This is a genomic window from Tepidibacter aestuarii, assembly GCF_934924865.1.
Taxonomy (GTDB): domain Bacteria; phylum Bacillota; class Clostridia; order Peptostreptococcales; family Peptostreptococcaceae; genus Tepidibacter_A; species Tepidibacter_A aestuarii.
In genome coordinates this window covers 2,537,543-2,652,885 of the sequence record NZ_OW235315.1, presented here as the reverse complement: position 1 = coordinate 2,652,885, position 115,343 = coordinate 2,537,543, and the positions used below count along the sequence as shown (strand labels likewise).

Sequence of the window (115,343 nt, the reverse complement as noted above, 5' to 3'; positions counted from 1 at the left end):
AGAGGTTTATAGATTAAAATCAAATCAAAAGACCGAAGTATTTGATATGGTATTTCACGAATTTGAAAGAGGTGTTGCTGATATGGATATCAAGTCAGGGCATCTTAAGGGAGAGGATATATTTGGACTTAAGATAGTTTCTTGGTTTAAGGACAATGAAGACAAGAAACTACCTATGTTAATTGGAACTACTATGGTATTTGATAGTAAAAGCGGAATGCCTATAGGGATGTTAAATGCTGAGTATATAACTGGAATGAGAACTGGAGCTGCTGGAGCTATAGGGTCTAAGTATTTAGCAAGAGAAAATTCTAATGATTTATTAATGGTTGGAGCGGGACATCAGGCTACTTTCCAAATAGCTGCAACATTGATAAGTATGCCAAATATAAAGAATGTTAGAATATATGATCCTATTGATTCAAACAATGCGAATAAGGTTGCCGGCTCTATAAAAGATATATTAAATAATAAGTTTTTATCTAAGTATGAAAATACAGATATATACGATGAGATTTCTAAGAAGTTTCATGTGAATTTTGAAGGTGTAGATAATTTAGAAACAGCTGTTAGGATGAGTGATGTAATAATAACTGCAACACCATCTAGAAAACCGCTTATTATGAAGGAATGGGTTAAAAAAGGAACTCATTTCAGTTGTGTAGGATCTGATATGAATGGAAAGCAGGAAATTGATGAAAATATATTGGCTTGTGCCAGAGTTTATGTAGATGACATGAATCAAGCTCTTGATGTAGGAGAGATTGAGATTGGAATTAAAAACAATACTATAAGTAAAGAAGATATAATTTGTGAAATTGGTGATGTAATAATAGGCAAAAAAAAGGGAAGATTGAGTGAAGATGATATAACTGTGTATGATACTACAGGTATAGCACTCCAAGATCTTATGACGTCTAAAATTGTTTTAGATGCTGCAAAAGAGAAAAACTTAGGAGTAGAGGTAGATTTATAAGGGGGGGATTATAGTGAAAATTAAAGATTTTGGTGTTGAGATTTGGATGGGACTTTATGAGAATGATTGCGATTATAACTTAGCCGAGACTTGTGTTGAGTCATTAACCGTAAATCAGTTGTTAGATTATAGTGGAAATAAAGAGGCTTTATTAGATGAAATATATAATATGAAATTAACTTATGGAGAAATTGAGGGATCAGTTAGACTTAGAAATGAGATATCAACTCTTTATGAAAATGTTGATATACATAATATAACTGTAACTCATGGAGCAATAGGTGCGAATTCATTGAGTATTGAAACTCTGGTTGAACCTGGAGATACTGTTATATCTGTGTTACCTACTTACCAACAGCATTATTCTATTCCAGAATCAATTGGTGCTAATGTTAAGATATTAAAGTTAAGACCAGAGAATGAGTTTGTACCTGATTTGGAAGAGTTAAAATCTTACATAGATGATAAGACTAAGCTTATATGTATAAATAATCCTAATAATCCAACTGGCGCTTTAATGGATGAGAATTTTTTAAATAAAATAGTTGAGATAGCTAAAGAGTGTGGAGCTTATGTTCTGTGTGATGAGGTGTATAGAGGATTGAATCACAATGGAGAGAATTTTACAAAGTCTATAGTTGATTTATATGAAAAGGGAATATCGACTGGCAGTATGTCTAAAACTTTTTCTTTAGCAGGACTTAGAATTGGATGGGTAGTGGGGCCTAAAGATTTTATAAAGAATGTTAATAAGAGAAGAGACTATAATACTATAAGTTGTGGAATGATTGATGATAGGCTTTCGATTGTAGCACTTGAGAACAAGGAAAAGATAGTTAAGAGAAATTTAGATATAGTTAGAGGAAATGTAGAACTTGTAGATGAATGGGTAAAAAATGAACCACTTATAGAATATGTAAAGCCAAAGGCTGGAACTACTGCGTTTTTAAAATATAGCTTTGATATGACATCAGAAGAACTTTGTCTTAAGTTATTAAAAGAAAAAAGTGTAATGTTAGTTCCGGGAAGTTCACTTGATATGGAAGGCTATGTAAGACTTGGATTTGCTAACAATCCTAAAATTATAAAGGTTGGGCTTAAAAAAATATCTGAGTTCTTAAAAGATTTAAAGGTGGTGAAATCTAATGTTTAGTTATGAAGATATAGTAAATAGTAGAGATAGAATTAAAGATAAGGTATATATGACTCCTCTAGAAAAATCTATATACCTAAGCGATAAAGATACCAACTGCTATTTTAAATTAGAATCACTACAAACTGTAAGAAGTTTTAAAATAAGAGGAGTTATGAGTAAGCTTACATCTTTGACTGATGAGGAAAAAGAAAAGGGTGTAGTTGCTGTATCGTCTGGAAATCATGCTATAGCACTTAGTTATGCATGCAGTGTTATGGGAATTAAAAACCCCTTAGTATTTGTTCCTAAGAATACTCCAAAGACTAAAATAGATAAGATAAATTATTTTGGAGCAAGTGTTGAAATTGTCGGAAATACTTTTGACGATGCTTATGAGTATGCCATGGCTCACATAAATGATAATGACATGGTCTATGTAGATGCATTTTCAAAAGATGAAGTTGTGTACTCTGGACAGGGAACAATAGGCATTGAGATATTTGAGCAAAATCCAAACATAGATACAGTACTAGTTCCAATAGGCGGTGGTAGTCTTATAACTGGTATAAGTGTTGCAGCAAAGCATATTAATCCAAACGTTAAGATTGTTGGACTTCAAACAAAATCATGCCCAGCAATGGTCAAAGCTTTAGAAGATGATGTTTTTTATGAAACTTATCCTAGCGAAGAGTCTGTATGTGAAGCATTGGTTGGAGGAGTTGGAGAAATTGCATATAAAATGGGAAAAGAATGTATAGATGAAATAATAGAGGTAGATGAAGAATTTATAAAAAAAGGCATAGCTCATATGATCAAAAAAGAAAAGATAGTAGCAGAACCATCGAGTGCTATATGCGTTGGTGCAATACTTCAAAACCCAGATATAATAAAAGGAAAAAATTCAGTTTTAGTTATATCTGGTGGAAATATAGACGAAGAACTTATGATTAATATATTGAACGAATATTAAGAGGTGATTTAATGAAGTATATATCTAAAAGATACTTAAATAAAGCGATTACTCCAATGGCTGAGAGTATGAATCATACTTATGAGTACGAAGATTTAATAGACTTGAGTCTTGGGGATCATGATATTATTACTGATATTAGGATAATAGATAAAGCCTTTGAAGACACTAGAAATGGTCATACACATTATACTGATTCTTTGGGATATTTAGAACTTAGAGAAAAAATATGTGATTACTATAAATATGAATATTCATATGAGTTAGGCACAAAAGAATGTATGATAACAACTAGCGGATGCCATGCAATGTATTTGGTACTTGAAGCTATCCTAGATGATGGGGATGAAGTTATAATACATGAACCCTATTTTACTCCATATAAAGAACAAGTTGAGATAACAAGAGGGAAACCTGTATTTTTAAAAACGTATGAGGAAGATAAATTTAAAATAAATATAAATAATTTAAAAAAAGCTATTACTGATAAAACCAAAGCTATAATACTAAATACTCCGAATAATCCAACTGGAGCTTGCTTTGACAAAGATATATTACAGGAAATAGCTAATATCTGTATAGAAAAAGATATCGTAGTTATTGCAGATGATATATATACACTATTTATGTATGAAGATGAGTTTATACCTATAACTACTCTAGATAAAATGAGGGAAAGAACAATAACTATAGGAAGCTTTTCAAAGGATTATGCTATGACTGGTTGGAGAATAGGTTATGTGTTAGCGCCTGATTATATCATACAAACTATAAGAAGTATAAATGAAAATAGTGTATTCACAGCTCCATCAATATCTCAAAGGGCAGCAATTCACGCTCTTGATATTAGGAATAAAGTTCAGCCACCTATAAAAGATGAGTATAAAAATAGAATTTATTATGCATATGAAAGAATAAAAAGTATTTCAAATATGTCTGTTATAAAGCCAAGAGGAAGTATATATTTATTTGTAAACATAAAAAAGACAGGTCTTACATCAAAGGAAGTAGTAGATAAAATTTTAAATGAGGCACATGTTTTAACTATTTCTGGTGAAGCTTTTGGAGAAAGTGGTAGTGGGTATATAAGAATAGCTGTTACTCAAAGTGTTGATAGGCTGAAAGAGGCATTTGATAGGATAAGTGAAATGAATATATTTAAAAATAAAAATTATATAGGTGTTTAATCCCCAAAAGAAGCTTATTAAAATATTTAAACCATTCGCTAACATTTTAATAAGCTTCTTTTCTTATATTATTTCCGTATTTCTTATGTATTAAAGTTTAAAGCCCAACATGTTAAATATAACAAAGATACAATTAAGTGTAAAATTTATATAGCTAAATGATAATAATATTTTGAATGTAAAAATATTACATGAAAAATATAGTTGACATCATAATGATAATGGGTTATTATCATTATGACAACGAAAGTGATAATTGATATCGCTTAAAAATAATTATCTTTATAAATTACATAAACTGAGGAGGAATTAAGGTATGAAAAAGAAAGTATTGTTAACTTTTTTAACACTGGCATTGTCAATAGCATTACTTGTAGGTTGTACGACTAAACAAGAAAGTGCAACTGGTAATGAAGGTAATGAAAGTAATAAAGAAGGAGTAGTTAATGTATATACATCTAGACATTATGATGCTGATAAAGAGCTTTATAAATTATTTACAGAAGAGACAGGTATAACAGTAAATGTAGTTGAAGGAAAAGATGACGAATTAATTGAAAGACTTGATAGAGAAGGTGAAGATACAGAAGCTGATGTACTTATAGTAGCGGATGCTGGAAGATTACATAGAGCTAAATCACAAGATTTATTACAGTCTATAGAAAGTGAAGTTTTAAATAACAATATTCCAGAAAATTTAAGAGATAAAGATAATGAGTGGTATGGATTAACTAAAAGAGGAAGAGTTATAGTTTACTCTAAAGACAGAGTTAACCCATCAGAATTATCTACTTATGAAGATTTAATTAACCCTAAATGGAATGGAAAAATATTAGTAAGATCATCATCAAACACTTATAATCAATCTTTACTTGCATCTTTTATTGAAATAAATGGAGAAGAGAAAGCTAAAGAATGGGCAAAAGGATTAGTTGATAATATGGCTAGAGAGCCAAAGGGAAATGATAGGGACCAAGCTAAAGCAGTTGTAGCTGGCGAAGGTGATATAGCTATAATGAATACGTATTATTTAGGTAAATTACTAAATTCATCAGATCCAGAAGAAGTAAAAGTAGGAGAGCAAGTTAGTGTATTCTTCCCGAATCAAGACACTACTGGAACACATATAAATGTAAGTGGTGGTGGAGTTACTAAAAATGCCAATAATAAAGAAAATGCGATTAAATTTATAGAATTTTTATCAAATGAAAAAGCTCAAAGTATATTTGCTAATGCAAACTATGAGTATCCTGCAAATCCTAATGTAGAGCCTTCAGAATTATTAAAATCATGGGGTGAATTTAAAACTCAAGATATAAGCTTAAATAAATTAGGAGAGAACAATAAAAGAGCAGTAGAAATATTTAATGAAATTGGCTGGAAGTAATTAAGGTAAAGCCTCATATTGTAAATAACAATATGGGGCTTTTAATAATTAATAGGTGAAAAGGAAGTGTACTAGTTTGATTAAATACAGAAAGCAAAATTTTAATATATGGTCGTTACTAAGCTTTGTATTCATAGCTTTGGTTATAATGCCTAATATAAATATATTTATGAGTATTTTTCAAAAACCGAATGAAAACTGGTTTCATATAAAAGAATACATGCTAAAGGGATATATATTAAATTCCATGACCTTAGTTATTTTTACAGGGTTATTTACAGTTATTATAGGTGTAAGCTTGGCATGGATTATATCAGTATATGAATTTCCAATGAGATCGTTTTTTAAATGGGGTCTTATTTTACCTCTTTCAATACCATCTTATATAGGAGCATATACTTATAATGGAATACTTAATTATACAGGTGTTGTTCAAACAGTTTTGAGAAATAGTTTTAATATACAAATAGAGCAGAAATACTTTGATATTATGTCTATTAAAGGAGCTATATTTATATTTACAATATCGTTATTTCCTTATGTATACATAATTACGAGATCTTTTCTAGAAAAACAATCAGCAGCTTTAATAGAAAATGCTAGAGTATTGGGAAGAAATCTAATAGATATTTTTATATTTGTAGTAATGCCTATTTCTAGAGGAGCTATAATAGGTGGAGCAAGTCTTGTTGTATTAGAAGTCTTGAATGATTATGGTGTTGTTCAATACTTTGGTATACCTACGTTCAGCACAGCTATATTCAAAACTTGGTTTGGTATGGGAGATACAGATTCTGCTATTAGGTTATCTGGTGTATTGATGTTAATAGTGATAATGATACTTATATCAGAAAAGTTTTTGAGAGGCAATAAGAAATATAGCTCTACAAATACAAAGATAAGGCCTCTATCGAGAATAAAACTTAAAGGATTTAAATCAAATTTGGCATTTGGATATTGCTTTTTTATATTCAGTACTGGTTTTTTAATACCTACGATTCAGTTAATCTATTGGAGTGTATTAACGTATAATAAAATATTAAATATTGAATTTGTAACTCTTATATTCAATTCATTTGCAGTAGCTGCAATTTCTGCAAGTCTTGTTGTTATAATGGCTGTAGTAATAGCTAATTATTGTAGAATAAATGAAAATTTTATTTCTAAGCTATACTCAAAAGCAACACTGATAGGATATTCTATACCAGCTGCTGTAATAGCTATAAGTGTAATAATGTTTTTCATAAAGATAGATAATGAGTTTTACTGGATATATAAAATGATAGATAATGATTCAAAAAAAATGTTGCTAAGTACCAGTATTGTTATGCTTATATTTGCTTATATGATAAGGTTTTTAGCTGTTGGATATAATTCTATAGAGTCTGGGTTTGAAAAAATAGGTAAGAAATTTTTTGAAGCATCTAGGATGTTGGGAATGAGTATAACACAAACTTTTTTTAAGATTGACTTAAAAATGATAAAGCCAGCTGTACTGAGTGCTTTTTTATTAGTTTTTGTAGATGTTTTAAAAGAGTTATCTCTTACTTTGATTTTGAGACCGTTTAATTTCAACACATTACCTACAAAGGTTTTTGAATATGCAAATGATGAAATGATTCCAGAATCATCTATACCGTCTCTTGTAATAATTATAATCAGCTTCGCTTCGATTTATTTATTTTATAAAATAGGGGATAAGGAGAGTGCTTAATGTATATTGATATTAAAAACTTAGATTTTAATTATAAAAACTCAAAAGAAAAAACTATAGATAATTTTAATATAGATATAAACAAAGGAGAAATAATTGCTATTTTGGGGGAAAGTGGAAGTGGCAAAAGTACGATTCTCAGACTGATTTCTGGTCTTGAAGTTCCTAGTTCTGGACATATAAAAGTAGATAATAGGGTTTTGGTTGATAAAAATTATTTTTTACAACCAGAAAAAAGAGGTGTTGGAATGGTATTTCAAGACTATGCCTTATTTCCTCATATGACAGTTGGGCAAAATATAAAGTTTGGTCTTAAAAATATGCAATTAAAGGAAAAAGAAATAAGAGTAAAGGAAGTTTTAAATTTAGTTGATTTAGAAGGTTACGAAAAAAGATATCCTCATGAATTAAGTGGAGGTCAACAACAAAGAATAGCATTAGCTAGAGCCTTAGCACCTCAACCATCTCTTCTTTTAATGGATGAACCATTTAGCAATTTAGATGCAAATTTAAAGAGTAAAATAAGAGAAGAGCTAAAGAAAATAATAGATAAATCAGGAATAACATCTATTTTTGTTACACATGATAAAGAAGATGCAATAAATATAGCTGATAGAGTAATAATTTTGAAAGAAGGAGGGATTGTTAGAGTAGGAAAGGCAAAAAATATACTATAGTTAATATAAAAAAATTATTGGCATCTTAGATGCCAATAATTTTTTTATATTAACTATTTTACAAAAGTCATATATTCTTGCGTAAAGGGGTGCTTTTATGCAATGATATAATAAAAGTACTTATTGAACCTAATAGGAATATGTTTTTTGGAGGAAATTTTGGATGAAAAGAAAAATCATAGTAGCTTCATTGGCAATGATATTAATCATAATCTTTTTTATTGAAAGCTATATGAAAATAGAATATGATATAAGTCTTTATGAATATTTTACGTATTCAGGTCAGATAACGAAAGAAGAAAAAGAATGGCTTAAGGAGCATGGAGCAATAATTTATGGTGCAGATAATAATTCTCCACCGCTTAGATATGTTGATGAAGAAAGTAAGCAGTATCAAGGTCTTGTAATTGACTATTTAAGAGCTCTTTCAATTGAACTTGAAACTGAGATAAAATTTAAACCTCTTGTTTGGAATAAGGCTCTTGAAAGTCTCCAAAAAGGCGAAACTGATATTTGTGATATGTATCCATCTGAAGAAAGATCAAAAAAATACCTTCTTTCTGATCCTATATACTATCAAAGGGCTGTCATATTAGTTCCTAAAAACGAAAATAATATAAATAGTTATATAGATTTAGCAGGGAAAAAAATTGCTGCACAAGATGGAGATTATGTAATAGAATTTCTTTCTTCGAAGGTAGGGAAAATAGATTACAATTTAACTAGAGATTATTTTGAAGGAATAAATCTACTGAAAAATGGACAAGTAGATGCAATGGTTGGAGATGAGCCTGTTATAAGCTATGTTATGGAAGTTTTAAATTTAAAGGATGACTATAAGATACTTGATAAGCCGCTTTATGAAAAAGAGTCTGTATTTGCAGTTCCAAAGTCTGAAGAAGTTCTTTTGAGTATACTAAACAAAGGTATTTACAATTTAAAAAAGAAAAATACAATGATTAAAATACAGCAAAAATGGTTTGGAATTTCAACACCAATAATAAAGGAAACTACGAAAGAAAGATATGGGCTTATTGTTTTATTTTTTATATCAATAATATCTATAGCCTCATATTTGTTTTTTTCTTGGAATAAGGAACTGAAAAAAGAAGTAGACAAAAGAACTAGAGAGCTTTATATAAGTAGGAATGACCTTGAGACTACATTTGATGGATTATCTCATTTTATGATAGTTCTTAATAATAAGTGCAAAATAGTTAATGTTAACAAGTCTTTTAGTAATTTTATTAAATCTAATAAAGAAAATATAATAGGAACATACTGTAAAGATTATCCTGGAATATTGAATATGGAATGTGGAAACTGCATAATAAGAAAGACTTTTGAAGAAGGAAAAAATTATAATATTGAGTTTAATTATAAAAAAAATATTTATGAAATTAATACATTTCATCTTGTAGATGATACAAATTCAATACACAGGGTTCTTGTAATGATAAGAGATGTTACAAAAATTAGGATAAGTGAGCAGCAGCTACTTCATTCGAATAAGATGGCTGCAGTAGGTCAGCTTGCAGCTGGAGTTGCTCATGAGATTAGAAATCCTCTGGGACTAATAAGAAGTCATTGTTATGTTTTGAAAAATAATATAAATGAGGATATAGGAAAGATGAATAAATCAATAAAAGTTATGGAAAAATCAGTTGAAAAAGCTAGTAACATAATAGATAATCTCTTAAATTTTTCTAGAATATCTAATAATAATATTGAAAAAATTGATTTGAGAAATTTTATAGATAATATGCTTGAATTAAATTTAAAAAAAATGGAAAAGAAAAATATTACTCAAAAAGTAGAATGTGAATATGGACTAAAAATTTACTTCAATGAAGAATCTCTTAAACATATATTTATAAATCTTATATCAAATGCAATAGATGCAATGCCTAATGGTGGAGTGCTTAGTATATCATGTTTAGAAACTAATGATTCTATTACAATTTTATGTTCAGATACTGGTCATGGCATAAAAAAAGGAGATATTGAAAATATATTCAATCCCTTTTTTACAACAAAATCTGCAGGTGAAGGTACTGGTTTAGGATTATTTATAACTTACAATGAGATTAAAAAATTTGGTGGAGAAATAAAGGCATCTAGCCAAATAGGGAAAGGGACAACCTTTAAAATAATTTTGCCATTGAAGGGAGTTGAAAAAAATGGACAAAAACAATAGTGATTTTAAGATACTTGTTGTAGATGATGAAGAAGAATACAGAGAAGTTATTAAGATAATACTTGAAAGTAAGGGGTATTACGTAGAAGATGCCCCAAGTGCTGAAGAAGCTTTAAAGATATTAGAAAGAAAAAGCTATAATCTTGTCTTGACAGATCTTATAATGAAAGGAATGGATGGGATAAAGCTTATTGAAGAAATAAAAAAAGAATTTTCTGATATAGAAGTTATAATAATAACAGGATATGGTAGTGTGAAAAATGCAGTAGAGGCTATGAAAAAAGGTGCATTTTCATACTTTGTAAAAAGTCATGATCCTGAGGAACTTTTAATGGAAATCGAAAAACTAAAGAAAATAGGGACTCTTGAAAAAGATAATGAGGTTTTAAAAAATGAACAAAAATACTCAAAATTTATGCTAAAAACAAATAATAAAAAATTTAGAAAAATATTGGATATAGGGAAAAAGGCAGCAAATAGTAATGTAAATATTTTAATATTAGGAGAATCAGGAGTTGGGAAGGAAGTATTTTCAAGATATATCCATAATTGCAGTGATAGAAAAGATAAACATTTTATTCCTGTTAATTGTCATGCTCTTTCTCCGAGTCTTTTAGAATCTGAATTATTTGGTCATGAAAAAGGTGCATTTACAGGTGCTTTAGAAAGAAGAAAAGGAAAGTTTGAAGCGGCACATAATGGTACTTTATTTCTTGATGAGCTAGGTGATACTTCTTTAAGCACACAGGTTAAGCTTTTAAGAGCAATTGAGGAAAGAAAAATTGAGAGGCTAGGAAGTAATAAGTCAATAGATGCTGACTTTAGGTTGATTTGTGCTACAAATAAGAACTTGGAAAAAGCCATAGAAGATGGGGAATTTAGAGAGGATTTATTCTATAGAATAAGCACGATAACTATAGAAATTCCTCCTTTAAGAGATAGAAAGGAAGATTTGCCAATTCTTATTGATTTCTTTTTAGAAAAATCAAAAGTTGAATTGAAAAAGAATGTAAATAAAATTGAAAAGGGAGTAATGGATTTTCTACTTTCATATGATTATCCGGGGAATATTAGAGAACTTAAAAATATAGTTGAAAGATTAGTTGTTTTATCTGAAAATGGAATTATAAGAGAAATAGATATACCGAAATATAAGATTAAGAAAAAGGAAGTTCAAACAAAAGAAGATATAAAGACTTTAAAAGATATAAGAAAAGAGGCCGAAAAAAAATATATTGAACAAGTTTTAGAAAAATGTGAATATAATAATACACAGGCTGCAAAAATTATGGATATAAGTAGAAGGCAGCTTTTTAATAAACTAACAGAGTATAATTTAAAATAATATGGAAATAAATTTCTCACTAACATAGAAATTTATTTCCCATATTAAATATTTATAAGAGAGATAAGTCAAAAGAAAAGACTTGTCTTTTTTTTTGTAAATTTCCAAAACTCAAGCAGGACAACGCTTTCATTATTTATTTTGTATAATTTCAAAATATTTTGTAAAATTGGCACGGAAATTGCTGATTATATAGTACAGAAGCTGTTAAGTTCTTATCTCCAGCCTTAAGAAGATGGAGTTTTAGAACTTTTAGCTTTCGGATAAAAATTATCTTATTAAGGGAGGACTAAAAATTTATGGAGAAAAAAATTAAATTACCATCTATGTTTCAGGTAAGCGTTGTCCTGAGCATTTTCCTTGCACTTGCTTTTTCATTTACAACTGTATTTGAACTACCAATACAGTTAGCATTATTTATTTCGTGGTTTGTGATAATTGGTCTTGGAATTAAGTTGGGCCACAGCTACAAGGATCTTGAAGCTTCTATAGCAAAGGGTATATATAATGGTATGGATGCAATATTGATTCTTATAGCAGTTGGAGCATTAGTTGGAACTTGGATTGCAGGAGGTATTGTACCAAGTCTTATCTATTATGGTTTAAAAGTAATAAGTCCTAAAATTTTCTTATTGGCTACTTTGTTTGTATGTGCGTTAACATCTATTGCAACTGGAACTTCATGGGGAACTGCAGGAACTGCAGGTATTGCCATGATGGGTATTGGTCAAGGTCTTGGAATTCCTCTTCCACTTGTTGCGGGAGCTGTATTATCAGGTTCGTATTTTGGAGATAAGATATCACCATTATCAGATAGTACTGTTCTTACTGCTTCAATGTCAGGGATTGATGTAATGGATCATATAAAAGGTATGGCTCCAGCTAGTATTCCTGGATTTTTAATTACATGTGTTCTTTTTACTATTACTGGTTTAAAATATGCAGGACAGAATGTAGATCTTGGTAGAATCGAAATGTTTATGAATGCGTTAAATAGCAATTTTAATATAAGTGTATGGTGTTTTTTACCTATGATTATGATAATTGGACTTCTTGCAAAGAGAAAGCCTTCTCTTCCAGTTATTGCATTTGGAGCATTTTTAGGAGCTATTTGGGCAGTAATATTCCAAGGAATGGACTCAGTTTCAGCTTTATCAACACTATATAATCCATTTGATATAAGTACTGGAGTTGAATTTGTTGATAATATACTAGGTCGCGGAGGAATTTCTTCTATGCTTGGATCTATAGTAATTATCATATTTGGACTTGGAGTTGGAGGACTTCTAGATAAAATTGGACTAATTGAAGTTATAGCTAGAAAGTTTGAGAACTGGATTACAAACACAGGAAGACTTGCTACAGCTACAGTAGGAACTGCAATACTTGGTAATGTATTTGGAAGTGCAATGTATGTTCCATTAATACTTACTCCAAAGATTATGGCAAAAAATTATGATGAATTAAAAGTTCATAGAAGAGTTCTTTCAAGAAATACAGAATTTGGAGGAACATTAACAGCTGGTATGGTTCCATGGAGTGATAATGGTATCTTTATGGCTGGTATACTAGGTGTTCCTACTCTTCAATATTTACCTTATATGTGGCTTGCATTTACATGTTTAGCAATTACAATAATTTATGGTTATATGGGTAAATTTCAATGGATTGGAGAAAAAGTTGAGTTTACAAATTACGATAAGGGTGAAGAATCGGCATAATAAGAAAAATTTTAATTTAGTTGTATAGGAGTGTTCATATGAAAAATATACTAATAATTGCAACGGGAGGAACAATAGCATCATCAGATAAAGGGGATGGTCTTGCTCCGAGTTATGATGTAAATGAACTTTTAGAATATATACCGAATGTATCTAAACTGTGTAATATATCAGGTGAACTTATAATGAATATAGATAGCACTAATATGAACCCTTCGAGGTGGGCTCACATAGCTGAATCTGTATATGAAAATTATGATAAATATGACGGATTTGTAATTACACATGGAACAGATACAATGGCATATACATCTGCAGCTTTAACGTATATGCTTCAAGGTGTTAATAAACCTGTAGTGGTAACAGGGTCTCAATATTCTATAGAAGAATTTGGAACTGATGCTTGTCAAAACTTAAGTGATGCAATAATGTTTGCAATGGAAGATATATCTGGAGTATTTGTAGTATTTGATGGGAAATTAATAAACGGAACAAGAGCAGTTAAAATAAAGACACGTAGTTTTGATGCTTTTGAAAGTGTTAATTTTCCATACATAGCAACTATAAAGCATGGTAAGATTAATTACAATTATTCACTTATGAATTATTATGTAAAACAACAGAAACAAAATTATTATGTAAAACAACAGAAACAAATAAAATTTAATAACAGCCTTTGCGAAAAAATATTAGTTTTAAAGCTATTTCCAGGAATAGATTCAAAGATATTTGATTATATAAAAGAGAATTACAAAGGAGTTATTATAGAAAGTTATGGAATTGGTGGAATTCCTTTTGAGAATTTTGATATTACATTAAAAGTAAAGGAATTGACAGACTCAAATATTGCAGTAGTTGTAACAACGCAGTGTATGGAGGAAGGTGTTGACTTTGACATTTATGAGGTTGGAAAAAAACTGGCTCAAAATAAGATTATATATGCAAAGGATATGAATACAGAAGCGTTGGTACCAAAACTCATGTGGGCACTTGGAAAATCAGATAATATGAATGAAGTAAAGAATTTGGTTGAAAAATCTTTTATGGGTGATATAGGTATTGATAACAACGATCTAGAGAATCAAAAAATGGCTTAGAGAGTAAGAAACTAAAGATATTATGAATAAGAGATTAGTTTTTATGCATTTAGAAAGAGAGGAATGCTGTATATGCGTATACATATACTAAAAAAAACAAATCGAAGAGACAAAAAATAAATTGAACAGGCTTATACAGAATGAAGATACTATAAAAAATAATTATGAAATATTAAAGCTGAGTGAAGAAATAGATGTTTTAATAAATAAATATATATTAAAAAAAGATAGTGAATTATAGAAAAGAATTACTTGCTTTTAATAAGTCATTTTGTTTTTTCTCTTTTCACAATTCTTTAGTTTCTACATCCTATAATTAACATATTGATCATTGGTATTATTTCTATATATTACCCATTGAATGGAACTTAAAAAGAAAAAGCAAAACTTAATAATGATTAATAAAATAAATAAATTTGGTCGAAAATACTTTTTAAATCTATGTACATTTAAAGTGCATTTTAATAAAATGAACTTGCGATTAAGTTTCTGAAACATTTGACATTAAGAGAATATTTTTCATTTTCAATATAAAGGGGAGAGGTAAGTATGAATAAAAAATTATCAGAAAAGAATATGGCAATTTCACCATCAGTAACACTAGATATTACAGCAAAAGCAAAAAAGATGAAAGCAGATGGTGAAGATGTAATAAGCTTTGGAGCTGGAGAACCGGATTTCCAAACTCCAAATTATATAAGAAATGTAGCAATTGATGTTATTGCAAATGGAAATATAGGATATACTGCAGCTTCTGGACTTCCAGAGCTTAGAAAAACTATCTGTGAAAAATTTAAAAAGGATAATAATCTAGAATATACTCCAGAAAATATAGTTGTATCTAATGGAGCAAAGCATTCATTATTTAATTCACTACAAGCTATATGTAATCCAGGAGATGAAGTAATAGTTCCTCTTCCATACTGGGTTAGTTATCCAGAACTTGTAAAACTAGCAGATGCAAAACCTGTATTTGTTGAAGCTTTAGAAGAAGATGGTTTTAAATATACTAAAGAAAATCTTTTGAAAGCAATAAATGAAAAGACTAAAGCAATAATTTTAAATAGTCCAAATAATCCAACTGGAGCAGTTTATACTGAGGATGAATTAAGAGAAATAGCTAAAATAGCAGTTGATAATAATATTTATGTAATATCTGATGAAATTTATGAAAAACTTATTTATGAAGGAAAACATGTTAGTATAGCATCATTTGGAGAAGAAATAAAAGATTTAACAATAATTATAAATGGAGTTTCAAAAGGATATGCCATGACAGGATGGAGAATAGGATATACTGCAGCTAATAAGGAAATAACTAAGATAATGACAAATCTTCAAAGTCATGCTACATCAAACCCTAATACAATTGCTCAATATGCAACTGTTGCAGCTTTAACAGGAGATCAAGATATGGTAAATGTCATGGTGAAAGCTTTTAATGAAAGAAGGAAATATATGATAGAAAAGATAAATAGTATTTCTGATTTATCATGTAAAGAACCTAAAGGTGCATTTTATGTAATGGTAAATATATCTGAAATAATAGGTAAAGAATTTAATGGAGTAAAAATAAATAACTCGATGGATTTTGCTGATTATCTTCTTGATAAAACTAAGGTAGCGGTTGTTCCTGGCATTGGGTTTGGAGTTGAAAATTATATAAGACTTTCTTATGCAACTTCTATTGATAATATAAAAGAAGGACTTAAACGAATTGAAAATGCGATTAAATAAAGAGGTGAATATCGTGAATAGACTTAAAATAACAGAAACTGCATTAAGGGATGGACACCAATCACTTATAGCAACAAGGCTTACAACTGATGAAATACTTCCAATACTTGAGGTTATGGATAAAGCTAATTATCATGCTATGGAGGTTTGGGGAGGAGCAACTTTTGATGCATGCCTTAGATTTTTAAATGAAGATCCATGGCAAAGATTAAGAGAAATAAGAAAAAGAGTAAAAAATACAAAACTTCAAATGCTGTTAAGAGGTCAAAATCTTCTAGGATATAAGCATTATCCAGATGATATAGTTGAAAAATTCATACAAAAATCTATAGAAAATGGAATAGATATAATTCGTGTATTTGATGCCTTAAATGATACAAGAAATTTAGAAACTTCAGTGAAAACTATAAAAAAAGAAAAGGCTCATTGTCAGTGTGCTATATCTTACACAACCAGTAAAGTCCATACACTAGATTATTATACAAATTTAGTAAAGCAAATGGAAAGTATAGGAGCGGATTCTATATGCATAAAGGATATGGCAGGAATACTTACTCCTTACAGCACTTATGAACTTATAAATGAAATAAAGAAAAATACAAAACTTCCTATAGAGCTTCATACTCATGCTACTAGTGGAATAGCATCAATGACATATATGAAAGCTGTAGAGGCTGGAGTTGATATTATAGATACTGCTATATCGCCTTTTTCAGGAGGAACTTCTCAACCAGCTACTGAATCTTTAGCTATATCACTTTCAGAGAGTAAAAGAGATCCTAAACTTAATATAAAAGTTTTAAATGATATAGCGTCATATTTTAAACCGATAAAAGAAAAATACTTACAAAATGGAGTTTTAAACCCTAAAGTATTAAGTACTGAACCTAAGACTTTAAGCTATCAAGTTCCAGGAGGAATGCTTTCGAATCTTTTATCCCAGCTTAAAATGCAAAATGCATCAGATAAATATGAAGAAGTTTTAGCTGAGGTTCCAAGAGTTAGAGAAGACCTAGGATTTCCGCCACTTGTAACGCCACTTAGTCAAATGGTAGGAACTCAAGCAGTATTTAATGTTTTAACAGGACAAAGATATAAAATGGTACCTAAAGAGATAAAAGATTATGTAAGAGGTCTTTATGGAAAATCACCAGCTCCTATAAAAAAAGAAATAAAGAAAAAAATTATAGGAAATGAAGAAGTTATAACTATAAGACCAGCAGATCTTTTAGAACCTGGATTTGAAGATGTGAAAAAAGAAGTACAAGGTTTATATAAAAGTGAAGAAGATGTTTTATCATATGCACTTTTTCCTCAGGTTGCTAAAGACTTCTTAGAAAAGAGAAAAGATGATATTGATAATGATATTTGTAACATAGAAATTATTATGTAAGGAGGGAATATCATGGAAAGTATAACTATTTTAGAAGCTATTAAAATCACTTTTTTAAGTATGAGCGTAGTATTCATAAGTCTTTTTGTAATTTCTCAGATTTTAGAGCTATTTAAAATTGTTTTTTATAAAAAAGATTTAGAAAAACAAAAAAACTTAGAAATGGAAGTTACGGCATCTGAAAACGATGAATACGAAGAAATTAATGAATTAGATGAAGAAATAGATGTTATAGCAGCAATTATGGCTGCAGTTTTAGCCAGTAACAATAAAAATAATACAAAGCTTAGAATTAATAGCATAAAAAAAGTAGCGTAAAGGAGACTCTTGTATGAAAAAATATAGAATAAATTTAAATGGAAAAGCATATGAGGTTGAAGTAGAAGAAATTACTGGATCAGAATCTCAGACAGAAACTAAATCTGCTCCAAAAAAAGTAGAAAAAATAAAATCTATTCCTTCAAAGAAAACTTCTACTCAAGGTGAAGATGTAAAAGCACCTATGCCAGGAACAATTGTTTCTGTTAAAGTAAATGAAGGAGATAATGTTAAAGCAGGAGATGTACTACTTGTTTTAGAAGCTATGAAAATGGAAAATGAAATAGTTGCTCCAATCGATGGAAAAATAATTTCAATAAATACATCAAAGGGAGCAAGCGTAGCAGGTGGAGATGTTTTAATTACTATCGGATAAATACAGCTAGAAAGGACGTGATTAATATGCTAAACATGCTGCAAGATTTCTGGTCTTCAACTGGATTTTCAGCCATTACTTATAAAGAATTTATTATGATTATAATATCATTTATATTTCTTTATTTAGCTATAAAAAAAGGTTATGAACCGTATTTATTAATTCCAATATCATTTGGAATGCTTTTGGTAAATTTACCAAAAGCTGATTTAATGAGCGATAATGGACTACTACATTATTTATATATGGGAACAAAGCTTGGGATTTATCCACCATTAATATTTTTATGTGTTGGAGCAAGTACGGATTTTGGACCACTTATAGCAAATCCCAAATGTATTCTCTTAGGAGCTGCAGCACAATTTGGGATATTCTTTGCATTTATAGGGGCAATACTGCTTGGGTTTACTGGACCTGAAGCTGCATCAATTGGTATAATAGGAGGAGCTGATGGACCTACCGCTATATATCTGACTAGTCAGTTAGCCAAGGATCTTTTAGGACCTATAGCACTTGCTGCTTATTCATATATGGCATTAGTTCCTATTATTCAACCTCCTATTATAAGACTCTTAACTACAAAAGAAGAGAGAATGGTTAAAATGGAGCAGTTAAGACCTGTATCTAAGACGGAAAAAGTAGTATTCCCAATTATAGTAGCTGTTTTTACAATTTTACTATTACCATCGGCTGCACCTTTAATAGGTATGCTTATGTTCGGAAATCTTATTAAAGAATCTGGTATGGTTCCAAAACTTGTTGAAACCGCTCAAAATTCTATGATGTATATGATTACTATTATTTTAGGGCTTACAGTTGGAGCAAAAGCAGATGCTGATACTTTTCTTACTGTTCAAACACTTGGAATAGTAGCACTTGGTCTTACAGCTTTTTCCATTGGAACTGCATGTGGAGTTATATTTGGAAAAATTATGTATAAATTGACTAAAGGGAAAATAAATCCTATGATAGGGGCAGCGGGAGTTTCTGCTGTGCCAATGTCAGCAAGAGTTGTTCAAAAGATGGGTGCTGAGGAAAATCCTTCGAACTTCCTTCTAATGCACGCTATGGGGCCTAATGTAGCTGGAGTTATTGGATCGGCTGTTGCGGCGGGGATACTTCTTAATATGTTCTAATAAATACTAAATATAAAAAAGATTGTTGGTAATACTTATCAACGATCTTTTTTTTTGTTATATAGAAAAATTTTATCAAAATGATATACGTATAGAAAAGTACTATTGTACTTATATATCAAAATGATAGTATAATTATTATTACGAAGCTTGGCGATTAATGACGAAAAATGAAGTTACTTCAAATAGGGAGGTTGAATATGAAAAGAATTATTACACTAGCATTAGCAGTAATAATGATATTATCATTATCTGCATGCTCATCAACAAAAGAAGCTAAAAAAGAAGATAATGAAACAAATATTATACCTGAAAAACTAGTTATTGGTGTTATTCCAACACAAAACCAAGGTGATATGCAAAATGCAATGAATAAATTAGGTGATCATATTTCAAAGGAAATAGGAACTAAAGTAGATGTGAAAGTTTTTCCAGACTATAATGGAGTAGTAGAAGCAATGAACTATGGAAAAGTAGATTTAGCATATTTTGGCCCACTTACTTATGTAATAGCTAACGATAAAAGTGGAGCTGATGCAATTATTACAATGTTAGTAAATGGAGAACCATATTATCATTCTTATATAATTGCTCCGAATGACTCAAAATTAAATAATGTAGATGATTTAATTAATAATGCGAAAGATTTACACTTTGCATTTGGAGATGTAAATTCCACATCAGGATCATTAATTCCAGGAATCTTATTAAAGGAAAAAGGTGTATTTAAAAACGAACAAGAACATGATTTTAAACAAGTAACTTATACTGGAGGGCATGATGCAACAGCATTAGCAGTACAAAATAAAAAAGTAGATGCTGGAGCAATTGATAGTGCTATATTTGAATCAATGAAGAAAAACAAAGTTGTTGATGAAGATAAATTTAAAGTAATATGGAAATCAGATAAGTTATTTCAGTATCCATGGGCTGTAAAAAAAGATACTCCTAAGGAGTTAAAAGAAAAATTGCAGGAAGCTTTTCTTAGTATAACAGATAAAGAAATATTAGATATATTTGGAGCTGATGGTTTTACAAAAGCTAAAGATTCTGATTATGAACCAATAAGAGAAGCAGCTAAATCAGAGGGAAGAATATAGTTAGGTGTTGATATAATGAATAAATCAATAAAAGATGAAAAACAAAACAAGTGGTTTTGGGTAATATTTATTATTGTGTTTATTTGGAGTGCAGTGGGGAGTAACTTTAACCCACTGCTTTTTAAAGATATAGGGAATACCATAGAATTTATAAATAATAGTTTCTTACACCCTGATTGGAGTGTTTTATCTCAAGTTGTAAAACAGTCTATAGTTACAATCCAAATTGCAATAGTAGGGACTGTATTACCTATATTTATATCCATTCCACTAAGTTTTCTAGCAGCAAGAAATACTTCATTGCATCCTATTATATGTTTTATTACTAGAGGATTTTTGAGTTTTATAAGATCTGTTCCTGAAATTGTTTTTGCTCTTTTATTTGTACCGACTGTCAGTTTAGGGCCTTTTGCAGGGGTTTTAGCTATAACTATTCATAATACTGGTGTTTTAGGTAAAATGGTTGCAGAGTTAATCGAAGCAGCAGATAATGGGCCACAAGAAGCAGTTGCATCAACTGGAGCATCTAAATCGATTGTAGTATTTTATGGAATTGTTCCTCAAATTGTACCTACTATACTTTCTAATATTTTTTACAGATTAGAAGTCAGTATTAGATCATCTTTAGTGTTAGGGCTTGTAGGTGCTGGTGGTATAGGACAGCTTTTAAGCATTCATTTTAAAATATTTCAATATGAAAAAGTATCGGTAGATATATTGGGTATCATGACACTTGTAGTTTTAGTAGATGTTATTGGTGGATATATAAGAAGGAGGGTGATATAAGTGCATATAAATATAAGTAATTTATATAAAAAATATGAAAAAAGCACAATTTACACCCTCGAAGATATAAATATAGATATATCAAAAGGAGAACGTATTGTTGTACTAGGATCTAGTGGTTCTGGAAAATCAACCTTGATTAGATGTATTAATAGACTTATTGATTCTACGGATGGAACTATTTATTATAAAGGAAAAAATGTTACAAATATTAAAGGAAAAGATATAAGATTTTATAGAAAAAAATTCGGAATGATTTTTCAAAATTATAATTTAATAGATAGATTAGATGTTCTTACGAATGTGCTTGTTGGAAGATTTGGAGATAAATCATTTTTACAAGTATTAAAAAAAGAATTTACTCAAGAAGAAATAGAATTAGCTAAAAGTGCTTTATCTACAGTGGGACTAGATGATTTATACAATAGACGTATTAGTAAATTAAGTGGTGGACAACAACAAAGGGTAGGTATTGCAAGAACATTGGTTCAACAGCCAGAAGTTATTTTAGGAGATGAACCAGTATCGAGTTTAGATCCTATTAGCACCACAAACATAATGAGTTTATTAAAACAAATCAATATAGAAAAAAATATTACAATGATTATAAATTTGCATAATGTAGATATAGCAAAAGAATTTGCTACTAGAATTGTAGGAATAAATCAAGGTAAAATTGTTTTTGATGATAGACCAGAATTTCTAGATAAAAAGGAAGTAGTTCGCATTTATCATGGAATAGAAAATGAGCTATCAGTCATATAAAATAAATATTTAGTTTTGAATAAAGCAGCTGTGAGTATTTTGATCGTGGCTGTTTTATTTATTTATTGTAACTTATGATACGGAATAATTAAAAATAATGCATTAATATATACATATAAGATAAACATAACAAGACCAAGAATAATTGACAGGTATAGAAAATAAAGATTTAAAATAAAATATAAGAGGAGACGATAATATGAGTAGATTTTTAGGACCAATACACCAGTGGTTATTCAATAAGATTAGATCAAGTGAGGAGCTAGAACTTAAGATTATAGAAAATATTCAAACTAAATTAGATGTAAATATTGATGATATAGTATCTACTTCAAGAACTAAAATAGCAGAGCCTATAGAAAATAAAGAACTTGAAGAATTAGTAGATACTGATAACATCCATGGCTGGCTTCAAGAAAAAATAACTCTAGTTGAAACAAGACAAGCATATATAATAAAAAATATAGTAGACAGATTTGAAGATAAGGGGCTTAATGTAATAAAGGAAACTTACAAAGAGCAAGCTATAAAGAGTGCAGAGGATGCAAAGTTAAATTCTGATGTATCAAACCCAGCAGCTATATATAAATCTTTAAACAACTATATTCTAGATGGAATGCCGTGTGATAATGTAAACAATATAACTGTGAATGCAGAAGATAGACTTGAGTGGAAGGTTGCAAGATGTCTTCATAAAGGTTATTGGGAGAAGGTAGGAGCAAGTACAGAGTTATTATATGAACTTCGTAAAATATGGATTGAAAACTTCGTAAAAAATGCAAATGAAAATTATAGATATGAATTTAAAATAGAAGATGGAATAATGGTTCATGAAATAAAGAGATAAATTTAAAGTCTGTTAACTTATGGTTAGCAGACTTTTTTACTTTAGTCAGTACGTAGCAACTAGACGAATTTTTATAAAAAAAATCTATAACCAAAAATAGTATTATAGAAAGGTTCTATAATAAGTTGTAAAAGTATAAAATTAAATAGAAACGTGGTAAAATATGTAGTGAATTGACGTAAAGGGGAGGATTGTATTATGAAGGATTTACCTCAAATATTTGACGAATTTAGCGAAGCTAGGAGAGATGGATTTTTAAAAATTAAAAAGTTGAAAGAAGATGGAAATAAAATAGTAGGAGTATACTGTGCATACACTCCAAAAGAGGTGATTATGGCATCTGGTGCTATACCTGTATCTTTATGTGGAACTAGCGAAGAACCTATTAAAGAGGCTGAAAAGCATCTTCCTAGAAATTTATGTCCTTTAATTAAGTCAAGCTACGGATTTAGTATAACAGATAAATGTCCATACTTTTATTTTTCTGACCTACTAGTTGGAGAGACTACATGTGATGGAAAGAAAAAAATGTATGAACTTTTAGCCGAAATAAAACCTATGCACATTATGTATCTTCCTCAAAACTATAAAACAGAGGATTCTATAAATTCATGGCATAAAGAGTTAAATATTTTAAAGGATAGACTAGAGTCTGAATTTGAAGTTGAAATTACAGAAGATAAATTAAAAGAAGCTATAAAGCTGTGTAACGAAGAAAGAAAACTTTTAAAAGAATTCTATCAGTTAAGCTCATTATGCCCTCCAGCTATGAAGGGATTTGATCTTATAAAAGTATTGGAAGGTACTAGTTTTAAACTAGATAAAAAAGAGTATGTAAAAGAATTAAGAGATCTGATAGATAAAGTTAAATGTGATTATGAAGATGAAAATAATAGAGTATCTAAGGATTTAAAGAGAATACTGATAACAGGATGTCCAATTGGTGGTGTTGCTGAAAAAATAATTAAAACCATAGAAGAAAATAACGGAGTAGTTGTATGCTTTGAAAACTGTGGAGGAGCTAAATCAATTGAAAATTTAGTAGATGAAACTATTGGTCCTATGGAGGCGTTAACGAAGCACTATCTAAGTATTCCGTGTTCTTGTATGACTCCTAATAATGATAGATTAGATTTATTATCAAGACTTGTAGATGAGTATAAAGTTGATGGTGTAATTGAAGTAGTTCTTCAAGCTTGCCACACATACAATGTAGAGACATATAATATTAAGAAATTTATAAATAACGATAAAAAAATACCTTATATGGCTTTGGAAACGGATTACTCTCAAACAGATATAGGTCAGATAAGTACTCGTATAGGTGCATTTATAGAGATGCTTTAAAAATAAAGTCCTCATTTAAAATCTTTCTAAAAATATTAAAAAAGAGTATAATATCTAATACATATCTATTTGAAGGGTGTTGATTAGATTGTTTGAAAACATGGATATTTTCTCAAATATAGATAAAGAAATTATAAAAGAGATGAAATCTAGAGGACTTATAAAGATTTATGAAAAAGATGAAATAATATTTAGTGAGGCTGAAGAACATCGAAATGTATATTTAGTATGCTCAGGGAAGATAATACTTTATAAATCATCAGAAGAAGGTGATGAAAAAATTATATATATACTTGGAAGAGGGGATTTCTTAAATGAACTTTGTATAGATGATAAAAGTACCTCCGCTAATGCCAAAGTTATGGAAGATAGTAAAATAATATGCTTTTCAAAGAGTGATACTATATATTGGATGAGACGAGATTTTAACTTCAACATGATTATTATGAATTCACTAAGTAATAAGCTTAGAAGGTCTTTTAGACAGATAAAGAATTTAGGTCTTAAAAAAACTAATTATAGAATAGCTGCAAGACTATGGAAGCTTGCTAGGGACTATGGATGTCCAAGCAATGAAAATATACATATAGATATCAATATGACTCATTCTCAACTTGCGTCTATGGTGGGCACTTCTAGAGAATCTGTAAGTAGATTTTTAAAAAATATTGAAAGAAAGAACATAATAAAGCAAAAAAATCAAAAGATAATAATATGCAGTTTAAGTAAACTAGAAGACTACACTAAATCCCTTTCATAAGGGATTTTTTTTTATCTGTGATATTTATCACAGATTTAAAATTTATATATTGTTAAAATATTAATGACTAAAAAATATCAATCTAAGGAGATGAATTAAGTGATAAAAGAGAATTTAGAAAAACTAGCCGCTGCTGCAAAAGTGAAAATAAAGATTTTAAATGATAATATTGTTAAATATTTTATACTTTCAATGATGGCTGGAATTTATGTAGGATTTGGAATTATGCTTATTTTTTCTATAGGAGCACCACTTAAAGCTGCAGGTTCTCCTGGACTTAAGGCTTTAATGGGAGCAAGCTTTGCAATTGCATTAACATTAGTTATATTTGCAGGATCAGAACTTTTTACAGGAAACAATATGGTAATGACAGTAGGAGCCTTATCAAAGAAAGTAACTTGGATAGATGCTATAAAAATATGGGTTGTAAGTTATTTTGGTAATTTAATTGGTTCTTTATTAATGGCATGGACATTAGTTCAAACAGGACTTATATCTAAAGCTCCACTAAGTGATTTTGTATTAGGAGCTAGTGCTGGTAAGATGGGAGCACCATCTGTAGAATTATTCTTTAGAGGTATATTATGTAACATGTTAGTGTGTTTATCAATATGGATGGCTACGAAGACTAAAGAAGACATAGCAAAAATCGCATTTATATTCTTATGTTTATTTGGATTCATAGGATCTGGATTTGAGCATAGTATAGCTAATATGACACTTCTTGGAATGGGATTATTTATTCCACATGATCCTAGTTTAGTATCTTGGGCAGGATTTGCACATAATTTAATACCTGTAACACTCGGAAATATGGTAGGAGGAGCAGTTATAATAGGAGCTATGTACTTTTATGTTGGAACTGAAAAAGGAGGTAAATAGATATGGGATTTGAAATTAATAATAAAGATTTTAATAAAATATTGGAATCGTTAAAAGATGAATATAAAATATATGCACCAAAGAGGTTTTCTAAAAGAGGACGTTTTTCAGATACTGATTTAATAAGATATGATGAAATAAATACTATAGAGGAAATTGAGTATAAGGAAAAATCTCAATATTCACCTAAAGAGGTTGTATATCCTATAACTCAGACTTTATTTTATTTTAATGAAGATGAATTTAGGGAGTCTACTGTAAGTGAAAAGAAATTATTAATCTTCTTGAGAGCTTGTGATATAAACGGAATGAGAAGACTTGATACAATATTTTTAGAAAATGGACCATACAAAGATGTTTATTATCAAAGACTTAGAGAAAAGATTAAATTCGTTCTTATAGAGTGTAGCGAAAGTTTTGATAATTGCTTCTGTGTATCTATGAATTCAAATAAAACGGATAACTACGATATAGGGATAAGATTTGAAGATAACAAAGTTACTTGTGAAGTTAAAGATGATGAATTAAAAAAAGTATTCGAAACTGTTGGAGATAAAGTTGAATTTGAAATGGAATATGTAAAAGAAAATAAATTTAAAGTAGAAGTTCCAAATAAAGATGATTTGAGCGTAGAATTTTTCAATAATAAGATATGGGAAGAATATTCAAAAAGATGTATAGCTTGTGGTAGATGTAATACAGTATGTATGACTTGTAGCTGTTTTACTACTCAAGATATAGCTTATGAAGAAAACCCAAATAGTGGAGAAAGAAGAAGAGTATGGGCTGGATGTCATATAGATAAATTCACTAATATGGCAGGTGGACATGAGTTTAGAAAAGATTATGGATCTAGAATGCGCTTTAAAACAATGCATAAGATATATGACTATAACAAACGTTTTGGTGAAAATATGTGCGTTGGATGTGGTAGATGTGATGATCAATGTCCACAATATATATCTTTTGCACAGTGCATTAACAAGGTAAGTGAGACTTTAAAGAAGGGAGAGGCTACTAATGAATAATCCTTTTATTCCTCAAAAAAAGAAGGTACTAGATGTAATAGCTCAAACGGATATAGATATAACATATAAGGTTGAGTTTGATGAAAAACTAAAAGGTGGTCAGTTTGTTCAGGTATCTATTCCAAGAATTGGAGAGGCTCCTATATCCGTTAGTGATTTTGGTGATGGATATATTGAAATGACAATAAGAAAAGTAGGAAAATTAACCGACGAAATATACAACTTAAAACCAGGGGATTATATGTATTTAAGAGGTCCTTATGGAAATGGATTCCCTATAGAAAAATATGAAAATAAGCATTTAATAATAGCGGCTGGAGGAACTGGTCTTGCTCCTGTTAAGAATATAGTCAATCATTTTAATACAAATATAGATGAGGTTAAAAAGTTTGATTTATTATTAGGATTTAAATCTCCTAAGGATATACTGTTTAAGGATGAGATTGAGAACTGGAAAAAGAATATAAATTTAACTTTAACTGTTGATAATGCGGATGAAGATTGGGCTGGAAACTCAGGCCTTATAACAGAATTTGTACCTAATATAGAAATAGAGAATATGGACGATGTTCAGGTTGTAATAGTTGGACCTCCTGTAATGATGAAATTTACAGCACTAGAATTCTTAAAACTTGGAGTTCCTAAAGAACAAATATGGGTTTCTTTTGAAAGAAAGATGTCTTGTGCAATAGGGAAATGTGGACATTGTAAAATAGATGAGACTTATGTATGTCTTGAAGGACCAGTATTCAATTATACAAAAGGTGAAGAATTAATAGACTAGATTGGGAGGGGAGTATATTGTCATTAGACTTAAATGTAAAAAAAATGAAGAAGAATGCATATAGAATAACTAAACATAGGAACACTACATCTCTTCGTGTTCGTGTACCTGGAGGGGAAATAAGTGCAGATCTTTTAAGTATAGTAAATGATATAGCAAATAAATATGGAAACGGAAAAATTCATATAACTACAAGACAAGGTTTTGAAATAATGGGTATACCTTTTGATAAAGTAGATGAAGTAAACCTTATGGCGAAATCTTTAATAGAAGGTCTTGAAATAAATGCGGTAGATCCTAAAAGTGGTTATCCAGCAGCAGGAACTAGAAATGTGTCTGCATGTATAGGAAATAAAGTCTGTCCATTTGCAAACTATAATACTACTGAATTTGCAAAAAAAATAGAAAAGGCAATATTTCCAAATGATCACCATGTGAAAATTGCTTTAACAGGATGTCCAAACGACTGCATAAAGGCTCATATGCAGGATTTTGGAATAATAGGGATGGCAGATGTAGAGTATGATATGAATAGGTGTATAGGTTGTGAAGCATGTGTTAAGAACTGTAGTAAAAGAGCAACAGGCGCACTTACTACGAAGGATGGAAAGGTAAAAAGAGACAGTAGAAGATGTATAGGATGTGGAGAATGTGCTCTTAAATGTCCTACTAGTGCTTGGTCTAGAAATCCAGAAAAAAAATATAAATTAGTTATAATGGGTAGAACAGGAAAGAAAAATCCAAGAATAGCAATGCCTTTTATGGAATGGGTAGATGAAGAGACTATAATTAAGGTTATACTTAATACTTATGACTATATAGATGAGTATATAGATAGATCTTTACCAAAAGAGCATATAGGTTATATTGTTGATAGAACAGGTTATCCTGTATTTAAAGAGTATGCTCTAAGAGGAACTAATCTTGGACCTGAAGTTAAGGTTGCTGAGTTTATAGATTTTGGTGGATATAAGTACGAAAAAGATGCATTTATGAATTATGCAGAATAGATTAAAATACAAAAGGACGATATCAAAAAAAGATATTGTCTTTTTTTGTATTTTGATAAAAGAATTAACATATCTTTAACTTAATATATATATTCATTTAGATTAAAATGTTATATCATATACCTGAAGTATATGAATTTTTCACATAACTTGAGGTGAATTTATGAAGGTAGTTAATGAATTTGAAAATATAATTAAAAATGGAAGTATAACTACATTATTTCAACCAATTGTAAATTTAATAGATGGAGAAACAATAGGATATGAGGCTTTAAGTAGAGGTCCTAGGAACTCGATTTTTTCTTCACCTATCGAATTGCTTAAAATTGCAGAACAGCAGAATAAGACGTGGGAACTTGAACTTTTATTTCGTATAAAGGCAATAGAAAAAGCGCAAAGTATTGATAGGAGTAAATTATTATTTTTAAATGTAGATCCAAATATTATACGAGATGATAAGTTTAAAAAAGGATTTACTAAAGAATTTTTAAGAAAATACAATATATCTCCAGAGTGTGTTATATTCGAAATTACTGAAAGAACTGCTATTGAAGATTATAAAAGTTTTACTAAGGTACTAAAGCATTATGTAGACCAAGGATATAAAATTGCAGTTGATGATGTAGGTGCAGGTTATTCCGGGCTTAAAACAATCACTCAAACAAAACCTCATTATATAAAAATAGATATGGAGCTTATTAGAGATATAGATAGAGATTTATTTAAACAAGCTTTAATTAAATCTTTGGTTGATTTAGCAAATACAACTAATACAAAGTTAATAGCTGAGGGTATTGAAACGGAAGAGGAGCTTCAATGCTTGATAAAATTAGGCGTATATGCTGGACAAGGGTATTTTTTACAAAAACCAGCTGATACATTTTTAGATATATGTGAGAATATAAAAGATATTATAAATAAATACAATGATAGATCAAATGGATTTTTTGATTGTAGAAACAGCCATAATTATATAGGAGATGTAATGGAAGAAACTATAACCTTTGATATTTCAACGTCTTGTGAAAAAATTAAAGAGTATTTTGACAATCATTCTGTAGAGGGTGTATGTATAGTTAAGAATAATTATCCTGTAGGTTTAATGATGAAAAACAACTTAAATTCAATGCTTGCAAAACAATATGGGTTTGCTGTGTATTCTAAAAGACCTATTGAACTTACTATGGACAAAAGCCCACTTATTGTTGAATATTATACGCCTATAAATAAAGTTTTAGAAGTTGCCATGGCAAGAGATGATGATAAAGTCTATGACAATATTATTGTGACAAAAGGTTATAATTATGGAGGAATTGTTTCAATAAGAGAACTGGTTAAATATTCTAATACCTTAGAAAAAAATTATGCAAGAGAACTAAATCCTCTAACAGGTCTTCCTGGGAATGCAATTATCAATAGAGTATTGAGTGATACTGTTAAATATAATAATAATAATAATTCTTATATTTTTTATTTTGATTTAGATAATTTTAAAATATATAATGATATATATGGATTTGAAAATGGAGATAATATTATAAAATTGACTGCAGATATAATAAAAAATAATATTAAAACTCTATTCCCTTTCAATAGCTTTGTAGGGCATATTGGAGGAGATGACTTTGTAGCTGTTGTAGAAGATTCTAGAGATGACTGTGAAACTCTTTGTAAAAATATTATTTTAGAATTTGACCAAAAGGTATTAGATTTCTTTTGTGAAAAAGATATAAATAATGTGTACATAGAATCTGAAGGTAGGAATGGGAAAAAAACTGTTTTTAATTTAACATCTATCTCTATAGCTGGGTTATATAAGAATTTATATAATTTTAAAGATGCTGATTCGCTTGCTCAACATATGAGTATTATAAAAAAGAAAGTAAAAAAAATTCCTCATAGCAGTTATATTATTGAAAAATAGGAACGATTTTATGTCGTTCCTATTTTAATTTATATTTAAGAGTAGGAAATTAATATATAAATGCGATTGAAATTGATTGTTTTTGAATTTTAATGAATATATTTGGATTGTTTTGAAATAAAATGATTGTTTTTTGAAAGATTCTGAATTATAATGATTATATAAAGAGGTGATTACATTGTTAACAGAAGAAAGACATGAATTGATATTAGGTGCTTTGAAAGAAAAAGGATCTGTCAAAATTAACGAATTAGTAGAAATCACAAATACATCAGAATCTACCATAAGAAGAGATCTTACTTTTTTAGAGGGAATAAATGCTTTAAAAAGAGTTCATGGAGGAGCTACTTTGCTTAAAGGTAGATTTAATGAGCCAAGTTATAAAGAAAAAGAAGTGCAAAATATAAGTGAAAAAATTGAAATAGCAAAATATGCAGCAAGTCTTATAGAGGAAGGAGATTGCATATACCTTGATGCAGGAACTACTACATTTGAGATGATTAAATATATAGATAAAAGAGATGTTGTTATTGTTACTAATGGACTTAAGCATATTAATGAGCTTATGGAAAATGATATCAATGCTTATATTCTTGGTGGAAAGGTAAAGTCCAGAACTAGGGCAGTTATAGGAACAGATGCATTAAAGAATTTAGAAAAGTTCACATTTGATAAAGCTTTTATAGGTATTAATGCAATTCATATTGATTATGGATTTACAACTCCAGATTCTGAAGAAGCAATACTTAAAGAAAGAGCTATAAACTACTCAAGAGAAGCATTTATACTGGCTGATAACTCTAAGTTTGGAGAAATTGCATTTGTAAAGGTCGCTAGTTTTGATAAAGCGAGTATAATAACAGACTCTAAATTTGAAGATTACGATAGATACTTAGAAAAAACTAGAATAAAGGTTGTGAAGAAGTAATGATATATACAGTAACATTCAATCCAGCAATAGACTACATCGTGAATGTGGAGGATTTTAAAACAGGAGAAGTTAATAGAGTTAGAAGTGATATTAAATATCCTGGAGGAAAAGGAATTAATGTATCTAGAGTTCTTAATAATTTTGATGTAGATACAAAGGCACTAGGATTCATAGGTGGGTTTACAGGAGAGTTTATCAAGAACTATCTAGAAAACGAAGGAGTAAAGACCGATTTTATAGCTGTTAAAGAAGATACAAGAATAAATGTTAAGTTAAAGTCTAATAAAGAGACAGAGATAAACGGATATGGTCCAACCATAACAGAAGAAAATTTAAATTCTTTATTTAATAAGATAGAAAAATTAAGTAGTGATGACATATTAGTTCTTGCTGGTAATGCTCAAAAAAGTGTTCCAAGAGATATATATGCTCAAATTCAGAATATATGCGTTCAAAATAATGTAAGAGTTGTAGTAGATACTACTGGTGAAGCATTATTAAATACTTTAAAGAACAAACCTTTTTTAATAAAGCCAAACAATCATGAACTCAGTGAAATGCTAAATGTAGATATAGGTAATATAGGTGACACTATATACTATGCAAAAAAGCTTGTAGATATGGGCGCACAAAATGTAATAATATCAATGGCTGGCGATGGAGCATTACTTATATGTGATGAGGGTGTATATAAGGCGTCAACTCCAAAAGGAGAGGTTAAAAACTCTGTTGGGGCAGGAGATTCTCTTATAGCTGGTTTTTTAGCTAGCTACTATAAAGAAGGAGATATTTTAAGAGCTTTTAAACTTGGAATAGCAACTGGTAGTGCAACAGCCTTTTCTGTTGATTTATGTAAAAAAGAACATGCTATGAGTTTGCTAAATCAAGTTGACATAAAAAAAATAAGCTAAAGGAGATGGAGAAGGTATGAAAATAACGGATCTTTTGAAAAAAGATACAATTATTCTAAATCTAAAGTCTAAGACTAAATCAGAAGTTATAGATGAACTTGTAGATAAATTGAATAATTCAGGTAGACTTTCTGATAAGGAAGAATTTAAAAAGGCTATATTAAATAGAGAAAAACAATTCTCAACTGGTGTAGGTGAAGGAATAGCAATACCTCATGCTAAAACTAGCGCTGTTAAAACTTCAGCATTAGCATTTGGATATTCAAAAGAAGGCATAGACTATGATTCTATGGACAATAAGCCTGCTCATATATTTTTCATGATAGCTGGAAAAGATGGAGCTAACAATGATCATTTAGATACTTTATCTAGATTATCAGCTATGCTGATGGTTGATGGATTTAAAGATAAACTTATGAATGCTAAAAGTGAAAATGAGTTATTAAGAATAATAGATAGACAAGAAGAAGAGTATTTAAAAGAAAATAAAGAGACTGAAACTAATAGCGATGATTTAATTTTAGCAGTAACTGCTTGTCCAACAGGTATAGCTCATACTTATATGGCGGCAGATGCTCTTAAGAATAAAGCAAAGGATATGAACGTAAATATAAAGGTTGAAACTAATGGATCAACTGGAGTTAAAAATGGACTTACTAAGGATGATATTAAAAGGGCTAAGGCAATAATAGTTGCAGCTGATAAGAAGGTTGAAATGGCAAGATTTGATGGAAAAAAGGTAATTCAAGTACCAGTTGCAAAAGGAATAAAAGATGCTGAAAATCTTATAAATAAAGCTTTAAGAGAAGATGCTCCTGTATACAAGCATACAGGGTCAATAAAATCCAGTGATAAGACTGAAAGAAATGGTTTTTATAAGCATCTTATGAATGGGGTTTCAAATATGCTACCATTCGTTGTAGGTGGGGGTATATTAATTGCTATATCTTTCATGTTTGGTATAAAGGCATTTGACCCAAGTAATCCTCAATATAATTCTTTTGCTAAATTACTTATGGATATAGGCGGAGGATCTGGTGCGTTTGGACTTATGATCCCTGTGCTTGCAGGATTTATTGGTATGAGTATAGCTGATAGACCTGGATTTGCGCCTGCCATGGTAGGTGGACTTATAGCTAATAGTAATGGTGCAGGATTCTTAGGTGGACTTATAGCAGGATTTTTAGGTGGATATGTAATACTATTCCTAAAGAAAGCGTTCTCAAATCTTCCATTATCTCTTGAAGGTATAAAACCGGTATTGCTATATCCTTTATTTGGAATATTTCTAAGTGGGGCTATAATGTTATTAGTAGTTGTTGGACCTGTTCAAGCTTTAAATTTAGCTATGCAAAATTGGTTAAACTCTATGGGAACAGCTAACAAGGTAATACTTGGATTAGTACTTGGTGGTATGATGGCAGTAGATATGGGTGGACCTATAAATAAAGCGGCATTTACATTTGGAATAGCAATGATTGATGCAGGAAACTTTGCACCTCATGCTGCGGTTATGGCTGGTGGAATGGTTCCTCCTCTTGGAATAGCAATAGCTACAACAATATTTAAAAATAGATTTACTAAGAGTGAAAGAGAAGCGGGTAAGACTTGTTATATAATGGGTGCATCATTTATTACAGAGGGAGCTATACCGTTTGCAGCTGCAGACCCTGCAAGAGTACTTCCATCTGCTATAATAGGATCAGCACTTGCAGGAGCATTAACTATGATGTTCAATGTTATGCTACCAGCACCTCATGGAGGAATGTTTGTAATACCGATAACTACAAATCCTCTTTTATATGTTGCTGCTATATTAGCTGGATCATTTGTTACAGCATTTATGTTAGGCGCATTGAAAAAGCCTGTATAGGAATATTAGATTTTAAGACTTATATACTTTTGTATATAGGTCTTTTTTCATTTAAACTTCATAGAAAGTACACAGAGAGTACACATCTAAAAATTATAATTTATATATCATCAAAAATATTTATAAAAATTGGATTTAGAATTTAAATGAAAGAGGGGAAGATAAATGAAATTTAATAAAAAAATACTAGCTTTAATATTGTTTTTAAGTATAATAAGTGGAATTGCTTTATCAAGACGAATATATGATGAACCAAAGCATGCGGTAAAATCAGATACTGTAATAAAGGATGAACTAGATTCTGAAGAATATGAATACTTTTCAAGTTTTGAAGAATTATTAGGAGAAGAGTTAGAAAAATTTAATGAAGATCAAATTAAAGAATTAAGGGATTTGTATTCAGAAATTCTAGTATACGAAAAAGATAATAATTATAGAAAAGCAGATTTGCTTTGGGAAGAGTTTGATAGTATTCTTGAAAAAGCGGGAGTTAATCCAGAGGATTGTTATTCTTATGAAAGCGATGTGGATGAAATTATTTCTTATAAAGTAAGTAATGGAAATGTAAACTTTAAGTTTAATGAAGAAGTATCAAAAGAAGACATGAACAAATATAAATTAATGTGGAATAGATCAAAAAAAATAATACCAAAATCTTATATTAATAGAATTACAGAATTTGAAATAATGACAGATGGAAAAGATGAAACATTAGCTTATGTTTATTCACCTGATAATAAAAATAAAAAGTGGACATTGGCTATAGATATAAAGGATGCTTTTCATAAAAAAGGAAAATTAATAGGAAAAGAATTAGATGAAACTATCGTTCATGAATTTGCTCATATTCTAACTTTAAATGACAATCAGGTTATACCTAAAGAAGAAAAAAGTTTAAATTATATAACGGATGAAGGGACTACTAAAAGTAATTCTTACTTAAATTTATTTTATAAAAAGTTCTGGGCTGATATTTTTGAAGAATTTAAAGCATACAATGAAGATGAAGAGAATGAAGAGGCAATTGTTGAGTTTTATGATAAATATAAAAATAGATTTGTTTCAGAATATTCCGCTACTAATCCAGAAGAAGATATAGCAGAGACATTTAAAGCGTTTGTTGTATCAGACAAACCAAAAGGAAAGAGTATAGCTGAAAAGAAAATGTTGTTTTTCTATGACTTTACTGAACTTGTAAAGATAAGAGAAGAAATTAGAAAAAGCTTATAGAATAAAAAAACTCTGTACTTATTTACTGTATAATAAAAAAGTACAGAGTTTTTTTATTCTATGAGAGAGGTGAAAATAAAGGTGCAAAAAAATGTTTTATTGGTTGAAGATGAGGATAGGATAAGGGAAATAGTAAGTGATTATTTTAAATTCGAGGGGTTTAATATATATGAAGTAGAGAATGGGAAAGATGCCATGGCAGCATTTGAAGAAAATAAAATAGATTTAATAATATTAGATATTATGATACCAGAATTAGATGGATGGTCAGTTTGTAAAAGAATAAGAAATATTTCAGATGTACCTATTATAATGTTAACAGCCAGAAGTGAAGAAGAGGATAAGTTAATGGGATTTGATCTTGGAGCGGATGATTATGTAACAAAGCCATTTAGTCCAAAGGTTTTAGTTGCTAGAGCAAAGATGTTACTAAAAAGAGCACAAGGAACAGTATCAACAAATAATATATTAAATATTGGCTGCATAGAAATTAATAAACTATCTCGCAGTTTTAAAATAGATGATGAAATTATAGATTTAGCTCCAAAAGAATATGACTTACTTGTTTATATGATTGAAAATAAAGGGATAGTTTTATCAAGGGAAAATATTCTTAATAAAGTTTGGGGATATGACTATTTTGGAGATCTTAGAACTGTAGATACTCATATAAAAAAACTTAGGAAAAAATTAAAAGATAAAGCTAAATATATTCGGACAATGATAAGAGCTGGCTATATGTTTGAGGTGGATTAATGAAATATAAAGGAATAACTTTTAAACTATTTATTGTCACTACAGCATTTTTTATGTTTTTTTTAACTGTTAATATGATATTACAAACTGTGTTTTTTGAAGATTTTTATGTAGATAGAAAGATTAAAACATTAGAAAAAAATATTGAAAAATTTACAGATGAATATTTAACTATTAACAATAAAAAAAATATGCATAAAAAATTAAGCTTATTTTCAGATGAAAATAATGCATTAATTGCAATACTAGATAAAAATGGATTAATAAAATATAATGATAAATTCGATATAACTATAACAGATTCAACTGGTAAAAATATAACAGTTCTTTTAAATAATTTTATGGATATATATCAATTTGAAAGTTTAAATGTTGAAATTGGAGAAAGTGTAAGTTTTGAAGGAACATATTTAAATAAAGAAAAAAGTATATTAGTTCCTTTAAATATGGAGATTGATGGAATGTTCTTTTGGGGATATGAGTCAGATATAAATAAAAATATACAAATTATAAATGGAGAAATAAAAAAAATGAATATCCCATCAAGTACAGATAATCTACAGCCTTATGATGATTATATGTTTGTTGATTTAGTTAATGAATTTTTTTGGGAAAATAAAGAGTCTAATTTTGAATTAGATGGACGAATAATCAATTACAGCTATATAGATGATTTTAGTCAGATAGAAAATATTGTGTTTGTAAAACCTATTATTAAAGATGGAGATATTACTGAAATGGTTTTTGTGAGCTCATCTTTACAGCAAATAGGTGAAGCAATGACAATTATGAAGGAGTATTATGTTTATGTTTTTATAGCAGCATTATTATTTATATTGATTTTAGCATTTGTATATTCAAAAATGATAGCTGCTCCTTTGGTTAAGATTAATAAATCTGCTATTAAAATGGCAGATTTGGATTTTTCATCTTATTGTGATATAAAATCTAAGGATGAAATTGGAAGTCTGGCAAGTAGTTTAAATTCACTATCTAAAAATTTAAATAGTACGTTAGAAGAGCTAAAAAAAGCTAATGCAAAGTTAGAAAAAGATATTGAAAAAGAGAAAAAGTTAGAAAAAATGAGAAAAGAATTTATATCAAGTGCATCTCATGAGTTTAAAACTCCTCTTGGAATAATTAAAGGATTTGCTGAAGGAATCAAAGATGGTATTTATGAAAATAAAAAAGAATATTATTTGGGTGTTATAATAGATGAAACAGAAAAAATGAATGATCTAGTATTAGATATGTTAGAACTGTCTAAATTAGAATCTAAATCATATAAGTTAAACAAAGAAGAATTAATAATAGATAAGTTATTTTATAAAGTTATAAATAAATTTAAATATCATATAGAAGAAAAGAAAATAAGCATTAATTTTGATGTAGGTAGACAAAATATATTCGTTTATGGTGACAAGAGAGGTATTGAACAAGTTATTGTAAATCTTTTTAGTAATGCAATAAGGCATACAGGATTTTTAGGAAATATAAATATAGATATAAAAATGCAGAATATGAAAGTATATATTTATATTGAAAATAGCGGAAAAAATATACCTAAAGAAAAAATTGATAAAATATGGGATAGATTTTATAGAGTCGAAGAGTCCAGACATAGACAGTCAGGAGGAACTGGATTAGGGTTATCAATTGTAAAAAATATATTAGAAATACATGATAGTGAATATGGAGTCAAAAACACTGATGATGGAGTACTATTTTATTTCACATTGGAGAAAATGCATTTCAAATAGATATTTTTTATTATGATAAATTTGAATTATATATAGAATATTTGCAATATTGCAGTTGGGATATATTTACAAATGAGGGCGGGTTATATTTTTTTGAATTACAAAAATCGATAAAATATGATAAAATAGTGTGGTTGACTATTAGAAGGAGAGATGAGAATGAATAAAGAGAACCAACCATATATTTTAGTATTTGGAGCCTCTGTTGTTGATATATTTGGGTTTTGTAGTTCGTGCTATAAACCGTATAACTCTACACCTGGAAATATAAAAATATCATTTGGAGGAGTATGCAGAAATATTGCTGAGAATATGGCTAGGGTAGGTGTAAATACAAAATTTATATCTATACTAGGTGATGATTCAAAAGGTCGTAGTATGATGGAGCACTCAAAAGTTATAGGATATGATATGAGTGAATCTCTAGTACTTGAGAATGAAGGAACGCCTACTTATATGGCTATTTTAAATGAAAATGGGGAAATGGTATCTGGAATTGCAGATATGAAGGTTATAGATAAAATGGATTTTGCCTTCATTGATTCTAAAGAAGAAATTATAAATAATTCTGAGTATATTTGCTTAGATGCAGATGATCCTGAAAAACTTGAATATATACTTAATAAATTTAAAGGGAGAACTAAGTTTATACTAGATCCTATATCTGCTGCTAAAGCTGAAAATATAAAACATTTAATAAATCATTTTCATACAATAAAGCCTAATAGACATGAAGCGGAAATTTTGGCTGGATTTAAAATAAAAAGTGATGAAGACTTAAAGAAAGCAGGAGATTATTTCTTATCGCTTGGAATACAAAATGTATTTATAAGTCTTGATGCAGAAGGAATTTATTATTGCAATAAATCTGAATCTGGAAGAATTAAGGCTCATGATGTTGAAGTAAACAATGTAACTGGAGCAGGAGATTCCTTTGTAGCAGGTCTTGGATATGGATATATGAATAATATGTCTATGGAACATATGGTTAAATTTGCTATATCTATGTCTATAATAACTATATCTCATGAAGAAACAATTCATCCTGAAATGAGTAAAGAACTGGTAGAAAAAGTAATTATAAATACTAATTGGGAAATGATACAATAAGAACACAAAAGATTCACAAAAATATGAAAAAATACAAAAAAATGTAGAAAAATATAAAAAACTATGTAGAAAATACATGAAAACGGTTGCAATGCATATTTTTTTATGTTACTATGTATTCATAAAATAAATAAAAATTAATATTCTTAATAACTTTGTGTGTTACTAACTAGATTAGGCATGAGCAAAAGTTATAAATATTATTGTTTTGAGCAATAATATCTATGACTTTGCTTATGCCTTTTTATTTTGTAATATACAACTTAATCATTTTTTATTATTAATTAAAATAAGAGAGGAGAAAGAAATTATGAAAAAAATATTCGGAATTTTACAACAAATCGGTAAAGCTTTAATGCTTCCTGTTGCTATATTACCGGCGGCTGGTTTATTACTTGCTTTTGGTAATGCATTTCAAAATCCAGAATTAATTTCAAAATTAGCTTTTTTAGCAGCACCTTCAATTCAACATGTTGCTAAGATAATGGAACAAGCAGGAGGAATTATATTTGGAAATCTTCCTTTACTATTCGCAGTAGGAGTAGCGGTAGGTCTTGCTGATGGAGAAGGAGTTGCAGGTATTGCAGCTATTGTAGGATTTTTAATAATGAATGTTACTATGGGAACTGCTGCTAATATAACAACTGATATGGTAGGTAGTAGTCCGGCTTATGCAAGTGTTTTAGGAATACCAACTCTTCAAACAGGAGTATTTGGAGGAATTATAGTTGGAGTTTTAGCAGCAACTATGTACAAAAAATACTTTAATATGGAACTTCCTCCATACTTGGGATTCTTTGCAGGAAAGAGATTCGTTCCAATTATAACTTCTGTATGTGCTTTAATATTAGGATTTGCTATGTTAGCTATATGGCCTCCTGTACAAGATGGACTTAACTGGTTCTCTCACAGTTTAATAGACGCTAATAGAACTTTAGCAGCATTTATATTTGGGGTAATAGAAAGATCATTAATACCATTTGGACTTCATCATATATTCTACTCACCATTCTGGTTTGAGTTTGGAGAGTATGCAAATAAGGCTGGAGAAATAGTAAGAGGAGATCAAGCTATATTCATGGCACAATTAAAAGATGGTGTACAACTTACAGCTGGTACATTTATGACTGGTAAATTCCCATTCATGATGTTTGGACTTCCAGCAGCTGCACTTGCTATGTATCATGAAGCAAAACCTGAGAAGAAAGCTTTAGTTGGAGGTATAATGGCATCAGCAGCTCTTACATCTTTCTTAACAGGTATTACAGAACCGATAGAATTTACATTCTTATTTGTAGCACCAGTATTATACGGAATCCACTGTATATTTGCAGGTTTATCATTTATGTTAATGCAAATGTTAAATGTTAAGATAGGTATGACATTCTCAGGAGGAGTTATAGACTTCTTAATATTTGGAGTTATGCCTGGAAGAACTTCTTGGTGGTTAGTAATATTAATAGGACTTGGATTTGCTATTTTATACTACTTTGGATTTAGATTCGCTATTAGAAAGTTTAACTTAAAAACCCCTGGTAGAGAAGATGATGAAGATGTAGTAGAAACTAAGAATACTAAAGGAGCAGAGCTTGCTCAAGGGATATTAAAAGCTTTAGGTGGAAAAGAAAACATAACTAAATTAGATGCTTGTATAACAAGACTTAGAATAAGTGTTAATGATATTAAAAATGTAGATAAAGATGAATTGAAAGCTTTAGGAGCATCTGGAGTTATGGAAGTAGGTAACAACTTACAAGCTATATTTGGACCAAGATCAGAGACTTTAAAAGGTCAAATAAAAGATATAATGAACGGTAAGACTCCTGTTGTAAAAGAAGTAGAAAAAAAGACTATAGCTAAAGATTCTAGTAAAGAATTAAAGTTTGTATCACCTTTAAATGGTAAGGTGTTAGATATAGCAGATGTACCTGATAAGGTATTCTCTCAAAAAATAATGGGAGATGGATTTGCTATAGAACCTACAAATGGAGAAGTTGTATCTCCGGTAGATGGAGTTATAACTACATTCTTTAAAACAAAGCATGCAATAGGATTTACTGCAGATAATGGACAAGAAGTATTAGTTCACTTTGGAATAGATACTGTAAACTTAAATGGAGAAGGATTTGAGGCTTTAGCTAAAGAAGGAGACAAAGTTAAAGCAGGTCAACCGATTCTTAAAGTTGATTTACAAAAAGTTAAAAAAGAAGTTCCATCGCTTATAACTCCTATAGTATTTACTAATCTTGATGAAGGACAACAAGTAAGTGCTAAAATAGGTAAAACTGTTAAAGTTGGAGATAAAGAAATAGTAACTGTAAAATAAAAAATAAAGGCTACTGCTTAGGCAGTAGCCTTTATTCTTTTACAGAAAACCAATGAGTTATATTTTTCTCACTAGATGGATTTTTATAAGTATGAGGTGTGAATTTGCTAATGTATATACTATCTCCCTCGTTTAACAAATAAGTCTCATTTTCTACTTGTATCTCTAAACAACCTTTTATAACTACACCTAACTCGTCATAGTTATGTCCCCATGAAACGTCACTAGATTCGCTATTTCCATCTATTGTTATAGCTATTGAATTTAAGTGCTTATTTCCGTTAGTCAGCATTTCGAATTTTATATTATTGTCTTCGGTTGTAAATATTTCCTTTCTTTCATCTTGTCTAACGATAAAGTCCTTTTCGCTAGAAGATTGCAAGATGTCCATTAAGTTTATTCCTAGTACTTCGCATATATGCTGAAGATTACTCACGGAAGGGCTGTTTAGATTTCTTTCTAGATTACTTATAAATCCTATTGATAAATTAGTAAGGTTAGATAATTCCTTTATTGTTAATCCTTTTCTCTTTCTGAAGTGTTTTATTTTTGCTCCTAATTCCATATCTCTCTCCTCGTATAATAATCATTTAATAAATTATAACATAAAAAGTATAGTTTATATAAGTAAAATACATTATATGTTCCATATAAAAATTGAAAAATCAAAAAAATGAAAAAATACACACTAAAATGAAAAAAATATATTATATATCAAAAAAAACAAGATTTAAATTGTATATCATTATATAGAATATTGAAAAAATAGCATATTAAATACTATTTTATGGTGTTTAATGTAGAAAAAACCAAGAAAACATTTCAGAATCGTGAAAAAAATAATAAGAAAATGAAAAAAACTATAGACATTATTCTGAAATTTGGTATACTAAGAAATGTGTTTAAAATGCAAATGAGAAAAATATTTATAAAATAAATTATAAATACTAAGTTTACAAAATTTTAGGAGGTAAATTAATGGAATTGATTAAAGGTACAATGTTGTTATTATTTTGTTTATCACTTTTTACTTTGTTTAGTTTGAAAATGCCAAAGGGAATGAAAGCGATGGGAGCATTAGCAGATGCTGCAGTAGCTAGTTTTTTAGTAGAGGCTTTTCAAAGTTATGTTGGTGGAGATATGTTACATATTCAATTGTTAAAAGACACTGGTTTGGCTGCTGGTGGAATGGGCGGAGCTGCAGCTGGTATTTTAGTACCGTTAGCTTTAGGTGTTAGCCCTGTTTACGCAGTATTAATAGGATGTTCTGTTGCAGGTATGGGTATATTACCTGGATTTGTAGCGGGTTATATACTTTCATTTATAGTTCCAAAGATAGAGAAAAAGGTACCAGCTGGATTAGATTTAATAGTTTGTGTTGCTTTTGTAGCACCTATTGCTAGGCTGATAGCTACTGCTGCTGATCCTATAGTAACTTCTACATTGCTTAATATAGGTGGTATAATAACTACAGCTGCTAATGGAAACCCTATGACTATGGGATTCATATTAGGAGGAGTTATAACTATAGTTGCAACAGCGCCACTTAGTTCAATGGCTTTAACTGCCATGCTTGGACTTACAGGCCTTCCAATGGCTATAGGAGCCTTATCTGTTATGGGATCATCTTTTATGAACTTTGTATTCTTCGATAGGATGAAGTTTGGAGATAGAAGTACAACTATATCAGTTGCTATAGAACCATTAACTCAAGCTGATATAATATCTGCAAATCCTATACCAGTTTATGTAACAAATTTCATAGGTGGAGGACTTGCTGGTATGATAGTTTCTGCATTTGGATTAATAAATAATGCACCAGGAACCGCAACTCCGATAGCTGGTCTTATGGTAATGTATGGATTTAATGATCCTAAGACTGTTACTATAGCTGCTGCGTTTTGTGCACTTGCTGGAGCGTTAGCTGGTTTTGTTGGTTCTATAATATTTAAGAACTACAAGATAAGAACTGTTGCAGAAATAAGAGGAGAAATTAATACAGAAAAAAAAGCTGCATAAAATAAAGTGGAAATTAAAAGACGATGCTAACTAGCATTGTCTTTTTTTGTTTTTTTAAAGTATAATAGTGTATGACTAAATCTAATATTGAAAAACTTCATTTTGATTGAGGGAATTTCATTATAAATAGGAGGGATTTATGAATAAAACTAAAAAAATGGTGTTTATGTCTATACTAGTATCTCAAAGCTTAGTTATGTATATAATAGAGTCCTACATAGCAAATCCTCTTGTATTTATAGCTCCTGGTGCAAAACTTGGGCTTTCTAATATAATTACTTTAATATCTTTGATTTTCTTAGGATTTAAAGATACTTTTGTAATATTGACTGCGAGAATAATAATATCGTCTATATTTGGGGGAGGTTTTTCTGCCTTTTTATACAGTATAGCAGGTGGGATTTTAAGCTTGATATCTATGGGGATATTTGTTAGGCTTAGCAAAAAAGAATCTAGTTTAGTAGGAATAAGTGTGATAGGGGCAATGTTTCATAATATAGGCCAATTAATAATGGCCTCTATAATAATACATAATATAGGTATATTTATATATTTACCTATACTTCTATTGACATCTATTCCTACTGGTTTATTTATTGGCGTTGTATGTAGGTATCTTGTTAAAAATAAAAATATATATAAAGCTATGAATATTAATAATAGAGATTATACAATAACAAAGCTTCAAAGAAGAGACTATATAATAGTATTGTCAACTTTGCTTTTAAGCGTAGGGGTGTTGTATTTTAGTAATATTAATAATGATGATACGGGATATAAGAGAGTTCAAGTGGTTGTTGACAATAAAGTATATGAAGATATTATTATAGATGATAAGAATTATGAAAAAACTATAAAAATTGAGACTGAGGAAGGTTTTAATTATGTTCGTATTCATGATGGAGGGGTTGAAATTATAGAAGCTAATTGTTATGATGAGGTTTGTGTTAAAACTGGCTTTATAAATAAAAAAGGACAGATAATAGCTTGTCTTCCTCATAAGATGTATGTTAAAATTTTGGGTGAAGATCCACAAATAGACAATATATCTTATTAATTATATATAATTACTAAATAATACATTATATTTTAAAATATTCTAAAAAATGAATAATTATTATGTTCTATATTGACATATATTCTACTTCTTTGATAAAATCATAGCATAAGGGGTTTAAATATTCTGGAATAAGTGGTGAGATTAAAATGGAAAAAAAATTAGAGGAATTAAAGAGAGATATAGAAGAATTAAGGGAAGAGATAAATAGGTATATCGAATATCCAGATATTTTTAAAGAAGAGATACAAAGTACAAGTCATAAGATAGATACATGTATAAATGAATATTTAAAATTAAAGAAGTTTTAAATAAAAAAGAAGCGACGAATGTCGCTTCTTTTTATGTTTAATGGGAAATTATAAAGTTTCAAATTTGTGAATAACATAGATTAAATATCTATGCTTTCAACTAGTTTTGATCAACGGAGGCCATAAGAGATTGTTGATGACATGAGTTAGTGAGTAGAAAATATACGAATTTTAAAAGAGTTTACATTTAAAATCTTCAAAGGAAGACTTTTTTATTTTTAGGAAAAGTATATAGATCATTATATATGGGGATAATCTAAATATTAATCAATAGATATAAGATTAAGGAGAATAGTATGGCTAGGTTTATAAATTCTATATTGATAATAGTATTTAGTTTTTTATTTGTGAGAACTATAAAGTACATAACTAAAAAAGTATTTGATATAACTAAATTTGATATTCAAAGAGAAAATACATTTAAAAGTATAATAGTATCTATATCTTACTATGTGTCCTTTTTTACGGCGTGTGTATTAATATTAAAAGAGTTTGGTATAATTGATTTGAATCAATCTACTATACTGACTGGAGCGGGTATATTTGGTGTTATAGCTGGATTTGCATCTCAAAGTCTTATAAAGGATGTACTAAATGGTTTTTTTATATTATTCGAAAAACAGATGAAGGTAGGAGATTATGTTTATATAAATGAACACTTTAGAGGAACTGTAGAAGAAATAGGTCTTAGAAGTACTAGCATAAGAGATTGGAACTTAAGAAGAATAAGTCTTCCAAATGGTGAGATAAAATCTATTATGAATTATAGTAGAAAAAAAATGAGAGTAATAGTTCATGTTAGAGTTTCATATGAATGTGATCCTGATTTTGTAATGCAAACTTTAGATGAAGTGTGTGAAATGTTAAATGAAAAATACAAAGAGTTTTTAATTAAGAATATGATGAAAGAACCATCCAGACCGTTTTCTGTATATGGGGTAACTGATATAGAATCTAGTAGTGTAGGTGCTAAGTACACTATTACAGGTGTTGTAGCTCCTTTTAAGTACTTTTCTATAGCCAAAAATGCAAGGTTAATGATTTTGGTTAAATTCAGAGAGAAGGGGATTAAAATAGCTTATCCTAAGAGGGTTAATATTGATGCAGATGAATATGAGAGCTATATATAAATAATTTAATTCAGATGGAGATTGCTCCATCTGAATTTTTTTACTCTGAATGAAGGTTATTATCTTGTGCATAAAAAGTTCCTGAAGTTTCTTTAGTTATTATTTTTTGAAGATTTTTTATTTCTAAGAAAGTTTGAGGATATGCATTTTTTGATATAGATATCTCCCCTTCGCCCTTTGATTGTAAATAGTCAGAAAGATGTTTTCGTTTTTGTTCTAGTTCTGAGAGTTCTTTCGTAAGTCTTTCGTGGATGTTAGTGTAGTATTCATATTCGTGATATTTTAACAATTTAGCAGGGTCTTCAATTGATTTTTCTAAAACTTCTAGCTCTTTTTTGTTTTGTTCTAGTTCTAATAAGCAATCTTTATATTTTATTAAGATCTCATCTAATTCTTTTTTTACTTTTTTTCTATCAAAGCCTTTGACATTTATTATTGTCTTTCTTTCGGAATTGTTTCCAATTGCGCTTGTTACGACTTTTGCATATGCGTTAATTTTTCCTCCTATTATCCTACCTTTTTCGGGATTCAGAAGAATGCTTTTAGATTCAAGAATACTATCGAGGGAATAAAATCCTATATTTATAGTATCCTCGGCTATTATGGTACATGCATTAGCGTATTTAACGAAAACACTTTTTTTAGAATGAATCAAAGTTTTTCCTCTTCCGCAAACGCCACCCTTTATATATATATCTCCATTTGTTGATACTATCTTTTCTGCAGATCCTATTCCCATTATGCTGTCTATTGAAATATCTTCTGTTGCTATTACTTTAAAGTCATCACAAACAGTCCCTTTAACAGTAACTGATCCATCGAAAAAAATATTACCTGTTTCATAGCCAACGTCTCCGTCTATAATTAGATGTTTTAGAATAGATACTTTTCCATTGTTGTGAGAAAGTGCACCGTTTGTCAACGCTCTTAATATTATTTTGTTACCTTCTTCAAACTCTCCAACTGTTTTTCTATCGAAACTTAGCCTTTTATCGTTTCCTGGTTTTGATGGTATTATATCACCTTTTACATTTAAACCATCAACACCTTGAGTTGGGGGTGTTTTTTCTCCTAAGTAATCGTTTTTATTTACTTCATATATAAGATTCATTTCATAATGATTAGTTGAACCATCTTCTCGTACATTTGGTTTTTTATCTGGTAAATCTAAATATTTTATTGTAGCATCTTGCCCATTTTTAGCTGGTGTTGCTTTAGCTATTAATATGTTTTCTTGTGTTTGTATATTTTCATCGAGTATAGTATAGATTATTCCGTGCACTATATTGTTTGATTCTAACTCTGATAATATAGATTGAATTATTTGTTGCTTATTATTTTTAAGCTCATCTGTTGATAAATTCAACTTGAAGTGTACTTCGGTATTATCTGATGATATACTCAACTCCACTTTGGGTTTTAATATACCTATTTCTACATTTTCGTCTGTAATGTTTTCTAAAGCATTTTTGAGGTTTAAAAAATACTTTATACTTATTCGTGGATGTGAGATTGATATATCTGAAAACTTTGAAATATCAAACCCTTGTTTTTTTGTCTTTATATAAAGTTTTTCTTTATCTTCGAAAATATCAAAATATTCATTTTGTATTATGTACATAAATCACCTCGTATTTATTTGGGCATATACAATATATCGGGTAATGAAACTTGAATATTTAGTAAAAATTTTATTATAACTAATAGGAGATTATATCCCTTTTTAAATTGTGGATAAATATAAATTCTGTTATGGTTTCAAAAAAATTTAAACTTAAGGTTCTTCAGAGAAGAATTTTTTATATATTAAATATAACATTTTTAGAAAGTAATAAAAATAGAAAAAAATATTTCTTACATATATTGTAAAGAAAGAAATTGTGTGATATTATAATAATAAGAAAACTTAATAGAATATGCAGGTCCTTAGTTTTAGGATAACAGGGAAGAACGGTTAGAATCCGTCGCAGCCCCCGCTACTGTAATTGATGATGAAACCTATAAAACCACTGCGAGTTATTTTGCGGGAAGGATAGGGAGTAAGATGAATCATAAGTCAGGAGACCTACCTGTATAGAGTTTTCAGCCTTCGGAGGGAAGGGTCAGGAAAAAAAGAAATTATTCCTGTCCTAGTACGTCGCTTAGGCAGGTTTTTTATATATTTTTCTTTCCCTAAATATTTTTTTTCGCCCCAGGCCTGTAAGAGGCCTGTTTTTTTTGGTATATAAAAATTTGATTTATAATATAATAAAAAAATATAATAAAAAAGAGGTGATTTAATGACTCATAAAGAAATGACATTTAGGTTGTTATTTGCTCTTTTTATAGGGGGAGTAGTTGGTCTTGAAAGAGAAAAATCTCATCAATGGGCAGGATTTAGAACGCATATATTGGTTTCTATAGGTTCTTGTGTTGTTGCTGTTACGTCATTGATGTTGTTTAAAGAATATATACAATATGTAAATTTGGATCCTGCTAGGATGCCGGCGCAAGTGCTATCAGGAATTGGTTTTTTAGGGGCCGGAGCGATACTTAAAACGTCTGATAGTATAAGAGGACTTACTACTGCGGCTGGTGTCTGGGTGACTGCTTGTATAGGAACGGCTATTGGATTTGGATATTATTATTTAGCGTTTGTATCTTGTTTTTTGCTTATTATGACATTATATACTTTAAAGTTTATAAATAAGAGAATATTGCTTAGTAAAACTACTACGTTGTATATTAATACAAAAAATATTTCAAATATAACATCAAAGGTTATAGAAATAGTAGAAGGTAATAAGATTTTTATAAAAAATATAGATATATCTCCTGATGAATATAAGAATTGGGATATGAAAATGGTCGTAGTTTATAATAGTAAGATAGAATTTAAAGACGTTGTAAAAAGTATTTTAGACTTGGATGATGTCGTGAAAATTAGACATGAATAGAGAATATTTAATTACTAAAATTCACAAAAGATACAATTAAATCAATTCTACTATCTAAATAAATGTATAAGGATGTGTTGTGTTTTGAACAATATAAAGTTAATAACTGATAGTTCGTGTGATTTGCCTGAATATATAATGAAAAAGTATAATATATCTGTTATACCATTGAATATTTTATTTGACGAAGATTCTTATTTGGACGGGGTGGATATAACTAAAAAAGAATTTTATGAAAAAATGAAAAATAGTACTAATCTTCCTAAAACATCTAGTCCAGCTCCAGATCGTTTTGTAAAAGAGTTTCATTGTGAGGAGGATAATATTATTGTAATATCTTTATCCTCTGGATTATCTAGTACGTATAATAATGCTTTAATAGGTAAAAATATGTACTTAGAAGAAGTCGGTAATAAAAGAATAGAGATAATAGATTCTAAAAATGGATCTATGGGAGTTGGATTATTAGTTTTGGCTGCTATTAAGATGATTGAAAAAGGAAAAAGTATAGATTATATAGTAGATAAGATTAATAAAGATGTAAAAAATATTTCAACTTACGTTGTACTTAATACAATAGAAAATGCAGCTAAGGCCGGTAGAATAAGCTCTTTTAAAGAAAAAATAGTTCAAGTTTTAAATTTAAAAATAACTGTAAAAGTTGAAGATGGACTTGTGAAAATATATAGTAAAGCTAGAGGAGATAAGAAGAGTTTAAATAAATTGATCGATTTTATAGAAAATGAAGGAGTTAATGCTTCCGAAAAAATATTGGCAATATGTCACTCGAATGCGCTAGATAAAGCTTTAAAATTCAAAGAAATGGTTAATAATAAATATAACTTTAAGGAAATAATAATATCTGAAATAGGAGCAACTATAGGTTCTTATTCATCTGAAGGAGCTTTATTAATTAGTTTTTAATAAATAAGGAGGAAGATATGTCAATGAATAGAAATGAAATTAAAGGTGAATTTAAGTGGGATTTAGAAAGCATATATAAAAATGAAGATGAATTAAATAAAGATTTTGAAAAGATCAAAAATCTTTTAGAAGATATAAAAAAATATAAAGGTATTTTAGGTGAATCTGAAGACAATCTATATCAAACTTTAAATTTGTACGAGCAAATATCTAGATTAGCTGAAAATACGTATGTATATGCACATATGAAACAACATGAAGATACAAGAGATACAAAACAACAGTCTTTATCTGGAAAGTCAGATATGTTATCCACTCAAATAGGAACTGTTACATCATTTATGATTCCTGAAATAATAAGTATAGATGAAAATAAGATAAATGAGTACTTAAATAATGATAAGTTAAAGCCGTATAAAAAGCTTATAGATCAAATTTTAAGAAAAAAACCGTATACATTATCTCCAAAAGAAGAAGAAATTTTGGCTATGAGCTCTGATATTGCAAATGTTGCGGAGAATGCATTTGATATGTTATCTTTTGCAGATATTAAGTTTCCTGAGATAGAAGATGAAGAAGGTGATAAGGTTAGACTTACACATGGGAATTTTTCGAAGTTTTTACAAAGTAAAAATAGAGAAGTTAGAAAAAATGCTTTTGAAAATATGTATAATACTTATGAAAAGTATAAAAACACGTTTGCAGCTACATTAGAAGGAAGTATTAAAAGGGAAATCTTTTATGCGAAGGCAAGAAATTATGATTCTGCTATACAATCATCTTTATTTGAGGATGATATAAAATTAAGTGTATATGATAATTTGATAGGTGTTATAGAAAAAAACTTAGATACTATGCATAAGTATTTAAAACTAAAAAAACAATTTTTAGGTTTAGATGAAATACATATGTATGATATGTATACACCTTTAGTTGAAAAATTAGATATAAAAATACCTTATGAAGAAGCTAAAGAAATAATACTTAAAGCATTAAAGCCATTAGGAGATGAATATCTAAAATTAGTACAAAAGGCTTTTGATGAAAGATGGATAGATGTTTATGAAAATGAAGGTAAAAAAGGAGGAGCTTATTCTTGGGGAAGTTATGATTCTCATCCGTTTATACTTCTTAATTATAAAGATGATTTAAATTCTTTATTTACATTAGCTCACGAACTTGGACATTCTATGCATAGTTATTATTCAAGAAAAAACCAACCTTATCTATATTCGCATTACAAGATATTTGTAGCTGAAGTTGCATCCACTTTAAATGAACAACTACTTATGGATTATATGTTAAAAAACAGTAAAAGTGATGATGAAAGATTATATATACTAAATTATTATTTGGAGCAGTTTAGAACTACTGTATATAGACAAACTATGTTTGCTGAATTTGAGAAAATAATACATGAAAAATCTGAAAATCAAGAAGCTTTGACTAATGAAGAATTTTGTAATATATACTATGATTTAAATGTTAAGTACTATGGAAAAGATGTATGCGTTGATGAGCAGATTGGTATGGAATGGGCTAGAGTACCTCATTTTTATTCTAATTTTTATGTATATAAGTATGCAACGGGATTCTCTGCTGCTGCAACTCTTAGTCATAATATATTAAGTGGAGGTTCTGGAGCGTTAGATAGATATTTAGAATTTTTAAAGAGTGGAGGATCTGACTATCCTCTTAATCAACTTAAAAAAGCTGGTGTTGATATGGAAGATGAAAAAGCTATACAAACAGCTCTTGATACTTTTAAAGAACTAGTAGATGAGCTTGAAAAATCTAAATAAGTTTTAATTAAAAGAAGAGAAATCGATAGATTTCTCTTCTTTTTATCAAATAAAGACTATATCCTCATTGAAGTCAAAAATATACTTTGATAATATATAGAAAGAAACATATAATATATGCAGAAAAAAATGTGGCGTGGGGTGATATGATGAGACTTGTAAATATTAATTATATAGATGTTGAAAAATATGAATATTATGTAGCTAAACCTATATATTCGAATGGAACAGTGCTACTTCAAGATAATGTTAAATTAAATCATAATTATATTAAGCAACTGGATTCAAAAAATATACAGTATATTCATGTAAGTGATGAAATATCAGAGGGGATAGAACCTAATGATACAATATCCACAGAAAAGTATAGAGAAGTAAAAGAGGTTATAAAAGATCAGTTTAATATGACTACAAAAGGTAAAAATATAGGACTAAATATGAATATTATAAATAACACTATTTCTGAATTGTTAGATATAATAACATCTAAAAGGGATGTATCATATAGTATAAATGAAATCAGAATGTCTGATGACTACTTGTATGAGCATAGTTTGAATGTTATGGTATCATGCCTTTATACCGGTATTCTTATGCAGTACGATAAAATAAAACTCCATAAATTAGCTTTAGGAGCTTTGTTGCATGATATTGGAAAAGTCTTTATAGATCCTGAAATTTTAAATAAACCGGGAAAGCTAACACCTGAGGAAAGGGTTGAAATTGAAAAACATCCTGAAGTCGGATATAGATATGTAAGCGATAATTATAGAAGTGAAATATCTGCTTTGAGTAAACAAATTATTTTACAACATCATGAAAAGTGGAATGGAAAAGGGTATCCAAATCAGCTGGGGGGAGACAGTATATATGGAATGGCTAGGATATGCTCTGTAGCAGATGTATTTGATGCTTTGACAACTGATAGAGTATATAGAAAAAAGATGCCTATATATAAAGCTTCTGAGTATATATATAGTTTGGGTCACAATGATTTTGACTTTGATATAGTTAGATTATTTTTATCTAGAATAGTAAAGTTTAAGGAAGGATCTATAGTCAAATTATCTCGAGGATATAAGGGTATTGTGTATAATCAAAATAAACACATGCTAGATAGACCTGTTATCAAACTGCTTGTAGATAAGAATGGAAAAAATGTTACTCATAAGAATATGTTTATAGATTTAATAGAGGAAAAGACTTTGTTTATAGAGAAAGAATTAGAGAATATATTTTCTGATTAAGGAGATTAAAGGTGAAAGAATTTAAAAAAAATATACTTATAAGCTTGATTGTAGCTTTTGTGTCTCAAATATACATAAACATATTCAATGATGATTTTAGGGTATCTGCTGGAATAATATTTTTATCTATTATTTTTATATTCTTTAAGAATGTAGATATAATAATAACTAGTATTGTAACAGCAAATGTAGTGTTTTTGTTGAGGGTTATTATACTGTGGTTTGGTGGAAGTAGTTTTTATTATTCGTTTGGAATCAACTATCCTGTGATATTCTTTTATTTGAGTTTTGGAATGGTATTTAGTTTGTTGAATATTAGAAATCAAAAGAATATATATCTTTTGTTTACATCTCTTTGTATAAGTGAGCTTGTTGGTAATTTGGTTGAAACCGTGTTTAGATATAATGAAGATTTTGATATAGATAATATAAAAATTTTGATTATGGTGTGTCTAGTTAGGAGCTCTATTACTCTGATATTTGTAAATATAATAAAGGAATATAATATTTTAATAGAAAAAGAAGAGCATGATGAAAGGTATAGAAAACTATTGTTTTTAATATCTAGCTTAAAAACAGAGATATATTTTATGAATAAGAATATGAATAATATAGAAGGAATTATGAGTAATTCTTTTGAATTATATGAAAAACTAGATGTCTCAGAAATAGATGATGATATAAAGTCTATATCACTTTCGATAACTAAGGATATACATGAAATTAAAAAAGATTATATAAGGGTTATAAAAGGGATAGAAGAGGTTACTCATATAAAAGCGAAGCACAAAGAAATGAGTCTTGTGTATATATTTAATATACTTGAAGATAGTACTATTAAGTATATAGATTCAATAGGTTCTAGTATAAAAGTTAATTTTAAGACTGCGCGGGATATAAAAGTTAAGGATCATTATATTTTAATATCTATACTTAGGAATTTGATAAATAATTCCATAGAATCTATAGATAGTAAAAAAGGTGTTGTCGATGTTGATTATTTCTGTGAGGGTGAAAAATTTATTTTTTCGGTGTCTGATAATGGAAATGGTATAAAAGATTCTGATAAAGATTATATATTTAATCCTGGTTTTTCTACGAAGTTTAATATGGATACGGGGGATATTAATAGAGGAATAGGGCTTACTATTGTGAAAGAAATGGTGGAGGTCCATTTTAGTGGTTGTATATCTGTTGAATCTGAGTATGGTGTAGGCACTACATTTGAGATAATAATACCTAAAGAAAAATTAGAAGGGTGATTGGATGAAATTTTATATAGTTGATGATGATATAAGTGTTGTGAAGGTTTTAGAAAATATAATAGAGTATAAAAATTTGGGAGAAGTTATAGGATATTCTTTGAGTGGAGAAGAGTGTATAAAAGAAATACTAGTTAAAAAACCAAATATAGTTATGGTTGATTTATTGATGCCGTGTAAAAATGGTATAGAAGTTGTAAAAGCTGTTAAGAATATTAAGCCTGACATTAAGTTTGTTATGATATCCCAGGTATCGTCTAAGGATATGATAGCAAAAGCGTATAGTCAGGGGATTGAATTCTTTATAAATAAACCTATAAATATAATAGAGGTTGAAAATGTTATAAATAATGTAAAAGAAAAGGTCGAAATGAATGCAACTTTAAATAGTATAAAGGGAATGTTTCGAAATTTAGAATCCAATGATGTGGTTGCAAGTAAAAAGTCGGAAATTGCAAAAATTAAATATTCTCTTTCAAAATTAGGAATAATAGGAGAAATAGGAAGTAAAGATATAATAAACATATGTGAATATCTTATAGCAAAAGGCGATAAACATTTAAATTACAAGGTTAATGAGATATGCAGAAAACTTAGCAATAACCCTAAAACTATGGAACAAAGAATTAGAAGAGCTATAAATAAGGCTTTAAATAATATAGCTAGTTTGGGAATTGAAGATTATATGAACGATGATTTTTCGACATATTCAAATTTGGTATTTAATTTTGAAGATGTAAAAGCTCAGATGGACTATATAAGGGGGAAAAGCAAGGCCTGTGGAAAGATAAGTGTCAAAAAGTTTATCGAAGGACTATTGATACAAAATGAAATTGAATAATAGCTATATTGCATTTGACTGAAAAATGAAAAGTATTATTTTGAATGTTTCAGTATTTTTTTGTATTCCCCTCGTATCATGATATTATAAGATAAAAATTAGGAGGGGAATAGTATGAAAAAAAAGCTTAGTTTAACAATGAAAATATTTATAGCTTTAGGTCTAGGACTAATCATGGGACTGATACTAAATTCTATGCCATCAGGTTATGTTAAAGATGTAGTGTTAATAGACGGAATATTCAGATTGCTTGGTAAGGTATTTATAAATGCGATAAAAATGCTTGTAGTACCACTTGTATTTGTATCTTTGATTTGTGGAGCATCTGCAATTGGAGATGTTAAAAAATTAGGAAGAGTGGGGGTTAAAACTCTTGTTTTCTATATGATGACTACTGCTCTTGCTATAAGTGTAGCTTTATTAATAGGTAAATTTATGAATCCTGGGATTGGACTTGATATGTCTAATATAATAAAGCAAGAACCTACTATTGGACAGTCAAAATCACTTGTTGATGTTATTATAGCTATGGTTCCTACGAATCCTATAGATTCAATGGCAAATGGAGAGATGCTTCCTATAATAGTTTTCTCTTTATTAATGGGAATAAGTATGGCTTTAGTTGGAGAAAAAGCACAACCTGTAATTGATATATTTGAATCTTTAAATGAAATAGTAATGAAAATGGTTATGGTTGTTATGGAGTTTGCACCTATTGGAGTATTTGCACTTATAGCTAATACATTTGCAAGTGTTGGCCTATCTGCCATGGCAAATCTAGGAAAATACATGTTAGCAGTTATATTAGCATTACTTATACACGCAACATGTACTTATATGGGAGTACTTACATTTGTAGGTAGATTAAACCCTGTAGTATTCTTTAAAAAGTTTTTACCAGTAGCTGGAGTTGCTTTCTCAACTTCATCAAGTAATGCAACACTTCCTGTAACTATAGAAGCTGTTGAGAACATGGGGGTATCTAAAAATGTTGCATCGTTTACACTTCCTCTTGGAGCTACTATAAACATGGATGGAACTGCTATAATGCAAGGAGTTGCTTGTATATTCATATCTCAAGTATATGGTATTGATTTAAGTTTACAAGCTCTTTTAACTATAATAGCTACGGCTACACTTGCATCTGTTGGAACGGCTGGTGTACCTGGAGTTGGAATGATTACACTATCTATGGTTTTACAATCAGTAGGTCTTCCTGTTGAAGGTATAGCTCTTATAATAGGTATAGATAGAGTATTAGATATGTCTAGAACTGTTGTAAATATAACTGGAGATTCAGTATGTACAATAGTTGTAGCTAAAACTGAAGGCGAATTTGATGAAGAAATGTACTATGATAAAAAGGTAGGAAATGAAGTTTTAAGCTAAAAAAATAGAAAATAATAAAAAAATAAAGGGCATATGCCCTTTATTTTTTTATTATTTTCTGTTTTTATTGTATTTTAATCTATCGTTTTCGTTTAATACTTTCTTTCTAAGTCTTATAGCATCTGGAGTGATTTCTACAAGCTCATCATCAGCTATGAATTCTAAAGCTTCTTCTAGAGTGAATGTTCTAGGTGGAGATAACTTAACTGCATCATCAGATCCAGAAGATCTTGTATTAGTTAATTTCTTGTTCTTGCAAGGGTTAACTGTCATATCTTCTTTTCTAGAGTTCATACCTATAATCATACCCTCATAAACCTCTGTAGTAGGATTTATGAACATTGTTGCTCTATCACTTAAATTGAATAGAGAATAAGCCATAGCAACACCTTTAGATTGAGATATTAAAACTCCGTTTAATCTTTGAGGTATTTCGCCTTTGTACTCTTCAAATCTTTCGAATGAACGAACTATAGTACCTTCTCCTCTAGTATCATTTATAAATTCACTTCTATAGCCTATAAGGCCTCTTGTAGGAACTATATATTCAAGTTTTGTGTAGTTGTTTTCAGAAGACATACCTTCCATAAGACCTTTTCTTAAGTTAAGCTTAGAAATTACTGGTCCAGAATATTCATCAGGAACATTTAAAATAACTCTTTCAACTGGCTCAACTAAAACGCCATCTTCTTTATGCATTAAAACCTCAGGTTTTGAAACGGCAAGCTCATATCCTTCTCTTCTCATACTTTCTATAAGTATAGATAAGTGAAGCTCTCCTCTACCAGATACTTTGTATCCATCAGTAGTATCTAGTGAATCAACTTTTAGTCCAACATTAACCTCAAGTTCTTTTTCTAACCTATCCTTTAAATGTCTAGTAGTTAAGAATTTACCACTTTGTCCAACGAATGGAGAATCGTTAACGTAGAAGTTCATAGAAAGTGTAGGCTCTTCTATGTTTATCATTTCCATAGGTAATATATTATCTTCATTACAAAGAGTTTCTCCTATAGATATATCAGATATACCAGATATAACTACTATATCTCCACTTTTTGCTTCTTTCTTAGAAACTTGATTTAATCCTTCGTATACGAACATTTTAGCTATTTTACCTTTAGCAACAGAACCATCTCTTTTTGATATAGCAACTGTTTGACCTTCTTTTAAAGTACCTTTATAAATTCTTCCTATACCAAGTCTTCCTATATAATCATCATAACCAAGAGCTGATACTTGCATTTGAAGAGACTCGTTATCGTAATCAGGGTATACATCTACATGATCTAGTATGGTCTCGAATAAAGGAGATAAATCAGTACTGTCATCATCTAGTTCTCTCTTTGCAATACCATCTTTTGCAATACCGTATATGATTGGGAATTCTAATTGCTCATCATTAGCATTTAAGTCAACAAATAAATCAAATACCATATCGACAACTTCTTCAGCCCTTTGATCTTTCTTATCTATTTTATTTATAAATAAGATAGGTCTAATTCCAAGTTCTAAAGATTTTTGAAGAACGAATCTAGTTTGAGGCATAGGACCTTCACTTGAATCTACAAGTAGTATAACTGTATCAACAGTTTTTATAACTCTTTCAACCTCAGATGAAAAATCCGAGTGACCAGGTGTATCCACTATATTTATTTTTACTCCGTTGTATTGAATAGAGCAGTTTTTAGAGTATATAGTTATACCTCTTTCACGCTCTAAATCATTACTATCCATTACACAATCAACAACTTCTTGATTTTCTCTAAAAACACCACTTTGACTTAAAAATGCATCTACTAATGTAGACTTTCCGGCATCAACGTGGGCAATAACTGCTATATTTACAATATCTTGTTTTTTCGACATATTAAACTCCCTTTCTTTAAAAATCGCATTCTTATATTGTACACTTAAACTTAAGAATAAGCAAATAAAGTTTTTGGAATACTAGTATTTACATATTATTAACACACTTAACCGATCCATAACATCTATTTAACATTGACATAACAAATGAATAGTATTCTAGGTATGTGGAAAAAATAAATCGTAAAAGAAAAAATAAGTTCTGAAATTTGAAAGGAGAATGTTTTATGGGAATCATTAAAACTAAAATGAAAAAGCTATTATCACTGGGTGTAATAGGAGCGTTGTCAATCGGAATGTTGACAGGTTGTGGAGGACAGACTCAAGAGACTGAAACAGGGCTAAGTGGATCTATAGCTATAGATGGATCAAGTACAGTATATCCTATAAGTGAAGCTGTAGCAGAAGAATTTCAGAAGATGAATCAAGGAGTAAAGGTTACTGTTAATTTTTCTGGAACAGGTGGAGGTTTCGAAAAGTTCTTAGTTAAAGAAACAGACATAAATGATGCATCAAGACCTATAAAGGATAAAGAAGTGAATAAGGCTAAAGAGGCCGGAATTGATTACTTAGAACTTAAAGTTGCATATGATGGATTATCTGTTGTTGTTAATAAAGACAATGACTTTGTAGATTACTTAACTTTAGAAGAATTAAAGAAAATATGGGAACCTAACAGTGCTGTAAAGACATGGAAAGATGTAAGACCTGAGTGGCCGGCTGAACCTGTAAAGCTTTATGGACCTGGAAGTGATTCTGGAACATTTGACTACTTTACAGAAGAAGTAAATGGTGAAGGTGGAGCTATAAGAGTAGATTACACTGCAAGTGAAGATGATAACGTGCTTGTGAATGGTATAGCAGGAGATAAGTATTCAATAGGATTCTTTGGATATGCATATTATACAGAAAACAAAGATAAGTTAAAAGTAGTTCCGATAGATTCTGGAAATGGACCAGTAGCACCTACTGCTGAAACTGTAGAGAAAGGAAGTTACTCTCCTTTATCAAGACCATTATTCTTATATATTAGCAAAGAAGCTTTACAAAGAGAAGAAGTTAAAGAATTCATAACTTATTACTTAACAGAAGGAAAAGAATTAGTTCCTGAGGTTGGATACGTAAAATTACCACAATCTGAGTATGATAATCAACTTTCTCAAATAGAATAATAATAGATTAATAAAAAAACAAACACTTAAACGAGAAAGCCGGTTAATAAGTGTTTGTTTTTTTTTTTTTTTTGAATTAACTTATGCTTATAGTGAGGTGGAATATGGGGAGGGGAAAGATTATGAAGTTTAAGATAAAGAAAAAGATATTAAAAAACAAAGATAAAAAGATAAGCATATTAAAAAAAATTAAGTTAAATAAAATAAAAGAAATTGATTTTAAAAATATAAAATTTGATACATTGAGGTTTAAAATAACATTAAGCATATTGCCTGTATTACTACTTATAGTTGTAGGGTGTACATCTTTTTCGATATCAAGTTTAAAAGATATAAGTTCTTATTTAATAGAAGAAAAACTTGAATCAAATTTGCAAACAACTGAAGATCTTATGGGATTTATAATACCGGGTAATTGGAATATACAGAATGGAACTTTACATAAGGGAGATATACAAATTGAAGGGAATTATACTTTGGTAGATATTTTATCTGATAAAACTGGAAATATAGTATCTATCTTTAAAAATGATACAATCGTATCTACTACTGTTAGGGTAAAAGGATCAAGAAATATTGGAGTAAAAGCACCTAAAAAAGTAGTAGATAAAGTTTTAAAAAAAGATGGAGTTTACATAGAAGAGTCAACTATAGAGGGTAAAAATTATGAGATTTTATATAAACCGTTGAATGATAAGGACGGAAATGTAATAGGTATGCTTTATATGGGTGTTGATAAAACACTTATTGCAGAAAAAATAAATTCTGTTATTTACTATAATTTATTAATAGCATGTTTTTTATTAGCTATATCAATAGTAACTATAGGGTTTATTTCTAAAAAAATAACGAATCCGATAATTAGGATTAAATCTCAACTTAAAGAAATGGCAAATGGAGAAGGAGATTTAACTAAAAGACTTAGTATACATACAAAGGATGAGATAGGTCAGTTGAGCAATGAATTTAATAATTTTTTAGACAATCTAAATAATTTGATTTCTGATATAAAAATTTCTGCACAAAAACTATCTTCTTTTAATAACGAAATAGCAACATCTATTGATATATCTAATGCATCTATGCAGCAAATATATGCTGTTTCAAGTAGTATAAGTTCTAAATCAGAAGAAAATATAAATTTTATTAATCAAATAGAAAATTCTATAGATAGTATATCTGAAAATGCACAATCTACAGCTGTTTCTATTGGAGATGTACATCAAATATATGAAGGTTTAAAAATAGAAACTAAAAAGGGAGAAACTAATATAAAAGAAATAGTATATTCAGTAAATGATATAAAGTTACTTACAAATAATTTAGTAGATGTATTAGAAAAATTAAACTTATCATCTGAAAAGATTGTTAAAATAGTACAAGTTATAAGTAATATCTCAAGGCAAACAAATCTGCTTGCATTAAATGCATCTATTGAAGCAGCTAGAGCAGGAGAAGGTGGAAGAGGATTTGATGTAGTAGCTAATGAAATTAGAAAGCTTGCTGATGAAACCAATAACTCTGCTCAAAGCATATCTGAGATAATAAAAGAATTTAAAAGTGAAATACATAAAGTAGTAGTTCAAACATCTAACGTAGATGGAAAGGTTAATGAAAGTGTAGGTAGAGCTGAAGAAGTAAAAAATAGCATATTAGAAATAATAAATTCAATAGTTGGAGTATCGTATAAAATCGAAGAAATATCTAGTGTAGCTAACGAGCAAGCAGTTAGTACTGAAGAAATTTCAAGTTCTACTACATCTATTATAGATAGTATAAGATGGACTGGAAAAGAAATGATAAATATAGGAGATAACATTGAAAATCAATCTAAAATATTTGAGGAATTATCTAATTCTTCCTCTGAAATTATTAATATGTCTTCACATCTTAATGATTTAGTTGAAAAGTTTAAAACTAATTAGTTTGCACAAAATTAATAAATTTAACAATGAAAAAAGCTTTAAATAAGTAAGTTTACACAAAGTTAACGAAGTTAACAAATAGATAATATCCACTTAACATTTACGTAACAAATAAATAGTATTCTAAATATGTCATCAATAATAATAAAGAGCTAAAGGATTTAGTTCTTTATTTTGGTTCTTTATTATTTAGAATATAGGAGGATTGAATATGAAAAAACTAAATGAAAAAATAATAAAATATATTTTATTTGGATTTGGAATGATATCTATATGTATAACTATTAGTATACTATTTATTTTGTTTAAAGAAAGTACATTGTTTTTTACTAATGTATCGGCTATGGAATTTTTCACTGGAAAGCAGTGGACTCCACTTTTAAAACCTCAGCACTTTGGGATACTACCGTTAGTTAGTGGAACATTTTTAATAGTACTTTTTTCATCTGTAATTTCAATCCCTATAGGGTTGTTGAGCGCTATATATCTTAGTGAATACTCAAATAAAACAGTTAGAAAAGTAATTAAACCTATATTAGAAGTATTAGCAGGAATACCTTCTATAGTTTATGGCTTTTTTGCGCTTAATATTATTACACCTATACTTAAAAATTTAATACCGCAAACAAATATTTACAATGCTCTTAGTGCAGCTATAGCTGTAGGTATAATGACTATACCAATGGTATTATCTTTAAGTGAAGATTCTATGCAGGCAGTACCTAAAAGCTTAAGAGAAGGTGCTTATGCACTAGGGCTTACAAAATTAGAAGTTGTATTTGGAGTGGTAATTCCTGCATCTATATCAGGAATAATATCATCTTTTATATTAGCCATATCAAGAGCTGTAGGAGAAACTATGATAGTAGCACTTGCAGCGGGATCAACTCCGAGGCTTACTTTAAATCCTCTTGAAAGTATTCAAACTATGACAGGATTTATAGTTCAGGTAAGTCAAGGGGATATAGCGAAAGGTACAATAGAAGCTCAGACTTTATATGCGGTTGCTATGCTTTTATTTGTTATGACATTGGGCATGAACATGTTATCTAAATATGCTTCTAATAAACTTAGGGAGGAATATTAATGGAGACAATTAATTTAAAAAATAAAGAATTTATAAATAAAAAATTTGATTATAATATGAACTTGAAAAAGAGAAAATTAATGAATAAATTGTTTCATTTTATATTATTAGGATGTATATCATTTAGCATAATAATTCTGATTGCACTTTTTTCGAATGTTTTCAAAACGGGAATTTCTCATGTGAATATTGATTTCTTTTTAAACTATACATCTAGGATTGCTAGCAAATCAGGAATAAGGGCATCTATACTTGGATCTTTATGGGTAAATATATTAACTTTATTAATTGCGTTTCCATTAGGGCTTGGAACGGCAATATATCTAGAGGAATATGCACCTAAAAATAAATTTACAAATATAATACAAGTCAACATAAGTAACTTAGCAGGAGTTCCATCTATTGTATATGGAATATTAGGACTTTCTTTATTTGTTAGAACTTTTGGATTTGGAAGAAGTATTTTATCTGCAGCTTTAACCATGGCTCTACTAATACTTCCTATAATAATAGTTTCATCTCAAGAAGCTTTAAAAACAGTACCTAAAGAGTTAAAGGAAGCATCATATGCATTAGGTGCTACTAAATGGGACACAATAACAGGAGCTATTATTCCTTATGCTATGCCTGGTATATTAACAGGAACAATACTTGCTGTATCAAGATCTATAGGAGAGGCAGCACCACTTGTAGTTGTTGGAGGAGCAGCTGGAATTTGGTTTTCTCCAAAGGGAATATTTGATGAATTTACAACTCTACCTCTTCAAATATATAACTGGGCATCAAAGCCTCAAGCAGAATTTCAAAATGTTGCGTCTGCAGGGATATTAGTTTTACTTATAGTGTTAGTATTAATAAATATAGTAGCAATACTTCTGAGAAATAAATACCAGGATAGGATAAAACAGTAGGAGGGAAATAAAATGGCAGTTAAAATGAAAGTAAGTGATTTAGATTTTTACTATGGAAGCTTCAAAGCTTTAAAAAATATAAATATAGATATAGAAGAGAAGAAAGTAACTGCTTTTATAGGTCCATCAGGATGCGGTAAATCTACATTCTTAAGAACATTAAATAGGATGAATGATTTAATAGAAGGAACAAAGTTAAGCGGAGAGATTTTATTAGATGGAGAATATATATATTCAAATGCTACTGAGGTAGAGGATTTAAGAAAAAGAGTCGGAATGGTATTTCAAAAACCTAATCCTTTTCCAAAATCTATATATGAAAATATAGTATATGGACTTAGAAAACAAGGTATTAGAGATAAAAAGAAGTTAGATCAAGTTGTTGAAAAAAGTCTTCGTGGTGCAGCTTTGTGGGATGAAGTTAAAGATAGATTAGATAAGTCTGCATACGGACTATCTGGAGGACAACAGCAAAGATTATGTATAGCAAGAGCTATAGCTATGGAACCGGAAGTTATTTTAATGGATGAGCCAACATCTGCACTAGATCCTATAGCAACATCTAAGGTAGAAGATCTTATACAAGAATTAAAAAAGGACTACACTATAGTTATCGTTACTCACTCTATGCAACAAGCTGCTAGAATATCTGATAATACAGCATTTTTCTTAATGGGTGAACTTGTTGAATTTGGAGAAACTAATAAGATATTTACTAATCCTCAGTACAAGAAAACAGAGGATTATATAACTGGAAGATTTGGGTAGGAGGTATAATATGGTTAGAGAGAGTTTTAATGACGATATAAAAGATTTAAAAAAAGATGTATTATTTATGATAGATAAAGTAGAAAATTTAATTAAAACATCTATGCAAGCTCTTTTGTATAAAGATATAGATAAAGCCAGATCTATAGCTAAATTAGATGATGAAATAGATAATTGCATGTATGAAATAGAGGAAAAAGCTATAAATCTTATAGCGCTTCAACAACCTATGGCAAGGGACCTAAGATTTATATTTTCTGTTACTCATATGATAACAGACCTTGAAAGAGTTGGAGACTTTTGTGTAAATATAGCTAGAGAAGCAATAGCAATAGGTGATGAAGATTTTATAAAGCCTCTTATAGACATACCAAAAATGAGAGATATTATACTCGATATGATTAAAGATATAAAGATGAGCCTTGAGTTAGAAGATGCAGATATAGCATTAAGTACAGGTAAAAAAGATAAGTTGGTAGATGAAATATATATAAATATGTATAATGATATTTTAGATATGATACATTCTAATAAAAAATACACACAACAAGCGACTAGATTATTGTTTATAGGAAGATTTTTAGAAAGAATTGGAGACCATTTAACTAATGTCTGTGAGATGGTTATATATATATCTAAAGGAGAAAGAGTAGAAATAAATTAAAATAAAGGTGTTGATACAGTTAGTGTTGTATCGACACCTTTTTAAAAGATTAAGAGTTTGAAGATTCTGAATATAAACAAGTTTGTTAAAATATGCATTTTTTAGGTTGAAAATTATTTTACAAGTTGTATAATTAAAGACAAAGGGGTATTAAAAGGTATTAAAAAAATAAAAATTAAAAATTTGATTTGGGGGTATATTTATATGTCAGTTATGGAAAGTATTTTAGAACAAGTTAAAAAAAGAAATCCTGGTGAAGTAGAATTCCACCAAGCAGTAGAAGAAGTTTTACATTCTTTAGAGCCTGTTATAGAAAAACACCCTGAGTTTGTAGAAGCTGGTCTTTTAGAAAGATTCGTAGAACCAGAAAGACAAATTATGTTTAGAGTACCTTGGTTAGATGATAATGGAAAGACTCAAGTTAACAGAGGTTTCAGAGTACAATTTAACAGTGCGATAGGACCTTACAAGGGGGGATTAAGATTCCATCCATCTGTTTACCTTGGAATTATAAAGTTCTTAGGATTTGAACAAATACTTAAAAACTCATTAACTGGACTTCCGATAGGAGGAGGAAAAGGTGGATCAGATTTCAATCCTAAGGGAAAATCTGATAATGAAATAATGAGATTCTGTCAAAGCTTTATGACTGAGTTATACAGACATATAGGACATGATTTAGATGTTCCAGCTGGAGATATAGGTGTTGGAGGAAGAGAAATAGGATACTTATTTGGACAATATAAGAGAGTAAAGAATGCTTATGAAGGTGGAGTTCTTACTGGTAAAGGACTTACATATGGTGGATCGCTTGCAAGAACACAAGCTACAGGATTTGGTCTTGTTTACTTTACACAAGAAATGTTAAAAGAGCATGGACAAAGCTTTGAAGGTAAAACAGTAGTAATTTCTGGTTCTGGAAATGTTGCTATATACGCTTGTGAAAAGGCTCAATCTTTAGGAGCTAAAGTAGTTGGTATGTGTGACTCTACAGGATATGTATATGATAAAGATGGAATAAAACTTGATACAGTTAAGAGAATAAAAGAAGTTGAAAGAAAGAGAATTAGTGAGTATGTAAAGGATCATCCAGAAGCTGAATATCATGATGGACAAAAAGGTATTTGGACTATTAAATGTGATGTAGCTCTTCCTTGTGCAACTCAGAATGATATAGATGTTAAAGAAGCTCAGCAATTAATTGATAATGGAGTAATAGCTATGGGAGAAGGAGCTAATATGCCTTGTACAAATGAAGCTGTTAACCTATTCTTAGATAAGAAAGTATTAGTTGCTCCAGCTAAGGCTGCTAACGCTGGTGGAGTTGCAACTTCGGCTCTTGAAATGTCTCAAAATAGTATGAGACTTCACTGGACATTTGAAGAAGTTGATAGTAAGCTTCACGGTATAATGGTAAACATATTCAAAGCATCTAAAGACGCTGCTAAAGAATATGGAATGGAAGGAAATTATGTGGCTGGAGCTAATATAGCTGGTTTCTTAAAAGTTGCTGATGCTATGATGGCTCAAGGTATAGTTTAATACATATAAAAAATACTGGAGATATTTCTCCAGTATTTTTTTATTTAAATAGCTATGCTGTATGTGGTTTTGGTATTTGAGGTATATCCTTTTGTTTATCGTAAAAACCATTTACTATATTTAAAGCTTCATTAAATACACTATCAAAGTCTTTAAATAGAATATCCTGATTTGTATTAGATATAAATCCGCATTTTTTTAATACTTTAAGTGGTTGATACTGAATATCTAGTATTAAAAGTTTTATTCCGTTTTCATCACATAAATCTTGAGTTGATTCTAGAGCATTGTATGCAGTGGCATCCATTGCGTATACGTTACTCATTTTTAATATTAATACCTTAGGAAGATTATTCATATTTTTCATAGTTTTTATAAACTTATCTGTAGCACCGAAGAAGAATGCTCCATTGATCTCATATATGTAAATATCTTTAGGAATTTGAACCTTATATTCGAATTCACTGTCATCTACTTGTTCATAAGTATAAGATACTGGTTTGATATCCGTAACATCTGCCATTCTCTTCATAAATAAGAAAGAAGAAAGTACAATTCCAACACATATAGCTATTACAAGATCGAAAAATACAGTTAATAAAAATACTGTTAAAAACACTAAAGAATCACTCTTTGGAAACTTATGTATTCTTTTGAAAGCATCCCATTCTCCCATGTTATACGAAACAACTATTAGAACAGCTGAAAGTGATGCCATTGGAATTAGCTTTATATAAGGCATTAAAATTATCATGAATAATATTAAAGTAATTGAATGAACTATACCTGATATTGGTGTTCTACCGCCATTTTTTATATTAGCTGCAGTTCTTGCAATGGCACCTGTTGCTGGAATTCCACCGAATAATGCAGAACCTATATTAGCTATTCCTTGTGCTACTAACTCCATATTAGAACGATGATTTCCTCCAATCATTCCATCTGCTACTACTGCTGATAATAAAGATTCTATGCCTGCAAGTATAGCTATTGTTATAGCTGATGGAATAAGAGTTATTATCATATTTATATCAAATGTTGGAATATGAATACTAGGAAGAGTAGAAGATATATTACTAAACTTACTTCCTATTGTATCTATATTCAAATTAAAATACATTGTCACAAATGTAGAAGCTATTATAGCTATAAGTGTAGGTGGAACTTTTTTATTTATTTTAGGCAAGCCTACTATCAAGAGAATAGACAATACGCCTATTAACAAGCTTTGGATATTAAAAGAACTTAAATTTTGGAAATATACTATCCATTTATGCATAAACTCTGATGGAACATCGATATTAAGACCTAAAAAATCCTTTATCTGTGTTGAAAAAATAGTTACAGCTATACCGCTTGTAAAGCCTGTTGTTATAGGATAAGGTATGTACTTTATCATATTACCACACTTAAAAATACCCATTAGAATAAGAAAGAACCCTGCCATAAACGTAGCAATAGTTAGTCCTTCTATTCCATGCTTTTGTATAATACCGTATACGATTACAACGAAAGCTCCTGTTGGACCTCCGATTTGAACTTTACTTCCTCCCAGTAAAGAAATTAAAAACCCTGCTATAATTGCAGTATAAAGACCTTTTTCTGGTGATACGCCAGATGCAATAGCTAAAGCTATTGAAAGCGGTAGAGCTATAATTGCTACTATTAATCCTGATATAAGATCTTTCATGAATTGTTCCTTGTTGTATGATTTGAAACAAGTAAATAGTTTTGGAACTAACATAAACACCATCCCTTTGACGTTGAAATATTGTCATATATTATATACAACATATAATCATACACCTAAGACAAGGATATGTCTATGATAATTATAGATAAAAAGTAAATCAAGAATTGATTGAAAATTGAAATTATAAAAAAGATAAAATAAAACAGTCTATGAAAATATTAATTCTATTTTCATAGACTGTTTTGAGAAACTTAACTTATTTATCTAAATTATCTATAGCATTTTGAGAAAAGTCAGTAGTTACTATCTTATCGTACGGAGCTCTTTTATCAAGTTCACCAGCTAAATCTATTATATCCATTAAGTGATTTAAACTATCTTCTTTTAAAATAGTGGTTTCTGACCAAGTGTCTTGGGATTTATATCTTTCAACAACTACAGTTAAATCTTCTATATCAGTATCTGGAAACTCAGATGATATAGAACGAGCTATTTCCTCTGAAGAGTGAGTTTTTACCCATTGTTGACTCTTATATATAGCATTTGTGAATTTTTGTATTATGTCTGGATTCTTTTCCATATAAGATTTTTTTGCACTATAGCATGTATATGGAAGATAACCAGATTCTTTACCTATAGATGCTACTATATATCCTTTACCTTCTTTTTCTAAAGAAGAAGCTACTGGTTCAAACAATGTTACGTAATCTCCTGTTCCGCTTGTAAATGCTCCGGCCATTACACCAAATTGTATATCTGTTCTTACATTAACATCTTTTTCTAAGTCTAATTTATTCTTTTTTAGAACGTATTCAAGTGTCATTTCTGGGACTCCGCCTTTTCTTCCGCCTAATATGCTTTTTCCTTTTAATTTATCAAACGTAAAGTTGTCATCTTTTTCTCTACCAATTAAAAAACTACCATCTCTTTGAGTTAGTTGAGCGAAGTTTATTGCGTAATCTTCTTTCCCTTGGTTGTAGACATAAATAGAAGCCTCCGGACCCATAAGACCTATATCAGCTTCGTTTGAAAGAAGAGCGGCCATAGTTTTATCAGCGCCTTTTGTGTTTATTATAGAAACATCCAGACCTTCTTCTTCAAAAAATCCTTCTGTAAGAGCTACATACTGAGGAGCATAAAACGTTGAATGAGTAACTTCAGCAAGTGTTATTTTGGTTAAATTATTATTTGAACAACCTACAGTAACTAGCATTAATATCATTAGCGAGGATAATACTAGTGCTAAATTTTTACGTATATTCATAAAATATCACCCCTTAATATAAGATTGGTTGTATTTTTAATATATTCACTATAAAAATAATGGTTACAAAATTCGTCTACTCGCTAACGCAGTGACTCATGTCGCCAACGATCCCTACGGGCTCTGTTGCTCAAAAACAGTTGCAGGTGTAGATTTTTTCCAAAGGTATCCATAAAACGAAAATATTATAATTCTTAATGGTAAAAAATGTCTATTTATTATAACGAAAAGGGATGAATATACATAGTATAATACGAAGGGGTGAGTGTATGTATAATTATTATATGTATAACTATTATATGAATTATTGCTATAATGAGGCTAGAAAATCATATCCTGAAATATACCATAGAGTATATCCTTATGTATATGAGTATTGTGAAGAATATGATTTAGAAGAAAATCCAGATATGAATCCATTTCCAAGTCAAAAGAAAATAAAAAAGATTGTAGATAATATATATGAAAAATGCACTAAAAGCTGTCTATTTAGAGACGAAGATGAAGAAGAAGAGTTTATGAGGAATAGAAGAGACAGATTTGGAAGAGATATAATAACTATATTATTACTTAGAGAACTTTTGGATAGAAGAAGACCTCAAAGAAGGAGAAGAAGAAGAAGAAGAAGAAGATTTGATTATTACGGTTATTAAAAAACTTGGCGATCATACGCCAAGTTTTTTTTTATACTGAGAATATTGAGGTATAATGTAGTTAAGGGGGTGAACGATATGAAACTTGGAATGAGAAACATAAAAACTGCAATAGCAGTATCTTTATCAGTTGCCATTTCTCGTTTTTTAAATATGGAGTATCCTTTTTATGCAGCAATAGCAGCTATTATATCAATGCAAACAACTGTAGGAGAATCGTTTAAAGTAGGTAGAAATAGAATGCTGGGAACTATTGTTGGAGCTACACTGGGAGTTATATTTTATATTATAAGCCCTGAAAATATAATAAGTATAGGAATTGGAATAGCGATTGTTATATATATATGCAATCTTCTTGGATGGAACAAATCAATAAGTATAGCTGGTATTGTATTTTGTGTAATTATGACTAATTTGGATGGAAGGGATCCTATTTTTTATGGATTAAATAGGATATTTGATACATTTATAGGAATTATAATAGCTGTTTTAGTTAATTACTTTATAAAACCTATAAATGACTATAGAAATATAGAGGACGAGCTTATTAAAATTAAGGGTAACTTAAATAAGTTGCTAGAAGATAAGGTAGTTAAGGATATAAATATAGATTTAAAAGAGCTGGAGGTTAATATAACTAAATGTGAAAAAAATATAGATGGTATTAATATAAACTCTAACAATGAAGATACTATTAAGGAATTTAAATCTGTATTAAGAAATTATGAGAATGCTTGTATGCATATTAAAATTATAAAAAATATGGATCAAAATTATAACTTAAATAATGTAAATTATATACAGATTATGAATATGTATGGTAAATTTGATAGAATTAAGTATATAAAAAATAGAGAAAAAGACACTGTATATAATTATCATTTGAGAGAAACAATCAAAAACATTGACGGATACGATACAGATGTAATATATTTTAATGGTGGGATTGAAATAAATAATTAAAGGAGTGATAATTATGAAAAAGTTAGCAGGTGTTGTAGTTCTGGGATTGGGGATGATCTTTTTTACTGGATGTGCTAAAGAATCAAATATAGAGAATACATACAAAAACGGTGTTTATGAAGCAAATGGAGATAAATGGGAATATGGAAGTGAACAGGCCATTGTAACTATTGAGGATGATAAAATAAAAAATATAGACTTAAAAAGATTAGATGCAAGTGGTGAAGAAGTCGACTATGATATGTGGACAGGTCAAGAAGTAGAAGGAAAGGTATTTCCAAATTTAAAAGAATATAGAATTAGCATGAAGGATGAAATGATTGAAAAACAAACGTATGATGTTGATTCTATAGCAGGAGCCACAGTTACTACTGATAATTGGAAAATTGCGGTTCAAAGAGCTTTAGAAGAGGCTAAAAATTAATGCGATATAAGGTATACCTTATATCGCATTAATTTCATTAAATCCAAGTCTAGGCAAATAACCATCTTGACCTGTAGTAAAGAATCTAACTCTATCGTATAAGAGTGTTTCTCCAAATACATTTTTTTCATCTGTAGGGCTTGGAATTGACCAATTCAAAGACATGAACTGGCTTCCAGCGGGAATTGTAGATGAATTTGATTTTAAATTTGGTTCATTGTATATTCTGTTCTCTGATGTTGTAACATGCATTCTTTTTGAATATTTATTTGCAATATCTATTCTAAGTAATGCCCACTTAGCTGCATTTGATACTAACTCGTTTTCATAATTTATTAATTTTATAAGCTCATCTATTACAGTTTTGTTATTAGAACCTATTCTACCAAGGCTTACTATTGAATAGTATTTAACTATATCACAAGGGTTATTTAAAAGTTCAATTAAGTAAGGTATAGACTGTCTTCCTAAAGCTTCCCATGCAAAAGAACCGTTATAATATATATCATAAACTTGATCTGGTGATAATTCATCACATTTACTATTTCCTGTATCTTCCCATAATTTACTCAATTCATCTGGGCTTTGAAGATAATCTCCTATAAGTATTTCATAGCCTGTAGGTATCATGTTTGGATTTATTTTATTCATATAAGTTAGGTTATTAACTGTAGTGTTAAATTCTTTTGATAAACACAGAAAAGTATCTCTAAATTGAACTATATAATAAGGTGGTTGACCTTGTGATTTTGGAAGTTCTACACCTGGCTCAGGGATTATGAGCGGGGTATTAACTGTTATGTAATTTGGGTCACAAATTACATTAGCCTTAATTATAGATTGTTGAGATACATTAAATCTATTTGCTATTCTTTGAAGTGTATCGCCTCTTCTTACATAATAAAGCATGTTTTTATCTCCTTTCCAAATTCCATCTAATCTATATTATTCAAATTTAAAAGTTGTGGTTCCACAAATAACATAATTTTCAATAAATTTTTAATTTTAAAGTGATGCAATTTCAATAAGTTTGAATAAATATCTGTTTGAATGATATAATAATGATGTTGACAAAATTTCAAAAAAATATATAATATACTAAAATGATTAAATAGAATATAAATAAAAGCAGTGAAAAAGAGGAGTACGAAAGTTTCACCATTAGAGAGGAAAATCCTTGGCTGAAAGATTTTCTAGGAATGAGCTTTTGGAAGGTAGCTTTGGAGCTTCTGGGTCGAAATAATAGTAGACTTAGCCGGCAAATTGTCGTTAACAAGAAAGAGAGTCAGATTTATTCTGAAAATAAGGTGGTACCGCGAGCTTTTCGTCCTTTTAAGGACGAAGGGCTTTTTTTTTATACTAAGGAGATTATATAACTTTAAATACAGGAGGATTTAATATGGAAATCAAAAATTTACCTAAAAATTATGACCCTAAAGAGTTTGAAGAAAGACTTTACAGTCAGTGGTTAGAAAAAGGATATTTCAAAGGAGAAGTTGATGAGTCTAAAGAATCTTATTCTATAATGCTACCTCCACCTAATATAACAGGACAACTACATATGGGGCATGCACTTGATCATACTCTTCAAGATATACTTGTTAGATGGAAGAGAATGGATGGATATGCTACCTTATGGCAACCTGGAACTGACCATGCAAGTATTGCAACGGAGGTTAAGGTTGTTGAAAAGATAAAAAAAGATGAAGGTAAGAGTAAGTATGAGCTAGGAAGAGAAGGGTTCTTAGAAAGAGCTTGGGAATGGAGAAATATATACGGAAGAAGAATAGTTGAGCAAATGCAAAAGCTTGGAGATTCTTGCGATTGGGAAAAAGAAAGATTTACTATGGATGAGGGATGTAACAAAGCTGTTACAGAATTTTTCGTAAGATTATATAATGATGGACATATATATAGAGGAAATAGAATAATAAACTGGTGTCCTGATTGTAAAACATCTTTATCAGACGCAGAAGTTGAGCATGAAGAGCATGGAGGACATTTCTATCATGTTAAATACCAAGTTAAAGATTCTGATAAGTTCTTAGAAATAGCAACTACAAGACCAGAAACTATACTTGGAGATACTGCTGTTGCTGTTAATCCAGATGATGAGAGATACAAGGATTTAATAGGAAAAAGTCTGATATTACCTCTAGTGGGAAGAGAAATTCCTATAATTGCAGATGATTATGTTGAAATGGAATTTGGGACGGGAGCTGTTAAGATAACTCCAGCACATGATCCTAATGACTTTGAAATTGGAGAAAGACATAATCTTGAAAAAATAATAGTTATGAATGAAGATGGAACTATGAACTCTAAAGCTGATAAATATGAAGGTATGGACAGATATGAGTGTAGAAAAGTTCTTGTTGAAGATTTAGACAAAGAAGGTTATTTAGTTCACATAAAAGATCATACTCATAATGTAGGACATTGTTATAGATGTAATACAATAATTGAGCCTATGGTATCAAAGCAATGGTTTGTTAAGATGGACGAGCTTGCAGGACCTGCAATAGATGCTGTTAAGAGTGGGCAGATAAAACTTGTTCCAGAAAGATTCAATAAAATTTATTATCACTGGTTAGAGAATATAAGAGATTGGTGTATATCAAGACAATTATGGTGGGGACACAGAATACCAGCTTATTATTGTCAAGATTGTGAAGAGGCTATTGTTTCAAAAGAAGCACCTGATAAGTGTCCTAAATGTAATTCTACTAACTTAAAACAAGATGAAGATGTACTAGATACTTGGTTCTCATCAGCTTTATGGCCTTTCTCTACACTTGGATGGCCTAACAAGACTAAGGAACTGGATTTCTTCTATAAGACAGATGTACTAGTTACAGGATATGATATTATATTCTTCTGGGTTATAAGAATGGTGTTCTCAGGACTTTATTGTATGGATGAAATTCCATTTAAGCATGTTTTAATACATGGACTTGTTAGAGATTCAGAAGGAAGAAAGATGAGTAAATCTTTAGGAAATGGAATAGATCCTCTTGAAGTAATAAAGGAGTATGGTGCTGATGCATTAAGATTTACTCTTGCTACTGGAAATACTCCTGGAAACGATATGAGATTCTATATGGAGAGAGTAGAATCTGCTAGAAACTTTGCTAATAAGCTTTGGAATGCATCAAGATTTGTATTTATGAACTTAAGTGAAGATTTAATTGAAGGTTTAAATAGAGAAGATGTTCAAGGTGACTTAACTCTTGCAGATAAATGGGTTATATCGAGAGTTAATGAATTATCTAAAGATGTAACTGAGAATATGGAAAAATTCGAGCTTGGAATGGCTATTCAAAAGGTTTATGATTTTACATGGTCAGAGTACTGTGACTGGTATATAGAAATGGTTAAACCTAGACTTTATGGAGATGATTTAGCTGCTAAAAAATCTGCTTTATATACTTTAACGTATGTACTTGAAAATGTATTAAAGCTTCTTCATCCATATATGCCATTTATAACTGAAGAAATATATCAATATTTACCAACTGTAGATGGAAGTATTGTTCTAGCTTCTTGGCCTAAATACAAGGAAGAAGATAGTATGAAGGAAGAAGAAGAAAAAATGAGCTTAATAATGGAAGCAATAAGAAATGTAAGAAATATAAGAGCTGAAATGAATGTTATTCCTTCTAAAAAAGCTAAACTTATGATAGTTGCATCTGAAGAAAAAATAGCTACTATTGAGGAAGGAAAAGAATACTTTAAGACTTTAGCATCTGCATCTGAAGTTGAAATATTAAAGGATAAGGTTGGAATCCCTGAAGATGCAATGTCAACAGTGATAGAAGGAGCTCAAATTTATATACCTCTTGATGAATTAGTTGATTTTGAAAAAGAAATAGAAAGACTTCAAAAAGAAAAATCAAAAATTGAAGGAGAATTAAAAAGAGTATCTGGTAAATTATCTAATCAAGGGTTCTTAGCTAAAGCACCAGAATCTTTAGTAGAAGAAGAAAAAGCTAAGAAAGATAAATATGAAGAAATGATGAAAACTGTAGTTGAAAGATTAGAAAACTTGCAGGGTAAATTAAAATAGAGTCTGTTATAAATATCCAAGTTCACTTTGAACTTGGATATTTATATTTGTACTATAATTATGTTGAAAATTGCACAAATCACTTATGATAAATGTTATACTAAAATAAAAAAAGTTGGGAATGGGGGATTTAGATGGATTATAACGAAGCACTAGAATACATACATGGTACTTATAAGTTTGGAAGGGTATTAGGTCTTGATAATATAACTGAACTTTTAAGTTTGCTTGGTAATCCTCAAGATGATTTGAATATAATTCATGTCGCAGGAACTAATGGGAAAGGATCTACTTGTTCGTTTATAAATTCTATGCTTATAAGTGGTGGCTATAAGGTTGGTTTATATACTTCACCTTATTTAGAATCTTTCACTGAGAGGATAAGAGTTAATTCTGAAAATATACAAGAAAGTGAGCTTGCAAGAGTCACTGAAATAGTGAAAACTAAGGTTGATAATATGGTTGAAAGTGGATTCAATCATCCTACTGAATTCGAGATAGTAACTGCTATAGCTTTTTATTATTATAAAGAGCAAAATGTAGATTTTGTTGTTCTAGAGGTTGGAATGGGAGGCAGATTTGATGCTACAAATGTTGTGAAAAAACCTCTCATAAATGTCATAACTCCTATAAGTATAGATCATACTGACTATTTAGGTGATACTTTAGCAAAAATCGCTTATGAAAAGGGTGGAATAATAAAAGATGATTGCGAAGTTGTTATGTATCCTCAAAATAAAGAATCTGAAGTTGTTATACAGAATATAGTTAAAGAAAAAAATTGTATACTTACTATGGCGAATATAGAAGATAAAGAGATAACTAAAATGGACGTTTTTGGACAAGTTTTCAATTGTAAGGTTAAAGATAGAATGTATGATAACTTAGAAATACAGTTGATGGGGAGACATCAGGTTAATAATGCTATAGTAGCTCTTAATGTTATTAGTATATTAAAAGATAAATACGATTTTGAAATAAGTGATGAAAATATATATGATGGTCTTAAAAATACTAAGTGGGCTGGTAGAATTGAAGTTTTAAGAAAAGATCCTTTATTTATAATAGATGGGGCGCACAATGAAGATGGAGCTAATTCTTTATGTAACACAATAGATGGGTATATGGGTGATAAAGACATAACTTTGGTATTGGGTATGCTTAAAGACAAGGATGTAAAAACTGTTTGTGAGATATTAATACCTAGATGTAAAGATATAATTACAACAAAGCCTAATAACCCTAGAGCGATGAAATCAAGTGAGTTAAAAGAAATAATAAATAGTGTGGGTAAAGAGTGTGCAAGTTGTGATGATATAGAAGAAGCTGTGAAATTAGCTATTAAAAAAACTGATAAGAATTCAGTTATAATATGCGCGGGATCATTATATATGATAGGAGATATTAGAAGTGTAATAAAAAAAGGTGATTTTTAATCACCTTTTTTATATATTAATCTTATTGTTTTTCTTTTCTCTTTTTATAAAGTTCTAAAGCTTTAGTGAACTGATCTGGACATGAAGTTGATTTTGATCCGCATCCTATGCCTTTTAATTTTTCAATTACATCATCTACTGTTGAACCTTCTACAAGACTTTTGATTCCGATTAAATTTCCTGGACACCCTCCCACAAACTCTACAGATTTGATTATATCGTCTTCTATTTCAAATCTTATCTCTTTAGAACAAACACCAGAAGTTTTAAAAACATACATATTATAGTCCTCCTTATTATCTAATAACCATACCCTACTATAGTATATGATATAATATAGTATATGACATAAAAAAAGTCAATGAAAATGTATCACAATACCGTAAACCATAATATATTATTATAGGATAAGTAGTTTTGTAAAATGTAAATGAAAGGAGGTATAAAGTTTGAAAATCTATGTTTCTAATTTTTGCTCAAATAATATATCTGTTATAAATGAGAAATTAGAAGTTGAGGATACGATATATTTGGATGAAAATATGTATGTTCACCATTTTTGCATTGATGATAAAGATGAAAAAATATATATTCCAAGTGGACTTGAGGGAATGCTATATGTGGTTAGCATAAAGGATAAAGCTACTATAGAGTCTATTTCTATAGGAGGAAATCTAAGTCAGGTTGCAATGTACTCTAATGAAGAGCTGTATATAGCGAATGAAGATTCTAATAGTATATATATAATAGATGTTAAAAATAATGATCCTGTAGGTCTTATATGTGTAGATAACATGCCTCATGGAATAATTATTGATGAAGAGCAAAAAAAACTATATGTTCCATGTTTGAATTCTTTACTAATAATAGATATTATAAATAAGAGTATTGTGAAAAATATAAAATTAACTTCTGCACCATGGCATTTAAAGATAAATAGAGAAGAAAATATAATATATATAGTAGCTAAAAATGGAAGTATAATATTAGTAGATAGATTTAAATTTGAAATACTCAACGTATTAAGATGTTTCAAATTTCCTGTAGAGATAAGTATTAATTATTTAAAAAAAGAGATGTATGTAACGGATTTTTGTAACAAAAGCTTAGAGGTATTAAATTATAAAACTAATGAACTTATAAAAAGTATTGCTATAGAAGGAAGACCTTTGGGCATAGGTATATCAAAGGATGAAAGTAAATTATTTGTAACGGATGTAAAAAACAACTTAATAAAGGTGTTTGAAACTAGCTCGTTAGAATTAATAAAGAATATCAATGTAGATAAAGAGCCTACTACTATAATATGTAGATAGGCTCTTTATCTAAGGTTTTTTTATCAAAACCTGTATTATATCTCCGTATAAATTAGGTGCATTTTTTTTCCAATTATCACAGATAAGTTTAGCCTGTTTTGTAGAAGCTACATTTAAATCTATATTTATAAGTGGAATTTGATTTTCTATAACTTTTAAATTCACTATAAATTCATTGTCTGATAATTTAGAATAATTACACTTAACTTGAGTTTCTTTTAAAACTTTTTCCTTGTTAGTAGATATGTACCTGTCTAAACTTTCTTTTAGATCAGACGGTATTCTAGCAATAAAATACTCAAGAGTTTGTACGCTTTTTTTAGTCAATGAATAATACTCTTTAAAGTCTTCTTTGTAGGTTTTTAAAAAACTGGATTGAATAAGCTCTGACAAAAATTGTTGAAGAGAAAAGTAGTTCATTATTTCGTTTTCCATTACAACTTGAGTAATCTGAGAATTAGTTAAATCTATTTCTATTCTTTTTAAAATATACAATAAAACTAATTTGTTAACCGCTAACTCTTCAGATGAATTTTCAAACATAATACATCATCCTCCGCAAAATATATCTACATATATATTAAACCATTTACAGAAAAAATAAAAGTATAAAAATAAAAAGGATATCCGAATTTTCGAATATCCTTTTTATTTTTATACTTTTATTTTTTTCCTGCTATTTGATTCTCTGCCATTTCAACTAACTTTTTAGTCATGTATCCGCCAACGTATCCATTTTGTCTTGCAGTTAAATTTCCTTTGTCCATGCCTTCGTAGTTAGATAAACCTAATTCATTTGCTGTCTCTAATTTCATTTGATTTAAAGCCGCTTTTGCCTCTGGAACTACTTTAGAATTTCTGCTTGCCATAGTATATTCCTCCTCTTTAATGTCTTTGAAATTTTGAGTACTAACATCTGTAAGATGTTGTAATATTAATTTAACCATTATCTAAAAAAATATGATGTTAATTTTTGGTTATTAATATTTTTTATGCATTTTTATCTTCACGTTTTTTCTTGTATCACCTTCTCTTACAGAATGAGACTCTCTTAAATAATGTCTAGGTTCAAGTTTTAAGGTTTCTCTTGATGATTCTATTATTTTTCCATTTACATTAGAGTAATGGCTTCTTATGTTAGACATCAAATCACCTCCTAAAAATAATTTTCCCATTTAAAAAATTAAATCTTCTAGTAATTTTTTGAAAAACAAAAAAATATAATTAATTATAAAGCAATAATGCTGAAGGAGGAAATTATGAGAGTATTTATTATTTCTATAAGGAAAATGTTATTAAGTATTGTATTATTTTTAGTATGTTCTACTGTACTCGTATGTTCTTGTTATGTTATTAGGGATGCTATGGCTCAAATTCCAGAGAAAAAGCTTCCTATTTATTGTGTTGATACACAAGAGAAGAAAATAGCTATAAGCTTTGATGCGGCATGGGGCGATGCTTATACAAAAAACATACTAGATACATTAGATAAATATGATGTTAAGACAACTTTTTTTCTTGTCGGGTTTTGGGTGGATAAGCATCCTGATCTAGTAAAAGAGATTTCTGACAGAGGACATGAAATTGGAAATCATTCAACTACTCATCCAAAAATGAGTCTTTTAAGCAAGGCGCAAATTAAAGAAGAGCTTGAAACTACATCTGATAAAATAGAAAAAATAATAAATAAAAGACCTGTAGTTTTTAGACCTCCTTTTGGTGATTATAACGATACTTTGATAGATACAGCTTCAGGTTTAGATTATTATACAATACAATGGGACGTGGATTCTCTTGATTGGAAAGAAATCGGAGTTGAACACGTTGTAGACAGAGTGATTAAAAATACAAAAAATGGATCTATAGTACTTTTTCACAATAATGCCAAATATGTAAGTGAATATTTACCTTTGATTTTAGATAAATTAAAATCACAAGGATATGAAATAGTTCCTGTATCAGAACTTATATATAAAGAAAACTTTAATATGGATTCTACAGGAAGGCAAAAAAAGAATGATTAAAAAATTTGTTCTTAATCCCGAAATTAAGCTCATTGAAATAGTTAACTATTTCAATGAGCTTAATTTTTAATGTAGTTATTTAGAAATTAGGTAGATTTAAGAAAAAATCGTTTTGAAGATATAAAAAGACTTTTTTATGTTATCATATATATTATTCATAAATTTGATATGAGGTGATTATGTGTTTTTAATACCAAAGAAGACATTGGTAAAAGAAGCTATGAGTAATAAATATATACAAGTTCATTATGAAGATGAGCTTTCTGTGTGTTTAGACGAAATATTGAAAAATAATGTAGATGATGTATATGTTGTGGATGAAGATGAAAAATTAATAGGGTTATTGTCATTAACAGATATATCTAAAATTAAAAAAAATGATTTAAATGACGGTAATCCAATAAAAAACTTTATGATAAAAGATGTAAAGACTATATCTAAACATGAATCCTTGCTTGATTGTAGAAATATGATGATTAAAAATAAAATAGCAAGACTTCCTGTTTTAGAGAATGGATATTTAATTGGAGTAATAAGAACTGATCAAATAAGAGACTATTTTTATATGAGAATGGAGGAAATAGGTATCACTCTTGATCATGTTATAAATAATATACATGAAGCGGTTTGTGTAATAGATAAAGATGGATATGTTGTAGTATGGAGTAAAAATTCAGAAAAGCTATACAATGTAAAGTCTGAAATTATAATAGGTAAAAAATTAGAAGACTTTTTTCCAAAAGGAATATTATTGAAGGTTTTAAAAACTAAAAAAGCTGTAGATGATGTATACCATTCTCCGCCAAGAAAAGATACAGATGTAATAGTTACTGCTCAACCTATATTTATAGATGGAGAATTTGTGGGTGCTGTATCTACTGATAGAGACATAACTGAGATTAAAAAATTGTCTAGTCAGCTTCAAAAAGCAAATGATACTTTGAAGTTTTTAGAAAACGAGGTTAAAAAATTTGCAAGTGATGATTTTGGAAATATAATTGGTAAAAGTGAAAAACTTACAAAAGCTATTCAAACTGCAAGGCAGGTAGCAAAAACTAATGCCAGTATACTAATACTTGGAGAAAGTGGTACTGGTAAAGAAGTGTTTTCAAGAGCTATACATGATTATAGTCAAAGAGAAGGGTTGTTTGTACCTGTAAACTGTAGTGCTATACCTAGTGAATTATTTGAAAGCGAGTTCTTTGGATATGAAGCAGGTGCTTTTACAGGAGCTAATAGAAAAGGAAAGATGGGTATATTTGAACTTGCTAATAATGGAACTGTATTTTTAGATGAAATAGCAGATCTTCCGATGCAAATGCAAGCCAAGCTTTTAAGAGTACTTCAAGAAAAAGAAGTGAGAAGAGTTGGCGGAGAAAAAACTATAAAGGTAAATGTAAGGGTTATATCTGCTACTAATAAAGACTTAAATAGAATGATTGAAAACGAAGAATTTAGGGAAGATTTATACTATAGGCTAAATGTAGTAGAACTTAATTTACCTCCTTTAAGAGAGAGACATGGAGATATCGTTATATTAATACATAAATTTTTAAAGGAGATATGTGATCAAAACTCTAAACCTGTGCCTGAAATAGATCCTGAAGTTATGGATATACTTAGAAATTATACGTGGAAGGGAAATATAAGGGAACTTAAAAATACAGTAGAACATTTAGTTGTACTTAGCAAGGATAATATTATAAGAGAAGAGTTAGTTCCGAAATATATACTTGAGAATCTTAATAAAACTATGGATTGTAAAACCTATCCTATGGATTTAAATCAAGCAATAGCAAAACTAGAACAGGATACAATAAAAAAAGCTTTAAATATGTCAAATGGCAATAAAGCAAAGGCTGCTAAGTACTTAAACATACCTAGAAGCACTCTATATTATAAGATGGAACAATATAAAATTAAATAAGGTGTCAAAAAATAGACACGCGTCAGAAAATAGACAGAAAAACATTTTCATGAATGAAATTTGATGTAAATGCAGACAATAAGAGATGTGTAAAGGTTAATAAGTTGTCAAATAAGAGAAAAAATAGTCGAAAAAACAGTCGGAAAACTGACACGTTGATTGCTTCGCCATATTAGTATAAAAATTTTCAAATTTTTTTAATATACAATATAAAAATTTTATATGCTAGTAAAATCAACTATTGCGAAGAAAAAATAAATAAAAAAATGTCGAAAAACAAAAAGTTGGCACGACATTTGCTTTAATAATATGGCGAGAAGAAAAAATGGCAGGAGGTGAAAATATGAATTTAACTATAAGCTTAAAACAACACGTTGGAGCGCCATGTAAACCTATTGTTAATGTAGGTGATGAAGTTAAGAAGGGACAGTTAATAGCTGAACCTAACGGACTAGGTGCTAATATACACTCAAGTGTATATGGAAAAATAGTAGAAATAACTGATATGAACATAATTATAGAGGCTGATGAAAATCAAGCAGATGAGTATGTTAAGATAAAAGACACAGAAAGTCATTTAGAGGCTGTTAAAGAGGCTGGTATAGTTGGTGCTGGTGGAGCAGGATTCCCTACACACATTAAATTAAATGTAGATTTAAAAGGTGGATATGTTATAGCAAATGCCGCTGAGTGTGAACCAGTACTTTCTCATAATGTTACAGTAATGGAGGAAAATCCAGAAATTATTGTAAAAGGTCTTAAATATGTCGTTGAAATGACTAATGCTTCTAAAGGATATATAGCTATAAAGCCAAAGTATAAAAAAGCTATTATAGCTCTTGGTAAGGCATGTAAAGATGAAGAGAAAATCGAAATCAAGTACTTACCGGATATGTATCCAGCAGGTGATGAAAGGGTTATAATAAGAGAACTACTTAATGTAGAATTAAAACCTGGACAATTACCACTAGAAGCAGGTGCTGTTGTTTGTAACACTGAAACACTGAAAAATATTGTATTAGCTATAGAGGATAGAAAACCTGTTATAACTAAGGATATTACAGTTGGTGGAAGAGTTAAAAACGCTAAAAATGGAAAGCACTTCTTGGATGTTCCAATAGGAATGCCTATTAAACACTATATACAAGAATGTGGTGGATACGAATTACCATATGGTGAGATAGTAATAGGAGGACCTTTCACAGGTCGTCACGGAGAAGAAGATTCTCCAGTTACTAAGACTTTAGGTGGTATATTAGTATCAATGCCATTCCCTAATGACAGCAGAAAAGTTGGTATAATTGCGTGTGAATGTGGTGCGCAAGAAGATAGACTTAAAGAAATAGCTGCTGGAATGGGCGCTGAAGTTGTAGCAGAAACTAAGTGTAAGAGAATGACAGAATCTAATGGAAGATATAGATGTGATTTACCTGGAATGTGTCCAGGACAAGCAGAAAAAGTTTTATACCTTAAAAAGCAAGGTGCAGAAGTAGTTATTACTGGAACATGTGAGGACTGAACTAACACAGTTATGAACGTAGCTCCTAGGTTAGGAGTGCCAGTATACCATAGTACAGACCATGTTTTAAGAGGTGCAGGACATAAAATATATAGAAGAAAAAAATAAGAGGAGGCGATTTATATGTCAATTACTCCAGAAACAGCTAAGGCTCACGCTAAAGATCCAGCAGTTTGCTGCTGTAGATTCGAAGCTGGTACTGTGATTGAAACATCAAATTTAGAGGATCCAGCAATATTTGCTGATTTAGAGGATTCAGGATTATTAGAAATATCAGCAGATTGTTTAACTATCGAAGAGGTTTTAGGTGCTAAATTAACTAAAACTGTAGATGCGTTAACTCCACTTACAGCTGATGTATTAGAAGGTGTTAACAAGGTAGAAAAAGCTGAAGAAGTTAAAGAAGAAGCTGCTGAAGAAGTAGCTCCAGTAGCAACAGTAGCTCCAGTAACTGCTGTTACTCCAGTTGCAGGTGGATCTGTTAAGATACACATAGGAGAAGGAAGAAACATAGATTTAGAAATACCTTTAAATGTAGCTGCTTCTATGGGTCTTGCACCAGCTGCTCCAGTTACTCAAGCTGCTCAAGAAGTTGTAGCTCCAGTTGCTGAAGCTAAAGAAGCTAAGGTTATGAGATCATTAACTAAAAAGCACTTCAAAATAGAAAAAGTTGAACTTGCTGATGAAACTAAAATAGAGGGAACTACTCTTTATATAAGAAAAGATATCTGCCCAGAAGCAGTAGCTAGCGAAGAGTTAGTTGTAGATATGAAGTTAGAAATAATAACTCCTGATAAGTACAACACTTACAGTGAAACTATAATGGACGTTCAACCTATAGCTTCTAAAGAAGAGGGAGAATTAGGGTCAGGTATTACTAGAGTAATAGATGGTGTTATCGTTATGGTAACAGGAACTGATGAAAACGGAGTTCAAATAGGTGAGTTCGGTTCTTCTGAAGGTGACTTAGATAAGAACATCATGTGGGGAAGACCAGGTGCTCCAGATAAAGGAGATATATTCATTAAGACTGAAGTTACAGTTAAGGCTGGAATGAATATGGAAAGACCAGGACCTCTTGCAGCTCATATGGCTACAGATGTTATAACTCAAGAAATAAGAGAAGCTTTAAAGAATGCTGATGAGTCTTTAGTTGTTGAAACTGAAGAGTTAACTCAATACAGAAGACCTGGAAAGAAAAAAGTAGTTATAGTTAAAGAAATAATGGGACAAGGTGCAATGCACGATAACTTAATATTACCAATGGAGCCAGTAGGAACATTAGGAGCTAAGCCTAACGTTGACCTTGGAAACGTTCCGGTTATGTTATCTCCACTTGAAGTATTAGATGGAGGAATCCATGCATTAACTTGTATAGGACCTGCTTCTAAAGAGAACTCAAGACATTACTATAGAGAGCCTCTAGTAATAGAAGCTATGAACGATGAAGAAATAGATTTAGCAGGTGTTATATTTGTAGGATCTCCTCAAGTTAACTCTGAGAAATTCTATGTATCTAACAGATTAGGTATGATAGTTGAAGCTATGGATGTAGACGGAGCTATAATAACTACAGAAGGATTCGGAAACAACCACATAGATTTTGCATCTCACCATGAGCAAATAGGAAAAAGAGGAGTTGCAGTAGTTGGATGTACTTTCTCTGCAGTTCAAGGAGCTCTAGTTGTTGGAAATAAATACATGAAATACATGATAGACAACAATAAGTCTAAGCAAGGTATTGAAAATGAAGTACTTTCAAACAACACATTATGTAAAGAAGATGCTGTAAGAGCGTTAGCTATGGTTAAAGCTGTTATGGCTGGAGAAGAAGTTAAGGCTCCAGAAAGAAAATGGAACAACAATGTTAAGTTAAACAATGTTGAGCTTATAGAAAAAGAAACTGGAACTAAAGTAGAACTTCTTGAGAATGAGCAATCATTAGAATTAAGTAAGAAGAGAAGAGAAATCTACGAAAAATAAGATTCCTAAAATAGGTGATATAAATGGATAGATTAAAGTATTCTTCTACAGAGAGAATGTATGAAGGTGTAATCGTTGAATTAACAGATGGTGGCGTTACTATTGACTTAAAGGGTAGACTTGGTCAATTTAAAATGCCAAAGAGAATGTTAATAAGCGATTATGAATTAAAGCTTGGCATGGAAGTTGGATTTTTATTAAGCTATCCTGAAGTATTAGGACCTGAAGTTAATGAAAAATATGCCAAGATAATAGCAGAAAATCAAAGACGTGAACAAGAAAAAAATAAATAACAGGAAAGAGAGGTAATAGATATGAGTCTTACAGTAGTAAAAGGACTTCAATCAGAAATATTTGTACCGATAACACCTCCACCAGTATGGACACCTGTAACTAAAGAATTAAAAGATATGAAAATAGCTTTAGCTACAGCTGCTGGTGTGCACTTAAAAACAGATAAGAAATTTAACTTAGCAGGAGATTTTGGATTCAGAGTAATTCCAGGAGATGCTCCAACTAGCGACATGATGGTATCACATGGTGGATATGATAATGCCGATGTTAACAAGGACATCAACTGTATGTTCCCTATAGATAGATTAAGAGAGCTTGCAGAAGCTGGATTCATCAAAGAAGTAGCTCCAGCACACTTTGGATTCATGGGCGGCGGTGGAGACCAACAAAAATTCACTGACGAAACTGGTCCAGAAATAGCTAGACAATTAAAAGAAGAAGGCGTAGACGCAGTTGTCTTAACAGCTGGCTGAGGTACTTGCCACCGCTCTGCCGTGATCGTGCAGAGAGCGATTGAGGAAATAGGTATACCTACTATAATAGTAGCAGCTCTTCCTCCAGTAGTAAGACAAAATGGTAGCCCAAGAGCAGTTGCTCCATTAGTTCCAATGGGAGCAAATGCAGGTGAGCCAAATAACGTTGAAATGCAAACTAACATATTAAAAGATACTTTAAATAAGCTTGTAGAAATACCAAGTGCAGGTAAAATAATATCTTTACCATATGAGTATGTAGCTCAAATATAATTTTATAAAACTTCCCTCTTTGAACAAAGAGGGAAGTTTTATAAAACAAAAAATACCTTCAAAAGGTGATGTATATGAATAAAGAGAAAGTTCTAAGAAGATTAGTAATAAAGGCTTTTCATATAAATGAAGTTAAATTTGGGGATAAAAACTCAATAAGTAATCGTCTGCTTACGATTGACAAAGAAATGTCAAAAAGCTTAGTGGACAATGAAGAATTGATAAAAGATATAAAAATTAACATAATAAAACCTGGACAACATGATATTTATGTAAACACTATTATGGACATCGTACCAATATCTACGAAGGTACTTGGTAAAATAGGAGAAGGTATAACTCATACTTTGACTGGAGTTTATGTTATGATAACAGGAGCTGATAGTAAAGGAAAGCAGATGCATGAATTTGGATCATCTGAAGGAATTTTAAAAGAACAGCTTGTGTTAGATAAAGCCGGTACTCCATCTAAGAATGATTACATAATTCACTTTGATGTGACTTTAAAACCAGATATTCCATATGAAAGAAAACTTCCACTATCGGCATTTAGAGCATGTGATGAATTTATACAAGGAATCAGATGTGTTTTAAAAGAATTAGATGGAAGAGATTCAGCAGAGTCACATGAATATCTAGATAAAATAAGACCTAATTCCAAAAAAGTTGTAATAGTAAAGCAAATAGCAGGTCAAGGTGCTATGTATGATAACCAACTTTTTTCAGATGAACCAAGTGGAGTTTCAGGAGGTAAATCTATTATAGACATGGGCAATGTTCCAATGATAATATCTCCTAATGAATACAGAGATGGCGCATTAAGAGCCATGACGTAAGGGGTGATATTATGGGTATAGGACCATCAACTAAAGAAACATCTCTTCATCACTTTAGAGATCCACTACTAGATATTGTAAGTGGCGATAAGGATGTAGATCTTTTAGGTGTTATGGTAGTAGGAACACCTCAAGATAATAAAGAAAAGTATTTCGTAGGACAAAGAGCAGCAGCTTGGGCTGAAGCTATGAGAGCCGATGGTGTAATCATCTCGGTTGATGGATGGGGAAACTCTCATGTAGACTATGCAAATACAATAGAAGAAATAGGAAAAAGAGGAATACCTGTAGTAGGACTTAGTTTTGTAGGAACTCAAGCAAAATTTGTAGTAACTAATAATTATATGGATACAATAGTAGATTTTAATAAATCAAAAGAAGGTATAGAGACACAAGTTGTTGGAGAAAACAATGTAGACGTCTTAGATGCCAAAAAAGCACTTGCGTTTTTAAAATTAAAAATGAGAAAAGAGGGAAAATAGTATGAAAGCTATAAGAAGTATTCACGCTGTTGATTCACACACTATGGGAGAGCCAACAAGAATAATAGTTGGTGGAGTGCCTAACATACCAGGTAAAACTATGGCTGAGAAAAAAGAATATTTAGAAAAAAATATGGATACACTAAGAACTGCAACTATGCTTGAGCCAAGAGGACACAACGATATGTTTGGTTCTATATTAACAGCTCCAGTAAATGAAGAAGCTGACTTTGGAATAATTTTTATGGATGGTGGCGGATACTTAAATATGTGTGGTCACGGATCTATAGGAGCTATAACAGTAGCTATTGAAACTGGTATGGTTGAGCCAAAAGAGCCTATTACAGAGGTTGTAATGGATACTCCTGCTGGAATAGTAAGATCTACAGCTAAGGTTGAAAATGGAAAAGTTAAAGAAGTATCTATAGTTAACGTTCCGGCTTTCCACTATAAGAAAGATGTAGAAATAGAAGTTCCTGAAATCGGAAAAATAACATTTGATATATCTTTTGGAGGAAGTTTCTTTGCTATAATACATGCTAATCAATTAGGACTTTCAGTTGAGCCTAAAAACGCTCAAAAGTTAACTGATTTAGCTCTTCAAATAAGAGATATAATAAACAGAGATGTAGAGATACAACATCCAACTTTATCTCACATAAAAACTGTTGATTTAGTTGAAATATATGATGCTCCATCTCATCCAGAAGCAACTTACAAAAATGTAGTTGTATTCGGACAAGGACAAGTAGATAGATCTCCTTGTGGAACAGGAACAAGTGCTAAAATGGCAACTCTTCACTCTAAAGGAGAGTTAAAAGAAGGAGAATTATTTGTATACGAAAGTATACTAGGAACTTTATTCAAAGGTAGAGTAGTTGGAACTGGTAAGGTTGCTGATTATAATTCTATAACTCCTGAAATAACAGCGTCAGCTTATATAACAGGATTCAATCATTTTGTAATAGACCCTGAAGATCCATTAAAGCATGGATTTGTATTAAAATAAAGAATATAAATATATTGTTATAGTAATCAATATTGATTACTATAACAATATATTAAAAAAAGACATGATTTAGGAATATACAGATGTTATTTACTTTTTATCAAACTCATGATGAAATGTAAATAAAAAAATGAGGAGGTTACAAATAATGATAAACATAGTCTTAGGTGTTTTAGGAGTTTTAACTCTTTGGTTTCTAGCAGTATTTATACCAGACTTCATGAGGAATAAAGATAACTTGGAAACGCATAATACATGGCCAAAAGTTCTTTTTATAGGATTTATAACAGATTTCTTTGATACTTTAGGAATAGGTTCATTTGCACCTACAACAGCACTACTTAAAGGTATGAAACAAACTCAAGATAGACTTTTACCAGGAACATTAAATGCTTCTCATACTGTTCCAGTTGTACTTGAAGCTTTTATATTTATAACAGTTATAAATATGGATCCTCTAACATTAACATCTATGCTTGCAGCAGCAACTATAGGAGCTTATGTTGGAGCTGGAATAGTTTCTAATCTTCCAGAGAAAAAGGTTCAAAAAACAATGGCAGTTGCTTTATTTATTACAGCTTTCTTAATGCTTGCAGGTCAATTAAACTTAATGCCAGGTGGAGGAGAAGCTGTTGGATTATCAGGAGCTAAGCTTATAATAGCAGTAGTTGGAAACTTTATACTAGGAGCATTAATGACTGCAGGAATAGGTCTTTACGCACCATGTATGGCACTTGTTTATTTATTAGGTATGTCTCCAAAAGTTGCATTCCCTATAATGATGGGTTCTTGTGCATTCTTAATGCCAGTTGCATCAGTTAAGTTCGTTAAAGAAGAAGCTATAGATAGAAGAGCTGCTATGGGTATAACTATAGGCGGAACTATAGGAGTTTTAATAGCTGCTTACCTTGTAAAATCTTTACCTATTAAAATATTAACTTGGTTAGTTATAGCTGTTATATTCTACACAGCTACTACTATGTTAAAATCAGCTTCTAAGAATAAAGAAATAACAGAGTAAATAGAGCGAAATTAAAATATAAAATGACCATTTCTTCTATAAAGAATGGTCATTTTTTTTATGCAAAAAACTAGATGAGTGTTTGAAATAAACTATATAAATTGAACTGTCAGAAAATAGACGTGCGTTGAAAAACTGACGGAAAAGGTTTTACTTAAAGGAAATACATGGTAATCAAGAGAACTAAAGGTGTTGGCGAGTTAATAAGTTATCAAATTAAACAAAACGGGTGTCAAAAAACTGACATATTTAATTAATTTGATATTATGCTATAGAAGATTCTAAATTAAAATCTTAATACTATAGAAAAAATAAATACTAGCGAAATTAACGGTTGTAGGAAAAATATACAAAAAAATGTAAAATTAAATAAAAGTTGGCAAATAAATTGCTTCAATAATATAACGAGAAGACAAAGTGGCAGGAGGTGAAAATGTGAATTTAACTATAAGTTTAAAACAACACGTTGGAGCGCCATGTAAACCTATTGTTAATATAGGTAATGAGGTTAAGAAGGGACAGTTAATAGCTGAACCTAACGGACTAGGTGCTAATATACACTCAAGTGTATATGGAAAAATAGCAGAAATAACTGATAATGACATAATCATAGAAGCTGATGAAGATCAACCAAATGATTACGTTAAGATAAAAGAAACTGAAAGTCATATAGAAGCTGTTAAAGAAGCTGGTATAGTGGGTGCTGGTGGAGCAGGATTTCCTACACACATTAAATTAAATGTAGATTTAAAAGGTGGATATGTTATAGCAAATGCCGCTGAGTGTGAACCAGTACTTTCTCATAATGTTGCAGTAATGGAGGAAAATCCAGAAATTATTGTAAAAGGCCTTAAATATGTCGTTGGAATGACTAATGCTTCTAAAGGATATATAGCTGTAAAGCCAAAGTATAAAAAAGCTATTATAGCTCTTGGTAAGGCTTGCAAAGATGAAGAAAAAATAGAAATCAAATACTTACCAGATATGTACCCAGCAGGTGATGAAAGGGTTATAATAAGAGAACTACTTAATGTAGAACTAAAGCCTGGACAGTTACCACTAGAAGCGAAAGCTGTAGTTTGTAACACTGAAACACTGAAAAATATCGTATTAGCTATAGAGGATAGAAAGCCTGTTATAACTAAGGATATTACAGTTGGTGGAAGAGTTAAAAACGCTAAAAACGGAAAGCATTTCTTGGATGTTCCAATAGGTATGCCTATTAAACATTATATACAAGAATGTGGAGGATACGAATTACCATATGGAGAGATAGTATTAGGAGGACCTTTCACAGGAGCTCATGGAGAAGAAGATTCTCCAGTTACTAAAACTTTAGGAGGTATATTAGTATCAATGCCATTCCCTAATGACAGCAGAAAAGTTGGTATAATTGCGTGTGAATGTGGTGCGCAAGAAGACAGACTTAAAGAAATAGCTGCTGGAATGGGAGCTGAAATTGTAGCAGAAACTAAGTGTAAGAGAATGACAGAGTCAAATGGAAGATATAGATGTGACTTACCTGGAATATGTCCAGGACAAGCAGAAAAAGTGCTATACCTTAAAAAGCAAGGTGCAGAAATAGTTATTACAGGAACATGTGAGGACTGAACTAACACAGTTATGAACGTAGCTCCTAGGTTAGGAGTGCCAGTATACCATAGTACGGACCATGTTTTAAGAGGTGCAGGACATAAAATATATAGAAGAAAAAAATAAGAGGAGGCGATTTATATGTCAATTACTCCAGAAACAGCTAAAGCTCACGCTAAAGATCCAGCAGTTTGCTGCTGTAGATTCGAAGCTGGTACTGTGATTGAAACATCAAATTTAGAGGATCCAGCAATATTTGCTGACTTAGAGGATTCAGGATTATTAGAAATATCTACAGATTGTTTAACTATCGAAGAAGTTTTAGGGGCTAAATTAACTAAAACTATAGATGCATTAACTCCACTTACAGCTGATTTATTAGAAGGCATCAACAAAGTAGAAGCTGCTGAAGAAGTTAAAGAACAAGTTAAGGAAGAAACTAAAGAAACTTTAGTTGAAGCTGTTGCTCCGGTAACTGGTGTTACTCCAGTTGAAGGTGGATCTGTTAAGATACACATAGGAGAAGGAAGAAATATAGATTTAGAAATACCTTTAAATGTAGCTGCTTCTATGGGACTTGCACCAGCTGTTGCTCAAGCTGCTCAAGAAGTTGTAGCACCAGTTGTTGAAGCTAAAGAAGCTAAGGTTATGAGATCATTAACTAAGAAGCACTTCAAAATAGAAAAAGTTGAGCTTGCTGATGAAACTAAAATAGAGGGAACTACTCTTTATATAAGAAAAGATATCTGCCCAGAAGCCGTAGATAGTCAAGAACTAGTTGTAGATATGAAGTTAGAAATAGTAACTCCTGATAAGTATAACACTTACAGTGAAACTATAATGGACGTTCAACCTATAGCTGCTAAAGAAGAGGGAGAACTAGGAGCAGGTATTACTAGAGTAATAGATGGTGTTATCGTTATGGTAACAGGAACTGATGAAAACGGAGTTCAAATAGGTGAATTCGGTTCTTCTGAAGGTGATTTAGATAAGAATATCATGTGGGGAAGACCAGGTGCTCCAGATAAAGGAGATATATTCATAAAGACTCAAGTTACAGTTAAAGCTGGAATGAATATGGAAAGACCAGGACCTCTTGCAGCTCATATGGCTACAGATGTTATAACTCAAGAAATAAGAGAAGCTTTAAAGAACGCTGATGAGTCTTTAATAGTTGAAACTGAAGAGTTAACTCAATACAGAAGACCTGGAAAGAAAAAAGTAGTTATAGTTAAAGAAATAATGGGACAAGGTGCAATGCACGATAACTTAATATTACCAATGGAGCCAGTAGGAACATTAGGAGCTAAGCCTAACGTTGACCTTGGAAACGTTCCAGTTATGTTATCTCCACTTGAAGTATTAGATGGAGGAATCCATGCATTAACTTGTATAGGACCTGCTTCTAAAGAAAATTCAAGACATTACTACAGAGAGCCTTTAGTAATAGAAGCTATGAAAGATGAAGAAATAGATTTAGCAGGTATTATATTTGTAGGATCTCCTCAAGTTAACTCTGAGAAATTCTATGTATCTAACAGATTGGGTATGATAGTTGAAGCTATGGATGTAGATGGAGCTATAATAACTACAGAAGGGTTCGGAAATAACCATATAGATTTCGCATCTCACCATGAGCAAATAGGAAAAAGAGGAGTTGCAGTAGTTGGATGTACTTTCTCTGCAGTTCAAGGAGCTCTAGTTGTTGGAAATAAATACATGAAATACATGATAGACAACAATAAGTCTAAGCAAGGTATAGAAAATGAAATACTTTCAAACAACACATTATGTAAAGAAGATGCTGTAAGAGCGTTAGCTATGGTTAAGGCTGTTATGGCTGGAGAAGAAGTTAAGGCTCCAGAAAGAAAATGGAACAACAATGTTAAGTTAAACAATGTTGAGCTTATAGAAAAAGAAACTGGAACTAAAGTAGAACTTCTTGAGAATGAGCAATCACTAGAATTAAGTAAGAAGAGAAGAGAAATCTACGAAAAATAAGATTCCTAAAATAGGTGGTATAAATGGATAGATTAAAATATTCCTCTACAGAGAGAATGTATGAAGGTGTAATCGTTGAATTAACAGATGGTGGAGTTACTATTGATTTAAAAGGTAGACTTGGTCAATTTAAAATACCAAATAGAATGTTAATAAGCGATTATGAATTAAAACTTGGCATGGAAGTTGGATTTTTATTAAGCTATCCTGAAGTGTTAGGACCTGAAGTTAATGAAAAATATGCCGAGATAATAGCAGAAAACCAAAGGCGTAAACAAGAACAAAATAAATAACAGGAAAGAGAGGTAATAGATATGAGTCTTACAGTAGTAAAAGGACTTCAATCAGAAATATTTGTACCAATAACACCTCCACCAGTATGGACACCTGTAACTAAAGAATTAAAAGATATGAAAATAGCTTTAGCTACAGCTGCTGGTGTGCACTTAAAAACAGATAAGAGATTTAACTTAGCAGGAGATTTTGGATTTAGAGTAATTCCAGGAGATGCTCCAACTAGCGACATGATGGTATCGCATGGTGGATACGATAATGCCGATGTTAACAAGGACATCAACTGTATGTTCCCTATAGATAGATTAAGAGAACTTGCAGAAGCAGGATTCATCAAAGAAGTAGCTCCAAAGCATTTTGGATTTATGGGTGGAGGTGGAGATCAACAAAAATTCACTGACGAAACTGGTCCAGAAATAGCTAGACAATTAAAAGAAGAAGGCGTAGATGCAGCTGTCTTAACAGCTGGCTGAGGTACTTGCCACCGCTCTGCCGTGATTGTGCAGAGAGCGATTGAGGAAATAGGTATACCTACTATAATAGTAGCAGCTCTTCCTCCAGTAGTAAGACAAAATGGTAGCCCAAGAGCAGTTGCTCCATTAGTTCCAATGGGAGCAAATGCAGGTGAGCCAAATAACGTTGAAATGCAAACTAACATATTAAAAGATACTTTAAATAAGCTTGTAGAAATACCAAGCGCAGGTAAAATAATATCTTTACCATATGAGTATGTAGCTAAAGTATAATTAAAAAACTTCCCTCTTTGAACAAAGAGGGAAGTTTTATAAAACAAGAAATATCTTCAAAAATTTATAGGCGTTATATCAGTATATAGAGTATATAATGGTTTTATACTGAAGCTAAAAGTTCCAAAACTTAATTCTCTTAAGACTTAAGGTTAAGAACTTAACAGATTTTGGATTGGCTTACTCGAAGGGCATGCACAGCTAAAAATTCAAGCCGAGTAAAATAAAAATACCTTCAAGAAGGTGATATATATGAATAAAGATAAAGTTCTAAGAAGATTAGTAATAAAGGCTTTTCATATAAATGAAGTTAAATTTGGGTATAAAAACTCAATAAGTAATCGTCTGCTTGCGATTGACAAAGAAATATCAAAAAGCTTGGTGGACAATGAAGAATTGATAAAAGATATAAAAATTAACATAATAAAACCTGGACAACATGATATTTATATAAACACTATTATGGACATCGTACCAATATCTACAAAGGTACTTGGTAAAATAGGAGAGGGCATAACTCATACTTTGACTGGTGTATATGTTATGATAACAGGAGCTGATAGTAAAGGAAAACAGATGCATGAATTTGGATCATCTGAAGGAAAGTTAAAAGAGCAGCTTGTATTAGATAAAGCAGGTACTCCATCTAAGCATGATTACATAATTCACTTTGATGTGACTTTAAAGCCAGATATTCCATATGAGAGAAAACTTCCATTGGCAGCTTTTAGAGCATGTGATGAATTTATACAAGGAATAAGAAGTGTTTTAAAAGAATTAGATGGGAGAGACTCAACAGAGTCACATGAATATCTAGATAGAGTAAGGCCTAATTCTAAAAAAGTTGTAATAGTAAAGCAAATAGCAGGTCAAGGTGCTATGTATGATAACCAACTTTTTTCAGATGAACCAAGTGGAGTTTCAGGAGGTAAATCTATTATAGACATGGGCAATGTTCCAATGATAATATCTCCTAACGAATACAGAGATGGCGCATTAAGAGCCATGACGTAAGGCGGTGATATTGTGGGTATAGGACCATCAACTAAAGAAACATCTCTTCATCACTTTAGAGATCCACTATTAGATATTGTAAGTGGTGATAAGGATGTAGATCTTTTAGGTGTTATGGTAGTAGGAACACCTCAAGATAATAAAGAAAAGTATTTCGTAGGACAAAGAGCAGCAGCTTGGGCTGAAGCTATGAGAGCCGATGGTGTAATCATATCGGTTGATGGATGGGGAAACTCTCATGTAGACTATGCAAATACAATAGAAGAAATAGGAAAAAGAGGAATACCTGTAGTAGGACTTAGCTTTATAGGAACTCAAGCAAAATTCGTGGTAACTAATAATTATATGGACACGATTGTAGATTTCAATAAGTCAGAAGAAGGCATAGAGACACAAGTTGTTGGAGAGAACAATGTAGATGTTCTAGATTCCAAAAAAGCACTTGCATTTTTAAAACTAAAAATGAGAAAAGAGGGGAAATAGTATGAAAGCTATAAGAAGTATTCACGCTGTTGATTCACACACTATGGGAGAGCCAACAAGAATAATAGTTGGTGGAGTACCTAATATACCAGGTAAAACTATGGCTGAGAAAAAAGAGTATCTAGAAAAGAATATGGATACACTAAGAACTTCAATCATGCTTGAGCCAAGAGGACACAACGATATGTTTGGTTCTATATTAACAGCTCCAGTAAACGAAGAAGCTGACTTTGGAATAATCTTTATGGATGGTGGCGGATACTTAAATATGTGTGGTCACGGATCTATAGGAGCTATAACAGTAGCTATTGAAACTGGTATGGTTGAGCCAAAAGAGCCTATTACAGAGGTTGTAATGGATACTCCTGCTGGAATAGTAAGATCTACAGCTAAGGTTGAAAATGGAAAAGTTAAAGAAGTATCTATAGTTAACGTTCCAGCTTTCCACTACAAAAAAGATGTAGAAATAGAGGTTCCTGAAATCGGAAAAATAACATTTGATATATCTTTCGGAGGAAGTTTCTTTGCTATAATACATGCTAAGCAATTAGGACTTTCAGTTGAGCCTAAAAACGCTCAAAAATTAACTGATTTAGCTCTTCAAATAAGAGATATAATAAATAAAGATGTAGAAATACAACATCCAACTTTATCTCACATAAATACTGTTGATTTAGTTGAAATATATGATGCTCCATCTCATCCAGAAGCAACTTACAAAAATGTAGTTGTATTTGGACAAGGACAAGTAGATAGATCTCCTTGTGGAACAGGAACAAGTGCTAAAATGGCAACTCTTCACTCTAAAGGAGAGTTAAAAGAAGGGGAATTGTTCGTATACGAAAGTATACTAGGAACTTTATTCAAAGGAAGAGTAGTTGGAACTGGTAAGGTTGCTAAGTACGATTCTGTAATTCCTGAAATAACAGCGTCAGCTTATATAACAGGATTCAATCATTTTGTAATAGACCCTGAAGATCCATTAAAACATGGATTTGTATTAAAATAGAAAAATTATACATGTGTTGTTATGATAGTTGATATTGATTAGTATAACAATACATATAGAATATATATAATTTTAGAAATCGCAAGAGATTGTTTACTTTTTGTCAAAGTCGTGGTAAAATGAAAATAAAAAAATAAGGAGGGTACAAACAATGATAAACATAGTCTTAGGTGTTTTAGGGGTTTTAACTCTTTGGTTTGCAGTAGTATTTATATCGGATTTTATGAAGAATAAAGATAATTTAGAAACACATAATACATGGTCAAAAGTTCTTTTTATAGGATTTATAACAGATTTCTTCGATACTTTAGGGATAGGTTCATTTGCACCTACAACAGCACTACTTAAAGGCATGAAACAAACTCAAGATAGACTTTTACCAGGAACATTAAATGCTGCTCATACTATACCTGTTGTACTTGAAGCTTTCATATTCATAACAGTTATAAATATGGACCCTACAACATTAATAGCTATGCTTGCATCAGCAACTATAGGAGCTTATGTTGGAGCTGGAATAGTTTCTCATCTTCCAGAGCAAAAGGTTCAAAAAACAATGGCAGTTGCTTTATTTGCTACAGCTTTCTTAATGCTTGCAGGTCAATTAAACTTGATGCCAGGTGGAGGAGAGGCTATTGGATTATCAGGAACTAAGCTTATAATAGCAGTAGTTGGAAACTTTATACTAGGAGCATTAATGACTGCAGGAATAGGTCTTTACGCACCATGTATGGCACTTGTTTATTTATTAGGTATGTCTCCAAAAGTTGCATTCCCTATAATGATGGGTTCTTGTGCATTCTTAATGCCAGTTGCATCAGTTAAATTCGTCAAAGAAGAAGCTATCGATAGAAGAGCTGCTATGGGTATAACTATAGGAGGGGTTGTAGGAGTATTAATAGCTGCTTACCTTGTAAAGTCTCTACCTATTAAAATATTAACTTGGTTAGTTATAGTTGTTATATTCTACACAGCTGCTACACTATTAAAATCAGCTTCTAAGAATAAAGAAATAGTAGACTAAATAAATTTAGGTATAAGACTGCCGATTATATATCGGCAGTCTTTTTATATATAGTAATATGATGATATTTTGGCTTGTTAGTATGTATTTTATGAGAATTTTTTAACAAAAAGGTAAATAGCTAAACTTACTTTTAGTATTGTATAGTATAGTGCGAATTTTGCGTTTAAAATCTTTTGAAAATCTGAATAAAATAAGGTTTATCCTAATATATTTATATAGATAATACATAAGAACATGGAGGGAAGGAAGATGATCAATATAAAAGAAGATACGAATGTTGTAAATATGTTAGGAGAAATTACAGAAGAACTTAAGGTAAGTCATGAAATCTTTGGAGAAAAGTTTTATACTACAAAACTAAAAATAAAAAGACTTAGTGACTCGCAAGATATACTGCCTATTACAGTATCAGAAAGACTGATTGTGGATTTAGATATGGCTATTGGTAAAAAAATTGAAGTGTCAGGACAGTTGAGATCATACAATAAGGTAATTGATGGAAAGAATAAGCTTATATTAACTATATTTGCAAGAGAACTAGCTTTTGTAGAGGAAGAAAACAAAGATCCTAATAATATATTTTTAGATGGATATGTATGTAAAAACCCTATATATAGAAAAACTCCTCTAGGAAGAGAAATAACAGATTTATTGCTTGCAGTTAATAGAGCTTATAATAAGTCTGATTATATACCATCTATAGCTTGGGGAAGAAATGCAAAGTTTTGCAAGAATTTAAAGGTAGGAGATAGAGTGCAATTGTGGGGAAGGATTCAAAGTAGACAATATGAGAAAAAAGTTGAAGATGGAGAAGTTGATGTAAAGGTAGCATATGAGGTTTCTGTATCTAAAATGAAGAAATTATTAGAAAATAATACTAAATAATAAATAAAAAAGCAAAAATGTTAATAATATATTTTATATAATTAATAAGAGTATTTATATTGAATAATGGAATTATATTTATTATAATAGATAAGTAATAACTAAAGAAAAGACAGAAGGTGAATTTACTTGGAAAAGATATGTGTAGATACATCTTATTATATAAGAGGTAGTATAAGTCCTAATAAAAAACAAAATAACATAAATAACTTCTTGGAGACCGCAAACTGCTCTGTTGGAGAAAAAGTCCTCCTTTTGGGGAATATATCTAACTATGGAAAGTACTTAAAAAAGCTAGGGGTAGAGGTTATTATACTTGAAAATAATAAATATATTACTAATTCAGCCATTGTAGATAATGGAAATTGTAATATAATTCAAGGGTCGGTTGAATATATGCCATTTAAAGATAATTATTTTGATAAAGTAATATTTTTAAATTATTTTAATTGCTTTGAGAATGAAAAGAAAGCTTTAAATGAAGTGTATAGAATTTTAAAACATAAAGGTAAGGTAATAATAGAAGATAAAAATCCTAAAAATCTATCTATAAAATTAAAATCGCTTCAAAATAAGATAAAAGGGTATAATGGTAAATTTTACCGACCTACAGAAATAGTAGAAATATTCAGTGGAAGTGGATTTTGTGGATCGTTTAAAGAAATAGACAGTGAAAATTATATTTATATGGGTGTTAAAATAGATTAAAGACTAGGGTTACCTAGTCTTTTTTACTCTATAGGAAACTATATGATTTTTACTCTATTTCTAAGTAACAAAGTCGTAATACTCGTTGAAGACATAAGCTATGCGGCAGCATAAGGCGAATTTTTTCTAAAAAAGGAGGAAAAAAATGAAGATTTATTATGAACCTATAGTTTGGATGATGATTATTATTATACTTATGTCTATTCAATACTCTATAAATAAGATTATTATTTTACTAAAAGATATAAAAGAAATACTTGTACAACTTAAAATAAAGGACAGATTCTAAAATGGTAGATTTAACGCTTATAAAAGAAGACATAAAGAATACAGCGGATGTTATATCGTCTGTGCTTAATGTAGATGTTACTATAGTTGATAGAAATTTAACTAGAATTGCAGGGACTGGAAAATATGCAGATAAAATAGGAGAAAAGATAAGTTTATATTCTGCATTTAAAAATTCTCTAGATACAGGCGAAAGTTTTATAATTGAAAACCCAAGAGAAGATAAAATATGTAAAATGTGTAAGGACAAAAATCAATGCAAAGAATTTGCAGAGGTATGCTGCCCTATAGCATTAGAAGAAAAAATATATGGAGTTATAGGTCTTATAGCATTTACACAAGAACAAGGTCATAATATAAAAAATAACAAAAGTCAGTTGATGAGTTTTTTAACAAAAATGGCGGATTTAATATCGAGTAAAATAAAAGTAGAGAATAAGTCTTATGAAATAAAAATACAGGCAAAAAGACTAGAAATGCTTCTAAACAATATGGATAAAGCAGTAGTATCTACTGATGTTTATGGAAACATAGATAAGTACAATGATAAATTCAAAAACATATTTAGGTTAGATGATAAAATAGATAAAAATAATATATTCAATATGCTAAAATTCATAAATGAAAATGAAATAAGAGCTGTAAAAAAAAGATATAAAAGCACATCTTTCACTTATAAAAATAAAAACTATACATTAAGAGGTATATACAACACAAATACAATAACAATAGATGGGGATATAAAAGGATATGTATTTGATTTTATAGATAACTCTTCGGCTATAGAAAACTTTAATGAAATAACTGGGACAAACTATAATATAGGGTTCGATAATATAATAGGAGATAGTCTATTAATGCAACACGTAAAAAATGAAGCAAAGGTTGCGTCTAAGACTTCATCTACTGTGTTGATAACAGGAGAAAGTGGTACAGGAAAAGAATTATTTGCAAGAGCGATACATAATAGCAGCAATAGATGTAAGCACTCATTTATAGCTATTAACTGTGCAGCAATACCAGATAACTTGCTTGAGAGTGAGTTGTTTGGATATGAGGAAGGTGCATTTACAGGGGCTAAAAAAGGCGGGAAAGTAGGAAAGTTTGAACTTGCAAATGAAGGAACAATTTTCCTTGATGAAATAGGAGATATGAGTATTCATTTACAGGGAAAGCTACTTAGAGTGTTACAGGAAAGAGAAGTTGAAAAAATAGGGGGAAAAATAAATATTCCGGTTGATGTAAGAATAATAGCTGCAACAAATAGAGATTTAGAAGAGATGGTTGAAAAAGGTGAATTTAGGGAAGATTTATATTATAGACTAAATGTCATTCCTATATCTATACCTCCATTAAGAGATAGAAAAGAAGATATAGTATTACTTATATATAATATAATTAAAGATTATTCTAAAAAATTAAATAAAGATATAAGTGGAATAGAAGAATGTGCAATAAGTAAAATACTGGATTATCCATGGCCCGGAAATGTAAGACAGCTTCAGAATGTAATAGAGTACAGTATAAATATGTCAAGCTCATCGACAATAATATGCGAAAACCTACCTCGAAAAATAATAAAAAAAAATAGAGAACTTAAATGTGATATAAATGACGATATAACTCCTCTTAAGGAAATAGAAAAGCAAGAAATAATCAAAGCTTTGCATAAATTTAAAGATTACAAGAAAGACAAAGAACGAGCTTGTGAGGCTCTTGGAATATCTAGAGCTACACTTTATAGAAAAATGAAAGAATACGGAATAAAATAATCTTTATTATAAAATAATCTCAAATTGAGACAAAAATCTCGATTTGAGATTATTTTATTTCAAAAAGATACAGAATGTCATATATAACATATAGAATAAATACATAATAAACTACAAGTGTTGAAAAGACTGGTACAGAAAAGTTGGCACACTTTGTGCTAAATATAAATGTATAAAAATTGAATTGGGGGTTTTAAAATGCAAAAAATACTTTTAGATATGTTAAAAGCAGAAGTAAAGCCAGCTTTAGGATGTACAGAGCCAGTTGCAGTAGCATTAGCTTGTGCAAAAGCTAAGGAATTATTAGGAGAAGAAATAGTTGAATGCAATATATATGTAAGCCCTAACGTATATAAGAATGGTATGTGTGTTGGAATACCTGGAACAACAAGATTAGGTCTTAAAATAGCAGCTTCTATGGGGCTTAATGGAGGAGAGTCTGAACTTGGCCTTAGAGTATTAGAAAAATTAGGAGAAGAAGAAGTTGCTATATCAGAAAAATTTATGGATCAAAATATGGTTAAAATATCTCCTATAGAAACTTCGGAAAAGGTTTACATAGAAGTTAACTTAAAAGGAAAAGAGAATACATCAAAAATTATAATAATGACTAAGCATGATAACTTCGTTCATATTCAAAAGAATGATTCTGTAATATTAAATGGAGAAATAAGCTTAGACGTAGAATATACACACGTTGACAGTCCAGCAGTTAAACTTACAATCAAAGAATTAATTCAAGAAATAGAAAAAATGGATGAATCTGATTTAGACTTTTTATTAGAAGGAATCGATATGAATATGGATATGGCAAATGTTGCTATAGAAGATAAGATAGGTATTGGTGTAGGATATGGAATCAAAAAAGCTATGGATGATAAAATGCTTTCAGATGATCTTATGAATAGAGCGATGATGTTAACAGCAGCAGCTTCTGATGCTAGAATGAGTGGAATTAATAAGCCTGTTATGAGTTCTAATGGAAGTGGAAATCATGGACTTACAGCTATACTTCCAATAGCTGCTTACAATGAAATGTATCCTCAGACAAAAGAAAAATTATCAAAAGCATTAGCTATAAGTCATTTAGTTACAGGTTATATAAAGAATTATACAGGCAGGTTATCTGCGGTTTGTGGATGTGGAGTAGCAGCATCTACAGGTTCAGCAGCAGCTATAACTTGGCTAATGGGCGGAACTTATGATCAAATAAATGGATCAATTGAAAATATGATTGCAAACTTAAGTGGTATGATATGTGATGGCGCAAAAGCTGGATGTGCGCTAAAGCTTGCATCTGCTGCATCTGCTGCTATTCAAAGTGCTGTAATAGCAAAATACAACTGTATAGTACCAGCTCTTAACGGAATAGTAGGAAACAAAGTTGAAGAAAGTATAAGAAACTTAGGAAAAGTTAGTGCTCAAGGAATGACAATGACAGATGAGGTTATAATAAAAGTTATGGACGGTATGAATAACAACCAAAGTATTGTTGACAAAAATCTACTTTTTAATTAAAATAGAGTTTAAAATACAAGTACTCTAGGAGGTTTATTATAAATGAATATAGAAACTAAAGTATGGGAAACGCTATGCTCTGAAGAAGATATAGCTAGAAGAACTGCTGAACTTGGAAAAGAAATAGCAGAGGACTATAAAGATAAGAAATTATTTGTTATATCTCTTTTAAAGGGGAGCTTCATATTCACTGCTGACCTTGTTAGAAAGATAGATATTCCAGTTAAAATAGGGTTTATGACTACATCTAGTTACGGACATTCAGAAGAGTCAAGTGGAAAAATAGATATGGTTGCAGATATAAAGGATGATATATCTGGATATGATGTTTTAGTAGTTGATGACATAACAGATTCAGCTCTTACTATGAGCTTTGTTATGAATCACTTAAAAACAAAAAATCCTGCAAGTGTTAAATGTTGTGTATTATTAGATAAACCAGTTAGAAGAAAAGTAGATCTAGTTCCTGACTATGTGGGATTTGAGATAGATGATAAATTTGTAGTTGGATATGGACTAAACTATGGAGATTACTATAGAAATGTTCCATATGTATTCAACGTAACAGATCAAGATAGATAAAAAAAGATGGCTAATTAGCCATCTTTTTTTATGAATATTTATTTAACCATATAAAAAATATGCCTATGAAAATATCTATTGAATTCGGTATTTTCATAGGCATATTTTAAAGTTTGTTATCCTCTTAAATCTTCCATAATCTTAGTTTTTTCTTTTGTTTTTTCATCTTTCATTTTTATCACCTTAGCAGGAGAACCAGCTACAACAGCACCCTCGGGTACATTCTGAGTTACAACAGCACCTGCTGCAACAACAGCTCCTTTTCCAACTATAACACCTTCTAATATTACAGCATTTGCTCCTACAACAACATCATCTTCTAAAATAACAGGTGTAGCAGAAGGCGGCTCAAGCACACCAGCAACGACAGCGCCAGCTCCAAGATGTACATTCTTACCTACAGTTCCTCTTGCCCCTATAACGGCGTTCATATCGATCATAGAGCCTTCTCCGATTTCAGCTCCTATATTGATAACTGCACCCATCATTATAACTGCATTTTTGCCAATAGAAACCATATCTCTTATAATAGCTCCTGGCTCGATTCTAGCATCTTCATGCAAATAATTATAAGTAGGTATAGCTGAATTTCTTCTATCAAATTCTAAGTGATAATCCTCGATAGTTTCTTTGTTGTCGTCTAAAACACTTTTAACAGATAAATGATCTCCTATTAAAATATAACTACTATCACTACCAAATATTTTTACATTCTCGTAATCTTTATTCTTTAGTGTCCCATTTAAATATACTTTAACTGGTGTTTTTTTAGTTGAGTTTTTTATGAATTTTGCTATTTCATATGGGTCTGTTAATTTCATCATTAGTAATTTACCTCCTGAATTTTATTACAAAGATATTATGTCTTTCATATTATAATATCCATTTTCTTTATTCACAATAAATTTAGCGGCTTGAAGAGATCCTTGAGCAAATATTTCTTTTGACAAAGCTGTATGATTGAGCTCTACGATTTCATCCTTACCTGCGAATATAACGCTGTGATCTCCAACTATAGTTCCGCCTCGTACTGCGTGAATACCTATTTCGTTTTCTTTTCTTTTCGCATTTTTACCATGTCTACCAAAGTTAAATTCATTATCTAAAACAGCTTGAATTTCATTTGCAAGCATCAAAGCAGTACCGCTAGGTGCATCAACTTTTCGGTTATGGTGTTTTTCGATTATTTCTATATCGAAATTGTTTAGAGCTTTAGCTGATATTTCAACAAGCTTTAAAAGTAGATTTATACCAAGAGACATATTGGAGCTATGAAATACTGGAACTTCTTTAGAGTGCTCATTTATCATGTTAAGCTCTTCATTAGTATACCCAGTTGTTGCTATAACTAACGGAGTTTTAGTTTTTTTAGAATAATATAGCATATCTTTTAATGTAGTTGGATTAGAAAAGTCTATTATTACATCAGCTTTTTCGTTAACATCTAATATGTTAGAGTATGCATTATACTCAGTAGTTTCATCAATTTCTCTAGAAACGCCTGCTACAAGTTCAAAAGCTTCATCATCATATATAGAATTTGTCAAAACCTTTCCCATTTTGCCAAGGCATCCATTAACTATAACCTTAATCATCTTAAACCTCCTATAATAAAGCTATTTAAAATCCTATACTACATATGCAGTATAGGATTTTATAAAGTGGAACTTAATTCAGATGGAGTTTTTACTCCGATTGAATTTTTAGTTGAACTAATCCAGAAGCTGTTAAGTTCTTAACTCCAGCCTTAATAGGATGGAGTTTTAGAACTTTTAGCTTTCGGATAAAGTGCTATAATTTGAATCCGTAGTTTGTTAATTCTTTCTTTAATACGCTTAAATTACAATCATCCATATCTACCAGTGGAAGTCTAAGTTCACCCATGTCAAATCCTAATAAATTCATAGCTGTTTTAACTGGTATAGGATTTACTTCTATAAACAATGCATCTATTAAAGCTTTCATATCCAATTGAAGCTTTCTAGAACCCTCGATATCTCCATCAAAGTATTTAGCTACTAAATCATGAGTATCTTTTGGACATATATTTGCAACAACAGATATAACACCAGATCCTCCAAGAGATAATAGAGGTAGAATCATATCGTCATTTCCAGAGTATATTCCAAATCCATCAGGACAAACTCTTGCCATCTCAGCAACTTGAGATATGTCTCCGCTAGCTTCTTTAACAGCTACTATGTTTTTGTGTGTAGCTATTTGAGCTAGAGTAGAAGGTTTTATATTAACGCCTGTTCTTCCCGGAACGTTATAAACAATTATAGGAATATTAACAGCATCAGCTACAGCATTGAAGTGAGAAATAAGGCCTTTTTGAGTAGACTTATTGTAATAAGGAGTTATAACTAAAAGTCCATCAGCTCCTAATTCCTCAGCTTTTTGGCTAAGGTGTATAGTATGGGCTGTATTGTTAGAACCAGTCCCTGCTATAACTGGTATTCTTTTATTTGTTTTATCTATCACGAATTTTATAGTTTCGATTTGCTCTTCATCTGTCATTGTAGATGCTTCACCAGTAGTTCCACATACTATAAATGCATCTGTTCCTTCTTTAATATGGTATTCTATAATTTCTGCTAATTTTTCAAAATCTATTCCTCCATTTTTAAATGGGGTAACCAAAGCAACACCAGAACCTTTAAATAGCATGAAAATCATCCTCTCTATACTAAATTATATTTTAATAAAAGCTCAGCTATTTGAACTGTGTTAGTTGCAGCTCCTTTTCTTATATTGTCAGCAACAACCCACATGTTGATACCATTATCTAAACTGAAGTCTCTTCTTATTCTACCTACGAATACTTCGTCTTTTCCTTCAGCATCTAATGCAAGAGGATATTCGTTATTTTTAGGATCATCTACAACAACAACTCCATCTGTAGCGTTTAAAACATCAAATACTTCTTTAAGGTCAAACTCTTTTTCAAATTCAACGTTAACAGATTCACTATGAGAATACATTACTGGTATTCTTACAGTTGTAGCTGTTATTTTTATAGTATGGTCATTTAGTATTTTTTTTGTTTCATTTATCATCTTCATCTCTTCTTTTGTATAACCATTATCCATAAATACATCTATATGAGGTAATGCATTGTAAGCTATAGGGTGAGGATATAATTTGTTTTCATTTCCTTTTATACCTTCTGTTAAATCAGATATACCTTTAACACCAGAACCAGAAACTGCTTGATATGTTGAGTATACTACTCTCTTTATACCAAACTTATCGTGAAGATTTTTTAAAGGTACTACTGCTTGAATAGTAGAGCAGTTTGGATTTGCTATTATACCATTGTGTTTTTTTACGTCCTCTGGATTAACCTCTGGAACAACTAAAGGCACATCAGCATGCATTCTCCACATACTGCTATTGTCTACTACTATAACACCTTTTTCTTTAGCTATTGGAGCAAATTTCTTACTAATTTCTCCTCCGGCAGAGAATAAAGCGATATCTATATCCTTGTCAAATGAATTTTCCGTTAATTCTTCTATTATGTAGTCTTTTCCATTAAAATTAATAACGTCACCAGCAGATTTCTTAGACGCTAATAAATATAGGTTCTCTATAGGAAAATTTCTTTCTTTTAAGATTTTTAAAAATGTTCTTCCTACCATTCCTGTTGCTCCAACTATCGCAACGTTTACTTTTTTCATAGATAAACCCCCTTTACCATAAATATATGATATTATAAATTTTATAATGAAACAAAAAACAAATACTTTAATATATAGTATCATTCAATATAAATATATTCAACAAAATATAATGTTGTGATAATTCTTTTTTGAAAGGAGATAAAAATGAACATAAGAGCAGATGTTGGAGTGCTAAATAACATTGTATATAAGCACAGAAATAGCTTAAATAAAATAGGAGAATTAGGAATGAAGGAGTATAAAACATCTAAATATATAAAAGATTATTTAGATATTCTAGGAATAGAATATGAAATATATTTAGAAACAGCGGTAGTTGGTATTATAAAAGGAAAAAAAGCTAAAAAAAATATAGCTTTTAGAGCAGATATGGATGCTTTAAATATAGATGGGCAAATAAAACATCTTTGTGGCCATGATGGACATATGAGTATACTTTTAGGTTTTATAGAGTATTTAAACATTAATAAAGATAAATTACTGGATAATATAATCTTTATTTTTCAACCTGCAGAAGAATCTCCCGGTGGGGCACTACCGTTAATAAAAGAAGGTGTTTTAGATAAATATAAGGTTGATGAAATATATGGACTTCATATATATCCTGAAATAGATGAAGGTTTTATAGGTGTTAAACCTTCTCATTTTTTAGCACAAACAGGTGAAATAGATATTGAAATAGTAGGTAGAGGAGGCCATGGCGCCATGCCTCAAAATGCTATTGATTCAATAATGATAGCTTCAAATTTTATAAACACTATACAGAGTATAGTATCTAGGAATATAAGACCTCTTGATGAAGGCGTATTGAGCATTGGGAAAATAGAAGGTGGAAGTAGAAGAAATATAATAGCTGAGAGTGTGAAACTTGAAGGTACTATAAGGGCATTTAAGCAAGAAGTATATGACAAAATAAAGCAAAGGGTTTTTGATATAGCATGTGGATTTGAAAAATCTTTTGATTGTAGTATAAATATAAATATAAAGGATGATTATCCTGCTGTTAACAATGATGAAGAACTATTCTATGAATTAAAAGAAGCTATTGATGATAAATATATAAAAATACTTGAACCATTAATGATATCTGAGGATTTCTCTTATTACCAACAACAGGTTAAAGGTCTGTTTTTTATGTTAGGCGCTAGAAATATTGATAAAGAGTTTATAAGTGGACTTCACCATATAAAATTTAACTTTGATGAAAAGATACTTTTAAATGGTATAAACACATATGTAGAATTACTAAAGTATAAAGGTGCTTTATCAGAATAAAATTCGCTTTATGCTATCGCATAGCTCATGTCGCCAACTAGTCCTAACGGGCTCTGTTGCTAAAAATAGTTGTTATTTCAGTTTATTAATTAATGTTATTTGCAAGTTGAAAATTATATGATTTCCTTGTAACGAAAAAGAGGTCAGCTATTTAGCTGACCTCTTTTTTATACTAAAGGGGGAGTGGGAAAATAATATTATTTCACAACGAAGTACATTGTATCACTGTATACAATAAAAATCAAGAGAAGAAAGTAGAAAAATGTCGAAGAATATTTTGAACAAACATGGTAAAAATAAGAAAAAAGGAGGTTGTATCATGGAAAAAAATAAAAAGAAGAAAATAGTTACAGAAAATGATATAATGAAATATGAAATTGCCAGTGAAATAGGACTTATGGATAAAATAAATGAAAACGGCTGGGCAGGGCTTACAGCAAAGGAAGCTGGAAGAATTGGTGGAATGCTTACAGCTAGGAAAAAAAATAAGAAAAAGAAATAGGAGAAGGTTATGCAGTATAAAGATTTCGCATTCATATACGATAATTTAATGGACAATGTAGACTATGATAAATGGGTAGATTATGTAGAAGAAATAATAAAAAAAGAAGATGTACAGGTAAAGAATATACTAGAACTTGCATGTGGGACGGGGAATTTAACTATTCCTTTTGCTAAAAAAAATTACGACATTTTAGGAATTGATATATCTGAGGATATGCTTAGCGTAGCAAGAGAAAAATGTATAGACGAAGGTATAGAAGTTGTATTTTTAAATCAAGATATGACTGAGCTAGATTTTGAAGTTTATAATTTAGATTGTGTTCTATGTGCATGCGATGGATTTAATTATATATTAGAAGATGAAGACATACAAAGTATATTCGATAATGTATATGGATTGCTTAAGAAAAAAGGTGTATTTATATTTGATATAAGTTCATATAATAAACTATCAAATATTCTTGGAAACAATACTTTTGGTGAAAATAGAGAAGATATAACCTATATTTGGGAGAATTATTTTGATGATGAGAGTAATATGGTAGAGATGGACTTAGCTTTCTTTACACGAAATGGAGAATATTATCAAAAGTTTGAAGAAACCCATTACCAAAGGGCTTATAAGAATGATGAAATAATAAATATGCTGCAAAATACAGGATTTGATTATATTAAAGTGTATAGAGATTTTACTTTTTTAGATGCAGATGAAGAAACCGAGAGAGTATTTTTTGTGTGTAAAAAATAATACACACAATTGACTGCTTATTATTTAAATGATATACTTTTTCCCTGATAAAGCGAAACTTAAATATCAGGGAATTTTAATATGTAAGTAAATTATAATATTTTTAATTATAGATAATATTCGTAAGGAGGCAAACATGAAAAATTACATAATTAGAGCGAGTGCTGGAAATCACAGCATAAGAGCTTTTGCTGCATATACTACTGATATGGTAGAGACTGCTAGAAAGATACATAATACAACTCCAGTTGCAAGTGCTGCACTTGGAAGAACTTTAACTGCTACATCTATGATGGGTGTTATGATGAAAAATGAAAATGATAAATTAACAGTTCAGATAAAAGGAGATGGACCTTTAGGCAATATAGTTATAGTTAGTAATTCAAAAGGGATGGTAAAGGGATATGTATCAAATCCTTTTGCTGACGTTCCTCCTAAGTATGCTGGTAAACTTGATGTTGGAGCTGCTGTTGGAACACAAGGAACTATAACTGTTATAAAGGATTTAGGTCTTAAGAAGCCATATATAGGCTCGTATCCTTTAGTAAATGGAGAAATAGCAGAAGACTTTACTGCATATTTTGCATATTCAGAGCAGCAGCCATCTGCAATAGCTTTAGGAGTACTTGTTGATACGGACTATTCTGTAAAAGCATCTGGTGGATTTATAATTCAGCTTCTTCCTGATGCTAGTGAGGAAAGTATACAGATGTTAGAGAAAAATCTATCTAATATGAAGCCTATATCAACTTTAATAGCTGAAGGAAAAATGCCAGAAGATATATTGGATATAGTACTTGCAGATCTTGATCATGAGATACTTGATAAATATGAAGTTGGATTTGAGTGTGATTGTAGCAAGGAAAGATTTGAAAGAGCATTGATTAGTATAGGGAAGAAGGACTTAGAGGAGATACTTGAAACTGATAGAAAAGCAGAACTTACTTGCCACTTCTGTAATACAAGTCATCAGTTTGAAGAGGTAGATTTAAAGAAACTTATAGATAGTATATAATGTAAGGAATGAGCCAGATAGAATTTTTCTATCTGGTTTTTTATAACACTGTTGAAAAATTAAAAAAATTTACATAAATCTAAGAATATAGACTAATACCCCTTGTAAGTGAATAAATTAACATGTAAAATATTACCTGGAGGGGATATAATATGAGTAATTATAATTTAAAGAAAGCTGGTTTTTCTACAAAGACTATTCATGCGGGTCACAAAAAGGATATCGTATCAGGAGCTTTAACTACTCCTATATATCAAACATCTACTTTTGTATTTGACAATGCAGAGCAAGGCGGAAGAAGATTTGCACTTGAGGAGCCAGGATATATATATACAAGACTTGGTAATCCTACTTCTACACAATTAGAAGAAAAGGTAGCAGCTCTTGAAAATGGTGAAGCTTGTATGTCTACAGCTTCTGGTATGGGAGCTATATCGTCTGCACTTTGGACAGCCTTAAAAGCTGGAGATCATGTTGTTGCTGATGAAACTTTATACGGTTGTACTTTTGCGCTTTTAAATCACGGTCTTACAAGATTTGGAGTAGAGGTTACTTTTGTAGATGCATCTAATGTGGATAATATTAAAGAGGCTATGAAGGATAATACTAAGGTTGTGTACATAGAAACACCTGCTAACCCAAACTTAAAGGTAGTTGATATTGAAGAAGTAGCTAAGGTTACTCATGAAAAAGAAGATTGTATGTTAATTGTTGATAATACATTCTGTACACCTTTCATTCAAAGACCAATTGAACTTGGAGCTGATGTTGTAGTGCATTCTGCTACTAAGTATCTAAATGGCCATGGAGATGTTATAGCTGGATTTGTAGTAGGAACGCAAGATTTTATAAATAACGTTAGATTATTTGGAGTAAAGGACATGACAGGAGCAGTTCTTAGTCCGTTTGATGCGTACTTAATAATAAGAGGATTAAAAACTTTAGGTGTGAGAATGAAGAGACACTGTGAAAATGCAATGGAAGTTGCAAAGTTCTTACAAAACCATGAAGCAATAGAGAAAGTATATTATCCAGGATTTGAAGATCATGATCAATACGAAGTAGCTAAAAAGCAAATGGATATGCCAGGTGCTATGATAGCTTTTGAAGTTAAGGGTGGAATAGCTGATGGTATAAAATTCATAAACAGTCTTGAACTTTGTACATTAGCAGTTAGCTTAGGTGATTGTGAAACATTAATCCAACACCCAGCATCTATGACTCATTCTCCTTATACTCCGGAGGAAAGAATGCAAGCTGGAATAAGTGATGGACTTGTAAGATTATCAGTAGGTCTTGAAGATGTAGAAGATATAATAGATGATTTGAAGCAAGGACTAGATAGATTATTATAATAAAAAAGATGTGCCGATTAAAGGCACATCTTTTTTATTAAGGTCTTATAAACATTTGTGTCCAATATTTAGTTCCATTACTCTTAGTAGCAAGACCAACTCCTATTTGAGTAAAATTAGGAGATAATATATTCTTTCTATGGCCTGAAGAATTCATCCAAGAATTCATAACTTCAGCTGCTGTTCTTTGACCATATGCTATGTTTTCTCCTGCAGTTGAATAACTTATACCGAAGTTCTTCATCATATCAAATGGGCTTCCATAAGTTGGTGATGTATGAGAAAAATAGTTTTTATTTATCATATCCTGAGATTTATATCTTGCAACTCTTGATAATTCCCAGTTTTGAGTAAGTGGTTTTAAACCATTTTTAGATCTTTCAACATTTACAAGTCTTACAACCTCATTTTCAATAGCTTTTACATCGTTGATTTGAGGAATGGTAAGTTTATCTCCCGGATAGATAAGTGCCGGATTTTTAATTTGTGGATTAGCACTTATTATTTCAGATAACCCAATTTCGTATTTTACAGCAATTTTCCACATACTATCACCTTTAACCACCGTATAAACAGTGTCGGCATAAGATATGTTTGCACAGCCAAATATCAATAAAAAGACAAAGCTTAAAATGTGTAATTTGAAATTTTTAATCATTTTGTAACCTCCTTATGAAAAAACAGAAAAATGTTGAACTTTTAATTAGTATGTCAAAAAAAACGAATTTTATAGTAAAATATATGTATCAAAAATTTCAAAAAAAACAAATGAATGGGTATTGAAGTGAATAAAAATTAAATAAAATTAATTAATAAATATTAAATAAAATTTTTTTGATATAATAAGAGTATTGAATATGAGTTTAACGTAAAGGATGGATTTTTATGAAAATAAATTTTGGTTTAGAATTAAATCAAAGTCAAAAACTAGTGCTTACAAAACAATTGAAACAGTCTTTAGATATATTAAATATGAGCACTCAAGATTTAGAAGAAGTTATATCTAAAGAAACAGAAGAAAATCCTGTTATAGAAGCAGATAAGGACGATAATATAGATTGGGAAAAATATATAGATAATATAAATAATAGAACTTATGATCAAGCAAGTTCAGTAAATTATGATAATGAAGATTATAATCTAGAGAATATGATTAAATATAATATGAATTTATATGAATATTTAAAAAATCAAATAAGCTATTATAATTTAAGTAAAAAAGACAAAAAAATAGTTGAATACATAATAGATTCAATAGATGATCACGGATATTTAAAAAATGATATAGAAGAATTATCCAATACATTACAAACAACTAAAGAAAATATAATGAAGAACTTGAAGATAGTGCAAACTCTTGAGCCTAGTGGTATAGGAGCTAGAAATATAGAAGAATGTTTGATTATCCAATTAAAGGAAAAAGACATACAAGATAGTGCTTTGGAAAACGTTGTTAAAAATGATTTAAAGTTATTAGCAGATAAAAAGTATAAAGAAGTATGCAAAAAATATAAAATAACTATGGAAAAATGTATTGAAATAGTAAATATAATAAAAATGTTAGATCCTAAACCTGGAAATAAATATACTTCTTCAAAGAATAACTATATAACACCAGATGTTATAGTTGAGAAAATAGGAAGAGAATATGAAGTATACCTAAATGAAAAAAACACTACTAATATAAGAATAAATAAATTCTATGAAGAAATATTAAGAAATTCTAAAGATGATGAAAACGCTAAACAGTATATAAAAGAAAAATTAAATTCTGCATTTAATCTAGTTAAAAATATAGAAAGCAGAAAAAATACTATACTTAAGATTTCAAAAGAAATAGTAAAATATCAGTATGAATTTTTTGAAAATGGAAATAAGTATTTAAAGCCATTAATATTGAAAGATATAGCTCAAAATTTAGAAATACATGAATCAACGGTTAGTAGAGGTGTAAATGGTAAATACATGTTAACACCACATGGAATATTTGAACTAAAATACTTCTTCAGCAGTGGTTTAAAACAACAAGAAGATATAGCATCTACTAGTATAAAAAATATAATAAAGGAAATAATAAATTCTGAAGATAAGAAAAAGCCATATAGCGATTCTAAAATATGCGCTCTATTAGAAGAAAAGGATATAAGTATATCTAGAAGAACTGTTGCAAAATACAGAGAAGAACTAGGAATAAGGTCATCTTCTAAGAGAAAAGAATTCTGTTAAATACTAGAAATAAAATAAAAAAAATAATATTATTTCAAAAAAATATTGAAAAAATTTCTATGTTGGTATAGAATTAAAACAAGAGGTGGGACTAAAAAAAATCATAGGGACTTTTTAGATCCCACCTAAAAAATGAAGGCACAGGGACATAAAATGAACACAGGGACCAAAAAAACCCTAAGAGGTATGAGATTATGAAAAATTTGATACAAATTCAGAAAAAAATAATGCCTGAAGTTTTAGATATTATGTATAGAAGATACAAAATATTAAATAAGATATCATTAAATGAATCCATAGGAAGAAGATCTCTTTCAAATAAATTGGATTTAAGCGAGAGAGTAGTAAGATCAGAGGTTGAATTTTTGAAAAAACAAGATCTTATAAACATACATACTTCTGGAATGAGCATAAATGAACAAGGACTTAATCTGCTTAATGATTTGAAGGTATTTATGGACGAAATAATGGGTATTTCTGAGTTAGAAGAAAAAATAAAGAAAAAACTAGGCATAAAAAAAGTTATAATACTACCTGGAAATGCTGATGATGATCCTCTTATTATAAAAGATATAGGTAAAGAAACTTACAAATATCTTACTAAAA

General features: G+C 30.1%; 106 protein-coding genes, 1 riboswitch and 1 other annotated feature (2 of these 108 running past the window's edge). Of the genes, 91 read left to right on the top strand and 15 right to left on the bottom strand.

Features of this window, described 5'->3' with window-relative positions:
- From M2214_RS13070 to ptsG, 36 genes are all read left to right on the top strand, one after another.
- Positions 1-976: the 3' portion of an ornithine cyclodeaminase family protein gene (locus M2214_RS13070; protein WP_248479336.1), read on the top strand. Its footprint begins 77 nt before the window's first position; the window shows 976 of its 1,053 coding nt (coding positions 78-1,053); its start codon lies beyond the left edge, outside the window; its stop codon occupies positions 974-976.
- Between the two features lie 13 nt (positions 977-989).
- A complete protein-coding gene (locus M2214_RS13065; RefSeq protein WP_248479334.1) occupies positions 990-2,129 on the top strand; it encodes an aminotransferase in 1,140 nt (379 codons plus the stop codon).
- Complete coding sequence (locus M2214_RS13060) at positions 2,122-3,081, top strand: threonine ammonia-lyase (RefSeq protein WP_248479332.1); 960 nt, start codon at positions 2,122-2,124, stop codon at positions 3,079-3,081. The genes M2214_RS13065 and M2214_RS13060 overlap by 8 nt, the downstream gene beginning before the upstream one ends.
- A gap of 11 nt (positions 3,082-3,092) precedes the next feature.
- Positions 3,093-4,268, top strand: coding sequence for a pyridoxal phosphate-dependent aminotransferase (locus tag M2214_RS13055; RefSeq protein ID WP_248479330.1), 1,176 nt, complete (start codon positions 3,093-3,095; stop codon positions 4,266-4,268).
- Between the two features lie 316 nt (positions 4,269-4,584).
- Complete coding sequence (locus M2214_RS13050; RefSeq protein WP_248479328.1) at positions 4,585-5,655, top strand: Fe(3+) ABC transporter substrate-binding protein; 1,071 nt, start codon at positions 4,585-4,587, stop codon at positions 5,653-5,655.
- A gap of 76 nt (positions 5,656-5,731) precedes the next feature.
- Entirely contained in the window at positions 5,732-7,369 is a 1,638-nt protein-coding gene (locus M2214_RS13045; protein WP_248479326.1) for an ABC transporter permease, read from the top strand.
- Positions 7,369-8,046 (top strand): ABC transporter ATP-binding protein, encoded by a 678-nt coding sequence (locus M2214_RS13040; protein ID WP_248479319.1) that lies wholly within the window; start codon positions 7,369-7,371, stop codon positions 8,044-8,046. The genes M2214_RS13045 and M2214_RS13040 overlap by 1 nt, the downstream gene beginning before the upstream one ends.
- Before the next feature lie 163 nt (positions 8,047-8,209).
- Positions 8,210-10,243 (top strand): transporter substrate-binding domain-containing protein, encoded by a 2,034-nt coding sequence (locus tag M2214_RS13035; RefSeq protein ID WP_248479314.1) that lies wholly within the window; start codon positions 8,210-8,212, stop codon positions 10,241-10,243.
- Positions 10,227-11,588 (top strand): sigma-54-dependent transcriptional regulator, encoded by a 1,362-nt coding sequence (locus tag M2214_RS13030; protein WP_248479312.1) that lies wholly within the window; start codon positions 10,227-10,229, stop codon positions 11,586-11,588. The genes M2214_RS13035 and M2214_RS13030 overlap by 17 nt, the downstream gene beginning before the upstream one ends.
- Positions 11,589-11,887: 299 nt before the next feature.
- A complete protein-coding gene (gene nhaC / locus M2214_RS13025; RefSeq protein WP_248479303.1) occupies positions 11,888-13,309 on the top strand; it encodes a Na+/H+ antiporter NhaC in 1,422 nt (473 codons plus the stop codon).
- A 38-nt stretch (positions 13,310-13,347) separates the two neighbouring features.
- Positions 13,348-14,406, top strand: coding sequence for an asparaginase (locus tag M2214_RS13020; protein WP_248479301.1), 1,059 nt, complete (start codon positions 13,348-13,350; stop codon positions 14,404-14,406).
- 100 nt (positions 14,407-14,506) lie between these two features.
- Positions 14,507-14,647 (top strand): Spo0E family sporulation regulatory protein-aspartic acid phosphatase, encoded by a 141-nt coding sequence (locus tag M2214_RS13015; RefSeq protein WP_256466737.1) that lies wholly within the window; start codon positions 14,507-14,509, stop codon positions 14,645-14,647.
- 308 nt (positions 14,648-14,955) lie between these two features.
- Positions 14,956-16,143 (top strand): pyridoxal phosphate-dependent aminotransferase, encoded by a 1,188-nt coding sequence (locus M2214_RS13010; protein WP_248479290.1) that lies wholly within the window; start codon positions 14,956-14,958, stop codon positions 16,141-16,143.
- A 13-nt stretch (positions 16,144-16,156) separates the two neighbouring features.
- Positions 16,157-17,536, top strand: coding sequence for an oxaloacetate decarboxylase subunit alpha (locus tag M2214_RS13005; protein ID WP_248479282.1), 1,380 nt, complete (start codon positions 16,157-16,159; stop codon positions 17,534-17,536).
- Positions 17,537-17,548: 12 nt separating this feature from the next.
- Positions 17,549-17,854, top strand: coding sequence for an OadG family protein (locus M2214_RS13000; RefSeq protein WP_248479280.1), 306 nt, complete (start codon positions 17,549-17,551; stop codon positions 17,852-17,854).
- A gap of 13 nt (positions 17,855-17,867) precedes the next feature.
- The gene (locus M2214_RS12995; RefSeq protein WP_248479278.1) at positions 17,868-18,230 is read left to right on the top strand and encodes a biotin/lipoyl-containing protein; all 363 of its coding nucleotides are present in this window, start codon (positions 17,868-17,870) and stop codon (positions 18,228-18,230) included.
- A 26-nt stretch (positions 18,231-18,256) separates the two neighbouring features.
- Complete coding sequence (locus M2214_RS12990; RefSeq protein ID WP_248479270.1) at positions 18,257-19,366, top strand: sodium ion-translocating decarboxylase subunit beta; 1,110 nt, start codon at positions 18,257-18,259, stop codon at positions 19,364-19,366.
- Between the two features lie 200 nt (positions 19,367-19,566).
- The gene (gene phnD, locus M2214_RS12985; RefSeq protein ID WP_248479268.1) at positions 19,567-20,466 is read left to right on the top strand and encodes a phosphate/phosphite/phosphonate ABC transporter substrate-binding protein; all 900 of its coding nucleotides are present in this window, start codon (positions 19,567-19,569) and stop codon (positions 20,464-20,466) included.
- Positions 20,467-20,481: 15 nt separating this feature from the next.
- A complete protein-coding gene (phnE, locus tag M2214_RS12980) occupies positions 20,482-21,252 on the top strand; it encodes a phosphonate ABC transporter, permease protein PhnE (protein WP_248479266.1) in 771 nt (256 codons plus the stop codon).
- Entirely contained in the window at positions 21,253-22,017 is a 765-nt protein-coding gene (phnC, locus tag M2214_RS12975) for a phosphonate ABC transporter ATP-binding protein (RefSeq protein WP_248479264.1), read from the top strand.
- A gap of 199 nt (positions 22,018-22,216) precedes the next feature.
- Positions 22,217-22,864, top strand: a complete 648-nt coding sequence (locus M2214_RS12970) for a hypothetical protein (RefSeq protein ID WP_248479256.1) — start codon at positions 22,217-22,219, stop codon at positions 22,862-22,864.
- 198 nt (positions 22,865-23,062) lie between these two features.
- Positions 23,063-24,211, top strand: coding sequence for a double-cubane-cluster-containing anaerobic reductase (locus M2214_RS12965; RefSeq protein ID WP_248479253.1), 1,149 nt, complete (start codon positions 23,063-23,065; stop codon positions 24,209-24,211).
- An 88-nt stretch (positions 24,212-24,299) separates the two neighbouring features.
- Positions 24,300-24,971, top strand: coding sequence for a Crp/Fnr family transcriptional regulator (locus M2214_RS12960; RefSeq protein ID WP_248479251.1), 672 nt, complete (start codon positions 24,300-24,302; stop codon positions 24,969-24,971).
- 99 nt (positions 24,972-25,070) lie between these two features.
- Positions 25,071-25,853 (top strand): formate/nitrite transporter family protein, encoded by a 783-nt coding sequence (locus M2214_RS12955; protein ID WP_248479249.1) that lies wholly within the window; start codon positions 25,071-25,073, stop codon positions 25,851-25,853.
- A gap of 2 nt (positions 25,854-25,855) precedes the next feature.
- Positions 25,856-26,881 (top strand): anaerobic sulfite reductase subunit AsrA, encoded by a 1,026-nt coding sequence (gene asrA / locus M2214_RS12950; RefSeq protein WP_248479247.1) that lies wholly within the window; start codon positions 25,856-25,858, stop codon positions 26,879-26,881.
- Entirely contained in the window at positions 26,874-27,665 is a 792-nt protein-coding gene (gene asrB, locus M2214_RS12945) for an anaerobic sulfite reductase subunit AsrB (RefSeq protein WP_248479245.1), read from the top strand. Before asrA ends, asrB begins: the two co-directional genes overlap by 8 nt.
- 17 nt (positions 27,666-27,682) lie before the next feature.
- Positions 27,683-28,675, top strand: coding sequence for a sulfite reductase subunit C (gene asrC / locus M2214_RS12940; protein ID WP_256466681.1), 993 nt, complete (start codon positions 27,683-27,685; stop codon positions 28,673-28,675).
- 163 nt (positions 28,676-28,838) lie between these two features.
- A complete protein-coding gene (locus M2214_RS12935) occupies positions 28,839-30,599 on the top strand; it encodes a GGDEF domain-containing protein (protein ID WP_248479243.1) in 1,761 nt (586 codons plus the stop codon).
- 169 nt (positions 30,600-30,768) lie between these two features.
- On the top strand, positions 30,769-31,527 hold the full coding sequence (locus tag M2214_RS12930) for a DeoR/GlpR family DNA-binding transcription regulator (protein WP_330651499.1): 759 nt from the start codon (positions 30,769-30,771) through the stop codon (positions 31,525-31,527).
- A complete protein-coding gene (gene pfkB, locus M2214_RS12925) occupies positions 31,527-32,441 on the top strand; it encodes a 1-phosphofructokinase (RefSeq protein ID WP_248479241.1) in 915 nt (304 codons plus the stop codon). The genes M2214_RS12930 and pfkB overlap by 1 nt, the downstream gene beginning before the upstream one ends.
- Before the next feature lie 16 nt (positions 32,442-32,457).
- The gene (locus M2214_RS12920; protein ID WP_248479239.1) at positions 32,458-34,314 is read left to right on the top strand and encodes a PTS fructose transporter subunit IIABC; all 1,857 of its coding nucleotides are present in this window, start codon (positions 32,458-32,460) and stop codon (positions 34,312-34,314) included.
- A gap of 165 nt (positions 34,315-34,479) precedes the next feature.
- Complete coding sequence (locus tag M2214_RS12915; protein WP_248479230.1) at positions 34,480-35,544, top strand: zinc-binding metallopeptidase; 1,065 nt, start codon at positions 34,480-34,482, stop codon at positions 35,542-35,544.
- Between the two features lie 81 nt (positions 35,545-35,625).
- The gene (locus tag M2214_RS12910; RefSeq protein ID WP_248479228.1) at positions 35,626-36,300 is read left to right on the top strand and encodes a response regulator transcription factor; all 675 of its coding nucleotides are present in this window, start codon (positions 35,626-35,628) and stop codon (positions 36,298-36,300) included.
- On the top strand, positions 36,300-38,060 hold the full coding sequence (locus M2214_RS12905; RefSeq protein WP_248479220.1) for a HAMP domain-containing sensor histidine kinase: 1,761 nt from the start codon (positions 36,300-36,302) through the stop codon (positions 38,058-38,060). The genes M2214_RS12910 and M2214_RS12905 overlap by 1 nt, the downstream gene beginning before the upstream one ends.
- A 159-nt stretch (positions 38,061-38,219) precedes the next feature.
- Positions 38,220-39,170 carry a carbohydrate kinase family protein gene (locus tag M2214_RS12900; protein ID WP_248479205.1) on the top strand — a complete coding sequence of 317 codons (951 nt, stop codon included), beginning with the start codon at positions 38,220-38,222 and terminating at the stop codon, positions 39,168-39,170.
- Positions 39,171-39,480: 310 nt separating this feature from the next.
- Positions 39,481-41,496 carry a glucose-specific PTS transporter subunit IIBC gene (ptsG, locus tag M2214_RS12895; protein ID WP_330651498.1) on the top strand — a complete coding sequence of 672 codons (2,016 nt, stop codon included), beginning with the start codon at positions 39,481-39,483 and terminating at the stop codon, positions 41,494-41,496.
- A 31-nt stretch (positions 41,497-41,527) separates the two neighbouring features.
- On the opposite strand, the gene M2214_RS12890 is transcribed toward ptsG, so the two are convergent.
- Positions 41,528-42,061 (bottom strand): helix-turn-helix domain-containing protein, encoded by a 534-nt coding sequence (locus M2214_RS12890; protein WP_248479203.1) that lies wholly within the window; start codon positions 42,059-42,061, stop codon positions 41,528-41,530.
- Between the two features lie 413 nt (positions 42,062-42,474).
- On the opposite strand from M2214_RS12890, the gene M2214_RS12885 reads away from it, so the two are divergent.
- The 4 genes from M2214_RS12885 to M2214_RS12865 all read left to right on the top strand — a co-directional run bounded on the left by M2214_RS12885 (position 42,475) and on the right by M2214_RS12865 (position 46,013).
- Positions 42,475-43,515 carry a PTS sugar transporter subunit IIC gene (locus M2214_RS12885; protein ID WP_248479201.1) on the top strand — a complete coding sequence of 347 codons (1,041 nt, stop codon included), beginning with the start codon at positions 42,475-42,477 and terminating at the stop codon, positions 43,513-43,515.
- 139 nt (positions 43,516-43,654) lie between these two features.
- The gene (locus M2214_RS18265; protein ID WP_326521598.1) at positions 43,655-44,572 is read left to right on the top strand and encodes a Gx transporter family protein; all 918 of its coding nucleotides are present in this window, start codon (positions 43,655-43,657) and stop codon (positions 44,570-44,572) included.
- A gap of 149 nt (positions 44,573-44,721) precedes the next feature.
- Positions 44,722-44,883 carry an aspartyl-phosphate phosphatase Spo0E family protein gene (locus tag M2214_RS12870; RefSeq protein ID WP_248479199.1) on the top strand — a complete coding sequence of 54 codons (162 nt, stop codon included), beginning with the start codon at positions 44,722-44,724 and terminating at the stop codon, positions 44,881-44,883.
- A gap of 296 nt (positions 44,884-45,179) precedes the next feature.
- Complete coding sequence (locus tag M2214_RS12865) at positions 45,180-46,013, top strand: mechanosensitive ion channel family protein (RefSeq protein WP_248479197.1); 834 nt, start codon at positions 45,180-45,182, stop codon at positions 46,011-46,013.
- Positions 46,014-46,053: 40 nt separating this feature from the next.
- On the opposite strand, the gene M2214_RS12860 is transcribed toward M2214_RS12865, so the two are convergent.
- Positions 46,054-47,634 (bottom strand): DUF342 domain-containing protein, encoded by a 1,581-nt coding sequence (locus M2214_RS12860; RefSeq protein ID WP_248479195.1) that lies wholly within the window; start codon positions 47,632-47,634, stop codon positions 46,054-46,056.
- Between the two features lie 282 nt (positions 47,635-47,916).
- Positions 47,917-48,100, top strand: a riboswitch (cobalamin riboswitch).
- Between the two features lie 192 nt (positions 48,101-48,292).
- Here M2214_RS12860 and M2214_RS12855 point away from each other — a divergent pair.
- From M2214_RS12855 to M2214_RS12825, 7 genes are all read left to right on the top strand, one after another.
- The gene (locus tag M2214_RS12855) at positions 48,293-48,949 is read left to right on the top strand and encodes an MgtC/SapB family protein (protein ID WP_248479186.1); all 657 of its coding nucleotides are present in this window, start codon (positions 48,293-48,295) and stop codon (positions 48,947-48,949) included.
- 84 nt (positions 48,950-49,033) lie between these two features.
- Entirely contained in the window at positions 49,034-49,873 is an 840-nt protein-coding gene (locus tag M2214_RS12850) for a DegV family protein (protein ID WP_248479184.1), read from the top strand.
- 17 nt (positions 49,874-49,890) lie between these two features.
- Positions 49,891-51,675 (top strand): oligoendopeptidase F, encoded by a 1,785-nt coding sequence (gene pepF, locus M2214_RS12845; RefSeq protein WP_248479182.1) that lies wholly within the window; start codon positions 49,891-49,893, stop codon positions 51,673-51,675.
- A 149-nt stretch (positions 51,676-51,824) separates the two neighbouring features.
- Positions 51,825-52,922 (top strand): HD-GYP domain-containing protein, encoded by a 1,098-nt coding sequence (locus M2214_RS12840; protein ID WP_248479180.1) that lies wholly within the window; start codon positions 51,825-51,827, stop codon positions 52,920-52,922.
- 11 nt (positions 52,923-52,933) lie between these two features.
- A complete protein-coding gene (locus M2214_RS12835; protein ID WP_248479178.1) occupies positions 52,934-54,184 on the top strand; it encodes a sensor histidine kinase in 1,251 nt (416 codons plus the stop codon).
- Positions 54,185-54,188: 4 nt separating this feature from the next.
- Entirely contained in the window at positions 54,189-55,025 is an 837-nt protein-coding gene (locus tag M2214_RS12830; RefSeq protein ID WP_248479176.1) for a response regulator, read from the top strand.
- Between the two features lie 114 nt (positions 55,026-55,139).
- Entirely contained in the window at positions 55,140-56,414 is a 1,275-nt protein-coding gene (locus tag M2214_RS12825; RefSeq protein WP_248479175.1) for a dicarboxylate/amino acid:cation symporter, read from the top strand.
- 51 nt (positions 56,415-56,465) lie between these two features.
- On the opposite strand, the gene typA is transcribed toward M2214_RS12825, so the two are convergent.
- Positions 56,466-58,283, bottom strand: coding sequence for a translational GTPase TypA (gene typA, locus M2214_RS12820; protein ID WP_248479174.1), 1,818 nt, complete (start codon positions 58,281-58,283; stop codon positions 56,466-56,468).
- 227 nt (positions 58,284-58,510) lie between these two features.
- Here typA and M2214_RS12815 point away from each other — a divergent pair, with 227 nt between their 5' ends.
- The 7 genes from M2214_RS12815 to gdhA all read left to right on the top strand — a co-directional run bounded on the left by M2214_RS12815 (position 58,511) and on the right by gdhA (position 66,352).
- Positions 58,511-59,455 carry a PstS family phosphate ABC transporter substrate-binding protein gene (locus M2214_RS12815; RefSeq protein ID WP_248479173.1) on the top strand — a complete coding sequence of 315 codons (945 nt, stop codon included), beginning with the start codon at positions 58,511-58,513 and terminating at the stop codon, positions 59,453-59,455.
- Between the two features lie 122 nt (positions 59,456-59,577).
- Positions 59,578-61,380, top strand: a complete 1,803-nt coding sequence (locus M2214_RS12810) for a methyl-accepting chemotaxis protein (RefSeq protein WP_248479172.1) — start codon at positions 59,578-59,580, stop codon at positions 61,378-61,380.
- 211 nt (positions 61,381-61,591) lie between these two features.
- Positions 61,592-62,467: a phosphate ABC transporter permease subunit PstC gene (pstC, locus tag M2214_RS12805; protein WP_248479171.1), complete on the top strand. Its 876-nt coding sequence runs from the start codon at positions 61,592-61,594 to the stop codon at positions 62,465-62,467.
- Positions 62,467-63,378 carry a phosphate ABC transporter permease PstA gene (gene pstA, locus M2214_RS12800; RefSeq protein WP_248479169.1) on the top strand — a complete coding sequence of 304 codons (912 nt, stop codon included), beginning with the start codon at positions 62,467-62,469 and terminating at the stop codon, positions 63,376-63,378. The genes pstC and pstA overlap by 1 nt, the downstream gene beginning before the upstream one ends.
- Positions 63,379-63,390: 12 nt before the next feature.
- Positions 63,391-64,146, top strand: coding sequence for a phosphate ABC transporter ATP-binding protein PstB (gene pstB / locus M2214_RS12795; RefSeq protein ID WP_248479167.1), 756 nt, complete (start codon positions 63,391-63,393; stop codon positions 64,144-64,146).
- 10 nt (positions 64,147-64,156) lie between these two features.
- The gene (phoU, locus tag M2214_RS12790; RefSeq protein WP_248479165.1) at positions 64,157-64,810 is read left to right on the top strand and encodes a phosphate signaling complex protein PhoU; all 654 of its coding nucleotides are present in this window, start codon (positions 64,157-64,159) and stop codon (positions 64,808-64,810) included.
- Positions 64,811-65,014: 204 nt separating this feature from the next.
- On the top strand, positions 65,015-66,352 hold the full coding sequence (gene gdhA / locus M2214_RS12785) for an NADP-specific glutamate dehydrogenase (protein WP_248479156.1): 1,338 nt from the start codon (positions 65,015-65,017) through the stop codon (positions 66,350-66,352).
- A 52-nt stretch (positions 66,353-66,404) separates the two neighbouring features.
- Here the strand turns inward: gdhA and M2214_RS12780 are convergent, their stop codons facing one another.
- Together M2214_RS12780 and M2214_RS12775 are read right to left on the bottom strand one after the other, a co-directional pair.
- Positions 66,405-68,096, bottom strand: a complete 1,692-nt coding sequence (locus M2214_RS12780; protein WP_248479154.1) for a SulP family inorganic anion transporter — start codon at positions 68,094-68,096, stop codon at positions 66,405-66,407.
- Positions 68,097-68,301: 205 nt separating this feature from the next.
- Complete coding sequence (locus M2214_RS12775; RefSeq protein WP_248479152.1) at positions 68,302-69,309, bottom strand: ABC transporter substrate-binding protein; 1,008 nt, start codon at positions 69,307-69,309, stop codon at positions 68,302-68,304.
- A 269-nt stretch (positions 69,310-69,578) separates the two neighbouring features.
- On the opposite strand from M2214_RS12775, the gene M2214_RS12770 reads away from it, so the two are divergent.
- From M2214_RS12770 to M2214_RS12760, 3 genes are all read left to right on the top strand, one after another.
- Entirely contained in the window at positions 69,579-69,962 is a 384-nt protein-coding gene (locus tag M2214_RS12770) for a hypothetical protein (RefSeq protein ID WP_248479150.1), read from the top strand.
- 78 nt (positions 69,963-70,040) lie between these two features.
- On the top strand, positions 70,041-70,925 hold the full coding sequence (locus M2214_RS12765; RefSeq protein ID WP_248479148.1) for an FUSC family protein: 885 nt from the start codon (positions 70,041-70,043) through the stop codon (positions 70,923-70,925).
- A 13-nt stretch (positions 70,926-70,938) separates the two neighbouring features.
- Complete coding sequence (locus M2214_RS12760; RefSeq protein WP_248479146.1) at positions 70,939-71,349, top strand: FMN-binding protein; 411 nt, start codon at positions 70,939-70,941, stop codon at positions 71,347-71,349.
- Between the two features lie 18 nt (positions 71,350-71,367).
- Here the strand turns inward: M2214_RS12760 and M2214_RS12755 are convergent, their stop codons facing one another.
- Positions 71,368-72,258: a LysM peptidoglycan-binding domain-containing protein gene (locus tag M2214_RS12755; RefSeq protein WP_248479144.1), complete on the bottom strand. Its 891-nt coding sequence runs from the start codon at positions 72,256-72,258 to the stop codon at positions 71,368-71,370.
- 213 nt (positions 72,259-72,471) lie between these two features.
- Positions 72,472-72,684: a binding site (T-box leader), on the top strand.
- 64 nt (positions 72,685-72,748) lie between these two features.
- Between M2214_RS12755 and M2214_RS12750 the strand changes: the two genes are divergently transcribed.
- The gene (locus tag M2214_RS12750; protein ID WP_248479142.1) at positions 72,749-75,415 is read left to right on the top strand and encodes a valine--tRNA ligase; all 2,667 of its coding nucleotides are present in this window, start codon (positions 72,749-72,751) and stop codon (positions 75,413-75,415) included.
- 134 nt (positions 75,416-75,549) lie between these two features.
- Positions 75,550-76,851 (top strand): bifunctional folylpolyglutamate synthase/dihydrofolate synthase, encoded by a 1,302-nt coding sequence (locus tag M2214_RS12745; protein WP_248479133.1) that lies wholly within the window; start codon positions 75,550-75,552, stop codon positions 76,849-76,851.
- Positions 76,852-76,873: 22 nt separating this feature from the next.
- Here M2214_RS12745 and M2214_RS12740 read toward each other — a convergent pair whose 3' ends face one another.
- The gene (locus tag M2214_RS12740; protein ID WP_248479131.1) at positions 76,874-77,131 is read right to left on the bottom strand and encodes a TIGR03905 family TSCPD domain-containing protein; all 258 of its coding nucleotides are present in this window, start codon (positions 77,129-77,131) and stop codon (positions 76,874-76,876) included.
- A 169-nt stretch (positions 77,132-77,300) separates the two neighbouring features.
- Here M2214_RS12740 and M2214_RS12735 point away from each other — a divergent pair, with 169 nt between their 5' ends.
- The gene (locus M2214_RS12735) at positions 77,301-78,167 is read left to right on the top strand and encodes a YncE family protein (RefSeq protein ID WP_248479129.1); all 867 of its coding nucleotides are present in this window, start codon (positions 77,301-77,303) and stop codon (positions 78,165-78,167) included.
- A 9-nt stretch (positions 78,168-78,176) separates the two neighbouring features.
- Here M2214_RS12735 and M2214_RS12730 read toward each other — a convergent pair whose 3' ends face one another.
- The 3 genes from M2214_RS12730 to M2214_RS12720 all read right to left on the bottom strand — a co-directional run bounded on the left by M2214_RS12730 (position 78,177) and on the right by M2214_RS12720 (position 79,312).
- Positions 78,177-78,710 (bottom strand): DUF4364 family protein, encoded by a 534-nt coding sequence (locus tag M2214_RS12730; protein WP_248479127.1) that lies wholly within the window; start codon positions 78,708-78,710, stop codon positions 78,177-78,179.
- A gap of 119 nt (positions 78,711-78,829) precedes the next feature.
- A complete protein-coding gene (locus tag M2214_RS12725; RefSeq protein ID WP_099188886.1) occupies positions 78,830-79,036 on the bottom strand; it encodes an alpha/beta-type small acid-soluble spore protein in 207 nt (68 codons plus the stop codon).
- A gap of 111 nt (positions 79,037-79,147) precedes the next feature.
- Positions 79,148-79,312: a hypothetical protein gene (locus tag M2214_RS12720; protein WP_248479125.1), complete on the bottom strand. Its 165-nt coding sequence runs from the start codon at positions 79,310-79,312 to the stop codon at positions 79,148-79,150.
- A gap of 114 nt (positions 79,313-79,426) precedes the next feature.
- Between M2214_RS12720 and pdaB the strand changes: the two genes are divergently transcribed.
- The 24 genes from pdaB to hpt all read left to right on the top strand — a co-directional run bounded on the left by pdaB (position 79,427) and on the right by hpt (position 103,928).
- Positions 79,427-80,191 carry a polysaccharide deacetylase family sporulation protein PdaB gene (pdaB, locus tag M2214_RS12715; protein ID WP_248479110.1) on the top strand — a complete coding sequence of 255 codons (765 nt, stop codon included), beginning with the start codon at positions 79,427-79,429 and terminating at the stop codon, positions 80,189-80,191.
- A gap of 181 nt (positions 80,192-80,372) precedes the next feature.
- Positions 80,373-82,118: a sigma-54 dependent transcriptional regulator PrdR gene (prdR, locus tag M2214_RS12710; RefSeq protein WP_248479093.1), complete on the top strand. Its 1,746-nt coding sequence runs from the start codon at positions 80,373-80,375 to the stop codon at positions 82,116-82,118.
- A gap of 343 nt (positions 82,119-82,461) precedes the next feature.
- The gene (gene prdC / locus M2214_RS12705; protein WP_248479083.1) at positions 82,462-83,745 is read left to right on the top strand and encodes a proline reductase-associated electron transfer protein PrdC; all 1,284 of its coding nucleotides are present in this window, start codon (positions 82,462-82,464) and stop codon (positions 83,743-83,745) included.
- A 15-nt stretch (positions 83,746-83,760) separates the two neighbouring features.
- On the top strand, positions 83,761-85,620 hold the full coding sequence (gene prdA / locus M2214_RS12700) for a D-proline reductase (dithiol) proprotein PrdA (protein ID WP_248479081.1): 1,860 nt from the start codon (positions 83,761-83,763) through the stop codon (positions 85,618-85,620).
- A 23-nt stretch (positions 85,621-85,643) separates the two neighbouring features.
- On the top strand, positions 85,644-85,913 hold the full coding sequence (locus tag M2214_RS12695; protein ID WP_248479079.1) for a CBO2463/CBO2479 domain-containing protein: 270 nt from the start codon (positions 85,644-85,646) through the stop codon (positions 85,911-85,913).
- A 21-nt stretch (positions 85,914-85,934) separates the two neighbouring features.
- Positions 85,935-86,660 carry a D-proline reductase (dithiol) protein PrdB gene (prdB, locus tag M2214_RS12690; protein WP_248479077.1) on the top strand — a complete coding sequence of 242 codons (726 nt, stop codon included), beginning with the start codon at positions 85,935-85,937 and terminating at the stop codon, positions 86,658-86,660.
- A gap of 74 nt (positions 86,661-86,734) precedes the next feature.
- On the top strand, positions 86,735-87,496 hold the full coding sequence (gene prdD, locus M2214_RS12685) for a proline reductase cluster protein PrdD (RefSeq protein WP_248479075.1): 762 nt from the start codon (positions 86,735-86,737) through the stop codon (positions 87,494-87,496).
- Between the two features lie 11 nt (positions 87,497-87,507).
- Positions 87,508-87,978, top strand: a complete 471-nt coding sequence (locus M2214_RS12680) for a glycine/sarcosine/betaine reductase component B subunit (RefSeq protein WP_248479054.1) — start codon at positions 87,508-87,510, stop codon at positions 87,976-87,978.
- Between the two features lies 1 nt (position 87,979).
- Positions 87,980-88,987: a proline racemase gene (locus tag M2214_RS12675; protein WP_248479052.1), complete on the top strand. Its 1,008-nt coding sequence runs from the start codon at positions 87,980-87,982 to the stop codon at positions 88,985-88,987.
- 148 nt (positions 88,988-89,135) lie between these two features.
- Complete coding sequence (locus tag M2214_RS12670) at positions 89,136-90,008, top strand: sulfite exporter TauE/SafE family protein (protein ID WP_248479050.1); 873 nt, start codon at positions 89,136-89,138, stop codon at positions 90,006-90,008.
- Between the two features lie 435 nt (positions 90,009-90,443).
- Positions 90,444-91,727 (top strand): proline reductase-associated electron transfer protein PrdC, encoded by a 1,284-nt coding sequence (prdC, locus tag M2214_RS12665; RefSeq protein WP_248479048.1) that lies wholly within the window; start codon positions 90,444-90,446, stop codon positions 91,725-91,727.
- A gap of 15 nt (positions 91,728-91,742) precedes the next feature.
- Positions 91,743-93,602, top strand: coding sequence for a D-proline reductase (dithiol) proprotein PrdA (gene prdA / locus M2214_RS12660; protein WP_248479046.1), 1,860 nt, complete (start codon positions 91,743-91,745; stop codon positions 93,600-93,602).
- Positions 93,603-93,625: 23 nt separating this feature from the next.
- Positions 93,626-93,895 (top strand): CBO2463/CBO2479 domain-containing protein, encoded by a 270-nt coding sequence (locus M2214_RS12655; RefSeq protein ID WP_248479044.1) that lies wholly within the window; start codon positions 93,626-93,628, stop codon positions 93,893-93,895.
- Between the two features lie 21 nt (positions 93,896-93,916).
- Positions 93,917-94,642, top strand: coding sequence for a D-proline reductase (dithiol) protein PrdB (prdB, locus tag M2214_RS12650; protein WP_248479043.1), 726 nt, complete (start codon positions 93,917-93,919; stop codon positions 94,640-94,642).
- Between the two features lie 252 nt (positions 94,643-94,894).
- Positions 94,895-95,656 carry a proline reductase cluster protein PrdD gene (gene prdD, locus M2214_RS12645; protein WP_248479041.1) on the top strand — a complete coding sequence of 254 codons (762 nt, stop codon included), beginning with the start codon at positions 94,895-94,897 and terminating at the stop codon, positions 95,654-95,656.
- Between the two features lie 12 nt (positions 95,657-95,668).
- The gene (locus M2214_RS12640; protein WP_248479039.1) at positions 95,669-96,139 is read left to right on the top strand and encodes a glycine/sarcosine/betaine reductase component B subunit; all 471 of its coding nucleotides are present in this window, start codon (positions 95,669-95,671) and stop codon (positions 96,137-96,139) included.
- A gap of 1 nt (position 96,140) precedes the next feature.
- A complete protein-coding gene (locus M2214_RS12635) occupies positions 96,141-97,148 on the top strand; it encodes a proline racemase (RefSeq protein WP_248479037.1) in 1,008 nt (335 codons plus the stop codon).
- 151 nt (positions 97,149-97,299) lie between these two features.
- Entirely contained in the window at positions 97,300-98,172 is an 873-nt protein-coding gene (locus M2214_RS12630) for a sulfite exporter TauE/SafE family protein (protein WP_248479035.1), read from the top strand.
- Positions 98,173-98,424: 252 nt separating this feature from the next.
- A complete protein-coding gene (locus tag M2214_RS12625; RefSeq protein ID WP_248479033.1) occupies positions 98,425-99,060 on the top strand; it encodes a single-stranded DNA-binding protein in 636 nt (211 codons plus the stop codon).
- A 129-nt stretch (positions 99,061-99,189) separates the two neighbouring features.
- Positions 99,190-99,768 carry a class I SAM-dependent methyltransferase gene (locus M2214_RS12620; protein WP_248479031.1) on the top strand — a complete coding sequence of 193 codons (579 nt, stop codon included), beginning with the start codon at positions 99,190-99,192 and terminating at the stop codon, positions 99,766-99,768.
- A 145-nt stretch (positions 99,769-99,913) separates the two neighbouring features.
- Positions 99,914-100,057: a hypothetical protein gene (locus tag M2214_RS12615; RefSeq protein ID WP_248479029.1), complete on the top strand. Its 144-nt coding sequence runs from the start codon at positions 99,914-99,916 to the stop codon at positions 100,055-100,057.
- Position 100,058: 1 nt separating this feature from the next.
- On the top strand, positions 100,059-101,828 hold the full coding sequence (locus tag M2214_RS12610; RefSeq protein ID WP_248479027.1) for a sigma-54 interaction domain-containing protein: 1,770 nt from the start codon (positions 100,059-100,061) through the stop codon (positions 101,826-101,828).
- A gap of 198 nt (positions 101,829-102,026) precedes the next feature.
- On the top strand, positions 102,027-103,346 hold the full coding sequence (locus M2214_RS12605; protein WP_248479017.1) for an L-cysteine desulfidase family protein: 1,320 nt from the start codon (positions 102,027-102,029) through the stop codon (positions 103,344-103,346).
- A 42-nt stretch (positions 103,347-103,388) separates the two neighbouring features.
- Complete coding sequence (hpt, locus tag M2214_RS12600) at positions 103,389-103,928, top strand: hypoxanthine phosphoribosyltransferase (protein WP_248479015.1); 540 nt, start codon at positions 103,389-103,391, stop codon at positions 103,926-103,928.
- Positions 103,929-104,044: 116 nt separating this feature from the next.
- Here the strand turns inward: hpt and dapD are convergent, their stop codons facing one another.
- The 4 genes from dapD to M2214_RS12580 all read right to left on the bottom strand — a co-directional run bounded on the left by dapD (position 104,045) and on the right by M2214_RS12580 (position 107,611).
- Positions 104,045-104,752 (bottom strand): 2,3,4,5-tetrahydropyridine-2,6-dicarboxylate N-acetyltransferase, encoded by a 708-nt coding sequence (gene dapD, locus M2214_RS12595; protein ID WP_248479006.1) that lies wholly within the window; start codon positions 104,750-104,752, stop codon positions 104,045-104,047.
- 24 nt (positions 104,753-104,776) lie between these two features.
- On the bottom strand, positions 104,777-105,523 hold the full coding sequence (dapB, locus tag M2214_RS12590; RefSeq protein WP_248478996.1) for a 4-hydroxy-tetrahydrodipicolinate reductase: 747 nt from the start codon (positions 105,521-105,523) through the stop codon (positions 104,777-104,779).
- A gap of 196 nt (positions 105,524-105,719) precedes the next feature.
- Positions 105,720-106,598 carry a 4-hydroxy-tetrahydrodipicolinate synthase gene (dapA, locus tag M2214_RS12585; protein ID WP_248478993.1) on the bottom strand — a complete coding sequence of 293 codons (879 nt, stop codon included), beginning with the start codon at positions 106,596-106,598 and terminating at the stop codon, positions 105,720-105,722.
- A gap of 14 nt (positions 106,599-106,612) precedes the next feature.
- Positions 106,613-107,611, bottom strand: a complete 999-nt coding sequence (locus tag M2214_RS12580; RefSeq protein ID WP_248478991.1) for an aspartate-semialdehyde dehydrogenase — start codon at positions 107,609-107,611, stop codon at positions 106,613-106,615.
- 147 nt (positions 107,612-107,758) lie between these two features.
- Here M2214_RS12580 and M2214_RS12575 point away from each other — a divergent pair, with 147 nt between their 5' ends.
- The 5 genes from M2214_RS12575 to megL all read left to right on the top strand — a co-directional run bounded on the left by M2214_RS12575 (position 107,759) and on the right by megL (position 112,511).
- Positions 107,759-108,889 (top strand): amidohydrolase, encoded by a 1,131-nt coding sequence (locus M2214_RS12575; protein WP_248478961.1) that lies wholly within the window; start codon positions 107,759-107,761, stop codon positions 108,887-108,889.
- 319 nt (positions 108,890-109,208) lie between these two features.
- Complete coding sequence (locus M2214_RS12570) at positions 109,209-109,391, top strand: small, acid-soluble spore protein, alpha/beta type (RefSeq protein WP_248478952.1); 183 nt, start codon at positions 109,209-109,211, stop codon at positions 109,389-109,391.
- A gap of 9 nt (positions 109,392-109,400) precedes the next feature.
- A complete protein-coding gene (locus tag M2214_RS12565) occupies positions 109,401-110,141 on the top strand; it encodes a class I SAM-dependent DNA methyltransferase (RefSeq protein ID WP_248478950.1) in 741 nt (246 codons plus the stop codon).
- A gap of 136 nt (positions 110,142-110,277) precedes the next feature.
- Complete coding sequence (gene hslO / locus M2214_RS12560; RefSeq protein ID WP_248478948.1) at positions 110,278-111,156, top strand: Hsp33 family molecular chaperone HslO; 879 nt, start codon at positions 110,278-110,280, stop codon at positions 111,154-111,156.
- A 152-nt stretch (positions 111,157-111,308) separates the two neighbouring features.
- Complete coding sequence (megL, locus tag M2214_RS12555) at positions 111,309-112,511, top strand: methionine gamma-lyase (RefSeq protein ID WP_248478946.1); 1,203 nt, start codon at positions 111,309-111,311, stop codon at positions 112,509-112,511.
- Between the two features lie 37 nt (positions 112,512-112,548).
- On the opposite strand, the gene safA is transcribed toward megL, so the two are convergent.
- A complete protein-coding gene (gene safA / locus M2214_RS12550; protein ID WP_248478944.1) occupies positions 112,549-113,169 on the bottom strand; it encodes a SafA/ExsA family spore coat assembly protein in 621 nt (206 codons plus the stop codon).
- A gap of 227 nt (positions 113,170-113,396) precedes the next feature.
- Here safA and rpoN point away from each other — a divergent pair, with 227 nt between their 5' ends.
- Entirely contained in the window at positions 113,397-114,737 is a 1,341-nt protein-coding gene (rpoN, locus tag M2214_RS12545; RefSeq protein ID WP_248478942.1) for an RNA polymerase factor sigma-54, read from the top strand.
- Between the two features lie 194 nt (positions 114,738-114,931).
- Positions 114,932-115,343, top strand: partial view of a sugar-binding transcriptional regulator gene (locus M2214_RS12540; protein WP_248478940.1) — the start only. 611 nt of this gene lie beyond the right edge of the window; only the first 412 of its 1,023 coding nucleotides appear in the window; the start codon lies at positions 114,932-114,934; its stop codon lies off the right edge, out of view.

Excerpts from the sequence above, each read along its gene's own strand:
- M2214_RS13060 (WP_248479332.1), top strand. The coding sequence starts at position 2,122 with ATGTTTAGTTATGAAGATATAGTAAATAGTAGAGATAGAATTAAAGAT.
- M2214_RS13055 (WP_248479330.1), top strand. The coding sequence starts at position 3,093 with ATGAAGTATATATCTAAAAGATACTTAAATAAAGCGATTACTCCAATG.
- M2214_RS13050 (WP_248479328.1), top strand. The coding sequence starts at position 4,585 with ATGAAAAAGAAAGTATTGTTAACTTTTTTAACACTGGCATTGTCAATA.
- M2214_RS13040 (WP_248479319.1), top strand. The coding sequence starts at position 7,369 with ATGTATATTGATATTAAAAACTTAGATTTTAATTATAAAAACTCAAAA.
- M2214_RS13035 (WP_248479314.1), top strand. The coding sequence starts at position 8,210 with ATGAAAAGAAAAATCATAGTAGCTTCATTGGCAATGATATTAATCATA.
- M2214_RS13030 (WP_248479312.1), top strand. The coding sequence starts at position 10,227 with ATGGACAAAAACAATAGTGATTTTAAGATACTTGTTGTAGATGATGAA.
- nhaC (WP_248479303.1), top strand. The coding sequence starts at position 11,888 with ATGGAGAAAAAAATTAAATTACCATCTATGTTTCAGGTAAGCGTTGTC.
- M2214_RS13020 (WP_248479301.1), top strand. The coding sequence starts at position 13,348 with ATGAAAAATATACTAATAATTGCAACGGGAGGAACAATAGCATCATCA.
- M2214_RS13010 (WP_248479290.1), top strand. The coding sequence starts at position 14,956 with ATGAATAAAAAATTATCAGAAAAGAATATGGCAATTTCACCATCAGTA.
- M2214_RS13000 (WP_248479280.1), top strand. The coding sequence starts at position 17,549 with ATGGAAAGTATAACTATTTTAGAAGCTATTAAAATCACTTTTTTAAGT.
- M2214_RS12995 (WP_248479278.1), top strand. The coding sequence starts at position 17,868 with ATGAAAAAATATAGAATAAATTTAAATGGAAAAGCATATGAGGTTGAA.
- M2214_RS12990 (WP_248479270.1), top strand. The coding sequence starts at position 18,257 with ATGCTAAACATGCTGCAAGATTTCTGGTCTTCAACTGGATTTTCAGCC.
- phnD (WP_248479268.1), top strand. The coding sequence starts at position 19,567 with ATGAAAAGAATTATTACACTAGCATTAGCAGTAATAATGATATTATCA.
- phnE (WP_248479266.1), top strand. The coding sequence starts at position 20,482 with ATGAATAAATCAATAAAAGATGAAAAACAAAACAAGTGGTTTTGGGTA.
- M2214_RS12970 (WP_248479256.1), top strand. The coding sequence starts at position 22,217 with ATGAGTAGATTTTTAGGACCAATACACCAGTGGTTATTCAATAAGATT.
- M2214_RS12965 (WP_248479253.1), top strand. The coding sequence starts at position 23,063 with ATGAAGGATTTACCTCAAATATTTGACGAATTTAGCGAAGCTAGGAGA.
- asrA (WP_248479247.1), top strand. The coding sequence starts at position 25,856 with ATGGGATTTGAAATTAATAATAAAGATTTTAATAAAATATTGGAATCG.
- asrB (WP_248479245.1), top strand. The coding sequence starts at position 26,874 with ATGAATAATCCTTTTATTCCTCAAAAAAAGAAGGTACTAGATGTAATA.
- M2214_RS12935 (WP_248479243.1), top strand. The coding sequence starts at position 28,839 with ATGAAGGTAGTTAATGAATTTGAAAATATAATTAAAAATGGAAGTATA.
- pfkB (WP_248479241.1), top strand. The coding sequence starts at position 31,527 with ATGATATATACAGTAACATTCAATCCAGCAATAGACTACATCGTGAAT.
- M2214_RS12920 (WP_248479239.1), top strand. The coding sequence starts at position 32,458 with ATGAAAATAACGGATCTTTTGAAAAAAGATACAATTATTCTAAATCTA.
- M2214_RS12915 (WP_248479230.1), top strand. The coding sequence starts at position 34,480 with ATGAAATTTAATAAAAAAATACTAGCTTTAATATTGTTTTTAAGTATA.
- M2214_RS12905 (WP_248479220.1), top strand. The coding sequence starts at position 36,300 with ATGAAATATAAAGGAATAACTTTTAAACTATTTATTGTCACTACAGCA.
- M2214_RS12900 (WP_248479205.1), top strand. The coding sequence starts at position 38,220 with ATGAATAAAGAGAACCAACCATATATTTTAGTATTTGGAGCCTCTGTT.
- ptsG (WP_330651498.1), top strand. The coding sequence starts at position 39,481 with ATGAAAAAAATATTCGGAATTTTACAACAAATCGGTAAAGCTTTAATG.
- M2214_RS12890 (WP_248479203.1), bottom strand. The coding sequence starts at position 42,061 with ATGGAATTAGGAGCAAAAATAAAACACTTCAGAAAGAGAAAAGGATTA.
- M2214_RS12885 (WP_248479201.1), top strand. The coding sequence starts at position 42,475 with ATGGAATTGATTAAAGGTACAATGTTGTTATTATTTTGTTTATCACTT.
- M2214_RS18265 (WP_326521598.1), top strand. The coding sequence starts at position 43,655 with ATGAATAAAACTAAAAAAATGGTGTTTATGTCTATACTAGTATCTCAA.
- M2214_RS12870 (WP_248479199.1), top strand. The coding sequence starts at position 44,722 with ATGGAAAAAAAATTAGAGGAATTAAAGAGAGATATAGAAGAATTAAGG.
- M2214_RS12865 (WP_248479197.1), top strand. The coding sequence starts at position 45,180 with ATGGCTAGGTTTATAAATTCTATATTGATAATAGTATTTAGTTTTTTA.
- M2214_RS12860 (WP_248479195.1), bottom strand. The coding sequence starts at position 47,634 with ATGTACATAATACAAAATGAATATTTTGATATTTTCGAAGATAAAGAA.
- M2214_RS12855 (WP_248479186.1), top strand. The coding sequence starts at position 48,293 with ATGACTCATAAAGAAATGACATTTAGGTTGTTATTTGCTCTTTTTATA.
- pepF (WP_248479182.1), top strand. The coding sequence starts at position 49,891 with ATGTCAATGAATAGAAATGAAATTAAAGGTGAATTTAAGTGGGATTTA.
- M2214_RS12840 (WP_248479180.1), top strand. The coding sequence starts at position 51,825 with ATGAGACTTGTAAATATTAATTATATAGATGTTGAAAAATATGAATAT.
- M2214_RS12830 (WP_248479176.1), top strand. The coding sequence starts at position 54,189 with ATGAAATTTTATATAGTTGATGATGATATAAGTGTTGTGAAGGTTTTA.
- M2214_RS12825 (WP_248479175.1), top strand. The coding sequence starts at position 55,140 with ATGAAAAAAAAGCTTAGTTTAACAATGAAAATATTTATAGCTTTAGGT.
- typA (WP_248479174.1), bottom strand. The coding sequence starts at position 58,283 with ATGTCGAAAAAACAAGATATTGTAAATATAGCAGTTATTGCCCACGTT.
- M2214_RS12815 (WP_248479173.1), top strand. The coding sequence starts at position 58,511 with ATGGGAATCATTAAAACTAAAATGAAAAAGCTATTATCACTGGGTGTA.
- M2214_RS12810 (WP_248479172.1), top strand. The coding sequence starts at position 59,578 with ATGAAGTTTAAGATAAAGAAAAAGATATTAAAAAACAAAGATAAAAAG.
- pstC (WP_248479171.1), top strand. The coding sequence starts at position 61,592 with ATGAAAAAACTAAATGAAAAAATAATAAAATATATTTTATTTGGATTT.
- pstA (WP_248479169.1), top strand. The coding sequence starts at position 62,467 with ATGGAGACAATTAATTTAAAAAATAAAGAATTTATAAATAAAAAATTT.
- pstB (WP_248479167.1), top strand. The coding sequence starts at position 63,391 with ATGGCAGTTAAAATGAAAGTAAGTGATTTAGATTTTTACTATGGAAGC.
- phoU (WP_248479165.1), top strand. The coding sequence starts at position 64,157 with ATGGTTAGAGAGAGTTTTAATGACGATATAAAAGATTTAAAAAAAGAT.
- gdhA (WP_248479156.1), top strand. The coding sequence starts at position 65,015 with ATGTCAGTTATGGAAAGTATTTTAGAACAAGTTAAAAAAAGAAATCCT.
- M2214_RS12780 (WP_248479154.1), bottom strand. The coding sequence starts at position 68,096 with ATGTTAGTTCCAAAACTATTTACTTGTTTCAAATCATACAACAAGGAA.
- M2214_RS12775 (WP_248479152.1), bottom strand. The coding sequence starts at position 69,309 with ATGAATATACGTAAAAATTTAGCACTAGTATTATCCTCGCTAATGATA.
- M2214_RS12770 (WP_248479150.1), top strand. The coding sequence starts at position 69,579 with ATGTATAATTATTATATGTATAACTATTATATGAATTATTGCTATAAT.
- M2214_RS12765 (WP_248479148.1), top strand. The coding sequence starts at position 70,041 with ATGAAACTTGGAATGAGAAACATAAAAACTGCAATAGCAGTATCTTTA.
- M2214_RS12760 (WP_248479146.1), top strand. The coding sequence starts at position 70,939 with ATGAAAAAGTTAGCAGGTGTTGTAGTTCTGGGATTGGGGATGATCTTT.
- M2214_RS12755 (WP_248479144.1), bottom strand. The coding sequence starts at position 72,258 with ATGCTTTATTATGTAAGAAGAGGCGATACACTTCAAAGAATAGCAAAT.
- M2214_RS12750 (WP_248479142.1), top strand. The coding sequence starts at position 72,749 with ATGGAAATCAAAAATTTACCTAAAAATTATGACCCTAAAGAGTTTGAA.
- M2214_RS12745 (WP_248479133.1), top strand. The coding sequence starts at position 75,550 with ATGGATTATAACGAAGCACTAGAATACATACATGGTACTTATAAGTTT.
- M2214_RS12740 (WP_248479131.1), bottom strand. The coding sequence starts at position 77,131 with ATGTATGTTTTTAAAACTTCTGGTGTTTGTTCTAAAGAGATAAGATTT.
- M2214_RS12730 (WP_248479127.1), bottom strand. The coding sequence starts at position 78,710 with ATGTTTGAAAATTCATCTGAAGAGTTAGCGGTTAACAAATTAGTTTTA.
- M2214_RS12725 (WP_099188886.1), bottom strand. The coding sequence starts at position 79,036 with ATGGCAAGCAGAAATTCTAAAGTAGTTCCAGAGGCAAAAGCGGCTTTA.
- M2214_RS12720 (WP_248479125.1), bottom strand. The coding sequence starts at position 79,312 with ATGTCTAACATAAGAAGCCATTACTCTAATGTAAATGGAAAAATAATA.
- pdaB (WP_248479110.1), top strand. The coding sequence starts at position 79,427 with ATGAGAGTATTTATTATTTCTATAAGGAAAATGTTATTAAGTATTGTA.
- prdA (WP_248479081.1), top strand. The coding sequence starts at position 83,761 with ATGTCAATTACTCCAGAAACAGCTAAGGCTCACGCTAAAGATCCAGCA.
- M2214_RS12695 (WP_248479079.1), top strand. The coding sequence starts at position 85,644 with ATGGATAGATTAAAGTATTCTTCTACAGAGAGAATGTATGAAGGTGTA.
- prdD (WP_248479075.1), top strand. The coding sequence starts at position 86,735 with ATGAATAAAGAGAAAGTTCTAAGAAGATTAGTAATAAAGGCTTTTCAT.
- M2214_RS12680 (WP_248479054.1), top strand. The coding sequence starts at position 87,508 with ATGGGTATAGGACCATCAACTAAAGAAACATCTCTTCATCACTTTAGA.
- M2214_RS12675 (WP_248479052.1), top strand. The coding sequence starts at position 87,980 with ATGAAAGCTATAAGAAGTATTCACGCTGTTGATTCACACACTATGGGA.
- M2214_RS12670 (WP_248479050.1), top strand. The coding sequence starts at position 89,136 with ATGATAAACATAGTCTTAGGTGTTTTAGGAGTTTTAACTCTTTGGTTT.
- prdA (WP_248479046.1), top strand. The coding sequence starts at position 91,743 with ATGTCAATTACTCCAGAAACAGCTAAAGCTCACGCTAAAGATCCAGCA.
- M2214_RS12655 (WP_248479044.1), top strand. The coding sequence starts at position 93,626 with ATGGATAGATTAAAATATTCCTCTACAGAGAGAATGTATGAAGGTGTA.
- prdD (WP_248479041.1), top strand. The coding sequence starts at position 94,895 with ATGAATAAAGATAAAGTTCTAAGAAGATTAGTAATAAAGGCTTTTCAT.
- M2214_RS12635 (WP_248479037.1), top strand. The coding sequence starts at position 96,141 with ATGAAAGCTATAAGAAGTATTCACGCTGTTGATTCACACACTATGGGA.
- M2214_RS12630 (WP_248479035.1), top strand. The coding sequence starts at position 97,300 with ATGATAAACATAGTCTTAGGTGTTTTAGGGGTTTTAACTCTTTGGTTT.
- M2214_RS12625 (WP_248479033.1), top strand. The coding sequence starts at position 98,425 with ATGATCAATATAAAAGAAGATACGAATGTTGTAAATATGTTAGGAGAA.
- M2214_RS12615 (WP_248479029.1), top strand. The coding sequence starts at position 99,914 with ATGAAGATTTATTATGAACCTATAGTTTGGATGATGATTATTATTATA.
- M2214_RS12610 (WP_248479027.1), top strand. The coding sequence starts at position 100,059 with ATGGTAGATTTAACGCTTATAAAAGAAGACATAAAGAATACAGCGGAT.
- M2214_RS12605 (WP_248479017.1), top strand. The coding sequence starts at position 102,027 with ATGCAAAAAATACTTTTAGATATGTTAAAAGCAGAAGTAAAGCCAGCT.
- hpt (WP_248479015.1), top strand. The coding sequence starts at position 103,389 with ATGAATATAGAAACTAAAGTATGGGAAACGCTATGCTCTGAAGAAGAT.
- dapD (WP_248479006.1), bottom strand. The coding sequence starts at position 104,752 with ATGATGAAATTAACAGACCCATATGAAATAGCAAAATTCATAAAAAAC.
- dapB (WP_248478996.1), bottom strand. The coding sequence starts at position 105,523 with ATGATTAAGGTTATAGTTAATGGATGCCTTGGCAAAATGGGAAAGGTT.
- dapA (WP_248478993.1), bottom strand. The coding sequence starts at position 106,598 with ATGCTATTTAAAGGTTCTGGTGTTGCTTTGGTTACCCCATTTAAAAAT.
- M2214_RS12580 (WP_248478991.1), bottom strand. The coding sequence starts at position 107,611 with ATGAAAAAAGTAAACGTTGCGATAGTTGGAGCAACAGGAATGGTAGGA.
- M2214_RS12575 (WP_248478961.1), top strand. The coding sequence starts at position 107,759 with ATGAACATAAGAGCAGATGTTGGAGTGCTAAATAACATTGTATATAAG.
- M2214_RS12570 (WP_248478952.1), top strand. The coding sequence starts at position 109,209 with ATGGAAAAAAATAAAAAGAAGAAAATAGTTACAGAAAATGATATAATG.
- M2214_RS12565 (WP_248478950.1), top strand. The coding sequence starts at position 109,401 with ATGCAGTATAAAGATTTCGCATTCATATACGATAATTTAATGGACAAT.
- hslO (WP_248478948.1), top strand. The coding sequence starts at position 110,278 with ATGAAAAATTACATAATTAGAGCGAGTGCTGGAAATCACAGCATAAGA.
- megL (WP_248478946.1), top strand. The coding sequence starts at position 111,309 with ATGAGTAATTATAATTTAAAGAAAGCTGGTTTTTCTACAAAGACTATT.
- safA (WP_248478944.1), bottom strand. The coding sequence starts at position 113,169 with ATGATTAAAAATTTCAAATTACACATTTTAAGCTTTGTCTTTTTATTG.
- rpoN (WP_248478942.1), top strand. The coding sequence starts at position 113,397 with ATGAAAATAAATTTTGGTTTAGAATTAAATCAAAGTCAAAAACTAGTG.